Below are 110,907 nucleotides of genomic sequence, written 5' to 3'. Positions count from 1 at the left end.
GGATCTCGCCGAAGGCCGCCGCGGTCAGCATCTCGCCACCGGTCGCGGACTCGTCGGAGGCGAGCACGTCGAACATCCCCTCGCCCTGCGAGCGGACGTACTGCGACAGGTCGCCGACCCGGCCGTGCGCGCCGTGGAACTGACCCAGGTCGCGCAGCAGATCCCGCACCGTACGGGAGTGGAAGTCCTGCTGGGCCCGCATGCCGAGGGTGCCCTGGGTTTCGTTGTTGTCCCAGGCCAGCACGTAACCGCCACGCTTCTGCCCGAAGGTCATGGCGAGCAGCAGGATGGCGACCGTCTTGCCGGCACCACCCTTCGGGTTGACCACGGTGACCTGGCGTAGCCCACCGAAGTTGCGGCGCACCATCTCGATGTCGCGCTTGGTTTCGAGTTCGTGCCGCCCCGGTGGCAGCTTCACCAGGCCAGTCTTGTTGACCACGGCGCGTACCCCCATCGTCGCGACCGGGTCGGTGGGACGTACCTGCCGCCGTCGGGCGAAGTCCTCCGCAGTGGGTGCGCCGCCCGTCTCCTGACTCCAGCCCTGCTCCGCGTACCCGGGGGGCGTCCGGGAGGCGGTCTCCGTCGGCGGGTACGGCCGCTGCGGCACCGGCGGGGAAACCGCCGGCAGGCCCTGCTGCTGCCAAGCGGCCGGCTGCCAGGCCGGCTGCGGCGGGAAGGGCCCGGGCGGCGTCGCGTACGGCGGCTCGACCTGGGGTGCGCCGAGCCCCGGCTGGGGTGCGGCGGGTGGCCCGACGTCGGCCGCTGGTGGCGGCACCTGCGCCGTCGACGTGAAGGGCGGTGGCCCCGGCTGGAGTACGGGGGCCACGGACGCGTCGTGCCCGGCCAGGGTGCCGTGCTGCGCCGTGCCGTGCTGGGCTACGGGGGCGTGCGGTACCGGATCACCGTGCTGGAGTGGCGGGACGACCGGCTGATGCGGGCCGGGCTGCGAGGGTACCGGGGTGCCGGGTAGTGGCGTGCCGGCCAGCGGGGTGCCGGGTGGCGAGGACGGCACCGGCGGGAGCGGCTGGGCCGGCGCGGCCCAGGTGGGAAGGGGCGCACGGTCTGCGGCCCCGGCCCGCTCGCCGGGTTCCGGCGGCGTGGCGACACCGGAGGTGGACCGCTGCGGCGGCTGCGCCCACGGTGACTCCGTCGCCAGTCGGGTCGTCGGCGCCGCGTCGTCGCGGTCCGCTGTGGTGTCGGCCGGAGCGTCGAGCGAGTTACCCGCATCTGCCGGCGCGTTCTCGCTCACGGCACGTGGGCCACTGTCCCGGTCGGGTGCGAGGGAGGTCGGCGGATCAAGGGTGAAGGGCAGGTCCAGGTCGACCTGACCAGACTCCGGCAGCGGCCCGACCGGCACTGCGGCGCGTCCCGCCGCACCCGACGCCGCACCGGCGCTGCCGGCAGCACGCGGTCCCCACGCGCTGTCGTACAGACCCGAGTCCGGACCGGCGGAAACACCCGGATCCGGGTCGGTGGGTGCAGCCGGTTCCCAGCCGGTCGCGGGTGGCCCACCACCGGTCAACGACGGGTAGTCAGCGGGCGAAGGCGGGACGGCCGCCGGGTGCCCACCCGGCATCCCCGACTGGGTGGCTGACGGCATCGGATGGACGCCGGGCGGCGTTACCGGGTGGACGCCGGGCGGTGTGGCGGCGGGTGGCGGGGCATCCCAGCCGGACGCGCCGAAGCCGTCGATCTGATCGGGTGGCCAGAGTGGTTCGATGTCCCGTTCCGGCACCCCATGCTGGCCGGGCACGTGCACCCGGTCGGCGTTCTCGTCCACCACGGTTCCTCCCCATGCCTCCAGCCGAGGATAGGCCCACCAGCCGATCCCGGCCGCCGATGCCGGACGCGATCAGGTCCAGACGGCCCACGCGCCCGGCTCGATCCACCAGGACCGTTTCCGGGTCAACTCGCCCAGCACACCGTCGTCGAGGTAGGGCAGCGCGGCATCGTCCCGAGGCAGCACCGACGCGGCCCGACCGCGTGCCCGGCGTACCTCCAGGCGTACCCGTCGGCGGCCCAGCCGGGACCGGGTGACCACCGGTACGGCCACCGCCACCTCGACCAGCCCGTCGGCCGGGTCCGGGTCGGCGAGCAGAGTGACCTCGTCGAGTCGGGCGTAACCACCCGCGTTGCCGATCGCACAGGCCAGCAGGGGGTCGTCGCCGTTGGACAGCACGGCGTCGTCCACCTCGACCCGGCCGCGCCAGTGCAGCGGTCGCCCGTCCTCGCTCGCGGCACCGAGCAGCGCGCCGTCCAGGGTGACCGAGCCACCGTCGTTGCGCAGCAGATCGAGCCGCCGGGGTGTGCCGTCGAGCACGGCGGCGGCCACCGCCGCCGGGTCGCGGGGCAGGCCGAGCTGCGCGGCCAGGTCGCGGTGCGTCGTGCTGCGGGCCGGGTCCAGCGGCAGTACGCCGATCGGCGGCAGGTCCGGCACGGTCCGGTTGCCGGCCAGGTCCGCCGGGCGGCGGCTGGGCGGTGGGGCGTACCGCCGGACCAGCCGCCGCAGTACGGCGCGCAACTGTGCGTCACCGGCGACGGCTACCACGAGGCGGGTCTTGGAGTCCGGGTCCGGCCAGGTGAGGCCGTCGGGCCGGGCCGGTCCGTCGAGCCGGGCCAGCACGTCGTCGATCTCCGCGTCCGATCGGGCGGTCACCGTCTCGACCCGGGCGCCTCGGGCGGTCAACGCGTCCGCACAGGCCAAAACGGGTACGCGGGGCGTCTCGCAGCGGTCGTCGCGGTCCTTGGCCGCCGCTACGTCGCCGCCACAGCAGGCTTCGCCGCTGCCGCACCCAGGCCCGGGAGCGTCCCGCTCCGAGCCCAGAGTGAGCAGCACCACGTCGTACACGGGTAGCTCCTCCTGCTTTGTCTGCGCGACCCCTGCCGGTCGTGCCGTCACTACTTGTTAACCTGACACCCCGGGCTCGCTGACCGGTCGCCATCTGGCACCCGAGCCTTCTGGAGGCGAGAAGATGCCAGCGATCGTGCTCATCGGCGCTCAGTGGGGCGACGAGGGCAAGGGCAAGGTTACCGACCAGCTGGGTGAGCGGGTCGACTACGTCGTCCGCTACTCGGGCGGCAACAACGCCGGCCACACGGTGATCACCCCGGACGGCCAGAAGTACGCCCTGCACCTCATGCCCTCGGGGGCGCTTTCCCCGAACGCCGTGATCGTCATCGGTAACGGCGTGGTGGTCGACCCGAAGGTGCTGCTCAGCGAGATCGACGGCCTCGCCGAGCGGGGCGTCGACGTCTCCCGGCTACGCATCTCCGGCGACGCGCACCTGATCATGCCGCACCACCGGGCGCTGGACCGGGTGGTGGAGCGCTACCTGGGCAGTTCCCGCATCGGCACCACCGGGCGGGGCATCGGCCCGGCGTACGGCGACAAGGTCGCCCGGATGGGGATCCGGGTGCAGGACCTGCTCGATCCGGGCATCCTGCGCAAGAAGCTGGAACTCGCGCTGCGCGAGAAGAACCAGGTGCTGTTCAAGGTCTACAACCGCAAGGCCATCGACCTCGACGCCACCATCGAGGAGTACCTGGAGTACGCGGAGCGGCTGCGGCCGTACATCGCGGAGACCCGGTCGATGCTCTGGGACGCTCTGGACCGTGGTGACACCGTCCTGCTGGAAGGTGCCCAGGCCACCATGCTCGACATGGACCATGGCACCTACCCCTTCGTCACCTCGTCGAACCCGACGGCCGGTGGGGCGTGCGTAGGCGCGGGCATCCCGCCGACCGCGATCACGAAGGTGATCGCGGTGAGCAAGGCGTACACCACCCGGGTCGGCTCCGGCCCGTTCCCGACCGAGCTGTTCGACGACAACGGTGCTCACCTGCGCAAGGTCGGCCACGAGTACGGCACCACCACCGGCCGGGAGCGTCGGTGCGGCTGGTTCGACGCGGTGGTCGCGCGCTACGCCTGCCGCCTCAACGGCGTCACCGATCTGGTGATCACCAAGCTGGACGTGCTCACCGGCCTGGCCACGGTCCCCATCTGCGTCGGCTACGAGATCAACGGCAAGCGCGTCGACGACATGCCGATGACCCAGACCGACTTCCACCACGCCACCCCGATCTACGAAGAGCACGACGGCTGGTGGGAAGACATCACCAAGGCTCGGACCGAGGACGACCTCCCCGAGAACGCGAGGCGCTACATCGCCCGCATCGAAGAACTCTGCAACACCCAGGTCTCGGTGGTAGGCGTAGGCCCCGGCCGCGAAGAAAACGTGACCCGTCACCCCCTCCTCCCCTGACAGCCACCCCAACTTTCCTTGTCGCGGGGATGGGTAGGATTCCGGGTCGTGCGGGTTTTGTTGCTGGGTGGTGGCGGGCGTGAGCATGCGCTCGCGCTGCGGCTTGCCGAGGATGCGTCCGTTTCGGAGTTGATCTGCGCGCCGGGTAATCCGGGGATCGCGCAGGTCGCACAGCAACGGCCGGTGGACATCGTCGATCCGGGCGCCGTCGCGGCGCTCGCCGTCGAGGTGGCGGCGGATCTGGTGGTGATCGGGCCGGAGGCGCCGTTGGTCGCCGGGGTCGCCGACGCGGTACGCGCCAAGGGCATTCCGGTCTTCGGGCCGAGCGCCGAGGCGGCTCGGCTGGAGGGGTCGAAGACGTTCGCCAAGGACGTGATGACCGCCGCAGGCGTACCCACCGCTCGCGCGTACACCTGCACCGACGCCGAGGGTGTCGGCAAGGCGCTGGACGAGTTCGGCCCGCCGTACGTGGTGAAGAACGACGGGCTGGCGGCCGGCAAGGGCGTCGTCGTCACCGACGACCGGGCGGCGGCACTGGAACACGCACGTGAGTGCGGTCGAGTGGTGATCGAGGAGTATCTCGCCGGTCCCGAGGTGTCGCTGTTCGTGGTGACCGACGGTGAGGCGGCGGTGCCGCTGCTGCCGGCGCAGGACTTCAAGCGGGTCGGCGACGGCGACACCGGCCCGAACACCGGGGGCATGGGGGCGTACGCTCCGCTGCCCTGGGCCCCGACCGGTTTGGTCGACGAGGTCATGCGCGACGTGGTGTACCCGACGCTGGCCGAGATGCGCCGCCGGGGTACGCCCTTCGCCGGCCTGCTCTACGTCGGGCTGGCGATCACCGCCAAGGGCCCTCGGGTGATCGAGTTCAATGCCCGCTTCGGCGACCCGGAGACCCAGGTCGTGCTGGCTCTGCTGGAGACGCCGCTGGCCGGGCTGCTGCACGCTGCCGCCACCGGCACGCTTGCCGAGCACTCTCCGCTGCGCTGGCGCTCCGGCGCCGCCGTGACCGTGGTGGTCGCTGCCGAAGGTTACCCGGCCAAGCCGCGTACCGGTGACGTGATCACCGGCGCGGACGGTCCCGGGATCATCCACGCCGGCACCCGTCGGGCCACCGACGGCCCGTTGCTCTCCGCCGGGGGTCGGGTCCTCTGCGGTACGGCCACCGGTGCGGACCTGGCCGCCGCGCGCGACGCTGCCTATCAACTGGTACGCGGGGTCGCGCTGGACGGCGCGCACTACCGCTCCGACATCGCCGCTGTCGCGATCGACGGCGGGGTCGTCGTGCCCAGCTGACTGCCGCCGCTGTTCACGGTCGTCACGCCGGGTCGCCGCTGAGGCTCCGACGTCGTCGCGGTCCATCGGGATCGGTGGTCCTGGTGCCCCGCCGGACGGAGGAGGCACGATGAGCGGATTCTCGGCACTGGTGACTGTGGTGACTGTGGTGACTGTGGTGGCTCTGGGTGGGGCCCTGTTGTTGTTGGTGGCGGGTGTCGGCCATGCCACGCATCCGCAGCGGGTCCGGTCTCTGTTGGCGCGGCAGGGGCTTTTGCCGTCCGTCGTCCGGGCCTGGGTCGGTCGATTGTTGGGCGTCACTGAGGTTGGTGTGGCCGTCGTCGTCCTTGGTGTCGTGCTGCTCGCACCGGGATGGGCCCCGGCTGGGTACGCCCTGCTAGCTGGTGGTTACGCCCTCCTCGCGGTCTACGCCGAGTTGCTTCGCCGGCGTCGCCCCGGCGCACCCTGCGGCTGCCTGGCGGGTGGCCAGTCCACCGGACTGCCGGTGGTGATCCGGGCGTTGATCTTCGCCGCAGCCGCAGCCGCAGCCGCAGCCGCAGCCACGGCAGCCGCCATGGCAGCGGCGGACCCGGTAGCGGCGGACCCGGTAGCGGCCGGGTGGTTCAGCGTGGCGGTCGCAGCAGCCGGTGAGGCGAGCCGACCTGGTCTCGAACTGTGGCTGGCGGCCGGCGTGACGGCCGCAGCCGGCTGGCTGATACCGGAACTGGTCGGCGGCGGAACTGTGGCCAACAGGCGATAGCTGCACTTACCGCAATTCGGGCGAGTCCATATTGGTGGTGCTTAAGGCGGTCCACGGCGTAAAGCCCGAAGTCGTGTTCTGTCGGGGATCGGTCGCATATGGGCATTGCCCTGTATGCCACGCAGGACGGTGGCTGCTCGACGCTGTTGCTACGGTCTGACCACCATGAAGGGAGATCAAGTGCCCGTTCAACATCTTGAGTTGGTGGCACCGAGTGCCGCAGTGGTAAATGTCGAGTTGGCCGAATTTCCCCGGGTTACCAGTGTTGCGGCCCACGTCCGTTTCGCCAGCGGTGCCTACGGGCGCGGATTCCAGATCGGGCCTCGCGGATATCACGATTTCGCCTGTACCTACATGGTTGCCGCGAATCCGGTCGACCGCCTCCTCGTCCACGGCCGCGAGGTCGTCGTGTCGGAGTCGCTCGACAAGCACACCTCGGTCGCCACGCTGATCGGTGACTACCACGAGCTGATGACGGTGTTCGGCGGGCCGGCGCCGCGCCGCGAGAGGCTGGTCGAACTCTTCGCCACGCTGGAGATTACCGACCAGGTGCGCGGGATGGTGGTGCGGCCCAGACGAGAGACGCTGCTCGGCACGATGAGCGAGCACATCGCGCTGTTCGCCGAAGGGCTCGGCTCGTTGTCGATCCCGGGGCCTGCCCACGCCGCCAGCCTTCAGCCGCGCCATCAGGGTGCCCGGACGATGTTCGGTGAGGTGTGGCGCTCGCCGCTGCCCGGCGTCACGTCGGCCACCCAGCTGACCGACTACACGTACACCCTCGGTTTTCCGTCCGCGATGGCGGAGGTGGTCTTCGCCGACGCCGACGACACGGTGTCGGATGCCGACAAGCTCGCCTGGCTGGAGCAGATCAACATTTCCTGGACGGTCGGCTGATGTCGCCGTCGGTGGCGCTGACCATCCTGAACTGGGGCGCCATCCTCATCCTGTTCCTGGCGGTCGGGGCGCTCCTGCGCGAGGTCAGGATGCTCCGGGCGTTGGTGGTCCGCGAGGTCAGCTACTCGTCCGCCGGGCCCGATCTGGTGCTGGGGGTTGCGGTGACGGACGGCGCGGATCGCATCGTGCTCGCCTCGGACACCGGGTGCCCGTTGTGTGGTGCCGTGACGGCCCGACTCGCCGAACTGGCCGGCGCGGCGGGAATCCGCCCGGTGCTGCTCACCTACGAGGAAGTCGAGCAGTGGCCGGTGGCCGTCAGGCAGGAGTTCGACGTGGTGTCGGACCGCGGCGAGTGGCAGAAGATCGCCCATCTGAGCCCGCCGGTGCTGATGGCCGTCCGGGCCGACGGCCGGGTTGTCGATCTCACGCTGCCGGTCGACGTCGGGTCGGCCGAGCGGCAGTTCGACCTGGTGCGGAAGAAGATCGTGCACCGCGAGGGGAGTTCTTCATGACGTTGACGTTCGAGCAGATACCAGACCTGTCCGTCGCTTCGCCCAACGCGTCCCGGAGTACGGCGCTGACCCGACTGCGGGTGAAGCCGCAGCGCCGGACGGTCCTGCGCGGGATCGCGTTCAGCGCGCTCTCGGTGGGCGGTTTCGTGGCGTCCGCCACCGCCCGGTTCTCGTCACCGGCCCACGCCGAGACCGGGCCCGGCGGCCTGACCGGCTGGGATCGCAACGACTGCAAGGACGCCTTCCCGAACGGCTACACGCCACAGAAGGACAACGTGGGCTCGCACACCGCCAAGGCGGCTGCCTGCTTCGGCGGCGCGTACCGGGGCAGCACCTATTGCGCCTCGGGATGGCATCGCTCCGGCACGGTGCGGGACGAGCCGGTCACCTACACCTACAGGCCGGTCTCGAACTCCTGCGGCGCGACGACAAAGAAGAACGCGTGGCGGTGGACCACTCCCGACGGTGTCTGGTGGCGGTGCTCGGACGGGAACACCACGGTCTCGGCCGGCGGCACGAGCAACACCTACTTCACCATCTGTCGGTACTGACCATGCGCGGGTTCCGAAGTGCCGTGCTGCGGCGGCGGTTCTGGCATCCGTACACCGGCATGGCGTGGGTGGTCGGCCTGACCGTGATCGTGGCGGCAGTCGGCCTTGGGTACGACGGGTGGGGGCCCACGGTGGGGCTCGTGGCGGGCCTGGCCCTGACGGCCGGGTTCGCGACCAGCGGCTCCACTTGAAGCAAGAACTCAGCCGCCGTGCTGAGCTCGCCGGTCTGGCGAGGTTTCCCTGCTTTCTACTTCTGTCTCGGGCTCGTCGCCGGTGGGGTCGTCATCGCGGCGGCCCTGCTGCTGATCGGCTCCCTGCTGCGGGCACCGCTTCCGCCGCCGGTGCGGGTCGGGATCGTGCTGGTCGCTGCCCTGCTGGTGACCCTGCGTGAACTCGGTGTGCTGCGCTTTCCGCTGCCGGAGAACCAACGGCTGGTGCCTGAGAGCGTCTTCCGGCTGGGCCGGTTCGCCGGACCGTTCCAGTTCGGCCTGGAGATGGGCACCGGCGTACGGACGTATCTGCCCAGCGGGTTGGCCTATCTGACCGCGGTGGTGCTGCTGCTTCTCGCCACCCCGGTGACGGCGGTCGCCGCCGGTGTCGGGTTCGGCCTCGGCCGGTCGCTGATGACGGCGTCGGCCCTGCATTTCGACGACGCCGGTGGCTGGAACCTGGAGTGGGGCTACCGGTCGACGGTGGTCAGGAGAGTCCTCCTGATCGCCTACCTGACCGCCTTGGCGGTATTGATCTCGTCATCATTGCCCGCGTGAGCCGTCGGCCGGTCGTGGTCCGACCGGCCGACCGGACCCTCCTGCAACAGAACGCCGTGCTGGCGGCGTACTAGTGGCGAGGGAGGTGGAATGGAAGCCGACGAGTTCGAGACGTTCGTCCGCCAGTCCACGCCGGCGTTGCGTCGGTACGCGCGTGCGGTAACCGCCGATCCGCATGAGGCGGAGGATCTTCTCCAGGAGACCTACGTGCGGATGGCCGGCGCGTGGCACCGCCTGCTGGCCGACGGCAACCCACTCGGGTACGCGAAGACCGCGATGGTCCGACTGCACGTCAGTTGGATGCGGACGCTTGTGCGCCGGGCACGGATCGCCCCACCCGCCCGGCCACAGGTCGCCGACGGCGGACTCGGCCGCGTCGACGACCACGACCAGCTTCGTCGGATGTTGGCCGATCTCCCACCCTTGCAGCGGGTAGTGCTCGTCCTGTCGTACCTGGACGACCTGACCGACGAGGCGATCGCCGAGGCCATCGGGCGGCGGCCGTCGACGGTGCGCTCGCTTCGCCATCGAGCCCTTGGCGCGATCCGCGCCGAGTTGCCCACCCACGCCGGTGTTGTTGATCGGGAGGTAGCGGGATGAGCGACGTGCGGCAGGCCCTTCGTGCGGTCTGGGATTCCGACCCCGACCACTATCCGGCCGGTTCCGATCCGCTCCCGGGCGTACGTGCCCGGCTGCGTCGACGTCGGCGTGCGCAAGCCGCCGGGGCCGGGCTGGCCCTGTCTGCCGTGGTCGGCATCGGGGCGTTCGGTGTCATGCTGGCCGAGCGCAGCGAGACACCGCCGACCGGCGCCACCACCGCCAGTCCGACTGACTCCGCCGGTCCCGCCCAGCGAGATCTGCGGGGTCTGCCGTCCTACCTGGAGTCGGTCGATGCCACCGAGGCGGTGCTGAAGTCGGAGCTACCGCAGTTGGTCCCGACCGGAGTCCGGGCGGCGTACGAGGGAAGCGGTCCGGTGACCCGGGTCATCGCGGTGTTCGACTTCACTGCACCGACCGGCCTGCCCGGAACGCCGCGCGAGGTCACCGTGCCGAGCGGCGCCCAGGTGCTGACCACGGACGACCCGGTGACGTCGACGGCGTACCTGACGGCGTGGCGGCCCGATGGCAGCTCCCTGTTCCTGGCCGTGACCGCGGCCGAGGTCGAGGAACGGTCCGCGGCGATCGACGCCCTCATCGAGGCCAATCTCGGCTGATGTTGCCCGATCCGGCCGGTGGCATTGGGTCGATCGGACGCAGTACGCGTTGACATCCCGTGTCACGATCATCGTGGTCGGTACGAGCTGTCGACCACGGGGAGGAGGACGCGGTGACCGGTTTCCTTGACGCGGCGCTCAGTTTTCCCACCGTGCTGTTCAGCTTCCTGCTGGTGGTCGTCGTCGGCTACTGGCTGCTGGTATTGACCGGCGTGCTGGATCTCGGCGACGACCTGGACGTCGACGGCGGGGCGGGCACGTTCCTGGCCGGCCTCGGTCTCGGTGGCGTGCCCAGTGCCATCATCTTCTCCCTGCTCATCGCCGTCGCCTGGTTCGTCAGCCTCGCCGGCACCGCTCTCCTCGACGGCCTGGGCTTCGGCTCCGGCACCCGGATCATCGTCTCGGTCGGCGTCCTGCTGGCCGCCGCGGTCTGCGCGTGGCTGGTGACCCGGTTGGTGGCAATACCGCTGGGTCGCCTCTTCCCGGCCGAGTCGGACGCCACCCGGCACGCTTTCGTCGGCCGCCTCTGTGTCGTGCGTACCGGCACGGTCACCGCCGACTTCGGTCAGGCCGAGGTGACCGCGTCCGACGGTTCGTCGGCGGTGGTGCAGGTCCGGCAGCCGGGCGAGGAGGAGATGCCGGCGGGCAGTTCCGCCCTGATCTACGACTACGACACCGAGGGCGAGTTCTTCTGGGTGATGCCCGCCGGTCCCGCCTTCGATCCGCTGAGACATCCCGCCAAGTAGCCGCCCCTGGTGAGACCGCGCTGCCCGCGGATCACCCCGACTTTCCCCCGGGCCAGCCGCCCCCCATCTGCCGGCCTGTTCCACGCTGCCCCTGAGACGTCTCGAAAGGAGGATGCGCGGGCCCTCCACCCCGGCTCATACCGCCGGCCGCCAATGGTCCGCGCGCCCAACCATGGAAGTCATCACCACTGGAATCGGTGTACTCCTCGCCGTCGTCCTGCTCGTCGCGCTCGGCGTGGTGTTCCTGGTCAGTCGGTTGTTCCGCAAGGTCGAGCAGGGCAAGGCACTGATCGTCTCCAAGGTTCGGCGGGTCGACGTGACCTTCACCGGCGCGGTCGTGCTGCCCGTACTGCACAAGGCCGAGACGATGGACATCTCGGTCAAGACGATCGACATCGAGCGGACCGGCAACGAGGGCCTGATCTGCCGCGACAACATCCGGGCCGACATCCGGATCACCTTCTTCGTCCGGGTCAACAAGACCGTCGAGGACGTCATCAAGGTGGCGCAGGCGATCGGTACCGCGCGGGCCAGCGACCGGGAGACGTTGCAGGAGCTGTTCAACGCGAAGTTCTCCGAGGCGTTGAAGACGGTCGGCAAGCAACTCGACTTCGTCGACCTCTACACCAAGCGCGACGAGTTCCGCGACCAGATCATCCGGGTGATCGGCACCGACCTCAACGGCTACAGCCTGGAGGACGCGGCGATCGACTTCCTGGAGCAGACGCCGATGTCGCAGCTCGACCCGGCGAACATCCTCGACGCCCAGGGCATCCGGAAGATCACCGAGCTGACCACTCAGGAGAACGTCCGGACCAACGAGTTCCGGCGCAGCGAGGAGAAGGAGATCACCCGCCAGAACGTCGACGCCAAGGAAGCGATCCTTGAGCTTGAGCGGCGGCAGGCGGACGCCGAGGCCAAGCAGCAGCGCGAGATCGAGACCGTACGGGCCCGCGAGCAGGCCGAGATCACCCGGGTACGCGCCGAGGAGCGGCTGCGCGCCGAGACGGCGAACATCCGTACCGACGAGCAGTTGGGCATCCAGCACGAGAACCGGGCCCGGGAGATCGCGGTGGCGGAGAAGAACCGCGAGCGGGTCATTGCCATCGAGACCGAGCGGATCGAGAAGGACCGCCTGCTGGAGGTCATCAGCCGGGACCGGGAGACCGAGCTGAGCACGATCGCCAAGGACAAGGAGGTCGAGGCCGAGAAGCGGGCCATCGCCGAGGTTGTCCGGGAGCGGATCGCGGTGGAGAAGACCGTGGCCGAGCAGGAGGAGAACATCAAGCGGCTGCGGGTGGTCGAGGAGGCCGAGCGGACCCGCCAGGCGGTGGTCATCCAGGCCGAGGCCGAGGCGCAGGAGAACCTGGTCAAGGACATCAAGGCCGCAGAGGCCGCCGAGGCGGCCGCCAAGCACAAGGCCCGCGAGCAACTGGTGCTGGCCGAGGCTCGGCAGCAGGCCGCCGAGTTGGAGACCCGGGCGAAGATCCGGCTGGCCGAGGGCATCCAGGCCGAGACCGCCGCGGCCGGCCTGGCCGAGGTGCAGGTCCAGGAGCGCAGCGCCGAGGCAATCGAGAAGGTTGGCCGCGCAGAGGTCGCGGTGGAGCGGGAGAAGTTGCTGGCCGCCGCCGACGCGGTGCGCGAGAAGCTGAAGGGAGAGGCCGAGGGTCTCACCGAGAAGGCCGCCGCGATGGCCGCACTGGACGACGCCACCCGGGAGCACGAGGAGTACCGGCTGCGCCTGGAGTTGGAGAAGGACGTCCGTCTCGCCGGGCTGGACACTCAGCGGCAGGTCGCCGAGGCACAGGCCAAGCTGGTCGCCACCGGCCTGGAGAAGGCGAACATCGACATCGTCGGCGGGGACAGCGTCTTCTTCGACCGGCTGCTCAGCTCGATCTCGTTCGGCAAGAGCGTGGACGGTTTCGTGGCTCACTCGGACGTGGCGAAGAGCCTGACCAAGCCGTGGCTGGACGGTAGCGCCAGCTTCACCGACGACCTGACCCGGATGGTCGGCTCGTTGCACAGCGCCGACGTGCAGAACCTCACCCTGTCGGCCTTCCTGATGCAGCAGATGCGCGCCGGTGGCGCCGACCAGGGCAAGCTCCAGGAGTTGCTGAAGGCCGCACAGCGCCTGGGCGTGGCGGAGACTCCGGTCGCCGCCCTGACCGGCTCCCGGCAGCGCGCCGGTGAGTGAGCCGACTGCCGGTCCGGCCGCTGGGCGTACGCCCGGCGCCGCCGGACCGGCACCGGCGGCCCGGATCGGGGCAGCGGACGCGGCGGCCACGGCGGCCGGGCCGGACGGGGCACCGGGGCTGGACGACGGCAGCTACGAGGTGCTGCGTAAGCGGCTCGCCGGGCAGGCCGCCGAGCTGGCCCGGCGGGCGGAGAGGCTCAACGCCCGGCGGCTGGAGGTCTTCGGCAGCACCGAACTGCGGCTGCTGAGCACCGAGCGGATCCGTACCGAGCACAACTGCGTGCCCCGGGACATCGTCTCGGTCGGCGGGCTGATGCTGTTCGGGTACAACGTCTTCATCGGCCTGAAGCCGGAGACGAGCGTCGACGACGTCTTCTCCCTGCACCGGTTCGTCCGCGAGCCGGCGGGCGAGACGGATGCCTTCCGGTTCGACGAGGCCGGTCACGACGAACTGCCCGGTCTGCTGCGCCACCCACAGTTCGTCCGCGACTTCTCCGAGCTGTACCGCTACTACCGGCAGGCCCGGCTGCTGCAACTGCGCCGGGTGGACGGCCGACTGCTGGCGGTGTTCCAGACCGGTCCGCGCACCGAGGACATTCGGGTGCTGCGCTGGCAGGTCGGCGTCGACGGGGTGCCGGAGTACCTGGACAGCCGGGGCGAACGGGATCACGTCTTCCCGCCCAGCCACGACTTCGAGTGGATCGAGACCACCCGCGAGGACCACGTCCTCGGCCGGCACCCGCACATCTCCATCGGCGGTGAGGTCTTCGTCGAGACGGTGGGCGGCACGCTGACCGTCAAGGTGGAGAACAACACCGAGGTCGGCGAGGGCATCTACAGCGAGCCGGTGGACGAGCCGTTGCAGAGCCTCGCCGACGCCGACGTGCACTGGGCCCGGGTCGGTACGTTGATCCTGATGCGGCTGCGGCCGTACAAGGAGACGCAGTGGCGGCACCTGGTCTTCAACACGATCACCCGTGAGGTGGTCCGGCTCGACGGCATCGGGGTCGCCTGCCAACGGCTGCCCGAGGACCACGGCATCATCTTCCCCGGCGGCTACCACCTCGCCACCGGTGTCACCCGGACCTTCGACGCCGAGGTGGCCGGTCTCGAATTCGAGCGGGTGGTGCGCTCGCCCAACGGCGAGGACGTGCTCTACGTCTTCCACGCCCGCGCCGACGGGCGCTCGCTGCTGCTGCCGTACAACGCGATCCGCAAGGAGGTCGCCGCACCGATCCCGTGCCACGGGTTCTCGCTGTTCGACGACGGCACGCTCGTGGTGTTCCGGGCGGTCTCCGAGGAGCCGACCCGGGTCCACCCGATGCAGATCTGGCAGACGCCGTACGTCTCCGACGCGTACGCCGCCGCGCAGCCGGCCGGCACCGGGCCGTTGGAGCGGGTCGGCAACGCTGACCTGGTACGCGGCATCTCCGACTCGCTGTCGGCGGCCCGGATGGTCGAGGGCACCGCCACGGCCGAGGTGTACGAGGCGTTGATCGCCGCCTGTGGTCGGATCAGCGACCACTATCACTGGCTCGGCGAGGAGGAACTGGGCGACCTGGCCACCCCGTTGGCCGGACTGCGCCGCACCGCCACCGCCGTGCTGGAGGAGCACGAGAAGGTTCGTACGCTCACCGAGCGGGCCCGCGCCGAAGTGGACACCAGCGCCGAGCAGATCGCCTCGCTGGCCCGCCGGGCCCGGGGCGAGGCGCCGCTGACCGCCGACGACTGGGTCGCCCAACTGGGTGGCCTGCGCCGGGCCCGGGGGCACCTGGAGACGCTGCGCGAGCTGCGCTACGTCGACCACGACCGGATCGACGAGTTGGCCGGACGGCTGGACGAGGAACTTGCCGCGGCCGGCCGCCGGGCGGTGGAGTTCCTGCGCCGCGACGAGGCGTTCACCGGCTACCAGCAGGAGGTGGATCGGCTCGCCGCACAGGCCGTCGAGATCGGTACGGTGGCCGAGGCCGGCACGGTCAGCGACGAGTTGGCGGCCCGTACCGAGGGTCTGCAGACCATCACCGACGTGGTGGGTGGGCTGGACATCGCCGACGCGACCGTCCGCACCGGAATCCTGGGCCGGGTCGGCGAGGTGCTGGGTGCGGTCAACCGGGCGCGGGCCGTGCTCGACAAGCGCCGCCGCGAGTTGGCGGCGGTGGAGGGGCGGGCTGGCTTCGCCGCCGAGTTCGCGCTGCTCGGGCAGGCGGTGGCCGGTGCGCTGGCGGCGTCCGACACCGCCGAACGCTGCGACGAGCAACTGGGCCGGCTGCTGCTGCGGGTGGAGGAGTTGGAGTCGCGGTTCGGCGAGTTCGACGACTTCCTCGCCGAGCTGGCCACCCGGCGTACTGACATCTACGAGGCGTTCTCCAGCCGCAAGCAGGCACTGCTGGACGAGCGGGCCCGCCGCGCCGACCGGCTGGTCGCCTCGGCCGAGCGGATCATGGTCAGCGTGCACCGGCGGGCGGGCACGCTCGGCTCCCTCGACGAGATCAACACCTACTTCGCGGCTGATCCGATGGTCGGCAAGCTGCGTACGGTGGTCGAGGAGCTGCGTACCCTCGGCGACGCGGTCCGGGCCGAGGAGCTGGACGGCCGGGTCCGGGCCGCCCGGCAGGAAGCCGGGCGTGGCCTGCGCGACCGGCTGGACCTGTACACCGATGGTGGCGAGACGATCCGGCTGGGCCGGCACCGGTTCGCGGTGAACACCCAGCCGATCGACGTGGCGGTGGTGCCGCACGACGGCCGGATGGCGGTGGCGGTGACCGGCACCGACTACCGCGCCCCGGTGCGGGACGAGGAGTTCCAGCAGACCCGGCGGTTCTGGGATCAGCTGCTGGTCTCCGAGTCGGCGCAGGTGTACCGGGCGGAGCACCTGGCCACCGCGATCCTGTCCGCCGCCGAGGCGGGCCGCGACGGGCTCACCCTGGACGCGCTGCACACCGCGGCGGTCGACCGCGACGAACTGCGCGAGCTGGTCCGGCGGATCGCCGAGACCCGCTACGACGAGGGGTACGAGCGCGGCGTGCACGACCACGACGCCGCCGAGATCCTGCGGGTGCTGCTGCGCCTGCACGCCGGGGCGGGACTGCTGCGCTACCCGCCGGCCGACCGCGCCGCCGCCGCCCTGTTCTGGCGGTACGGCACCGAGGACCCGACCCGAACGGCCTGGACCGCGCGGGCCGCCTCGCTGGCCCGGGCCCGCGAACGGTTCGGTCGACCCGACGGCGAGGACGCGGCCGACCGGCTCTGCGCCGAACTGGCCGCCGCGATCGACGGGTTCCTGCGGGGCGCCGGGCTGCCCGTACCGGCGGGCGGGACCGGTCTGGCCGGGGAGTACCTGTTCGAGGAGCTGTCCGCACCACCGGTCCGGTTCGTCACCGGCAGCGGGGCGCAGGCCATGCTGGAGCGGTTCCGGCGGGCGCTCGGCGGTGCGCAGTCACGGTCCTCCCGGGAGCTCGACGACGACCTGCGGGCGCTCGGCGGCGACCTGGCCGGTCGGTACCAGCTGGTCGAGGCGTGGCTGACCGCGTTCCTCGCCACCGACGACGGCAACCTCTCCGGGTACGACCTGCCGGAGGCGATCGCCGTCGAGCTGTGCGGTGCCGAGCTGCCCCGCTCCGACAGCGCCGCCGCCATGACGGAGACCGTCGGCGGGCTGCTCGGCGCGCATCCCCGCGTCGAGGGCTCCACGCTGGACGTACGGCTGGACGAGATGCTGGCCCGCACCCGGGCGTTCCGCACCGAGCTGATGCCGGCGTACCGGGACTACCAGCGGCGACGCAATGCGCTGGTGGACGCCGAGCGGGACCGGCTGCGGCTGGACGAGTACCGGCCGAAGGTGATGAACGCTTTCGTCCGCAACCGGCTGCTCGACGAGGTGTACCTGCCGCTGATCGGGGACAACCTGGCGCGGCAGCTCGGCGCGACCGGTGACGGCAAGCGGGTCGACCAATCCGGCCTGCTGCTGCTCATCTCCCCGCCCGGCTACGGTAAGACCACCCTGATGGAGTACGTCGCCAGCCGGCTCGGCCTGGTCTTCGTCAAGGTCAACGGACCGGCCCTGGGTACGAAGGTCACCTCGCTGGACCCGGCGGAGGCACCCGACGCCACCGCCCGGCAGGAGGTGGAGAAGATCTCCTTCGCCTTGGAGTTGGGCAACAACGTGCTGCTCTACCTGGACGACATCCAGCACACCAACCCGGAGCTGTTGCAGAAGTTCATTTCGCTCTGCGACGGTCAGCGCCGGATGGAGGGCGTCTGGAACGGCCGTACCCGCACCTACGACCTGCGCGGCAAGCGGTTCGCGGTGTGCATGGCCGGTAACCCGTACACCGAGTCGGGCAAGCGGTTCCGGATTCCGGACATGCTCGCCAACCGGGCCGACGTGTGGAACCTCGGTGACGTGCTCTCCGGCCGGGAGGAGGTCTTCGCACTCAGCTACATCGAGAACTCGCTGACCGCCAACCCGGTGCTGGCGCCGCTGGCCGGACGGGAGCGGGCCGACCTGGAACTACTGGTCCGGATGGCGCGCGGCGACGACAGCGTACGACCCGACCAGCTGTCCCACCCGTACCCGCCGGTGGAGTTGGAGCAGATCGTCTCGGTGCTGCGCAAGCTGCTGCGGGTGCAGCAGGTGGTGCTGGCCAACAACCAGGCGTACATCGCCTCGGCGGCGCAGTCCGACGACGCGCGTACCGAGCCGCCGTTCCAGCTCCAGGGGTCGTACCGGAACATGAACAAGCTCGCCGAGCGGGTCGTCCCGGTGCTCACCGACGACGAGTTGGAAGCGGTGATCGACGACCACTACCTGGGCGAGGCGCAGACCCTGGCCGCGGGCGCGGAGGCGAACCTGCTCAAACTCGCCGAGCTGCGCGGCCGGCTCAGCCCCGAGCAGGCGCGCCGCTGGGCCGAGGTGAAGGACGCCTTCCAGCGCACGCGGGCCCTCGGCGGTGCCGGCGACGACCCGGTCGACCGGGCGGTCGGCGCGCTCGGCCTGCTCGCCGACCGCGTCAACGGCATCACCGCCGCCATTGTGAAAGGAAGGGCACCTTATTAACGCCTCGTGTAGAGCAGGGGCCCCTTTTTAACAAACAACTGCCCGCTGCCGGGCCGGAGCATCTGACCCGGCACCGGCGCTCAGGTGAGCGCCAGGATGGCACCGAGAAGCCGCTGAGCGAGTGTGGACTGCCCGTCGGCCTTGGCGTCGGTCGGGGTGGCGGCGAACGCGACCCGCAGGTCGCCGTTCCCGATGCCGCCGATGAGCGCCTGGTAGCCGTAGCGGGCACCGGATTTGCCCCAGAAGATGCGACCGTCGGGGAGCCGTACCGAGGAGAGTCCGCCGTTGCTCAGTTCCGCGCCGGCCCACGGGTGGCTGAACAGTTCGCGCTGCTGGGCGGGGGCGAGCAACCGGCCGCCGAACAGGGCGGCGGTGAACCGGTCCAGGTCGGCGAGGGTCGAGATGAGATCACCGGAGGCGGGCGTGAAAGTCTGGCTCCACCGGGTGGCGTCCACCAGTTCGGTACCCCCGTCGCGGATCACCGCCTGGTAGCCCCGGACGTGTGGGCCCCGGATGCCGGTGGCGGCACCGGGCGCATACGTGTCGCGCAACCCGAGCGGCTGGAAGATCCGCTGCCGCATCTGCTCCGCGTACGACATGCCGGTCACCCGCTCAATCAGGATGCCGGCGAGGATGTAGCCCATGTTGGTGTAGCGCTGCGCCGTGCCGGGCTGGTACTCCGACGGGGTTCACCAGCGCCGTCCGGACAATCTCCTCAGGGGTCCAGCGGTCGTAGCGGTGGGCCAGCTGCCAGTCGAGCCCGTCGGGCAGGACCGGGCTGGGCAGGCCGCTGGTGTGGGCGAGCAACTGCCGCACGGTGATCGCCGGCCAGTGGGCTGGGACCAGGTCCGGCAGGTACGGCCGTACCGGCGCGTCGAGGTCCAGTTGGCCCTCCGCCACCAACTGGTAGACGACCACGGCGGTGAAGACTTTGGTCACGCTGCCGATCCGGAACCGGGCGTACGGCGGCACCGGTGCCGCGGACCGCAGGTCGCGGACGCCGAAGGTGTCGTTGAAGCATCCGGCTGGGGTGGTGACCCGCAGGTGGACGCTGGTGGTGGTGAGTTTCTGGTCGGGGATGGTGTCGACCGCTGCCACCAGCCCGCTGGGATCGAGGGCACCGAGGTGGCAGCCCCGGTGCGCGGTGGGGACCGCACCGGCGGGGGTGGGCACGGTGCCGGCCAGCACGGCGCCGAGGGCGACACCGGCGATGAGGGTACGTCTGAAGCTCCACATGGGACGAGCCTGGCGGGCGGGCGGGGGCAGCCGGATCGGGGACCTCCCCGGACTCTGCCCCGAGCCGCTGCCAGTAGGGGTGTTCGTCACCGCGCGTACGCCGTTACGGCGGCATGGCGGATCCCGCTGTTCCGAATACCGCCACTCCGCAGAAACGGGGTTGATCTCGCCGCCGCAGGTCAACCGATGTAGTCGCGTAGTTCGCGGGTGAGCACCTTGCCGGTGGCGTTGCGGGGCAGGTACTTGACGAAGACGACGTCGCGGGGCACGGAGAACCGGGCGAGGTAGTGCCGGACATATTCGCGGACCGCGTCGGCGTCGAGGGTCTCGCCGGGGTGCAGGCCGAGGAAGGCGGCGAGCCGCTGACCGTACTCGGGGTCGGGTACGCCGACCACGGCGGCCTCGCGTACCTGGGGGAGTTGGGCGAGCAGGTTTTCCACCTCGGAGGGAAAGACGTTCTCCCCGCCGGAGACGATCATGTCGTCGGCCCGGCCGTCGACGAAGAGGAGCCCGTCGGTGTTGAGCCGACCCAGGTCACCGGTGTCCAGCAGGCCGTCGTGGCGTTCCCGGTCGGCTCCGGAGGTGTAGCCCTCGAACAGCATCTCGTTGCCGACGAAGACCCGGCCGACCTGACCGCCCGGGACAGGTCGACCGTCGTCGTCGAGGATCGCCAGCCGGGTACCGTGCGGCGGGCGGCCCGCGGTGGTGGGTGCCTGTCGTAGGTCGGCGGGGACCGCGATGGAGGCCCAGGAAGCCTCGGTCGAGCCGTACAGGTTGTAGAGCACGTCGCCGAAGCGATCCATGAAGGCCGAGGGCAGGCCGCCGGGCAGCGCCGATCCGCTCACCGCCACCACCTTCAGCGGTGGCCGGGGGTCCGGTGGTGGCACCTCCATCAGGCGTTGCAGCATCACCGGCACCGCGAACAGCGCCTGGCAGCGGTGTCGTACCAGGGCGTCCAGTGTGGCGGCCGGGTCGAAGCGGCGGTGCAACACGATGGTGGCCCGCAGCGCGAAGCAGACCTGGAGGGCCGCGTACCCCCAGGTGTGGAAGACCGGCGCGGCGATCATGACCCGGTCGCGGACGTGCAGCGGGATCCGGTCGATGATGGCGACCAGTGGGCCGAATCCGCTCGGGGTGGGGCGACGGGCGCCCTTCGGCGTTCCGGTGGTGCCGGAGGTGAGCACGATGATCCGGCCGTCCCGATCGGGTGGGTGCAGCTCGCCGGGGAGGGCGGTGCGGATCAGTTCCTCCCGGGCCCGTTCGTCGAGTCGGTGCAGGTTGGCCGGTAGCCCGAGGATCCGTTCGGTGAACTCGTCGTCGTGCACCAGGACCCGCAGTTGCTGTTCCTCCGCGACGGCGGTCAACTGCGCCGGGGAGAGGCCGGTATTGATCAACACGGCGTCCGCGCCGAGCAGGGTGGCCGCGACGATGGTCTCGACCAGGCCCGGATGGTTGCGGCCGAACACGCCGATCCGGTCGCCGGGCGCCACGCCCAGTCCGGCGCGCAGCGCGCGGGCCAGCCGCAGGCAGCGGTCGAGCAGTTCGGCGTACGTGAGCTCGGTGCCCTGGTCGTCGATGATCGCGGTCCGGTCAGGGTCGCGGGCCGTTGCCTGGCGGAGTTCACCGGCCAGGCTCCACCCCCAGGTGCGTAGCGCGTTGAGCTGGGAGGCGACCCGGATCGGACGCCCCGGGGTGAGTAGACCCCGCCGGGTCAGCGTGGCGACGACGAATGGCAGCTCCATGACCGCGTACCCCTTCGGTTGTTCGCCGGAAGGCTCGAAATCCTTTCGATCATCCATCGGGAGGCGGCCCGCCGCCACGCGGCGCCCGTCCTCAGGCGAGGTCCGCCGGGACGGGGCGCCCGTCGTCACGCGAGGCCCGCCCTCGGCCACGCCGATCAGTGCCCGGCGAACCGGGGCGAGCCGTCGACCGGCGCCCGGCGAACGGGCACCGGGTCGACGCTGTGGCTGCGGACCGGCAGATCAGCGGATCTGCATGCCGGAGATCGCCCGGGAGATGACCAGGCGCTGGATCTCCGAGGTGCCCTCGAAGATGGTGTAGATCTTGGCGTCCCGATACCACCGCTCCACCGGGTGGTCGCGCAGGAAGCCGGCCCCGCCGAGCAGTTGGACGGCCTTCTCGGTGACCGAGACGGCCACCTCACCGGCCTTGAGCTTCGACATCGAGCCTTCACCGGCGGTGAACGGCCGGTTGTTGCGCCCCATCCAGGAGGCCCGCCAGACCAGCAGCCGAGCCGCGTCGATCTCCATCTTCATGTCGGCCAGGGTGAACGCGACCGCCTGGTTGGTGATGATCGGCCGACCGAACTGGACGCGATCCTTCGCGTAGTCGAGGGCGTACTCGTAGGCGGCTCGGGCGACACCGAGCGCCTGCGCGCCGACGGTGGGCCGGGACAACTCGAAGGTACGCATCGCGGCCTGACCGGAGGCGCGCTGCCCGGCGCGGGCGCGGGCCAGTCGCTCGTCCAGCGCCTCCTTGCCGCCGAGCAGGCAGCGACCCGGGACGCGGACGTCGTCGAGGAAGACGTCCGCCGTGTGCGACGCTCGTAGGCCCAGCTTGCGCAGCTTGCGGGTGGCGCTGAGTCCGGCGGTGCCCGGCGGTACGACGAACGCCGCCTGGCCACGCGATCCGAGTTCCGGGTCGACGGAGGCGACCACCACGTGTACCCCGGCGATCCCGCCGTTGGTCGCGTACGCCTTCTGCCCGCGCAGCACCCACTCGTCGGTCGCCTCGTCGTAGCTGGCCCGGGTGCGCATCGCGCCGACGTCCGAACCGGCCTCCGGCTCGGTGGAACAGAACGCGGCGACAGCCGGGGAGTCGACGTCGCCGAAGCACTGCGGCACCCATTCGACGAGCTGGTCGGGGGTGCCGGTGCCGTAGATCGCGGCGACCGCGAGCCCGGTGCCGAAGATGCTCAGGCCGATGCCGGCGTCACCCCAGAAGAGTTCTTCGCTGGCGATCGGCAGGGACAACCCGGTCGGGTCGGCCCAGCAGGTGGCGAGGAACTCGAAACCGTACAGGCCGACCTTCGCCGCCTCCTGGATGAGCGGCCACGGAGTCTCCTCGCGGGCGTCCCACTCGGCGGCGGCCGGGCGCACGACCTCGCTGGCGAAGCCGTGCACCCAGTCGCGCAGATCCCGCTGTTCCTCGTTCAGGTCGAGCGAGAACTCGACCATTTCAGGCCTTGGGGATGTCGAAGAGGTTCGCGATGTTGGCGGCCAGGCCCAGGTCGCCCTTTGCCTTGAGCTTGCCGGTCATGAACATCATGACCGGGTTGGCGCCGCCGGAGACGACCTTGAGGAACTCGACCGGGCCCAGGGTCAGGCTCAGGCGCGGGTCGTGCTGCGGGGTCTCGTTGACCGTGCAGGCACCGTCGGCGACGACCACCTCGTAGGTGTCGGTGCCGCCGTCGGGGGCACCGGTGATGTTCCAGTGGATGACCGCGTTGGTCGAGCCGGCCCGGTCGGCGCGGAACAGTTGCGGCATCCGCCCGAAGACCTCGCCGAGGATCTTGCCACGCAGCTCGCCCGACATCACCTCGGTGAGCTTGCTGTCCGGCGTGGACTTGACGAGCTGGGCGAACTCCTTCGGGCCGACGTTGGCGAAGTTGGCCGGGTCGAAGTCAGTCATGGATGCACCTCTCGGACAGTGGTTACTCAAGCGTAACCTTACGTGCGGGTAGGTATGCTGGCAAGGTGTCCACCAGGCCCACCTTCAGGCGCTTACCCAGGGCCGTACGTGAGCAACAGATGCTCGATGCCGCCGTACGGATCTTTTCCCGCCACGGCTACCACGGTGCCAGCATGGACGAGGTCGCGGAGCGGGCCGGCATTTCCAAACCCATGGTTTACGCCTATCTCGGCACCAAGGAAGAGCTCTTCGTCGCCTGCCTGCACCGTGAGGGCACCCGGATGATGGAGGCGATCGCCGGGGCCGCCGTGCCCGGCCTGCCGGCCGACGAGCGGCTCTGGCACGGGCTGCGGGCGTTCTTCGGGTTCGTCGGCGCCCATCGGGACGGCTGGGCGGTGCTCTACCGTCAGGCCCGGGCCGAGCGGGCGTTCGCCGACGAACTGGCCGGGATGCGGGCGAGGATCGTCGAGGTGGTCGCCGGGATGCTCGGCCACGCACTGCGCGCCGAAGGGCGCGAAGTTGCCGAGACCGAACTGGAAGTGGTCGCGTACGCCCTGGTCGGCGCAACCGAGTCGTTGGGCGACTGGCTGGCCGACCACCCGGAGGCGGACCCGGAGAAGACCGCCACCCGGATGATGAACGTCGCCTGGCTCGGCGCGGGGCAACTCCTGCACGGCGTCACCTGGCATCCGCCCGAGCAGTAGTCAGCATTCGCGGTCCGTGCCTCGCGCGGCATGACGGTGAGCGCGGTGGCGCAGCCAGCGGATCAACTCCAGCCCCAGGGTGATCGCGAGCGACAGACCGATGCCGGCCAGGATTCCGTGCAGCGGATGGCGTTCGAAGGCGAGCCCACCGAAGACGCCGAGCAGCACGCAGTAGCAGGCCCAGGTGGCCGACCCGATCAGGTCGAAGACAAGGAACGACCGCAGGGGGTAGCGGACCGCTCCCATGGTCAGGGTGACCGCGGTTCGCCCGCCGGGCACGTAGCGGGCCGCGACCAGGATCATGCCGCCGCGCCGGTCCACCGCCCGTCGGGCCCACTCCGACCCGGCCCGGCGGCGGCTGTCGACCGGTGAGTGGTCGAGCTTGCGCGATCCACCGCCGCGCCCCACGGCGTACGAGAGGTGGTCGCCCGCGGCGGCGCCGAGCGCAGCCACCACGAGCAGCAGCGCGAGGTTCGGCTCGCCGCCGGTGGCGAGCACGGTGACCGTGATGAGCGCCGCCTCGGCCGGTACCACCGGGAAGATCGCGTCGACCGCGGTCAGCCCGAACAGCAGCAGGTACACCCAGGGTGAGGTGAGGGTCTGCCGGAGCAGGTCGAGCGCGGTCTCCATGACTCCATGCTCGGGGCACCGGCTGTTAATAAGGGGCCCTTCCTCTGCACGAGGCGTTAATAAGGTGCCCTTCCTTACACCCTCGCGAGCAGCTTCTTGTCGGCGGCGGTAGGGCCGTGTGAGGTGAGCACGACCGGTGTGCCGAGCGCCTCGGCCACCGCCTGCGGCCAGTCGGCCGGCGAGCCGTCGTCGTACACCGGGCGGGCCCGCAGCAGGCGGGTGGTCAGCTCGGCCTGCCGGTCGAGATCGCCGGGCGGGCCGGGCAGCAGCCGGTCCAGCCCTTCGTAGCGGCGGCAGATGCGCAGGTCGAGACCGTGCTCGGCGAGATCGAGGTGGGTCAGCGCCAGGCCGTCGACCCCGCCTGCGGCCGCCAGGGCGTACGCATGGGCGACCGCGTCGAAGTGGCCGAACCGGAAGCGCCCCTGCCACGGGTTCGTCGGGTTGTGCGGGTCGGTCAGCGGCAAGGTGGGGTCCTCGGTGACCAATGGTCCCGGCCCGTGCCGGGTGGTGACCGTACGCAGCACCCCGAGTCGGGTCGCCGCCCCGCCCATCCCGGCCTCGGTCAGCAGCGACTCGGCGTTGGCGAAGGTGGTGGTGCTCCACGTCGTGTACGGGTGGAAGCCGTGCCACTCGTCCAGCAGCACCCCCTGCGCGCCCTCGAACACGCACGGCCCGGCCCGCAGTGCCCCGGCCAGCCAGGAGCGGTCGACGACCGCGACCCGCTCGGCGAACGTGGTGAAGGCCGGTAGGCAGTCGTCGACGGGTGGTGCGTCCAGCGGGCCGAGTTCGGCGGTGAGCCGGTCCCGCAGCGCGGTCAACCGGCGACGTAACCGTCTCGGGCTGCGACAGTCGGCGACCCGGGGCGCCTCGTCGGGGTGGGTGAGGCCGTACGCGACCGCCTCACCCACCCCCAGCCCGCAGGAGCCGTGCCGGTCGGCTCCCCGGGACAACTCCCGTGCCCGATTGGCGGCCCGGTGGTACGGGGTGGCCAGCAAAGCCTCCCCGTCCACCGTCAGCCGGTCGAGCGCGTCGGGCACCCCGACGTCTGCGAGGTGATCGGCCTCGGCGGCCAGCGCCAGCGGGTCGACCACGACGTGCCGGGACAGGTGCGTCCACACGCCGGGGTGGAAGGTGCCGGCGCCGAACTGGGCGAAGGTGTGGTGCCGCCCGTCGCGCAGGACGACGTTGTGCGCAGCCTGCGCGCCCCCGTTGAAGCGGACCACTGTGTGCACCGGCCGGGTCGCGCAGAGCCAGTCCACGACCGTGCCCTTCCCGGCGTCGCCGTACCCGAGGTCGACCACGATCGTGTGCTCCCCACGCGGCCCGTCCCCGCCGGCCCGGCCGGGGGTCGGTCCGTCCACCCCGGCCCGACCCGCCATCGGCCCGTACACCCCCGCGCGGCCCGGAGCCGGGCCCGTCACCAGCTCGGTCACAGCCGCACGACTCCGCCGCCGCTGGTCCGGTTGGCCGGCAGCCGGGTCGCCTCGGTGCGTCGTCCGGTGCCGCCGAGGCGGGCGAGCGCCTTCGACACGGTGCCGGTGGCCGTCGAGCCGGCTCGATCCAGGTCACGCAGGCCGGTGTCGAGGTCGATGGCCTGCTCACCGAGGCCGACGGTGAGCGCGATGGTCTCGCAGACCGCGTCCAGGTCGTCGAGTTCCAGGGTGTTCTGGCCGAGCAGGCCGCGCCAGAAGTCGAGCACCTTGCGGTTGCCGGCGTAGTGGCTGCCGGCGGGGAGCAGGTAGTACGTGTCCCACCGGCGGGTCACCTCGTCGACGATCTGCCGCAGCGGCACGTCCTCGCGCAGGTTGCCACCGATGCGTCGGGTCACCTCGGCCGCCTTCACCTTCGGGTACGCCAGTTCGTCGCCGATGATGAACAGGTAGCCGCGCCGGCCGCGCTTTTCCCAACTGTCGGTGACCGTGTGCCGGGCCATGAAGTACAGCGCCAGTTCGTACGACTCCATCATCTGGCCGCCACCGCCGCCCTCCAGCACGATCCGGCCGAGGTCGTCGTCCATCCGGTTGTCGGACTCGAACTGGCCCACCTGCAACGGCACCCGGTCACAGGTGGCGTCGCCGATCGCGCCGAACATGATCTGCGGATCGCGGGCGTACCCCTGGCGTTGCAGCAGGCCCAGCAGTTGCGGCAGCTTGGCCTGGAGGGTGCGGGGCACGTGCCCCATCGAGCCGGTCACGTCGAAGAGGACGGCGACCGGGGTCGACTGCGGGTGCTCGTCGGAGTCACGGCTCTCCCGCATCGCGTCGCGCGGGTCCAGCGCCGGGTGCACCACCCGGGCGCCGCTGTCGCTGTAGGCGAACGCGCTCTTGCCGGTGGCCCGGCGGTACCGGTCGGCGGCGTCGTACACGTCGGTGGACCACATTCCGCTGCCCATGGCAGCCTCCTTACGGGTTGAGGGTGAAGGGTCGGAAGGTGCGGGGGCCGTAGAGGCGTTCCAGCACCTCGTCGAGTTCGCCGAGCAGTCGCCAGGCGTCGTCCGGGCGGTGGGTCAGGAACCGTTGCCGGCAGCCGTGGGCGAAGGCGAGCAGTTCGCGTGGCGCGTGCCGGCCCATCAGCCAGGCCATGCAGTGGGCGGCCATGGCGATGTCGGTGCCCGGCCCGGCGGGGCGGCGATGGCCGACCTCGTGCGGGTACCAGTCTCGGTAGTCGGGCACCATCGCCGGGACAACCCCGCCGGGCTCGGTCGAGAAGCACCAGTCGACAAGTACGACGCCGTGCGCGTCCGGCTCGATCAGCACGTGCGGCGGCAGCACCGCGCCGTGCACCACGCCCGCCCGGTGGGCCAGGCCGAGCGCCACCAACAGGCGGCGCCACATCCAGGCCACGTCGCGGGCGTCCAGCCCGTCCGGGTACGCCTGCCGCACCTCGACCAGGCTGTGCAGGCCGGGCGCGGTGGCGAGGACGTTGATCCGCCGCTCGGCGCCGGTGGCGGCGTCCCGATGGGCGAAGCTGTCGACCAGTCGGGGCACGTACGGCAGCCAGCGCGGGTCGCCGTGCTCGGCGAGCAGGCGCAGCGCGCGTTCCTCCCGGAGCATCAGGTCGTTGTCGTTCGCGGCGCGAGGGAGCTTGAGCAACCGGTCGGCGCCGACGTCGTACAGGTCGGCGAGGTCACCGGAGTACGCCGGCCGACCACAGCGGTAGCCCCGAAGCTCGGTCACCTGGCGGCTCCGCCAGCGGGTGGTGACCTCGACGAACGCCGCGGTGGCCTCGGCTCGGACGCCGGGCCCGGCCCAGCCGAGCCGGTCGGGGTGCAGCGCGGCGACCAGTTCCCGGTAGCGGCGCTCCGGTGCGTCGACACCGAACAGTTCGTCGTCGTCGCGGGCTCCACCGACCAGGCGGATCGCCTCGTCGGTGGTCATCGCGCCGTCTCCTCCCGGGTCGGCCGCAGCAGCGCCGGGTGCAGCAGTTGGACGTTGCCGGCCCGGTAGAGCCGGGACCGTGGGCCGCCTCGGCTGCCGCCGCGCTCGGTGCTCGCACCGGTGCTCTCCACGAAGCCGGGCACCGAGAGCACCTTGCGGTGGAAGTTGCCGGCGTGCAGCGGCTGCCCCCAGACCGTCTCGTAGACCGACCGCAGCTCGCCGATGGTGAACTCGGGTGCCAGGAAGCGGGCGGCCAGCGGGGTGTACTCCAGCTTCGACCGGGCTCGTTCCAGCCCGTCGGCGACGATCTGGCGGTGGTCGAAGGCGAGTTCCCGGTTGGCCAACTCGGCGACCGGCAGCCAGATCGCCTCGTCGGCGTCGGTGCCGGCGGTCGCATCGGGCAGGTCCGGGGCGAAGGCGAGATGCGCGACCGAGACGATCCGCATCCTGGGGTCGCGCTCGGGCGCGCCGTAGCTGGCCAACTGCTCCAGGTGTACGCGGCGCAACCGGTCACCGCCGAGGCCGGTTTCCTCGGCCAACTCCCGGCGGGCCGCGGTGGCGAGATCCTCGTCGGGCCGGACGAAGCCGCCGGGCAGCGCCCAGTGACCCGCGTAGGGCTGCTCGGCGCGGCGGATCAGCAGCAGGTGCAGCGCGTCGTCCCGGATGGTCAGGGCGACCACGTCGACGGTGACCGCGGTGGCGGGATAGGCCTGCGGGTCGTACGCGGCGAGGAAGTCCTGCTCGTTCACGGCACTCACTCTCACTTTGAGAACATCTCTATGTGAGAACAACTTAGCGCAAGAAAGAGGGCCGGGCAAGTGCCCGGCCCTCGCTCAGCGGATGGTGCCCACCAGATGCGGGCGACCGTGCTGGTCGTGCAGTGCGAAATCCCAGTCGTCGCCCTGCCGGCCGGCGTGGAAGGCGACCGTGCTGGGCAACGGCACCGGAAGCTTGAACGCCACCTCCACCGTGTACGCCTCCGGCAGCCGGTTCTCCAGCGCGGCCAGGCAGCGGGCCTTGCTCCACATGCCGTGCGCGATCGGCCGGGGGAAACCGAGGAGCCGGGCACCCAGCCGGGAGGTGTGGATCGGGTTGTGGTCTCCGGAGACCCGGGCGTAGTCCGTACCGACGCGGGGTTCGACCCGCCAACGGGCGGAAGCGGCCGGCGGCGCGGGACGATCCGCTCGGTCGCGCCGCTCACCGCCGCCCGGGGTGCTCTGCCGCCCGAGGTACGTCGACACACCGCGCCACACCTCCTCCCCGTCGACCGAGGCGACGAGTACGACATCCACCTGCCGCCCACGATCGTGCGGACGCAGGTTCTCCGCCCAGGCGGTGAAGTCCAACCGGTCCCCGACGGTGACCGGCCGGTGCACGGTGATCCGGTTGCCGACGTGCACCACCCCGGTCAGCGGGATCGGGAACTCCGGGGCGGTGATCAGGCGCAGCGCCAGCGGGAAGCCCATGACGTGCGGGAAGGTCGCCGGCAGCGTGTCGGCCAACCGGAATCCGCACACCCGGTCGTAGTCGGCCAGCCGCTGCGGGTCCACGGCCACTTCGCGCACGGCCAACTCGACCGCCGACACGTCGGCACCGCGCCGGCCGCCCAGCCCCGGCACCGCGCCCAGCAGCGCCCGCCGGTACAACGGCCCCGGCGCCGGCAGCCGGGACAGCTCCACCCGGGCCCGTGTCGTCGGCACCGGGACACCACCCAGGCCGCCGCCCGGCCCGGCCGCCGGCGGGTGGTTCGTCGTCGAGCCGGTGCCACCGGCGACCGGATCCACCGGGCTCCCGGCCGCCCGAATCGAAGTGGCGGCGCTGGTCAGGTCGTGGGTCGCGTCCGGATCGCGGCTATCGCCGGCGGGCGCGGCGAATGCGGCGGCCAGCATCTCCGGGTTGAGTGTCTCCGTGGGCCCGTCGATCAACTCGCCGACCGACAGGTCGTCGGACGGTTCCTCGTGATGCCTGCGCCGGGCCATCACGCCCCCAGCAGGCTCTGGCCGCAGACGCGGACCACGTTGCCGCTGATCGCGCCGGACGCCGGCCAGGCCAGCCAGCTGATCGTCTCGGCCACGTCCACCGGCAGACCGCCCTGGGCGAGGCTGTTCATCCGGCGGCCGGCCTCCCGCACCACCAGCGGAATCCGGGCGGTCAGCCGGGTCTCGATGAATCCGGGTGCCACGGCGTTCACGCTGATCCGCCGCTCCCGCAGCGCCGGGGCGAGCGAGTCGACCAGCCCGATCACCCCGGCCTTGCTGGTGGCGTAGTTGGTCTGGCCCCGGTTGCCGGCGATCCCGGCGATCGAGGAGACACCGACGATCCGCCCACCGGCCGGGATCAACTCCCGCTCCAACAGCAGGTCGTTGATCCGCTCCTGGCTGGACAGGTTGACGTCGATGACCTGATTCCAGCGGTCGGCATCCATCCGGCCGAGGGTCTTGTCCCGGGTGATGCCCGCGTTGTGCACCACCACGTCCACCCGCCCGTGCCGACCGGCCAGATACTCGGCGAGCCGGGTCGGCGCGTCGGCGGCGGTCAGGTCGAGCTGCACCGCGCTGCCGCCGATCTCGTTGGCCACCGAGGCCAACTCGTCCCCGGCAGCCGGGATGTCCAGCGCCAGCACGGTCGCGCCGTCGCGGGCCAGCACCCGGGCCAGCGCCGCACCGATGCCCCGGGCCGCCCCGGTGACCAGCACCACCTGCCCGTCGAGCGGGCGCTCCCAGTCGACCGGCGCGGTGGCCTGGCCGGCGCCGACCCGGATCACCTGACCCGAGACGTACGCGGACCGGCCGGAGAGCAGGAACCGTAGGGTCGCCTCCAGGCTGGTCCAGGTGCCCTCGTCGGCCTCGCGGGTGACGTGGACCAGTTGGGCGGTGATGCCCCGGCCGAACTCCTTGCCGATGCTGCGGGTCAGCCCCTCCAAGGCCCGCTGGGCGGTCGCCTCGCGGGGCGTGGCGCACTCGGCCGGCGGGGTGCCCAGCACGACCACCCGACCGCTGGGCTGCACCGCCCGGGCCTGCGGGTGGAAGAAGTCGTAGAGCTGGCGCAGCCCGGTCGAGTCGGTGATGCCGGTGGCGTCGTAGACGAGGGCGGCGCTGTCGGGCGTACGGCCGGTCGTCGGGTCGGGCACGGCGGTGGCCGGATCACGCAGGGCGAGCCCGGCGGCGGCCAGGATCTTGCCGACCGGTTCGGCGAGGCGACCACCGGAGGCGGCGCCGAGCAGGACCGGCCCAGGGAGAATCGGCTCACCGGGGGCGTACCGGCGCAGCCGCGGCGGATCGGGCAGGCCGAGGCGCTTGACCAGCGCCCGACCGGCGCCCGACTGGACGAAGCTCGCGTACCTGTCGCTCATAGGCGTAGCCTACTGGTGAGTAAGGTGCGGGCAACACTTTCGAGGAGGCGGATCGTGCAGAACGTTCGACGGGTCGCGGTGATCGGCGGCAACCGCATCCCCTTCGCCCGCTCCAACTCCCGCTACGCCAGCGCCAGCAACTCCGACATGCTCGGCGCCGCGCTGGACGGCCTGATCGCCCGATTCGGCCTGGCCGGACAGCAGGTCGGTGAGGTGGTTGCCGGGGCGGTGCTGAAGCATTCCAAGGACTTCAACCTCACCCGCGAGGTGGTGCTCGGCTCGAAGCTCGACCCGCGCACCCCGGCGTACGACATCCAGCAGGCCTGCGGCACCGGCCTGGAAGCCGCCATCCTGGTCGCCAACAAGATCGCCCTCGGGCAGATCGAGGTGGGCATCGCCGGTGGCGTCGACACCACCTCCGACGCCCCGCTCGCGATCAACGAGGACCTGCGCCGCACCCTGCTCCAACTCAACTCCGCCCGTACCCTCGGCGAGCGCCTGAAGATCGCCGCGAAGCTGCGTCCGGGCCAACCGTTCAAGCCGGAGATCCCGCGCAACGCCGAGCCGCGTACCGGCCTGTCCATGGGCGAGCATGCCGCACAGACGGCGCTGCGCTGGAACGTCGACCGGCAGGCGCAGGACGAGTTGGCGCTGCGCTCGCACCAGCGGCTCGCCGCCGCGTACGACCGGGGGTTCTTCGACGACCTGATGACCCCCTACCTGGGGCTCACCCGCGACCAGAACCTCCGCGCCGACACCACTCTGGAGAAGCTCGGCACGCTCAAGCCGGTCTTCGGCGCCAAGGGCCCGGACGCCGAGCGGGCCACCATGACCGCCGGCAACTCTTCACCGCTGACCGACGGTGCGTCCACCGTGCTGCTGGCCAGCGAGCAGTGGGCCGCCGAGCACAACCTGCCGGTGCTGGCCTGGTTCTCCTGGTCGGAGACGGCCGCGGTGGACTTCGTCCACGGTGACGAGGGCCTGCTGATGGCACCCACGTACGCGGTGCCCCGGCTGCTCGCCCGAGCCGGCCTGACCCTTCAGGACTTCGACTACTACGAGATCCACGAGGCGTTCGCCTCCCAGGTGCTGGCCACCCTCGCGGCCTGGGAGTCGCCGGAGTTCTGCAAGGACAAGCTCGGCCTGGACGCCCCGCTCGGTGCGATCGACACCGACAAGCTCAACGTGAACGGTTCGTCGTTGGCCGCCGGGCATCCGTTCGCCGCGACCGGCGGGCGGATCGTCGCCACCCTGGCCAAACTGCTCGCGCAGAAGGGCAGTGGTCGAGGGCTCATCTCGATCTGCGCCGCTGGCGGCCAGGGCGTGACCGCCATTCTGGAGCGCTGACCGTCCAGGGGCGGCGAGCCGCCTCAACCCGCCGCTGATCCGGTCGGACCATCGTCGTCGCCCGGCTCGGTTACTGCCGGACGGCGTCACACGCGCACCGGCGGACCGGTCGCGCCGTTACGGCGCAACGGCGGTATCCCGGCGACCAGAAGGCCACCATTCCGCCGGAACGGAGTTGGTCAATCTGACGGCCGACAGTGGGTAAGGGATGCAATGACTGCCGTGGTCGGGAGGTATTGCCAGCCGTCTCTACTGTGGACCGCAGTCTGCGCCCGGAGCCACCGGCGGCGCGCTACCAAGGAGTGGCCATGTCTGGTCCAGCCCTGCTTCGTACGACCATCGTCGCCCTGACTGCTGCGCTTGTGGTCAGCGGCTGCACGTCCACCGACGCCCGCCCGGAGTCAGCCTCAACTGCGGCAACCGACGCCCCGGCAACCACCGAGGCCACCGCAGTTGTCACTCCCGAGGTTGGCTCGACCGGCAGTGGTTCGACGGGCAGTGGTTCGACGGGCGGCTCCACCGGCAACTCGACGGGCGGCTCCACCGGGAACTCGACCGGGGGTGGTTCGACCGGCGGGGGACAGCCCGGTACGAAGTCGAGCACCGGGCCGACCATCACCTACTTCCGGGTTGCCCAGAAGCCGTCCTGCCCGGCCGGGACGACCGTCAACCCGATCCCCGGCACGCCGGTCGTCCTGGAGTGGAAGACCAGCAACGTCGACTCCGTCGCCCTCTCCGTCGACGGACAGGGCGTGTACGCCGACAACTACCCGCCCACCGGCAGCGAAACCCTGAGCTTCCCCTGCTCGGGAGCCGGTGGTGACGTGCAACGGCACACCTATCTGCTGACCGTGCAGAACTCCCACGGCAAGCAGACGAAGACCCTGGTGGTGACCGCGACCGTGCACGAGGTGGCGGAGGTGTGACCTGGGCCATCGGGTCGACCGGGCGGGTGCTGGCGGGCCGTACCCGGCGAGAGGACAGGGTGGCGATACGGCGAGAATGACGGGGTGACGACGATCCCGAACGTGCTCGCCAACCGCTACGCCTCGCCCGAACTGGTCGCCCTCTGGTCCCCGGAGGAGAAGATCCGGCTGGAGCGGCGGCTCTGGCTCGCCGTACTCCGCGCCCAGCGGGATCTCGGCGTGTCGGTGCCCGACGGCGTGGTCGAGGCGTACGAGCGGGTGCTGGACGACGTCGACCTGGACTCGATCGCGGCGCGGGAGCGGGTGACCCGCCACGACGTCAAGGCGCGGATCGAGGAGTTCAACGCTCTCGCCGGGCACGAGCACGTGCACAAGGGGATGACCTCTCGGGACCTCACCGAGAACGTCGAGCAGCTCCAGGTACGCCGGTCGTTGGAGCTGATCCGGGATCGGGTGGTGGCGACCCTGGCCCGGCTGGCCTGGCACGCTCACGAGTACTCCGACGTGGTGATGGCCGGGCGGTCGCACAACGTCGCGGCGCAGGCCACCACGCTGGGCAAGCGCTTCGCGTCGGCGGCCGAGGAACTGATCATCGCGTACGAGCGGCTGACGGATCTGATCTCGTGGTACCCGCTGCGGGGCATCAAGGGCCCGGTGGGCACCGCCGCCGACCAGTTGGACCTGCTGGACGGTGACGCCGACAAGGTGGCCGAGTTGGAGCGACGGGTCGCCGAGCACCTGGGCTTCAGCCGGGTGCTGGACAGCGTCGGGCAGGTCTACCCGCGCTCGATCGACCTGGCGGTGATCTCCGCGCTGGCGCAGGTGGCGTCGGCACCCTCGTCACTGGCCACCACGATCCGGCTGATGGTCGGCCAGGAGTTGGCCACCGAGGGCTTCAAGCCGGGCCAGGTCGGCTCCAGCGCGATGCCGCACAAGATGAACACCCGCTCGTCGGAGCGGGTGAACGGCTTCGCGGTGATCATCCGGGGTTACCTGTCGATGGTCGGTGAGCTGGCCGGCGACCAGTGGAACGAGGGCGACGTCTCCTGCTCGGTGGTCCGTCGGGTGGCCCTGCCCGACGCCTTCTTCGCCGCCGACGGGCTGTTCCAGACCTTCCTCACCGTGCTGGACGAGTTCGGCGCGTACCCGGCGGTGATCAACCGGGAGTTGGAGCGCTTCCTGCCGTTCCTGGCCACCACCAAGATTCTGGTGGCGGCCGTCCGACGGGGCGTCGGCCGGGAGACCGCCCACGAGGCGATCAAGGAACACGCCGTCGCCGTGGCGCTGGCCATGCGCGAGCAGGGCAGCCCCGACAACGACCTCTTCGCCCGCCTCGCCGCCGACTCCCGACTCGGTCTCACCCGCCCCGAGATCGACGCCCTGGTAGCCGACCGGGCCGCCTTCGTCGGCGCCGCCCCCGCCCAGATCCAGGCGGTGACCACCCGTATCTCCAAGATCGTCGAGTCCCACCCCCAAGCCGCCACCTACGCCCCACCCCCCATCCTCTAGCCCTAACCACCCCCACGCCTCTCCTCCCTCACACCCTCCGTCAATCCCGCCACCCTCGCGTGCCTCGCCCTTGCGTGGGCCGTTGTTGCGCGGGCCGCCCTTGCACGCGTCGATCTTGCACTTTTGGTCAGGACATAAAGTCCTAAAGTGCGCATAAGGGCGACCAAAAGTGCAAGATCGCCGGGGCGGGGGCGGGGCGGGGCGGGTTAGCCGTCGCGGGTGGGGGTTTCGGGGGCGGTGCGGAGGTTGGGGGCGCTGGCGGGTTCGGCGATGCCGCCGGGGGTGTCGGCGAAGGCCGGGTCGTTGGCGGTCTCGGCGGCGATCAGGGGCTGGTCGGGGGGCATGACGTCGGGGACCTTGGGTGCCACGATGACGGCGGTGCCGTAGGCGCAGATCTCCATCCACATCTCGCCGCAGTCGCGGCTGTCGAACCGCATCCCCACCACGGCGTTCGCGCCGAGCCGGCGGGCCTCCTCGCCGAGTCGGGCCACCGAGTCGGTACGCCACCGGGTGAGGTTGTCGGGCGCCATCGGGTCGTACGCGCCGCCGCGTAGGTTCTTCACGCCCTCGCGGTACGGGTTGCGAGTCCTGGCCATGGAGGAGACCACCTCGCCGAGGATCTGGCGGATCTCGTAGCCGGGAAGTTGATCCGTCGTCACGACCAGCACGTTTTCGATGCTTGCAGGCGCCGGCGCCGGACAACGTGAGCCGTGTTCACCTGCTCGGATGCTGAAAAACAGCGCGGCGCGGACGGCGGGCGCGTAGCCCACCTTCCGCGCCGCATCGGACGCTTTCGGTCAGACACCGGCCACCGAGGTGATCCAGGCCCGGTTGAACGCGACACTGCCGTAGTTCTGGATGCTCTGGCCGTCGGCGGTGGAGGCGACCCCGACCTGTGCGCCGTTGTAGAACTGCGGGCCGCCCGAGTCACCCCGCCAGGCGTTGCCGTTGATCCGGGAGCTCCGGATCGCCTGCCCGCCGTACGCGTCGGTGGCGCTGTTGCTGGTCACCCGGACCGACGCGGTCTTGAGCTGGGGCGAGGCGGAGCAGCCGCTGTAGCAGGTCATGCCCCAGCCGAAGATCGTGTTGGTCGAGTTGAGCGGCGGGTTGCTGTTGGCCAGCGTGACGTAGCTGGTGCTCACCGAGCTGGACAGGCGCATCAGGGCCAGGTCGTAGCGGCCGTAGGTGGCGCTGACGGTGCGGGTGACGCCGCCGGAGCCGTAGTAGACGCTGCCCACCCGCACGGACATGGTGCCGCCGAGGCAGTGCCGCGCGGTGAGCACCCATTGCGGGGCGATGATCGTGCCGGAGCAGGTGAACGAGCCGTTGCTGAACACCGCCGCCGCCCACGGCGCGGAGGAGACGGTTCCGCCGCCGATGATGTACGGGCCGACGGGCGCGGCGACGGCGCCGGAGCTGGCGCCGAGCACGCCGGCCAGGGCTGTGGCGAGGACCGCGATCAGGGATCGGATGCGCATCGGTAGGGCTCCTTCGGGGTTCGCGGGACCCGGGTTGCCGGGTCGACCTGCGGCGACGGGCAGGGGGTGGCTCGTCGCCACGACGGCGATAAATCGACGTCTGACGATGTACCGTAGGGCCGGGTGAGGTGTTTCACAAGAGGTTCATTGAAACAAGGTGATGTAACAGTCGGATTTCCCGATGCCGCACTGGCCGTGCCCCGATGTCCGCCTTTCGACCACGCTCTGTCGAACCGTCCCGGACCGGTGCGTTACGCGACCCGCCGGTAGATCGGGCAACGATGCCGTATCGGGACGGCAACGAACCCGTATCGTTCCCGAAAGGGCCCGGCGGGTAGCCGTCAGCGCTGCCCCGACGCCCTCCCACCGGTGCGTCCGGTGCGATATCTGCCAGGTAGGCTGGCTGCGCTCGCCCGTTGTGGGTCGGCACCCAACTGCGTACACAGTCAGGAGTGCCCAGTGCCTCGCGTCGTCGTCGACGTCATGCTCAAGCCCGAGATCCTCGATCCGCAGGGCCAGGCCGTCGCAAACGCGCTGCCCCGGCTCGGCGTCAACGATGTCGCCTCGGTACGGATCGGCAGGCGGATCGAGATCGACTTCACCGGTGAACCGGACCTGGACCGGGCCCGGGAGATCGCCGACAAACTGCTCGCCAACCCGGTCATCGAGGACTTCACCGTCCACCTGGTCGAGGCCGACGAGCCCGCGGAAGCCCGGTCGTGACCGCGCGGGTCGGTGTGGTGACCTTCCCCGGCTCGCTCGACGACGGGGACGCCGCTCGAGCTGTCCGGATCGCCGGCGCCCAGCCGGTCCGCCTCTGGCACGGCGACCCGGAACTGCACGGGGTGGACGCGGTCGTCCTGCCCGGTGGTTTCTCCTACGGTGACTACCTGCGTTGCGGGGCCATCGCCCGGTTTGCCCCGGTGATGGAGACGATCGTCGTCGCCGCCGCCGGTGGCCTGCCCGTGCTCGGCATCTGCAACGGCTTCCAGATCCTCTGTGAGGCCCACCTGCTGCCGGGTGCGCTCACCCGCAACCAGCACCTGCACTTCCGCAACCGCGACCAGATCCTGCGCATCGAGTCGACCGGCACCGCCTGGACGAACGCCTTCCAGCCAGGGCAGGAGGTGCTGATCCCGGTCAAGAACGGCGAGGGTTGCTACGTCGCCGACACCGCGACGCTGGACGCACTCGAAGCCGAGGGCCGGATCGTCGCCCGGTATGTCGGTGTCAACCCGAACGGGTCGCAGCGGGACATCGCGGCCATCACCAACCCGGCCGGCAACGTGGTCGGCATCATGCCGCATCCCGAGCACGCGGTGGAGGCGCTCACCGGCCCCTCCCTCGACGGCCTCGGCTTCTTCACCTCGGTGCTCAAGCACCTGGTGGGGGCGCCGGCGTGACCGTCCGCGTCGGGATCATCGGTCGGCTCACCCGCCGGTACGGCGGCGAGCGCAACGAGGAGAGGTCATGACTACGCATCCGGACCCGGTACGGGACACACCGGAGGCAGTCCCGGCCGCGCCGGCACAGCCGGTCCAGCCACATCCGGCCGCCGCGCCGGCCCGGCACGACTCCGGGCAGGCCGGCTGGGCCGACAGTGTGGACACCGTGCCGCGCGCCGAGGGCACCCCGGAGGAACTCCAGCCGTACGCCGAACTGGGGCTCCGGGACGACGAGTACGACCGCATCCGGCACATCCTGGGCCGTCGGCCGACCCAGGCCGAGTTGGCGATGTACTCGATCATGTGGAGCGAGCACTGCTCCTACAAGTCGAGCAAGGTGCACCTGCGCCAGTTCGGTGAGAAGGCCCCGCCGAGTGACCGGCTGCTCGCCGGCATCGGAGAGAACGCCGGTGTGGTGCGGGTCTCCGACGAGTTGGCCGTCACCTTCAAGGTCGAGTCGCACAACCACCCGAGCTTCGTCGAGCCGTACCAGGGCGCGGCGACCGGCGTCGGCGGCATCGTCCGCGACATCCTCGCCATGGGCGCCCGCCCGGTGGCCGTGATGGACCCGCTGCGCTTCGGTGCCGCCGACCACCCCGACACCGCCCGGGTGCTGCCCGGCGTGGTCGCCGGGGTCGGCGGGTACGGCAACTGCCTCGGCCTGCCCAACATCGGTGGCGAGGTGGTCTTCGACCCCTGCTACCAGGGCAACCCCCTCGTCAACGCGCTCTGCCTCGGCGTACTGCCGGTGAGTCGGTTGCAGAACAAGGCCGCCGTCGGCCCCGGCAACGTCGTGGTGCTGATGGGCGCCAAGACCGGGCGGGACGGCATCGGCGGCGTGTCGGTGCTGGCCAGCGCGACCTTCACCGAGGGCAGCGAGCAGCGTCGCCCGTCCGTGCAGGTCGGTGACCCGTTCATCGAGAAGCTGCTGATCGAGGCCTGTCTGGAGCTGTACGACGCCGAGCTGGTCGCCGGCATCCAGGACCTCGGCGGTGCCGGGCTCACCTGCGCGCTCACCGAGACCGCCGCGGCGGCCGGCACCGGCATGCGGGTCTGGCTGGAGCGGGTGCCGCTGCGCGAGCCGTCGATGGACCCGCACGAGATCCTGGCCAGCGAGTCGCAGGAGCGGATGCTGCTGGTCGTCGAGCCGGCCAAGCTCGAAACCGTCCTCAAGACCTGCGAGAAGTGGGGCGTGCTGGCCACCGCGATCGGTGAGGTCACTCCGCCCGAGCCGGACGGCCAGCCGGGCCGGCTGCTGATCACCTGGCGGGATCACCTGGTGGTCGACGTACCGCCGGGCTCGCTGGTGGACGACGGGCCGGTCTACGCCCGCCCGATGCGTGAGCCGGCGGACCTGATCCTGCTGCAGGCCGACCGGGCCGAGACGCTGCCCCGGCCCGCCGACCCGGACGCGCTGCGCGAGACCGTGCTGCGCATGATCGCCTCGCCGAACCTGTGCGACAAGACCTGGGTCACCGAGCAGTACGACCGCTACGTGCTGGGCAACACCGTGCTCGCCCAGCCGGAGGACTCCGGCGTGATCCGGATCGACGAGCGGACCGGCCTGGGCGTGGCGCTGTCGGTCGACGGCAACGGCCGGTACGCCCGCCTCGACCCGTACCACGGCGCCAAGCTGGCGCTGGCCGAGGCGTACCGGAACGTGGTCGTCACCGGGGCGACGCCGATCGCGGTCACCGACTGCCTGAACTTCGGTTCCCCCGAGGACCCGGGCGTGATGTGGCAGTTCGCCGAGGCGGTACGCGGTCTGGCCGACGGCTGCGCCGAGCTGGGCATCCCGGTGACCGGCGGAAACGTCAGCTTCTACAACCAGACCGGGGCGGCGGCGATCCACCCGACGCCGGTCGTCGGTGTGCTCGGCGTACTGGAGAACGTGGCCGACCGGGTGGCGACGGGTTTCGTCCCGCGGCCCAGTGGCGACCACGACCAGCTCTTCCTGCTCGGCGAGACGCACGTGGAGCTTTCCGGTTCGGAATGGGCCTGGGTGACCCACCAGCACCTCGGTGGCGTACCCCCGCACGTCGACCTGGCTCGCGAGAAGCAGCTCGGCGCGCTGCTGGCCGACGCCGCGCGGGTGGGCCACCTCAGCTCGGCGCACGATCTTTCCGACGGCGGGCTCGCGCAGAGCCTGGTGGAGTCCTGCCTGCGGTACGGCGTCGGTGCCAGGGTCGCGGTGCCGGAGCGTTTCGAGGGCAACTCGATGCCCTTCGTCTTCCTGTTCAGCGAGTCTGCTGGTCGGGTGCTGGTCTCGGTGCCACGCGGCCACGAGAAGGCGTTCACCGCGCTCTGCGCCGAGCATGGCGTGCCGTGGGAGCTGATCGGGGTCACCGATCCTTCGGGCGGAGCGCTGGAGGTGCACGGCCAGTTCCGGATCGGCCTGGACGAGCTGCGCGAGGCGCACAGCGCCACGCTGCCGGCCCTGTTCGGTGGCGTTCAGCCGTTCGAGCCGACCGTCGAGTCGACGGCGCCGGGCAACGTGGTCGAGGCCGCACCGGCGGGTGACGTCGCGGCGCCGACCGAGGGTGACCAGGCGAGTGTGTCGGTGCCGTCGGTTGAGCAGGCCGAGCCGCTCACGGAGGCGTCCGTACCCGTGGCGGAGGGCGTCGAGCCGTCCGCCGGCGAGGGCGACCGGCCGGCTGAGCGGGCGGCACCGCCGGTCCGTCAGCCGGAGAGTCCGCAGCCGGTCGAGGCAGCCGACGACGCGCCGGTGGCGCAGGACGCCGCAACCACCGACGCGCCGGGGACGCAACCGCCGTCCGACGAGCGCTGAGGCGTTGACCGGGTCGATATTCGCCCGATCCGGTAGCGGGCCCGGGTTCGACTGGGCCTCGCAGGGGCGGCCGAACTCGGCCGGGTCTACGCGGTGCTGGTGGTGGTGGACGTGCTGTCGTTCACCACCACCGCCGAGCCAGCGCCACCGGCCTACCGGTGGTCGCGGCCAACCTGCGTAACGCCCGCGCCGTCGGGCGCTGGCTGCTGGGCCAGGGGTACGTGTGTCGACACCTCGGCCGTGGTCCCGCTGCTACGGCAGGGCGTTTCACACCCGCGTGACGGAGCACGGCAGCGTCGCCTCACGGAAGGTGGCGCCATCCGGGTCGCCGACGAGGACGGCAGACGGGTGGCCCGCCCGTCCGGCAGACGGGTGACCACCCGCAGCGTGCGAGGGTTCGCTCAGTCGTCCAGCCAGTCGAGTCGGCGTCCACCGCGCTCCGCCGGGCCTGAGTCCGGTCGGCCACGACCAGCCTGTGCCGGGTCGCCGCCGTAGCCACCGCCCTGCTCATAGCTGTTCTCGTAACCCCCGCGCTGGCGTGGCGGCTCCTGGCCGTACCCGCCCTGGTCGTAGCCACCACTGTCGTAGCCGCCGCGCTGCGGCGTGGGCTCCTGGCCGTAGCCGCCGCCCTGCTGCGTGGGCTCCTGGCCGTAGCCGCTGCCCTGGCCGTAGCCGCTCTGGCCGTAGCGGCCGGGATCGTCGTAGCCGCCCTGGCCGTAGCTGCCAGCCGGCTGTCCGTACCCACCGGCCGGTGGGGGGTAGCCGTCCGCCGGCTCGCTTCGGCTGTAGCCGCCAGTCGGTTCGCTCTGGCCGTAGCCGCCAGCGGGCTCGGTCCGGCCGTAGCCGCCGGTCGGCTCAGCCTGGCCGTAGCCACCGGCTGGTGCGCTCGGCGAGTATCCGCCGGCTGACGCGCCCTGCCCGTACCCACCGGCAGACTCGCTCTGCCCGTACCCACCAGTGGCTGCGCTGCCGTAGCCGCCGGTCGGCTCGCCCCGGCTGTAATCCCGATCACCCGATCCGTAGCCGCCGGTCGAGCCGCCCTGGCCGTAGCCGCCGGGCTGCTCGGCCTGGCCGTACCCGCCAGCGGGTGCGCTGCCGTAGCCGCCGGTCGGGTCGCTCTGACCGTAACCGCCACCGGGTTCACCCCGGCCGTAGCCAGCGGGTTCGCCCTGGCCGTAACCCTGGCCCGCCTCGGGCTGGTACACCCCGGTCGCGTACGGGTCAGCGGGCGCCGGGTAGCGGGTTTCCTCACCGCTGTAGCGACCGGTCGGCTCGTCGTACCGCTCGCCGTAGCCGGCGGCACCGCCAGCCGGCGGGTAGTCGGCCCCGGCACTGCCGGCGCCGTAGTCACGGCCACCGTAGCCAGCACCCGACGAGGGGCTGTTGCCGTAACCGCTGCCGGAAGACGGAGCATTGCCGTAGCCGCTGCCGGAAGACGGAGCATTGCCGTAGCCGCTGCCGGAAGACGGGGCGTTGCCGTATCCGGCTGCGCCGTAGCCGCCGGGCTCGTCGCCGTAGCCGCCGCCGGACCAGGCCTGCCCGGCGCCGGGCGCAGCACCATAGGGCTGTGCGGGCGCGCCGTACGGGTCCGGGGGGACATCGTCGACGACCGGCTGGTGCATCATCGTCGGCGCGTTACTCATCGGGGCACCGCCGACCATGGTCGGGTCAGGCGTGTTGCCGACCCGGTTGACCACGCGGGTCTGGTCGTCCGCGCTGACGAAGGAGCCCCGTGCCGCCGGAACCGCGCCGGCGGGGGCAGCGGCGGGCGCGTCCCCGTCCACCTCGGTGTCGTCGTTCTCCTTGCGCTTCATCCAGAGCAGCACGATCGTGCCGACACCGACTGCCACGAAGAGACCGCCGAGCAGGACCAACAGCCAGTTGCCGAAGCCGCCGGAGTCCTCGTTGTTGGCCTGCGCCGGGGGTGCCGCAGGCTCGCCGGGCGTCTCCTCATCCTCGGCGAGCTCGTCGTCGAACGGGTCCTCCGTCGGCACCGCCGACTCACTGGCGGTGGGGGTGGGAGTCGGGCTGTTCGACGCCTGGATGGCCAGGGTGATTCGCTGCCCGGTGACGCTCTGACCCGCGTTCGCCGTGAAGCTGACGACCTCCCGGATGCCGTTCGCGCTCGCGCCGAGGTCGATCCGGCCGGGTGCGATGGGCCGGTCGGTGGTGCCGGTGAAGCGGAAGTTGCCGTCGGAGTTGGTGTTCGTCTCGTGCTGCTTGCCGGCGCTGTCCTTGATCAGCACGTACGCGTTCGACACCCCGTCACCGGCAGGGTTGACCACCTTGCCGGAAATCGACCGAACCGTCTGCGGCGCCTGAGTGGTCGGCGGCGGGGGAGCAGCGACCATCGTCACGTTCGTCGAGGCCTCGGCATCCCGACGAATCACACCCTGAGACTCAACGGCTTTGACGGTGATCGTGGCTGACCCGTTGGAGGCGTCATTTGCGAGTTGGAAGGAGGCTTGGAGAGTGCCAGCTGCATCAACGCGCCTGCGCTCGCAGCCGTCGACGCACCTTAGTTTTCCGTTGTTCGAACTGACGGTGATGTCCACCGGGACTGCGTCGTCACCGAAGCTCAGCGAGTAACTCACGGTGGTGGTCTTACCCGCTTCAACAGCGCTCGGAGATGCCGAGACGTTATTGACGCTGGGGGCGGCGAGGGCGGGTGTGGCGGGGACCGCGAGCAGGGCACCCACGATCAGCGCCACAACCACACCGGCCCGCGTTTGCCAGGCTCGTCGGTGTGTTGACACGTCCACCGCCTTCCGGACTGACCTTCCGTGGCCGGCGGGGTGCCGGGCCGGGAACATCACGGTACGAATACGCCGTCGGCAACTATGCCTTGCCGGGGCGGATCGGCGCGACCCAGGGCCAGCGTGATGCGCGGCGCGGCGAGGCCGTATCGTCCCGGTGTGTCCTCTCCGTACATTAAGTCCGCCGCTGTCACGGCGGCGATGGCGGCGCTCGATGAGGGCCGCACACCCGAACGGACGGTCTTCCGTGCGGCGGTCAGGGCCTTGTTGACCACCCTCGCGGACCGTGCTCCCGGCCGATCGGTGGAGGTGCGTGTCCCACCTTACGGTGCAGTTCAGTGTGTTCCGGGGCCGCGACACACCCGCGGTACGCCGCCGAACACGGTCGAGATGGATCCGGAAACCTGGCTCGCGGTGGCTACCGGGCGACTCGTTTGGACCCAGGCGGTCACGGAGGGTCGCGTACGAGCGAGCGGAGGCCGGGCCGACCTCTCCCCGTACCTGCCCCTCGAACTGGAGTGACGCATGTTTCTGCTGACGTAAAGCGGTGACAATGTGACTGTATGTGGCGACTTGGATTCGCGTACACTGTCAGGCGACGACAGTGTGGTCCCGGCCGATCAGCGCGGAGCAGGCCCTTTGGCTCCGCGAGGCCAGTCCAGACCAGCAAGAGGGAGCGGCAGGTGCCCCGAGGCGACGGCCGGCTGAGCCACGACCTTGATCCCCAACGACCAGGCCCGCAGGACGCATGTGGCGTCTTCGGTGTCTGGGCGCCGGAGGAAGAGGTCGCCAACCTGACCTACTTCGGGCTGTACGCGTTGCAGCACCGGGGGCAGGAGGCGGCCGGGATAGCGGTCAGTGACGGCTCCGGCGTGGTGGTCTACAAGGATCTTGGCCTGGTGGCCCAGGTCTTCGACGAGCCGACGCTGGCCAGCCTGCGCGGCCACGTCGCGATCGGGCACACCCGATACTCGACCACCGGCGGATCGACCTGGGAGAACGCCCAGCCGACGATCCGTGCCACCAGTTCCGGCACGACCATCGCGCTGGCGCACAACGGCAACCTGGTCAACACCGCCGAGTTGCAGCGCGAGGTGACCGAGCGCGGCCTGACCACGGACGGTTCGACCAACGACACCTCGCTGGTGACCACGCTGCTGGCGGGCCGCCCGGATCTTTCCGTCGAGGCTGCCGCCCTGGAGGTACTGCCGCAGCTGCGGGGCGCGTTCAGCTTCGTCTTCATGGACGAGACCACCCTCTACGCCGCGCGGGACCCGCACGGGGTACGCCCGCTGGTGCTCGGCCGGTTGGAGCGGGGCTGGGTGGTGGCCAGCGAGACGGCGGCGCTGGACATCGTGGGTGCCAGCGTGGTCCGTGAGGTCGAGCCCGGCGAGCTGATCGCGATCGACGCCGAAGGGCTGCGGTCCACCCGGTTCGCCGCGCCCGAGCCCAAGGGCTGCCTTTTCGAGTACGTCTACATCGCCCGTCCGGACGCCACCATCGCCGGCCGCAACGTGCACGCGGCACGGGTGCAGATCGGCCGCCAGTTGGCCAGGGAACACCCGGTCGAGGCCGATCTGGTCATCCCGGTCCCGGAGTCGGGCACCCCGGCGGCGATCGGTTACGCCGAGGAGTCCGGCATCACCTACGGCGCCGGCCTGATGAAGAACCCGTACGTGGGGCGCACCTTCATCCAGCCGTCGCAGACCCTGCGTCAGCTGGGCATCCGACTCAAGCTCAACCCGCTGCGGCAGAACGTACGGGGCAAGCGCCTGGTCGTGGTGGACGACTCCATCGTCCGGGGCAACACCCAGCGTGCGATCGTCCGGATGCTCCGCGAGGCCGGCGCGCTGGAGGTGCACGTACGCATCTCCTCACCGCCGGTGTCCTGGCCGTGTTTCTACGGCATCGACTTCGCCACCCGGGCCGAGCTGCTCGCCAACGGCCTCGACAACGACGGCATCCGACGCTCCATCGGTGCTGACACGCTGGGCTACGTCTCGCTGCCCGGTCTGATCGCCGCGACCGAGCAACCGAAGACCCGCCTGTGCCGGGCGTGTTTCGACGGGGAGTATCCGATCGAGCTTCCCGTCGGCAACCTGATCGGTAAGCACGTTCTCGAAGGAATCGGCCGTCGGGTTGCCCACAACTCGGACGACGGTGATTCCACCGAGCAGCTCGTCCCTCCGCTCGTCGCCGCTGCGGGGGCCGACGACGATCTCAGCTCGGCGCGCCGCACCTCGCGCTCCGAGCTGAAGATGTCGGCGACCACAAACCGCCCGTAGCATCGCCCGGTTGCGGTCGGTCACCGTCGACCAGCAGCCGAGAACCACAAAGGGGAGAACCGTGACGCACGTGTCCGAGCGCAGCGGCGCAGGAAGCAGCCCGACCGGCGCTGGCGGCGACCGCCAGCCCTGGACTGCCGGCACCGGCCGCCAGGCTCGCAAACGTTCGGTCTCGTACGCGGACGCCGGCGTGTCGATCGAGGCGGGTGACCGCGCCGTCGAGCTGCTGAAGTCCAAGGTGAAGCAGACGCGTCGGCCGGAGGTGATGGGCGACCTCGGTGGCTTCGCCGGCCTGTTCCGGCTGGACACCACGAAGTACAAGAACCCGATCCTGGCGTCGTCCACCGACGGTGTCGGTACGAAGCTGGTGATCGCCCAGCAGATGAACATCCACGACACGGTCGGCATCGACCTGGTCGCGATGGTCGTCGACGACCTCGTCGCCTGCGGCGCGGAGCCGCTGTTCCTGCTGGACTACATCGCCACCGGCGAGGTCGTACCGGACAAGGTCGCCGAGATCGGCGCCGGTATCGCCGACGGCTGCCGATACGCGGGCTGCGCGCTGCTCGGCGGCGAGACCGCCGAGCACCCGGGCGTTTTGCGCCCGGACGAGTACGACATCTCCGCCACCGGCGTCGGCGTGGTGGAGGAGAGCGAGATCCTCAGCCCGGAGCGGGTCGAGGTGGGCGACGTGGTGATCGCCATGCGCTCGTCCGGTCTGCACTCGAACGGATACTCGCTGGTCCGGCACGTGCTGCTCGGCGCGGGGCGGATGCGGCTGGACGTGGTGATCGACGACTTCGGCCGGCAGCGCACGCTCGGCGAGGAACTGCTCACCCCCACCAAGATCTACGCCCAGGACTGCCTCAAGCTGATCGCCGAGGCCGAGGTGCGGGCGTTGGCGCATGTCACCGGTGGCGGCATCCCCGGCAACCTGGTGCGGGTTCTGCCCGAGAACGTGGACGCGGTGGTCAACCGCTCGACGTGGCGGCCGCAGCCGATCTTCGACCTGATCCAGTCCAAGGGCCGGATCGAGGACCCGGAGATGGAGGCGACCTTCAACATGGGCGTCGGCATGTTCGCGATCGTCTCGGCCGAGGACGCCGACCGGGCGCTGGCCACGCTGACCGGCCGGGGCGTCGACGCCTGGCAGGTGGGCGAGATCATCGAGGGCACCGGCGAGGTGCAGATGGTCGGTCAGCACACCCGCGGGTGAGATGAACTGATCGGCCGAGCACCTGATCCGGGCTTCACCCGAGCGGCCATTGCGGCCTAGCCTGAAGGGCACCCTCAACGCTGCGGGGCATGCCCTGCCGGGGTGTGCCCGGCAGCCTTCAACCGCTTCGAGGAGGGCGATGGCTGCACGGGGACGGTTATCGCATGGGATGCGCGGCCTGGCCGCCGTCCCGTCGTACGTCGTGATGCAGCCCACCACGCTCTGCAACCTCGATTGCGCCTATTGCTACCTGCCGTTTCGGGCCGCTGACCGGCGGATGCCGGTGGCGGTGGCGGAGGCGGTGGCCGCCTCCGTGAACCCCTGGGCGGTGTCGGCGCGGTTCTCGGTGGTCTGGCACGGCGGTGAGCCGCTCGCCGCCGGTCGGGAGCAGTTGGCTGCGCTGATGGCGCCGTTCGGCCCGGATGTGGAGCATCACGTCCAGACCAACGCCACGTTGATCGACGACGCGTGGTGCGAGTTCTTCGTGACGCACCGCGTGCGGGTGAGCGTGAGCGTGGACGGGCCCCGGGAGCGCAACGGTGATCGGGTCACCCGGGCGGGCCGGCCGGCGTACGACCGGATCGTTCGTGGTGTGGCGGCGTTACGCCGGCACGCCCTGCCGTTCTCGGCGCTTGCGGTGGTGAACGACCCGGCACCTGGCCGGGCGGCGGAGTTGTACGACTACTGCCTCGACCTCGGCTGCGAGGTGCTCGGTGTGAACATCGAGGAGACCGAGGGAGTCAACAGGCGTGACAATGTCCACGACCCGGCTGTGGTGACCGGGTTCTGGGCGGAGCTTGTGGCCGCCTGGCGGCGGAAGCCGCAGATTCATCTGCGGGAGGTCGAGTGGTCGCTGCGGTACGCCGCAGCGGTGCTGGACGGCACTGCCGATGATCTTCTGCCTCGTCGGCTCGACCCGATCCCGACCATCGCCCACGACGGCTCGGTGGTGGTGCTGTCGCCCGAGCTCGCCGGCTTCACCGACCCGCATTACGGCGATTTCAGCAGCGGAAACGTGCTCACCACCCCACTGCACGCGATCCTCGCCGAGGCGGAGCGCACGAACTGGGTCGGCGAGTTCCTGACCGGGGTGGAGGCGTGCCGTTCGTCCTGCCCCTACTTCGGATTCTGTGGCGGGGGCCACGCGGCGAACCGGTACTTCGAGCTGGGGCGTTTCGACGGTACGGAGACCGAGCACTGCCGCAACAGCAAGATCCGCCTACTGGAGGGAGTGTTGGAGCATGCCCGAAACCATCAGTCACCGGGAGTCTGAGCGAGCGACAGGAGAGGAGACCGACCAGGTCGTCTCCCGGGTGCGGGAGGCCGCAGCCGGGCTCGCCGCGTTACTGCACGAGGCCGATGTCGCGCGACAGTCACGGGCGGAGGTGACGGGTGGCGACGGCGCCAGCGCGGTCTGCGCCTGGAATCACTTCGAGAACATCCCGACGTTCTACAACTGGAACAACCGGCCACGCTGACCGGGCTGAACCAAGGGCCTGCCACGGTGCCGGAGCAACTTCCGGGCGTGGCAGGCCCTTGGATCGTCGGGTGTTACGCCGCCTAGCGGGCACATACGTGAGCACGCGGGGAGTTACCGCGTGCTCAGATGTGACCGGGGGTCAGCGGGTCGGACGGACCCACTTGTCCGGGTCGTCCTCGGCATGGTCCTCGTCGTCGTCGACGTACTCTTTGTAGTCGTCGTCGAAGTTGCGGTCCGACTTACCGCCGCCGCCGAGTTCTCGCTGCAAGGCGGCGAGGTCGGTGTTCGGGGAGTGGTACTTCAACTCCCGCGCCACCTTTGTCTGCTTGGCCTTAGCACGGCCGCGCCCCATGGCTCGACCCCCTCGCACAGAATGCGGGGCAGCCCGAAGGCGGGCCCCGATGACGTCAGGCATCTCTCGTGGCTCTTACGGTACATGGGGATGCCACCGTTCGGCACCTCGGGTTACCGTCGACCGCCACCGCGCGTTGCGGTCGTGCGGTCGTCACCCATTGTACCCGGTAAGGAGCGATGCCGGGAACGGTCGTGACACGGGGCGAAACCTCACGAATGCGTCGTATTTTCAGCTTAGCCGGGATCGGTCGTCGAGGGCGGGTCCGACCGACCCGCCCTCGACGGCGAGTCGTCAGCGCAGATGGATCGCGCGCAGCCGGCCGATCTCAGCCATCCGCCGTTCGGCCAGCCGGTCGGCCGCCACCGCTGGAGGCACGCCATCGGAGTCGGCGAGCCGGAGGATCTCCCGAGTGGTGTCGTAGATCCGGGTGGCGCGCAACTTGGCCCGATCGAAGTCGAAGCCCTCGATCTCGTCCGCGACCTGGATCACACCGCCGGCATTCACCACGTAGTCGGGGGCGTAGAGGATGCCACGGTCGGCGAGCAGCTTCTCGACGCCGGAGTGGGCGAGCTGGTTGTTGGCCGCGCCGGCGATCACCTTCGCGCGCAACGCCGGCACCGTGTCGTCGTTCAACGCTCCGCCGAGCGCGCACGGGGCGTACACGTCGATGTCGGCGGCGACCAGCGCGGAGGCGTCATCGATCAGCGAGACCTGCGGGTAGGTCGTCCGGGCCCACTCCAGGGCCTGCGGGTTGACGTCGGTCGCGACCACCTCGGCGCCGTCTTCGACCAGGTGGCCGACCAGGTACTTGCCGACCTTGCCCAGACCCGCGACGCCGACCCGCCTGCCGTGCAGCGTCGGTACGCCCCAGACGTGCTCGGCCGCCGCCCGCATGCCCTGGAAGACGCCCCAGGCGGTGAGGATCGAGGAGTCGCCGGCCCCGCCGTGCTCGACGCTGCGGCCGGTGACGTACCGGGTCTCGCGGGCGATCACGTCCATGTCCGGTACGTACGTGCCGACGTCGCAGGCGGTGTAGTACCGGCCGTTCAGCGACTCCACGAAGCGGCCGTACGCGCGCAGCAGCGCCTCGGTCTTGATCTGCTCCGGATCACCCCAGATGACCGCCTTGCCGCCGCCCAGGTCCAGACCTGCGAGGGCGTTCTTGTACGCCATGCCGCGAGACAGGTCGAGGACGTCCGCGAGGGCCGCCTCCTCGCTGGCGTACGGGTAGAAGCGGGTACCACCGAGCGCGGGGCCCAGCGCGGTGGAGTAGATGCCGATGATCGCCTTCAGGCCGCTCTGCTTGTCCTGGCAGAACACGACCTGTTCATGACCGGTGGATTCCGGGTCGTCGGTGCTGGCGAATACGCCCATGACTGGCTCCTGTGTCGGCGGGCGCCCTTGTGGGACGCGGACCTGGTCTACGCCGGCGGGGATGCTGCCGGTGCTGCGAGCCTAGTATCGGTCGACCTCGGGCTGCTTCCGCCAGCACGCTGTCTCGTCCAGCGGGCACCCGCCGTCCGCCAGCCATGATGACGCCGAGCAACGCTCGGCTTGCGATTCGTGGGAGGATCGCGCCGTGCCGTCGCTCTTCGCTTCATACCTGCGCGTGTACGAGCCGTTGACCGCCTTCGACCGGGACCGCCAGGCGTACTGGCGACGCTACGTCGAGCAGGGGCGAGCAGTGGCGCCGGTGGAAGGGCCGGGCCGGCAACGGACCTCGGTGATCGAGGCGCTGGGCGCCGGTTGGACCCGGCTGCCCGACCTGCCCGAAGAGGCGTACGTCCTGGAGACCGACGAGACGCTGCTGGTGTGCCCGTGGAACCTGCGGATCCGGGTGGCCGAGGCGGCGCTGAGCGCGCGGGACGGAGTTCCGCCGGTGCTGGCGGACGCGTTCGTCCCGCCGGTGCTGGCCGGGCAGGCCAAGGCGGTGGTGGAGGACTGGCGCAGCGGAGCCCGGGTGCTGGAGCGCGGTGTGCCGCGGGTGCACGAGCAGATCGCCACCTGGGGTGTGCCGCTGCGCTGGTTCGTGCTGTTCGAGGCGGAGGAACGGCACCATGTCACCGCGCCGGGGCGCCGGGCACTGCGGTTTCGGACGGAGATCTCCAAGGCCCGGCGTCGCTCCTCACGGGCATTGTCGGTACTGCGCAAGTCGGTCGGGGACGCGCCGATCACCGAGGCGGTCGAGGAGGCTGCCCGGTGGCTGGAGGAGTTCCACCCGCGATCCGTGGTCGAGTTGGACTACGGCGGGTTGGTCGACCTGCTCTCGGACGAGACCTTGGCGGACGACGATTCGCCGGAACTGGTCGCGGCGGGACTGGCCGGGTTGTCCCAAGGCGAGGCGGAGGAGGCCTCCGCGGCATACGACAAACTGGTCGCTCGGTGGCGTGCCGTGCAACTTCTGGAGCGGTGTAACTAGTCCGACATTGTCCAAGCAACTAATGCGGCATTGTCCAAAAATGTCAGTTCACAATCTGAGGTTCCTTCGTAGTTGATGCATCACGAACCGTGATCATGAGTCCGAATAAGGTAGTTTCTGGCGTGTAATAGTCGCATAAATCGGGCATGGTTCATCCGTCCGTCTAGGGACGTTCGGCCGTTCGGCCCATGTCGGACATCGGGGACTAGCCGGACCATGGGAGACGCGTCGGCCGGCGGGACCCCGGCCGATGTCTATACATGTGGAGGAGTGACCGATGGCATCGCGAACGCACGAACCAGAGCCGCTACTTACACCGGCCGAGGTGGCGTCGATGTTCCGTGTCGACCCGAAGACGGTGACCCGTTGGGCGAAGGCTGGCAAACTGAGCGCCATCCGGACCTTGGGCGGCCACCGTCGCTACCGGGAGTCGGAGGTCAGAGCGCTGTTGCAGGGACAGATTCCGCAGCAGCGCCAAGGGGACTGACCGGTCGACAGATAACAGAGCTGAGCTGAAGGGCGGCGGATCTACGATCCGCCGCCCTTCAGCATGTCCGGGCTCAGCGGCTTTGGGGTTCAGCGGCCTGAGCTCAGCGGCCTCTTGGGCGGTTCAGCGGCCTCTGGTTCAGCGGTGGCCCGTGACGCAGCGGTCAGCTCGGGCTGGTCAGTTCGAGCCGGATGCCGACCGTCCCGCCCTGCCCGCGACGCAGCCGACTGCCGAGCAGGGTCAGCCGGCCGATCATCCGGTACTTCTGCTTGATCAGGCCACGGATGCGCTCGGTGGCACCAGGGTCGTAGAGGGTCGCTCGGGCGGGAACCGCCGCGCCATGCGGCCGGCCACGGACGTCGCACGGCGCCACCGTGACCTCCCCGCTGCGCCGGATTCGTTTCACCTTGCCGGCGTCCGAAACGGTCCACACCGCCAGGGCGTCACCGTCGCGGACCGCCCAGACCGGGGTCGGCACCGCTCGGCCGTCCTTACGGAAGGTCGTGAGGAGGATGTATTTCTCCGCCGCGAGGCGGTCCAACGTGGTCACCCCCTCAGCGTACGGGCGCCGGGCGGGTATGAGCAGGCCGATAGCGTGGCGGATGTGACGGGAGAACCACGAACAGGTGACGTCTTCGGGGAACTGCTGCGCGACGCGCTGGCCGTGGCTACCGGGGTCGGTCCACGACCGCTGGCCGGCGGGCGCGTACCCCGCCCGGTCATCGAGATCATCGAACGGGACGACGGACTGGTCAACGGGGCGCCGGCCGCGCAGTACCTCGAAGGGCCGCAGGAGTGGCAACCGCACGACCATCGGGCGGTGGACCGGGTACGCGGCGCCACGCTGGACATCGGCGTCGGTGCCGGGCGGATCGCGCTGCTGCTCCAGGAACGCGGCGTACCGGTCACCGGACTGGACGTCTCACCCGGCGCGCTCGCGGTGTGCCGCCGTCGGGGCGTCCGGGAGCTGGTGCACGGCACCGTGGACGAGCATGCGGCGAGCGGACGGCGCTACGACACGTTCCTGATGCTCGGCAACAACCTTGGGCTGCTGGAGGGCCGCGAACGGGCGCCCGCGTTCCTCGCCGCGCTGGCGGCGATGGCGAACCCCGGGGCGCAGGTGATCGCCCAGGGCACCGATCCGTACGGCACGCGCGACCCGGTGCACACGGGCTACCACGAGCACAACCGGTGCCGGGGCCGCCTCGGTGGGCAACTGCGGCTGCGGTTGCGCTACCGCGAGCTGGCCACTCCCTGGTTCGACTACCTGGTCTGCTCCCCGGACGAACTGGCCGACCTGGTCCGGGGCACTGCCTGGCGACTGGCCGACATCGACGACCGCGACGCGCCGTACTACCTCGCCACGTTGCAGCTGCCCGGCTGAGCGGGCCGGAACGTTAACAGGGGCCCCCTGCTATACCGGAGGCGTTAACAGGGGGCCCTTCCTTACAACTCAGACCTGGACGGTGGGCGGGAGTTGCTCCGGGGGGAGGCCGCCGTCGCCGTCGACGACCTCGTCGGGCTGGCCGTCCTCGTCGATGTCGACCATCGTGACGTCCACTTTGCCGTCGCCGTCGGTGTCGAACTGGAACAGGTCGGCCTTGCCGTCGCCGTCGGTGTCGACCACCCAGACGTCGGTGCGGCCGTCGTTGTTGGTGTCGGCGCGCAGCAGCTCGATGCGCTCGTCGCCGCGCGTCTCGACGGTCTCCTCGGCCCCCGTGCCGGTCTCCGGTGCCTGGCTCATCAGCTCGTCCCTTCCCTTGGTTGTCAGCGGTCCCTACCCGATCCCGCCCGCCCCCACGCACGCGACGATGATCGGTGCTGCATAGGGTCGCACCATGATTGAGCGGAGGGTACGGACCGGCTCCGGCGTGGCGGCGATCCCGCACGCCAACGCCCCTGCGGGAGCCGAGGACCGTCACGGTGCGGTGGTGCGTCGATGACTGAGCGATTCGTGGTGGTCGGCGCCGGCACGATGGGTCTGGGCATCGCGTACGTGGCAGCTGGTGCCGGTTACGCGGTGGAACTGGTCGAGGTCGATCGGGCCCGGGGTGGCGCGGCCGTCGAGCGGCTCGCCCAACTGTGGGACCGGGCCGTGCAGCGCGGCAAGCTGACCGCCGAGCAGGCCGCCGCCAACCAGGCCGCGATCACCCTGCGGGCCGGGCTCGGCGAGGTCGCCGTGGCGCCGGCTGTGATCGTGGAGGCGGTACCGGAACGGCTGGAGCTGAAGCGGGCGGTGCTGGCCGAGGCGGAGCAGCTGGAACCGGCCCTGTTGGGCAGCAACACCTCCAGCATCCCCATCGCCGACCTCGCCGGTGGGCTGGCCAGACCCGAGCGTTTCTGTGGGCTGCACTTCTTCAACCCGGTCTGGGCCATGGCGCTGCTGGAGATCGTGGTCGGCCCGGCCACCGCCCCGGAGACCACCGCGGCGGCCCGCGTGCTCGCCGACCGGCTGGGCAAGGACCCCGTCGTCGTACGCGACATGCCCGGCTTCGCCACCTCCCGACTCGGGGTCACCCTCGGGCTGGAGGCCATCCGGATGGTCGCCGACGGGGTGGCCAGCCCGGCCGACATCGACAAGGCGATGGTGCTCGGCTACCGGCACCCGGTCGGCCCGCTGGAACTGACCGATCTGGTGGGCCTGGACGTGCGCCTCGACATCGCCCGTACCCTTCAGGCCGCGTACGGTGACCGGTTCGCACCGCCGCCGCTGCTGGTGGAGCTGGTCGCCGCAGGCCGGTTGGGTAAGAAATCCGGCCAGGGCTTCTATCACTGGGTCGACGGCGTCCGCTCGGGCGGCACCGCGCTGGAAGACCCGACCCCGCAGCCCACCGCGGGCCGTGCGGCGCCTGACTCGACGCCGGACGCCGAGCCGGGAGCGACGCGATGAGCGCCGGACTGCGGGTCGAGGAGCGGCCGGACCGACTGGTGGTCACGCTCGACCGGCCGGAGAAGCGCAACGCCATCGACGCCGACCTCATCGCCGCGCTGCACGAGGTCTGCGCCGAGTTGGAGGCCCGCCCTCGGATGCTGCTGCTGACCGGCGGCACCGACGGGATCTTCGCGGGCGGTGCCGACATCGCCCAACTGCGTGAGCGAGGCCGGCTGGACGCTCTCGCCGCGATCAACTCGGCCGCCTTCGCCCGGATCCGGGCGCTACCGATGCCGACCGTGGCGGCCGTCGACGGTCCGGCGCTCGGCGGTGGCGCCGAGCTGGCGTACGCCTGTGATCTGCGGGTGTGCACGGAGCGGGCGGTGTTCGGTCAGCCGGAGGTGCGGCTGGGCATCCTGGCCGGTGCCGGTGCGACGCACCGTCTGCCGGCGTTGGTCGGTGAGGCACGGGCCAAGGAGCTGCTGTTCACCGGGCGGCGGGTGGACGCCGCGGAGGCGCTGCGGATCGGGCTGGTGAACCAGGTGGTGGGTGCCCCGGACGAACTGTTGCCGGCAGCCCACGAGCTGATCGACGAGATGGCCAAGGGCTCGGCGTTGGCGCTTCGGTTGACCAAGCTCGCCGTCGACGCTCCGCCGGCCGCACACCCGCAGCTGGACCTGGTCAGCCAGGCGGTGCTCTTCGAGGACGAGGAGAAGCGCCGTCGGATGACGGAGTTCCTCGACCGGCGGCGCGGACGCTGAGCAAGCCGGAAACGGCCGCACCGACAAACGTCGGTGCGGCCGTCGCGCATCGGTTGCCCGGACCGGGAAACCGATGCTGGAGCGGCCGGAGCGGTACCGGCCGCGCGGCTCAGCGGCCCAGGGCCGCCAGCGGTACGTTCGCGTCCGCGAGCGCCCGGACGACGGCGGCCGACTCACCGAAGCCGATGATCAGGATGGCGTCGGCACCGAAGTCCTTGATCTCCTTGGCGCCGTCTCTAAAGTCGATCGGCGCGGCGTTGGCGTCCTCGCCGGGCTGGTAGCCGAGTAGCCGCACCTTGTCGCCGCCGAACCCGGCCCGTTCCAGCTCGGCCCGGACGATGTTCTGCAGACCCTCACCGTAGGAGTCCTTGCGGGCCACGATAGCGATCTTCTGCGGGCCGTCCCGGAGAATCACGTCGGCCAGCGCCCGCCCCTGGAGCCCGTCCGGCGGTGCCGTACGGAAGTAGAGGCCCCGGTCATCGGCGTCAGTCAGGCTTGCCGCCGTGTTCGACGGGGAGAACAGAATCCGCCCCGCCTGCACCACGTCCTCCAGGACGGCAGCGGAGATCCCGGAGCCACCGGCGCCGATGATCACATGGACCCCGGCGTCGACATGCCGGGCCACGGTCTCCTTGGCGATCGCCGGGTTGGTGCCGTCGTCGCCGTCGACCCAGACCACCTCCTCGCCGAGTACCCCGCCGGCCGCGTTGATCTCCTTGATCGCCAGCGCCGCTCCGGCGGCCAGCGGCGGGTAGGCGATCGCGAGGTCACCGGTCTTGGGCAGCAACCCGCCGAAGACGAGCGGCGCGTCGGCGGACTGGGTGCTCCCGCGCGGCGGTCGCTTGCTGCTCGCGGCGGACTCGTCACCGGCGCCGACGAATTCCGTCTTGGCGTCGTTGAGCTGCTGCCCGTCGAAGTGCTGGGTGGCGTAGCTGGCGGTCGCCGGCTCACCGGCGTCGGTGAACCCGGCCCGGGTGATCGAGACGCTGCGGTACTCGATGTCCCTACCGTCGCGGATCAGCCCCAGACACTGGTTCACCGTGCCGCAGCGGGTGCCGTCGTTGGTGACACCGACGATCTGCTTGGCGATGGCCGCCGGATCGGTGGTGCCGGCGACCTCCGCGGCGAGCGCACTGATCACTACCGCGTCGTACGCCTCGGCGGCATAGAGGAAGCCGGTCAACTTCGGATCCACGGACAGTAGCCGCTTCTTGAAGGCCTCCGGCAGCGGTGTGAGCGGGATCGTGCCCTTCATGCCATCGACCAGATTGGCGCGATCTCCCAGCTCGTCCGCGTACGAGTTGGACATGTTGCCGTCGGTGCCGTAGAGGCGCACCTGTTGGGCAGTCGCCTCCTCGGGCTGGTCATCCCCGCAGGCGCTGGTGGCGAGCAGGACCGTGGCGCAGACCGCCATGACGGCGCTCCGCGTGCCGCGTGACATGTGCATTGTCGTCCTTCCTCCGCGAAGGTCCGCTGCGCAGACTAGCGTGCCTTGGCGGGCGGCGGGACCGTGGAGGTCCGTCTATCCGCAGGTCGCCTTCGGTGTGCACGGAGAGTGACGGCCCGAGTTTCCTTGACCGGCCCTCCTACTGTGCGGTGCGTGACCGACTCGCCACAGCAGATGTTTGCCGACGCCACTGCGATCCTCAGTTCGGCGCTCGACGGAGACTCCGATGCCGTGGTGGGGACCTTCGACGCGGTCGTCGACCGTGACGGCCTGGCCGGTGCGTACGACGTGGCGTGGTGCCTGGCCGCGACCATGGTCGGTGATCCGGTGCCACCGGGGGCGTGTGCGCTCGACTTTCCTGGCATCGACCAGGCCGAGTACGACGCTCGATGGGTGGCTCGCTTCGTCAGCGCGTACGCCAACTCCGACCTGGAGACGGCACGAGCGCTGTTCGGCGCGGCGGCGGCTGACGGGCTGTTGCCGGAATGTCTGCTCACCCTCGCCGGTTCGACCATCGCCACCCTGCGGCAACGAGCCACCTGAGCCGCTTACGCGGTCGGGCCGGCGCAGGCGCCTGCGCGGTCGGGGCCAGCCGGGCGAACCTCATGCCGCGTCGTCGACCACCGTCGCGGCAAATCGGGACAGCAGTTCGTGCCAGCCGGCGGTGAGCGCCTGCCGGTAGCCCTCGGCTGCATCGCCGTGTCGGTCGAAGTGCCGGTGCGTGACCTCGACCAGGGTGCCTGCTGCCGTCGGTGTGAGATGCATCTCGACCTCGCTGGCCCGTGCCGGGTCGGGCACCGGTACCCGATCCGGGCCGATCTGCCAGGTGAACCAGGCGACGGGGTGGATCCCAGATCAGCACCCGACCCCAGTCGTTACGGAAGCCGTAGGGGCCGATCTCGTAGAGCATCCCACCGGCCCGGGGCTCCATGCCCAACTCGGCGAGCACGCCCGGGCCGGACCAGGTGTACTCCGTCACCCACCAGTCGGTGAGTCGCGTGGTGAAAGCCTCGTACGCGGCTTCCACGGATGCGGGAACCAGCAGAGTGCTGCGCAGCGCGAACCGCTCATGCTCCTGTCGGATGTCGGTTGGATCGGCTGGCCCGTCTCCCATACGCCCGGACCATACCGGCTGGTGCCAGGCAGCGCAGCTTGCTCCGACGCCCCCCTGCACCACCCCGGCCCTGCCCACGTCACCGACCGCTCCCCTGCGTAGGTCTGCGGGCAAGCAGGCAGGCCTGCGGTCGGTCGGCGAAGGCGGCGAGCATCCCCCGGCCGAGCGCATCGGCGGCGAACCGCGCCGGTGCGATCCCGACGTAGTCATCGGCGACCCGGTCGTACGACTCACGGATGGCACTCAGGTAGGCGGGATCGACCATGGCGGTGACGGTAGCGGAGATTTGACCCGTCACTGGATGATGGGCCGCGTGAGCGTCGCTGATCCGGACCCGCTGTGGAGTGCCCTTCGCCTGGTGATCGTGATCCTCGGCCTCGCGTTGCTGGCCTTCGGTGTCGGTGTCGCCGTATCGCGCCGGTTTCCCGTGGCCTGGGTGCGGGTTACTCGTCTGGGGGCAACCCAACAGTCGCAGCCAGTCCGCATCGGCGGGAGTCAGGCGCTGCTCGGCGGCTGCTTGCTGGCCCAGCAGGCACCGTTCCTCATCCCGATGCCCTCGGCGGCGGCAAGAGCACTGTTCGCGTTGGCCCTGCTTCTTGCCGGGACTGCGATGGGTTGGTACGTCTGGCGACGGGACTAGCTGATCCTGCGACAACGCAACACACTGACAAACGCAGCGCGCCGACCGGCGTTTCCGCTGGTCGGCGCTGCAATAGCCCGGCGAAAGGCTATGTGGCCAGGGGCGGGGTCGAACCGCCGACCTTCCGATTTTCAGTCGGACGCTCGTACCAACTGAGCTACCTGGCCGTGGTGCTCGGGTCATGTTACCCGGCTGGCGGGGTAACCGCCGAATGGGTCACATACCCCGATACGCAGAACGCCGCGCGTGGTGCGCGCGGCGTCAGCGCTTGCGGTCCTGACGGGACTTGAACCCGCGACCTCCGCCTTGACAGGGCGGCGAGCACTCCAACTGCTCCACAGGACCTAGCTGGTGTTGCCTCCGGCCGAAGCCGGACCGTGCCCCCAACGGGATTCGAACCCGTGCTACCGCCTTGAAAGGGCGGCGTCCTGGGCCGCTAGACGATGAGGGCGGCCCCGCCATCATTGCACATTCGCAACTCTGTGCGGACTTGCTCCCATCCGGCCCCGCCGGAGGCTTGGAAAGCATACGTGATGTCTCACCGGACGACCAAACCGGTATGCCCTCAGCCGTAGAAGCTCCTGAAACCGCAGGTCAGAGGGGGTCTAGCGGAGCCGGGTGACGCCGTGGTCGCGCTTCAGGGCGGCGATCACCTTCGGGCAGGCGGCGAGTGTGGCAGCCCGATTGCCGCCCCCGTCGTGCAGCAGGACCACCGCGCCGGGCCGGGCAGCCTGCCGTACCCGCTTCTCGATCGTGGCGGCGGTCGGTCGGGCCCAGTCCTGCGGGTCGACCGTCCAGTGCAGCGATCGCATGTCCAACTGCTTGGCCACCTTGACCACCTCGGCGGTCCACCGGCCGCCTGGCTGCCGGTAGTACGGCACCTTCGCGTCGGGCACCGCGCGTCGGATCTCCCGGTTCGTCCGGGTCAGGTCGGCGCGGATCTCACGGATCGGTCGCCGGGCCAGGTCCAGGTCGTGGTTCCAGCTGTGGTTGCAGAGCTGGTGTCCCTCCCGGGCGATCCGCCGGACCAGTTCGGGGTGTTTGCGGACCTGCGTACCCACCACGCAGAAGGTGGCCTTGACCTTGGCGGCCTTCAGCAGGTCCAGCACCTTCGGTGTCCAGGCCGGGTCCGGGCCGTCGTCGAAGGTGAGCGCCACCTTCTTGCCCCCGGTGGTGCGTACCAGGCCGGCCGGCAGTTTGGCCGGCAGTGCCCGCAACCTGGGCTTGGGTGAGACGGTGGGGCTCGGCGTGGCAGCCGCCTCCGGCGGCAGGGCGGCCGACGGAGGCGGGCTGGTGGGCGTCGAGGTGGGTGCTGAGGAGCCCGGGCCGCAGCCGGTCAGCAGGAGGAGAGCCAGGCCGGTGAGCCAGGCGACTAGCACGCGAGGACGCATCGTTCGCTCCCGAGAGGGGTTCGGGTACGCAAACCACGACGCTAGTTCACCCCTTTTCGGTGGATAGCGGCGGGTAGGGGGAAGCGGACGGGGTCAGGATGCGGCGGACCGGTCCAGCGAGTCGCGTACGGCGATGGCGAGCGAGACCGCCTCGGCCAGATCACCGGGGTGGGCCACCCCGGCGGGCAGGGTGTCGACCTGCCAACCCGGCCCTGCGGCAAGGACCAGCAGTGGGCGGCGTGGTGCGGTGAGCAGCGCGCTGAGTTGGGCCGGGTCGGCGGTGGCCCGGGTGTGTGACCAGATCATCACGGCCGCCGGTCCGGTCCGATCGATGGCATCCAGCAAAGCGGTCACCGGCACCCGGGCGCCGAGCAACCGATGATTGACGCCGACCTCGGCGAGCGCCGCCGCGAGCGCCTCCAACGGCAGGCTGTGCTGCTCCTCGTCGGCGCAGGAGAGCAGGATGCGGGGTGGTTGCCCAGCGGGGGCGGGGCGGGCCGCCACGACTGTCGCGAACGCCGCCGACACGCACCGCGAGATCAGGTGCTCCACCTCGATCAGTGCGGCGGTCGCGGCATGCCGCTCGCCGATGCCGACCAGCACCGGACGGAGCAGGCGGTTCCAGGTGTCGACCACCCCGTCGGTGGCGATCGACCGGGCGATGGTTTCGCTGATCGCCTCGGCATCCAGCCGCATCGCCGCTCTGGCCAGGCCGCGAGCCACCGGCCCGGCCCGGTGCACCGGGATGGTCGCGCCGCCGCCGGCCCGTGTGTTTGCCGACGGGACCGGGCGGGGGGCACGGGCGGACACCGGTTCCGGTGCCTGCCGGGCCCAGCGGGCCGCCTCCGCAGGGCTGACCCCCTCGGCGGTGAGCCGCCTCATGATCTCCAGCCGGGCCAGGTCGGCCGTGGTGTAGCGCCGGTGGTGCCCGGGGACGTGTTGGCTCGGCCCGAGACCGTACCGCTGGTGCCAGGTGCGCAGCGTGGTGACCGCGATACCCAACCGTCGGGCGACCGCCCCGGCGCTCAGCGCCTCATCGACCACCCGACCGCTCCGACGCGTCGCTGGCCGGCAGCCCGGTCGGGCCTGACGGGTGCAGCAGCCGGTCCAACACCCCGCCCAGCCACGGGGCGTACGACTCGGGCTCATCGATCAGCTGGGCGGCCAAGGTCACCGGATCCGCCCAGCGGAGTTCGGCGACCTCCGACGACTCCGGGTGCAGCTGTGCGTCCGGCCGGAACTCACCGCGCAGGACGTGGTCGTACTCGACCTCGATTCGTCCGGTGGTCGGATCCTCGGCCCGGTAGATGTGGACACCGACCTCGGTGAGCGGCACCGGGCCGACGCCCAGTTCCTCGTCGAGCCGGCGGTTGGCGGCCTCGGACAGGGTCTCGCCCGGCTGCGGATGGCCGCAGCAGGAGTTGGCCCAGCGCAACGGGAAGCGGGTCTTCGTCGCGGCTCGGCGCTGGAGCAGCACCCGACCGTCCGGGGCCACCAGCAACACCGAGAACGCACGATGCAGTCGGCCTGGTGGCTGGTGGGCCTCGGCCACGGTGGTCGAGCCGACGGGCTGACCCGTCTCGTCCACCAACTCGACCAGATGGCTCTCCCGGGACGGGGACATCAGTGCATTCCTCTGTTCGCGACTGCTGGGCTCGGCTGCGCTGCGCCGCATGACCTCATTGACCTGCTCCGGTGATCCGGCTTGCGGCGAGCTTGCCGGAGATGAGCACCATAGGTACTCCGACGCCGGGCTGTGTACCCGAGCCGACGAACACCACGTTGGACAGCGACCGGTGCAGGTTCGCGGGCCGGAACGGACCGGTCTGGAACAGGCTGTGCGCGGCGGCGAACGGCGTGCCCGCCGCCATGCCCTGTTCCGCCCAGTCCGCCGGGGTGATCGCCTGGAGCACCTCGACGCCCGCGCCGAAGCCGACGTAGCCGCGTTCCTCAAGGGTGGCGATCAGGTCATCGGTGTAGTGGGCGGTGAGGTCGCCGCACCAGTCGAACGGCGCCCGGTCGAGGTTGGGCACGGGCGCGAGCACGTAGTAGGTGTGCCGACCGGCGGGCGCCACCGCCGGATCCGTCCGGCTCGGGTTGGTGACCAGCAGGGACGGGTCGCTCATCAGCTCGCCGCGCCGGATGACCTCGTCGAAGGTGCCCTTCCACGCGCGGCCGAAGTGGATGTTGTGATGGGCGATCCGTCCGTACCGCTGGGTCGAGCCGACGTGCAGCACGACGCAGGACGGCGAGTAGGCCAGCCGGCGCTGGTGGGCCGGCGGGAGCAGGTCGCGGTAGGCCACCGGCAGATCGGGGTTGAGCACCACCGCGTCCGCCGGGACGAACTCGCCGTCGGCGGTCAGCACCCCGGTGGCTCGCCCGTTCGCGGTCTCCACCCGGGTCACCGTGGTGCCGTACCGGATCCGTACGCCGTGCTTCTCCGCAGCCCCGGCCAGCGCGCGGGAGACCGCGTGGATGCCGCCGCGCGGGAAGTAGACCCCGGCCACCGAGTCGAGGTACGCGATCACGGCGTAGATGGCCAGCGCGTCGTGCGGCGCCAGGCCGGCGTACATCGCCTGGAAGGAGAAGATCCGTCGGGTACGCGGGTCGCGGAAGAACTGATCGATCTTGGTTTGCAGCCGCCGGAAGGCGCCGGTGGCCATCAGCTTGAGCAGGTTGGCGTTGAGTAGATCGGTGGGCGCGTCGAAGTTGCGCTCGATGAAGTCGGCCCGCTCCAGCCGCCACAGGTTGCGCGCGAAGTCGACGAACCGCAGATAGCCGTCGGCCTCCCGGGGGCCGCAGACCCGGGAGATCTCCGCCGCCATCCGGGCGGTGTCGGTGATCACGTCCAGCGTCGACCCGTCCGGGTAGTAGGCCCGGTAAGCCGGATCGAGGGGAACCAGGTCGAGCCAGTCGGTCAGCTCCTCGCCGACCGCGCCGAGCGCCTCGGCGATGAGGTCGGGCATGGTGAGCACGGTCGGGCCGGTGTCGAACTCGTAGCCGTCGACGCTGAGCCGGCCAGCCCGGCCGCCCGGCACCGGCTCGCGTTCCAGCAGCGTCACCTGCCGGCCGCTGCCGGCCAGGTGCAGGGCACAGGCCAGACCGCCGAGGCCGGCCCCGACAACCACCACTCGGTCCGTACGTCCGGAGACGGTCCGTGCCGGCGACCACTTTCCGCCCATCATGCCCTCCGGTCGGTAGCTGCGCTGGCGAGGCCGAACAGCGCGGTACGGGCGGTCTCGTCGATGGTGACGGTGGCGAGCGCGGCCAGTGCGTCCTGGACCCGCTCGTCGATCATCCGCTCGATCCGGCCGACCGCGCCGGTGTCGAGCACGATCTCGGCCAACCGGGCCACCTCGGGCTCACCCGCCAGCGAGCCGGTGCCGTTCAACGCCCGGCGCTGGGCCGGCGAGGCCAGCTCACGGGCCAGCATGAGCAGGGCGGTCGGCTTGCCGGTGCGCAGGTCGTCGCCGGTCGGCTTGCCGGTGGTGATCGGGTCGCCGTAGACGCCGAGCAGGTCGTCGCGGAGCTGAAAGGCTTCCCCGACGGCGAGCCCGTAGCGGGTGTACGCGGTGGCCAGCGGGGCGTCGTCGTCGACCCCGGCCAGGGTGGCACCGAACAGCAGCGGGCGCTGGACGGTGTAGCTGGCGGTCTTGTAGCGGGCGACCCGCAGTGCCCGGTCGACCGACCAGCTCTCCGGATCGGTCTCACCGAGGAGGTCGAGGTACTGCCCGGCGATCGTCTCCACCCGCATCCGGTCGTAGCCGCGGCGTACGTCGAGCAGTCGGTTCGCAGGTAACGCGGCTCGGGCCAGCAACTGGTCGGCCCAGACCAGGCAGAGATCCCCGATCAGCACCGCGACCGCCTCGCCGAACCGGCCGGAGTCGCCGTTGCGCCCAGCGGCCGCGTGCTGGGCGGCCACGGCCACGTGGGCGGTCGGCCGTCCCCGACGGGTGGCGGAGGCGTCCATCACGTCGTCGTGGACCAGGGCGAAGGTGTGCAGGAGTTCCAACGTGGCCAATGCGGGCAGCACCCTGTGCAGCGGTTCGTCGCTGTTGGCCGCGCCGCGCCATCCCCAGTAGGCGAAGGTCGGGCGGACCCGCTTGCCGCCGGCGAGGACGTAGTCGCGGGCCGTGGCGGCGAAGCCACCCATTGCCGGATCGACCGCGCCCAGCGCGTCGACTTCGGCGTTGAGGAATTCGGCGAGGGTCGTCTCGACCGCGGTGACGAGATCCTGCGTGTACGCAGCCAGGACGGCCGGGACCGGTTCGTCTCCACCGACCGGCTGTCCAGGCAACACGCGAAGGAGGTTACCCGCTAGTTGGTCGTTGGCCATGCGGCTGAGCGTACCCTAGGGTCTCTAGTTGCGTCGATTGGTGCGTCGATTCTGAGGAGGGCGAATGAATCTGGACCTCGCCGCTGCCTACGACCGGTGCCGTGAGCTGCACAGACAGCACGGGCGCACCTACTATCTCGCTACCCGGCTGCTACCCGCATGGAAACGTCGACACGTCCATGCCCTGTATGGATTCACCCGGTACGCCGACGAGATCGTCGATCGGACGGAGGCGCTGCCGCCGGCCGAGCGCGCCGCCCTGCTCGACGACTGGGGTGGGCGGTTCGTGGCCGGTCTGCACGGTGAGCCGGTCGACGATCCGCTGCTGCCGGCGGTGCTGCACACCATCGCCGTCTTCGATCTCGACCGGGAGGACTTCGCCTCGTTCCTCAAGAGCATGGCGATGGATCTGACCGTGACGTCCTACCGCACCTACGATCACCTGCTGGACTACATGGAGGGGTCGGCTGCGGTCATCGGCACCATGATGCTGCCGATCCTGGGCAGCTCGAACCTGGCGGCGGCCCGGGAGCCGGCCCGCCAACTCGGCTTCGCGTTCCAGCTCACCAACTTCATCCGGGACGTGGCCGAGGACCTCGACCGGGGCCGGACGTACCTGCCAGAGGAGGACCTGGCGCAGTTCGGGGTGACCCGGGACGACCTGATGGCCTGCCGGGCAGCCGGCCGGGCCACCGAGCCGGTACGCGAGTTGATCCGGTACGAGGTCACCCGGGCCCAGGCGCACTATGCCGCCGCCGCACCGGGAGTCGTGCTGCTGGAGGCCGGTTCGCAGTCCTGCATCCGCACCGCGTACCTGCTCTACGGCGGCATTCTCGACGAGGTGGCCGCGCAGGACTACGACGTGTTCGCCAAGCGGGCCACCGTGCCGCAGCGGCGCCGGATGGCGGTGGCGGCTCGTGCCCTGCTCACCCCGACCGGTGCTCCCGTCGACCTGCCCGGACCGCCGGCTCGGTGACCGATGTGTGGGCGGTTTCTGCTCTTGTGGGCTGGCCGTCCAACGGTCGGTAGGCAATGCTGACGAGATGGCGGATCCGGAACTCGTGGACGTGGTCGTGCTCGGGCTCGGGGTCGGGGGTGAGGAGGTGGCTGGGCGGCTCGCCGAGGCCGGGCTCCGCGTCGTCGGCATCGAGCGCAACCTGGTCGGTGGGGAGTGCCCGTACTGGGGCTGCATCCCGAGCAAGACGATGATCCGGGCGGCGAACGCGATCGCCGAGGCCCGTCGCCTCGACGGGTTGGGCGGCAGCGCCCAGGTCCACACCGACTGGGCGCCGGTGGCGAAGCGGATCCGCGCGGAGGCCACCGACAACTGGGACGACCGGGTGGCGGTGCAACGCCTCACCGACAAGGGTGGACGCCTCGTCCGGGGCAGCGGCCGGCTCGACGGGCCAGGCCGGGTACGCGTCGGTGACCAGGTTTTCCAGGCTCGACACGGGATCGTGCTGGGCACCGGAACCAGCCCGTCGGTGCCACCGGTCGACGGGTTGGCCGGCACGCCGTACTGGACGAATCGGGAGGCCGTCGAGGTCGAGGAGTTGCCGGCGTCGCTGCTGGTGCTGGGCGGCGGGGCGATCGGGCTGGAACTCGCGCAGGTGTTCGCCCGCTTCGGTGTCCGGGTCACCGTGGTCGAGGCCCTCGACCGGGTGCTCGCCGTCGAGGAGCCGGAGGCGTCGGAGGTGGCCGCAGCCGCGTTGCGGGCGGACGGGGTGCAGATCCACACCGGCGTCAAGGCCGCCCGGGTCGAGCACGGTGCCGAGGGTTTCACCTTGCGGGGCACCGAAGGCGAGCAGTTCACCGCCGAGCGGCTGCTGGTGGTCACCGGGCGCCGCGCCCACCTCGACCAGTTGGGGTTGGACACGGTCGGGGTGGACGGCAGCCGACGCTACCTGCCGGTCGACGACCGACTGCACGTCACCGACGGCATCTGGGCGGTCGGCGACGTGACCGGCGAGGGCGCTTTCACCCACATCGCCATGTACCAGGCCGCCATCGTGGTCGCCGACGTGCTCGATCACGTACGCCGAGCCGACGGCGGCGCGGATCCGAGTGGTACGGCCAGCGTCGTGGGTGGAGCGGTCGGTACCGCCAGTTCGTTGGCGGCCACCGGATCGAGTGGCTCGGCCGGGTCGGTACCCCGCGCCGACTACCGGGCGCTGCCCCGGGTCACCTTCACCGACCCGGAGGTCGGTGCCGTCGGCCTCACCGAGCGGCAGGCCCGCGAGCGCGGCATCAACGTGCAGGTCGGCTTCACTCCGCTGTCCTCGTCCACCCGGGGTTGGATCCACAAGAGCGACGAGGGTGGCTTCATCAAGCTGATCGCCGACGCCGACCAGGGGGTGCTCGTCGGGGCGACCTCGGTCGGTCCGGCCGGTGGCGAGGTGTTGTCCGGGTTGGCGGTGGCGGTGCACGCGGCGGTGCCGGTGGCTCAACTCCGGCACATGATCTACGCGTACCCGACGTTTCACCGGGCCATTTCGGAGGCGCTGCGAAACCTGAGTTGAGCAGGAGCCTGCGCCCGGGGTGGCTCCAACGGTCCGTGCCGGCGGTCTAGCCTGTCGCAGTGTCGAGAAACTCTCAGTCCAGCGGCGGGATCTCCGGACCGCTTCGGGCGGTCCTGGGTTCGGTGACGGCGCTGGCGGTCGCTTCGAGTGCCATCTACGTATTCGGACCCTGGTCGTCCGAGGAGCCCGAGCCGATCGGCACTCCCCGCCCGGTCGCCGCTCCGGCGAAGGTCTCCGGCCGCACGATCTCGGTGCTCGGCTCCGGCGACATCCTCGTGCATCCGGAACTGTGGGACCAGGCGCGCCGGGACGGTACCGGGAACCTGGACTTCGGGCCGATGCTGGAGCCGGTGCGCGAGGCCGTCTCCGGGGCCGACCTGGCCCTGTGTCACCTCGAAACTCCCTTGGCGCCGCCGGGCGGTCCGTACATCGGCTTCCCCAAGTTCAGCGTGCCGCGAGAGGTCGTGCAGGGCATCAAGGCGGCCGGGTACGACGGCTGCTCGACCGCCTCCAACCACACCATCGACCAGGGGATGGCGGGCGTGAAACGCACCCTGGACGCGCTCGACGAGGTCGGCCTCGGTCATACCGGCAGCTACCGGACCAGCCGGGGGGCCGGCGCCGCCAAGATCTACCAGGTCAAGGGTGTGAAGATCGGGCACCTCAGCTACACCAAGAGCTACAACGGCCTGCGGCCGCCCGCCGGGAAGGAATGGGTGTCGAACCTCATCGACCCGCAGGCCATTCGGCGCGCGGCGGCGGCTGCCCGGCAGTCCGGCGCGGAGATCGTCGTGGTCAGCCTGCACTGGGGCACCGAGTACGAGCACGAGCCCGACGTCGACCAGCAGACGTGGGCGCGCGCGGTCGCCGAGATCGAGGACGTGGACCTGGTCTTCGGTCACCACGCGCACGTGGTGCAGCCGGTCGAGCGGATCGGCGACACCTGGATCGTCTACGGCATGGGCAACCACATCGCGCGGCATGCCCAGCCCGTGAACGCGAACCGGGACGGGGTGATGATCCGGGCGGTGTTCGGCTCCGCAGGGGAGACGAAGCGATGGAAAGTGCTGGCCATGGAGGCCATTCCCACCTTCGTTGATCTAAATCCGAATATCCGTTTGGTTGATCTTGAGCGGAAACTGGCCGATCCAGCGTTGCCGCCGGGCCGGCGCATGATCTACGAGGCGGCGGTCGACCGGATCGAGGGCAACCTCTTGACCAGGGGTGCCGACACCGAGGGGCTGGTCGTCCGGGGGGTTCGACCAGCGTCTTCGCCGTAACGGATGCACCCTGCGGGAACGTGAGCCTTGCTAGCATCTGCCGGGCCCGGCGTCCCTGCCTGGCCTTGAGCTGGGCGGACGGGTCTTTTTGCAGCCTGGCCACCCCCGGAAGGTTGTTTCTCACGTGCGAAGCGGTTCGGCTCAACGTGTGCCACAGCAGCCGATAGACGGTTCGATTCACGACCAGGCGCAGCTGGTGGCGTGGCGACGCCGTGCTCTCGAACAGCAGTTGCCGGCGGCGGCCTTTCCGGCGGGGACGAACGCCCCGTCGCTGGTCTACCTCTGCGCGACGATGTTCGTCGTCGTCGCGGCGGTCCTCGGCTTCGCGGTGAACGCCCAGCACGGCGCGCTGCCGGCCGTGGTCGACTCGCAGCGCGACATCGTCTCCAAGCTCGCCTCCAGCATCCGACTGGACGTCACCGCGCGGCGTGAGGAACTGACCCGGGTCGTGCAGACGCGCGGCGAAGCGTCCGACGCCGACCTGCTGAACCGCATGCTCAACGATGGACGCAACATCAACGGCGCGTTGATCCTGGACACCGGAACCCGGCAGGTGGTCACGGCCAAGGGTGCACAGTTGTCGCTCGACCTGCTCCCTGCGGAACTGCCGATCGGCTCCGCGCTGGCGGTGACCAACGCCGACGGGCCCCTCATGGTGTACGGGATAGCGCTCGACGACACCCGGGTCGTACTGGCGACCCAGCCGCTCACCATGCGGAACCTGCGGCTGAATCCGGATGCCGGACACGGCATCCACGCCCTGACCCCCGACGGCACCATCAGCCTGATGCAGGGGGTCAACGCGGTCGACGCGGGGCATCTGCCGGCGGTCTTCGACGGACTGGTCGATGCCGGTTCCCGGCAGAGCCGGCAGGTGGTCGTCAAGGAATGGTCCGACCGACGACTGCTGGTCTCCTCCGCGCCGGTGGGCAGCTCCGGTCTGGTGATCGTCTCACTGCTCACCACCGAGGTCAGCACCGGAACCTCGCTGCGCAAGGGCATAGCGCTGGGACTCAGCCTGCTGGCCGTCGGCCTGCTCAGCTTCTGGATCATGCGTAGGTCGCTGTTCCGGCCCGTACGTGTGCTGCTGGGCCAGGCCAAGGCCGACGCCTGTGGTGCCACCACCGCCCGGCGGCCGAAGTTGCGTATCCGGGAGGCGCACCGGATCGCCCGTGCACTGGCCCTGACCTCCGGTGAGCAGTTCCCAGCCGACCGGCGCTGGCGGCCGACCGTGCTTCAGGGCCTCAGCATCGCGCTCGTCATCGCCTTGCTCTGGCCGGCGGCGGTCGTCGTGCTCGGGTTGCGGGCTCCGGCACCGACGGTCCCGGTGCAACTGATGCGCGACGAGGAGAACCGTGCCGAGGAGGCCAGCAGCGCGCTCGGCAACCTCCTCGACGGCGGACTGGCGACCGTCTCCCGGGTCTCCTACGGATTCAACGTCCAGGATCTGGGGCAGGCGGGCAAGCGACTCGACCGGGAACTCGACACCGACAACCGGTTGCGATCGCTCTACCTGGTGGATCGGGACGGCAAGGTGCTGGCCAGTGCCGGCCGGCGTCCACTGCGTACCGTCGAGCCGCTGCCCGGCGAGGTTGGCATCCACCTCGACCGGACGGTGCAGCGGTTGCCCGTCGTGTACGGCTACAACCAGATGGCCGACGGCTACTCGATCGTGGGCGAGTTCGACCCGGACCGCCTGCTGGGCCTGGTGCGCCGGGTCAGCGGGCGCGCCTACGTGGTCGACGCCGAGCTGCGGACCGTGCTGGATTCCGAGGGCTTCCAGGCGTTCCAGCCCTTGCAGGGCGATCTGGCCCGGGAGGCTGCGGTGGAGGCGCTGCCGGGTGCGACGGTCGGCCGCTCACGTACCGCCGACGGCAAGCCCGCGCTGGTCGCCGCCGCCGGCCTGTCCGCGCCCGGGACGGTCGCCCACCTGGAGTGGGCGATCGTGATCGAACAGGACACGGCGGGGCTGCGTCTACCGGAGTTGGTCGAGCGACGTTGGACGCTGCTGATGGCCGGTGCGGCGATGGGGATCGTCCTGCTCACCCATGTGTGGCAGCTCTACATCTTCGTTCGGCCGCTGCGCCGGTTGGCCTTCTTCGCCGACCGGATGAGCGAGGGGAACATCGAGGTTCCGGTGCCGCCGCAACGGCACGACGACATCGGTGCGATCGCCATGTGCCTGGAGATCTGCCGCCAGGTACGGCACACCGGTTCGGCGCGCTTCGGTGGGGCGTTGCGCCTGCGGGGTGCCGGGGCCGACCGCACCACGGTCCTCCCGAGGGTGCGCTCGGCGGCGACCACCGGTCGGGGGACGAAGGGCTGACATGTTCTACCTGTACACCGTCTACAGCTTGTGCTGTCTCGCGCTGGTCGTGGCGGGCGTGATCGAGCAGCGGAACCACTACCGCAATCTGAACACCATCCCGCACCGGGTGCTGGTCAACGGCATTCGGGGCAAGAGCTCCATCACCCGGCTGTGCGCCGGCGCCCTGCGCGGTGGGAACAAGGTCGTGGTGGCCAAGACCACCGGCACCGCGGCCCGGTTCATCTTCCCGGACGCCAGCGAGGAGCCGGTGCACCGCAAGTTCGGCATCGCCAACGTGGTCGAGCAGATCGGCATCGTCCGGCGAGCGGCGGTCTACCACCCGGATGCGCTGGTCATCGAGTGCATGGCGGTCATGCCGGCACTTCAGGAAATCAACCAGAGCAAGTTGATCCGGTCGAACATCGGGGTGCTGTGCAACGTCCGCGAGGATCACCTGGCCGAGATGGGGCCCACCCTCGACGACGTGGCCCGGTCGTTGAGCCGGTCGATGCCCGAGGGCGGCATCTGCATCACCGCCGAGAAGGACCGGTTGGCCATCCTGGAACAGGAGGCAGCCAAGCGGAACTGCCGACTGATCTCGGTCGACCCGGAGTCGGTGACCGATCAGGAGATGGCGGGATTCGGCTGGATCACGTTCAAGGAGAACGTGGCGATCGCGCTCGCCGTCGCCGCTGAACTGGGCGTCGACCGGCGTAGCGCGTTGGCCGGGATGTGGGCGGCGCCGCCCGATCCCGGGGTGCTCTCCGTGGCCCGCGTCCTGTATCAGGAGAAGCGGGTGCGCTTCGCCAACATCTTCGCCGCCAACGACCCCGAATCGACGTTCATGAACATCGCGCAGCTGGAGCAACAACAGCTGATCAACCGTCCGTTGACCATGGTGATCAACTGTCGGCCGGACCGGATGGAACGCAACGGGCAGATGGGTACGCTGGCCGGCCGCGTACAGCCGCAGAGCATCGTGCTGATCGGAGAGATGACCCGCAGCGCCCGGGTCAACGTGCCCGCGGAACTTCAGGGCCGGGTGGTCGATCTGGGCGGCAAACTGCCCCCCGAACGGTTGCTCGCCGAGGTGATGGGCGCGACCGCGCCGGACGGCTCGGTGATCGCGGTCGGCAACATCCACGGTCAGGGTGAGGTGCTGCTGCACGAGCTGGCCGCACTGCCGAGTTGGGAGCCGCGCGACCGCAACCGCGCCGAATCGATGTTGCGTACGCCGAGCACGCCCGGGTTCGACGTGGACGCCGAGACCGTTTTCCTGGGAGGGATCCGGCGATGATTTTCGGGGGAGAGCTGAGTGCTCAGCTCGCGACCGCCTGCCTGGGCATCGGCCTGGTCTTCGCGTTGCTCTGCTATCTGACCACCAACCTGTCCCCGGGCGGGATGATCACGCCCGGCTGGATCGCGTTGGCGCTGATCGAGGACCCGCTCCAGGCCGGGGTGATCGTGGTGATGACCGTGGTCACCTACGCCCTCACCCGGCTGATGCAGCGCATGGTGATCCTCTACGGCAAGCGGCTGTTCGCCGCGATCGTGCTGCTCAGCGTCTTCCTCCAGATGACGCTCTTCATCATCGTCCAGCGTGACCTGCCGCTGCTCTTCGCCCACCAGACGTTGGGCTTCGTCGCGCCGGGACTGATCGCCTACCAGCTCGTCCGGCAACCGCCGAAGGCCACCGTGCTGGCCACCATCATGGTCACCGCCATCACCTACGGTGTCGCGGTCAGCGGTGTGGTGGCCGGCTTCGTGCCGGTCACCTGATCATCCATCGACGAGGGGAACGGAATGAACTACCGGACCTACTCCCGCAGCCAGGCGGTGCTGATGGTGGTCGCCGCCTTCACGCTGCTGGTCGGGGGCGGCACCTTCACCTACGTTGCCGTCCGGCACTCCCTACCGGCGCCGCTCGAACTGAGCCTCGGTCCGCAGGCGGCGCAGGCCGCCACCCCGGCGGCCAGCGGACTGCGCCACGTCCGGCTGACCGCACCGGATCGGACGCAGGTGCTCGACGACAAGGGCAAGATCGTCGCGATCATGACCGACGGCTCCCGTACGGTGCACCTGGTCGGCAAGAAGCGGACCTTCACCGAGCCCCGGTTCACCAAGGCCAAGCTGCACACCGAGTTCTGGGTGCGGCTCGCGCCCCGGAAGTGGCGGGCCGGGGCGGAGGAGGAGAAATGGTTCGTCGACTGGTTCGCCAAGGCGCGCAAGGACCGCTCGCCGGACATCCTCGCGTTGTCGATGGAATACACGTACCTCGGCCAGCCCAAGCGTGATGAGCAGGGTCGGCAGTACTCGGGGGACGCCGCCTTCGGCCCGCTGTCGGACACCGACCCGGACGGCCGGGCGGAGAACTCCGACTTCTACGACTATCTCGGGGTCACGTGGACCTTCCCCGACAAGGAGGAGCGGCCCGATCCGGCGCACATCCTCAGCCTGGACTGCTCGGGCTTCCTTCGGATGGTGTACGGCTACCGGGCGGGTTATCCGTTGCTCGGCACCAACAACGCCGGCCCCGGGCTGCCCCGCCGGGCGACCGCGATGGCGTCGGTCGGGCCGGGCGCCCTGCTGATGCCGAACACCGGCAAGCGGGCTCGCGAACTGGACCGGCTGCTCCCCGGTGACCTGCTCTTCTTCAACGCCGGGCCGATCCAGGGCGCGAACATCGAGCACTCGGGCATCTACCTCGGCGTGGACGACCGTGGCCACCACCGCTTTATCTCCAGCCGTACCACGGCGAACGGGCCGACCATGGGTGACCTGGGCGGCGAGTCCATCCTCGACGGCACCGGTTACTGGGCGCTGCGCTTCCGGACCGCCCGCCGGCTGTGACCTGGGGGACGGCTCGTCGGGGTCAGCCCTCGGCGAGCTGCTCCGCCAACGCCGCCACCACCTGATCGCCGCTGGCCACGTCGCTTCGGATCGACCAGCTCAACTCCAGGTGGACGAAGACGGTCCCGGCCTCGGCGGCGGCACGACCCTGCTGGTTGGTCCGTCCTTCCAACTGGCCGCACCGGCGCACCCAGGCCCGGCAGGTGCGCAGACCAAGCTCGGAGACGCCGTCGGCGATCCGGCGGGCCAGCCGGTTCGTCGGCGCCGAGCCGGTCGATACGACGATGTCCGAGGTGGGCAGGTTGCGGTCGGCGAAGCCGTGCAGCTGGATCTCGTCGAGGCCGGCGCCGGCGAACGCCACGGCCAGACTGTGGAACAGCGAGCGGTTGTTGTGCGCCACGTCGGCGGCGCCGGCGGCGGCCTGCCGGTGTGCGCCCGCCACGAGGAGCACGCTGCCGGGAACCCGGCGATGCAACGCCAGCCCGAGCTTCTCGGTGTTGATGTCGAACCCAGGGTGCGGCACCTCGATCACCGTGCGCGGGGTGGCGGACCGGTCGGCCAGCACCGCGCCCCAGGTCCGGTCGTCGGAGCCGCTGGCAAGATAGATGCTGCATTTCCGGCCGGTGGTCGGATCGATGCCGTGCCGGGCCTGGAACCCCAGGTCGGCGAAGAGCCGGTCGGTGTCGTCGGCCTTGTCGGTCGCCGCCAGCAGCGACCGTGCCGCCCGGTCGGCCGTACGCCGTTCCGACGCGTCCGGATCACGGTACGGGCCGTCCGGGGACAACGATCTGGTCAGCTCGTCGATGAGCGCGCCCGCGTCCAACTCGGTGGTGGCGCGCGAGGGGGCAGGAGCGCACGCTGAGCTGAGCAGGCTGACCGCCGTCGCCGTCGCCAACACGGTGCGCCGGGTCGGCCCTGCGGCCAACGGCAGATTCCCCACCCGATGCAGGCTAGCCCACCCCACTCCACCCCTCACCCCGCCCTCACCCCACCCCCTCACCCCACCCCTCACCCCGTCGATCTTGCACTTTGTGTCTCGACAAAGGGGTGCATAAGGGGCTGATCGGCGACCTGAAGTGCAAGATCGGCGAGGTGAGGGGGTGAGGGTGGGGAGTGGGGAGTGGGGAGTGGGGAGTGGGGAGATTGTCCTTGGGGGGCGGTTTGGGGGCGCGTAGGGCGGGAAGTCGGTACCCGTGCGAGCGCTATTGACGAAGATTGAGCAGAACTCCCGCCTTGACCGTTTCGGCGATCGGTTGCAGCGCGCGGTACAGGGCACTTTGCGTGGCCAGCGCGTCCGCGATCTGCTGCACGGTGTCTGGTTGGGGCATCCGCTGCACCCTGCGATGGTGCAGGTCACGGTCGGTTCCTGGATGAGCGCGGCGGTACTGGACCTGCTGCCGGGCCAGCGGCGGGCGGCCACCGCGCTCATCGCGGTCGGCACCGCCAGCGCCGTCCCGGCCGCAGTGGCTGGGCTCAACGACTGGGCGGCCCTCGCCCGTGACCAGCGCCGGGTGGGCCTGGTGCACGCCGCGTCGAACAGCGTCGCGCTGGCGTTGTACGGGGGCTCGCTGGCCGCCCGGCTGTCGGGCCGCCACGGCCTCGGCCGTACGCTCGGCTTCCTCGGACTCAGTGCCGCGAGCGCCGGGGCGTACATCGGTGGCCATCTGGCGTACAAGCAGGGCGCCCAGGTGAACGTGAGCGTCTCCGACCTGCACCTGATCAGCGACGGCTGGCATGCGATCGACGAGATGGCCAGCCTGCCCCAACGGGAACTGGTCACCCGCAAGGTCGACGACGTCTCGGTGATCCTCTACCGGCACGGCGACGACGTGACCGTGATGCTGGAGCGCTGCCCGCACCAGAGCGGGCCGCTCGGCGAGGGCGAGGTACGCGAGATCGACGGTCATGCCTGTGTGGTCTGCCCCTGGCACGGCAGCACCTTCCGCCTCAACGGTGGCGAGGTGGTGCACGGCCCGTCCTCGAACGACCAGCAGATCCTGCCCACCCGCGTGGTGAACGGCAAGCTTGAGGCACGCCTGCCCTGACCTGCTCGCGCGACCGGCAGGCGCGATGACCTGCGGCCTGCTGCCGCGCTGCGGCCGCCGCAGCCGGCGACGCCGGTCGTTGGTCAGTCCTTACGGTGCCGGCCGGCGGGAAGTTCGCGTGGCGTGCTGCTGCGTCGGTGCTGCCAGGTGCTGGCCGAGGCGGCCACCGGCCGTCGGCGCAAGCCCAGCACGGCGCCGATCTGCGCGCCGACGATGCTGGCCACGGCCAGTACGGCGGAGATGGCCAGAGGGCGGTTCACCCGGTCGGGATCGCCGGCACGGGCTGCGCCCACCGTCACCACCGGCGGGTGGCCGTCGGAATCGTCGCGCGGCGACGTCGGCTGCCGATCCTCCGGCGCGGCAGGTGCGGATGTCGCGGATCCCGGCTGCGGCGTTGTCCCACCCGGTTGCCCGGTGGCTCCGCCCGGCTGCTGCGTTGCCCCACCCTGCGTGGTCCCATCCTGCGTGGTTCCGCCCGGCCCGGCCCCGCCAGGGTTTGTCGGGGTGGGTCGCGCTCCCGCCCCGCTGTCCGGAGCGGCCGGGGTGGGCGAGGGCCGTGCCGGCGTCGCGTCCGGGGTGACCAGCCGACCGGTGGCGTGCGCCCGTGCGCCTTGGTCCTGGGCATCCGCCGGAAGCTTGATCAGCTGTCCGGGGCGGATCTGGTCCGGGTCGCGTAGCCCGTTGAGCGCGGCGAGCTTGCGGTAGTCGTCGAAGTCGTCGAGGTACCGGTCGGCGACCTTGCCGAGGTAGTCGCCCTTGGCCACCCGATAGACCGGAGTCGCTGCCGCCGTGGAATCGGCGGTGGTGGAGCCCATCGTCAGCCGCAACTCCGTTGCCGGCTGAGTAGCTGAGCTGCCGGATCCGAGTGTGGTGGCGGTTGCCGGCGAGGCGTACGCGACGGTTGCGGTGGAAGCTGCGGCGTACGGCCCAGTGGTGTAGGCGGCGGTGGCGGCGGCGGCCGGGCTGGCGACGAGGATCAGCGCGACGGAACCGACCAGGGCGGCGGCGGCCCGCTGCTGCCGGCCCATCCCGGGCAGCCGGGGCGCCGGTCGGCGCAGCGTGTGGGCGCTCAGCTCCACGAGTACGGAGAGGGCGAAGGTGGCCCAACCGAACCAGCCGACCAAGGCCAGTGCCCGCAGGAACAGTTGGCCGTCGTCGCGGCTGGTGAGGGTGGTGCCGATCTCCGCCAGCGTGGGTACGTGGTCGGGCAACGGATTGCCGGCGAAGGCGACGAGCGCGATCGGCCCGCCGACCAGCAGGCCGACCAGCACGACGAGCGCACCGATACCGGTCAGGATGCGACCGAGCCGCCTTACGGCGGTGCCACCCGATGCGGCCATGACGACCTTCCTTCTCTCAGGGGAGCCCGGTCAGCGGACGCGCGGTCGCCTCACCGGAGACGGTGACGGTGTTGGAGAAGCCGAGGAGGCCGAGCATGGCCCGGCGGTAGGTGACCGTGACGCGTACCCGGATCAGGGTTTCGCCGTCGACCACCGGGAAGCTGACGGTGTGGCCGTTGGCCCCGGCGGCGGCGAGATAGTCCGCCACGGCGCGACGGGCCTGCGGCCGGTTGATCTGCTTGGGTCCGCCCTCGATGGCGGTGGCCCGGTCGATGGCCTGGCCACCCGCCCGCGCCGCCTCGGCAGCCAGGTTCTCGGCCCGCTGGAGGGTACGCAGTTGTCCCGCGCCGTCGAATGCCATGCCGATGATGGCCAGCACCCCGACGAGGGCGATGGCGAGGAAGATGCTCACCCGCCCGTCCTCGCCCCGGCCGGCGGTCATCCTCGACTCCGGTAGCGGTCCAGTGGCGAGGTGAACGAGGCGGTGATCCGGTTGCCCGCTGGCATGTTCTTCAGCGCGGGAAGCCTGATGTCCTGGTAGGACACTGTGCAGGCGAGTTCGACGGTGATCGAGGCGTCCTGCCCGACGGGGCTGCGGAACGCCGCGTTGAAGGTGGTGGACCGGCCGCCGACCGTACCCCGGAAGGTGATCTGTGGGGCGCCGGTGCAGGCCACACCGCGCCAGTCGAGTTGCTGCCGGGCCGCCTCCCGGGCCTCTCGGCGGGCGGTGGCGGCGTCCCGGGAGATCGAGGCCGCGCGGGCGGCGTCGTGGGCGGCGGCCTCCAGCGCCTCACTGGCCACGGCGGTACGACCGGCGACCCCGGCCAGCACCATCAGCGCCACGAAGGCCGGTGCCAGGACGGCCACCTCGATCGAGACCGAGCCCCGGCTCATGGTGCGGTCCACCGTTCCACCGTCCCGTGTGCGGTCTGCCGCACCGAGAATTTGACGCCCGGCACGATCGACAGGGCGCGACCGGTCACCGTGCAGGTCACATCGGTGGCCGTGGTGACGCAGCTGGGCCCCGGGTTCTCCCAGCCGACCAGCCAGTCGCCCGCCTGGTTGAGGAACTTCGTCGCCCGCTCGGCACCGGCGTTCGGGGCGGCCTCGTGCAGCCGTTGGGCGTTGACGCCGCTCTGCGCGGCGTTGAGCGCGGTCGAGCGGGCCACGAAGACCGCGGCGACCTGGATCGAGGCGAACAGCATCAGCAGGATCGCCGGCAGCGTCACGGCCAACTCGACCGGGTTGCCGCCCCGTTCACCGTCGCCCGGCAGCCGGTGGTGCCGGTGCGCCACGGCCCACCGGCACCACCTCTCGGACCGGAAACGACGCATCGTCAGTCAGCATCCCCAGGGCCGGGGATGGCGTCCATCCAGCCGTTGGCGGCGGTGAGGGCGGCGGCGGTCACCGCGAGGGCCACCGTCACCAGACCGAAGATGATCACGGCGGTGGGCACCGGACTGTCACCGCGATCGCCGGTGAGTTCGGCCAACCGCGCCCGTAGCGTGGCGTGTAGGTAGGTGATGAGCGACATCGGACTGCTCCTTTGCAAAAGGGATTGGCCTAGAGGCGGGCCAGGAACGGATAGATGGCGAAGCCGAGCAGGACGAAGACCAGCAGCGCGCCGGGAATGTCGAGCCGACTGGTCACCCCCTCGGCGCGGGCCAGGTTGTCGGTGCGGATCTGGTCGCGTAGCGAGTCGGCGCGGCTGCGTAGCGTCTCGTGAACCTGGGCGCCCTCGCTGCCGGAGGACCGCATGATCGCGCCGACGTCGCCCAATTCGGGGATGCCGATCCGGTCGGCGAGGTCACGCAACTCGTCCCAGGGCGAGTGCATCTGCATCTGGGCCATCCGCAAGGCCTCGGAGATCCGCTCGAACACCCAGCCCTCGCAGATCGCCGCCGCCCGTTCCAGCGACTGCACCGGCCCGTGCGCGGCGGAGAGCTGCAACGCCACCAGGTCCAGGTAGGTGCAGACCGCTTGGCGGAACTCCTCTCGGGCGGCCTCGGCCCGGGTCAGCACCGCCCGATGCGCCACCAGGGCACAGAGCGCCGCCAGGCCGAGGCTGCCCAGCACCGGTACGGCCACCGGCAGCGACACGCCGACGGCGAACAGCGTGAAGCTGAGCAGGGCCGGTGCGGCGAGCCCGATCAGCGCGGACGACACCAGGGAGAGCGCGTACTGCTCGGGGGTACGGTCGAGCAGGGCGAGCTGTCGGTGTGGTGGGCGCAGCCAGCGGGCCAGGCCGGTGAGCCAGTCCAGCCGAGGGTCAGCGGGGTTGGGCCGGGCGACTCCGGCCGGTGGGTGCAATCGGCGCAGCGCCGGGCCGAGCGCGGGGGTGGCCGGCACCAGTTCGCGTATCACCAGGAACACGCCCAGCCCGATCGCCGCCCCGGCGACCACGGCGATGGTGAGATGCAGGTTCACGCCACCACCTCGTCGGGATCGGGGGCGGGCAGGAAGCGGGCCGGTCGCGGTGGTTGGCTCATCGAGCGCACCCAGGCCAGCAGGCCCACGAAGGAGGCACCGAGCACCGCCATCACCAGCTGCCCGAAGGGCGTGCCGTACGGCTGCACGTACTCGGCGTTGAACAGCCCGTACGCGATGGTGGCCAGGGTCATCCCGGTGAGGAACCGGACCGCGAAGCGGGGCTGGGTGCGTTTGGCCTCGATCTCCCGCCGGGTGGCGACCTCGGCCGCCGCCGCCGTGGCGATCGAGCCGAGCACGTCGCCGAGCCGCTCACCCCGGTCGGTCAGGTGCAGGATGAGCGCCGCGACCACCTGGTCGCAGACCGGGTCGCCGATCTCGTCGGCGAACGCCAGCAGAGCGGAGCGGGCCAGCCAGCCGGCCTGAAGTCGGGCGGCGAGCAGCCGTACCTCCTCCTCGATCTCCTCGGGCGCGGTGCCGACCGTGCCGATGATCGCCTGCTGGAGTCCCTGCCCGGTGGCGGAGACGTCCTTCAGTCGGCGGGTCCACTCACCGACCGCTTCGATCCGGGCGATGGCCCGCTGCTCGGCCCGGCCGACCGAGAACAGCCACGGTGTGCCGGGTACCGCCACCGCGACCAGCAGGCCGACCACCGGCAACCCGGTCAACAGGAAGGCCAGCGCGCCCGCGACCACCGCGCCGATCAGCAGCGCCTGGTGGGCCTGCTGCTCGCGGACGGTGGTGCCGGAGCCGCGCCACAGCCGGCTGATCCCCGGGCCGGCGCCCGGCGCCGGGCCGGGCGGGCGGCGCGTGCCGACCAGCGCGACGACCGTCAACACCAACCCGGCCACGCAGGCCGCCCCGGAGACCACGGCGATCAGTTCGATGTTGTCGAGCACCACTCACCGCCGACCGAGTCGGGTCTGCTTGGGCCGACGCCAGGCGCCCTGCCCGGCCTCGATCCAGCGGCTCAACAACCGGGCGTCGTAGCCCACCCGCAACAGCTGATCCCGGACCCGCTCGGGCAGGTGTCGGGGCACCGCCCGGCCGTCCGGGCCGGGCCCGAACACCTTGGTGGTGGTGATCCGGTTGCTGTCACCGACACCGATCACCTCCTCGACGTGCGAGACGAACCGGTGCTTACGCCCACCGATGCCGGTCTCGTCCTCCACGGCGACGTAGACGATCAGGTCGAGCGCGTTGCCGGCCATCCGGCGGGCCTGGTCGACCGTCATCTCCCGGCCGTGGGCCAGCGCCAACTCGATGATCCGTTCGCTGACCCCACCCGGGGTACGGGCGTGGATCGTGCACATCGATCCCCGACTGGTGGTCATCGCCTGGAGCATCGGCACGATCTCCCGGGAGCGCACCTCACCGACGATGATCCGCAGTACGCCCATCCGCAGCGACACCGGGATCAGGTCGGCGATGCTGACCTCACCGGCCGGTCGGCCGTCGGGCCCGCGTTCGCCGTGTCCCTCTCGGGCCTCGAAGCTCATCACCGCCCGGTGCCGTTCGGTCCGGCGGGCCGGCAGCAACTCCCGACTCTCCTCCAGCAGCACGTACGGCTCGTCGGGCGGGATCTCGCTCATCAGCGCCCGGATGACAGTGGTCTTACCGGCCCCGGCCAGCCCGGCGACCATGATGTTCAGCCCGGCGCGCATCGACGCGCGGAGGAAGTCGCGCAGCAGCGGGTCGACCATCTCGTCCAGGTCACCCCGGCTGCCCGCCAGGTCGTCGAGGGTCACGTCGAGGGTGTTGTGCTTGCGGATCACCGCGTACGGGCGGTGGCTGACCAGGAACACCGCCGCCAGCCGGCTGCCGTCGGGCAGTTGCAGGTCCAGGGTGGGCTTCGAGGTGGACAGCGAGCGTTCGGTGGCGCCGGCCCGGCGGGCCGCCGCCTGGAGGATCTCCACCAGTTCGTCGTCGCTGTCGGCGATCGGCTCGACCCAGTCGACGCCACCGCCGTGCCGGGTGATGCGCACCTGGTCGCAACCGAGGATGTGGACCTCCTCGATGGTGTCGTCGATGAGCAGGGTCTGCAGTCGACCGAGGCCGGCCAGCTCGGCGGTGACCTGGTCGAGCAGCAGCCGTTCCGCACCGGCGGCCATCGGGGTGCCGGCCCGGCGCACCGAGTCGGCGTACTCGGCGACCAGTTGCACCGCGAGCCGGGCCCGTTCGGTGTCCTCCTCGTCGACGCTGAACTCCCGGCCCCGCTGCCACCGGGTGAGCTGTTCGCTCAGCTGGCGGCGCAGCTCTCGGACCACCTGGAAGTCCACCCGTGGCCGGGGTTGCGGCTCGGGTGCTGCCGGTACGGCCGACACGGGCACCGGCACCGTCGCCGGGTGGCGCCCGTTGGCCGGGGGCAACGGCGGGGCGATCGAGGTCGCGCCGGGCGGCTGCCGCCGGGGATCCGAGGAAACCGGTTCAAAGCGCATCCGGCACCCCCTGCGAGACCGGCCAGGCCAGGCGGGCTCGCCGCCGTTCCAGCAGCGCGCCGACCGGCACCTCAAGCCCACGGGCCGCGCGCAGCAACGGCCGTCCGGCGCGCACCGTGCCGCCCAGGCTCAACACCCCGGCGGTACGCGGATCGTGCGGCAGCCGGGCGATCACCGGCAGCTGAAGGGCCTTGCTGATGTCGCCCTTGCCGTGGCCGTCACCGACCAGCAGCAGCCGCAGCGTGCCGGGCTCCACCCGATGCTCGGCGAAGTCTCGTTCGAGCGTCTTGAGCATGGCGCGGGTGCCGGACAGGTCGGGCAGCTGCGCCCGGGTCACCACCAGCACCACCGACGCGGCCCGCAGCAGCGGCCACGGCGTGCCGACCACGTGCAGCCGTCCACAGTCGACGATCACGTCGTACGGCGGATCGCCACGTTCCAGCCCGGTGAAGAAGTCGGCGAACCGCTGCCAGAGCGGGATGACGCTGCCGGCCTGGGCCGGGTCGACGACTCCGGGCAGCAGCAGGCGTTCCCGGCGCGGCGCGTCCAGGTCCACCAGCTGTGACCAGAACGCCGTGTCGAGGTTGCCGTCGCGCAGTTCCCCGACGGCCAGTTCGCCCAGGCCGCGGGGGCCGTCCAGCGCGCCGCCCAGGTAACCGGCGAGGATCGAGCCGCCGGCCGGGTCACACTCGGCGAGGACCACCCGACGATGCCAGCTCAGCGCGCAGGCCAACGCGGTGGTGGTCACCCCCGGCGAGCCCTTGGCCGAGACCAGCGCGATGATCGCCATCAGGCCGCCTTGGTGAGCACGACCGCGATCCGGTCCTGCGCGGCCAACGCCACCACGGCTGGCACGTCCCGTACGGCCAGGGCCAGGTAGACCACCACCTCGTCGCGGCCGTCGGTGCTGACCGCGTCGGTGACGGTCGCGGTGAACCGGGTGGTGCCGGACGCCGAGCTGCTGCTGCTGTTGTTGTCGCGGGGGATGCTGACCAGCAGGACCTGGTCGCCGGGGCGAAGCTTGGGAGCCGGCACCTGGGCCGTGCGTAATCCGAGGGCGATCTGTTGCTGCCCGGGGCCGAGCAACGGTTCGTCGGTGAGCTGCGCCATGGTCAGCAAGGTGCCGGGGGCGAGCGAGACGGCGGCGCGCATCCCGACCACGTCGTCGAGCCGTCCGGCCGGCACCGGGTCGAGCCCCTGCCCACCGGCCACCTGCACCGAGACCAGGTCGCTGGCGCTGAGCACGCTGCCGACCTCGACCGTCCGGGCGATCGCCAGGTAGCTGCCGGTCGCCCGGACCGAGGTGACCGCGAACGCCGCACCCAGCCCGCCGAGGGCGATCAGCAGTACGGCCAGCCCGAGCAGCCCGGGCCGTACCCGGCGTTGCCGGACCACCTTGGGTGGGGCGACCGGCGCGTCCACCGGAGAGGGTCCGTTGCGGGTCGCCACGCTCATCGGGTCACCACCTGAAGCTCGTCGATCTGGATTTGCACCGGGCCGGTGGTGCGGGTGACGCCGCCGATGCTCCCGGTCTCGCCGCCGCTGCTGCGCCAGGTGACGCTCCAGTGCGTCGTGGCCTGGACGCGGTACGTGCCGGCCTTGGTGTAGCCCTTGTGGTAGCCGCAGTCGGGGGAGCGCCCGCCGGCGTGTCGGCTCCGCCGGTCGTACGCGGTGCCGGGGCCGTCGCAGGTGACCCGGTCGCCGTTGCCCATGTTCCAGACGATCCGGTCGACCTCGGCCCGGATGGTGACGGTCAGGCCCCGGTCGGAGGCGGACGCGCTCTGCGGGCCGAAGTAGGTGGCGCCTCGGCTGCCCCACATCCAGACCGGCAGGCCGACCAGCCCGGGACCGACGTCCTTGCGCGGCGCTACCGCCGCTCGGGGCGCGAGCAGGGTGATGGAGGCGAACGCCCGGCGGGCCAGTTCCTCCGGGTCCGGCGGGGCGCCGAAGCCCGGTGGCGGTCCCTCCAACAGTTCGGTGCGTACGCTGCCCAGTGAGCCGCCGTCGCAGGTGAGCACGTACCACTGCCAGCCCTCGGGTGCCTCCTGCTGCGGCTCGGCGAGCTTGTAGTAGCAGCCGTCGCCGTTGTTGAACCAGCCCAGGTCCTCGTCGTAGCAGGGGATGGTGCGGCCGTTCCACTGGCAGACGCCCCCGCCGGAACCTCCACCGCCGTTGTTCCCGCCGTTGTCGCCACCGTTGCCCCCGCCGCCGGGGGTGCCCGGGTCGTCGTCCCAGACGTTGCAGTTGGGCTGGGCGGGCGGGCATTCGCCGCCGGGGTCGGCGGCACCGGCCGGCACCGCGGGGCCGGTGACCAGCAGCAGCGCCAGTACGCCGCCGAGCAGCACCCGGCGGACGGCTGCAGCCGTCCACGGCCGTTGCAAGCTCGGATCGGTCGGCGGCCGGTGGTTCGTCGCCCGGGTCAGCACGGCTGGTCCTGGTGGGCCGAACCGCTGCTGATCAGCCAGCGACCGTCGGGATAGCGGGTGGCGGTGGCGGTGGCGAGGTGACGCGTGCCCCGGGTGCCCGGCACCACCTTCTCGTCGGCGACGTAGACCAGTCGGTATCCGGTGGCGTCCACGCAGTCCTGGATCTCCACGGTCGGCGGCTCGGCGGCCAGGTCGACCGAGATCACCGTGGGGTCGGAGCGCAGGGTGCCGGCGCTGACCGCGCCGTTGGCGCGGGCTTGCCGCAGGCTCAGCCGGACCCGGGTCAGCAGCGGGTCGGCGACGAACCGGCTCAGTTCCGGATGTTCCGGGTCGCTGTGTCGGCTCGCCGCCCGGGACGCGGTCAGATAACCGGCGTACGCCTTCAGTGCCGCCTTCTCGGCGGCCTTCTCGTCGGCGGCCCGTTCGCTGCCGGCGGGCCTGTGCCGATCCGTGGAGGTGGTGCCGGACATTTCCGGCGGGCTGGTGCAGGCGGTGGTCGTGCCGACCGTGGCCACCGCGACCAAGCCGGCTGTCCAGCGACTCAGCTGCCGTGTTCGCACCCTCGTGCCCTCCTCGGTACCGACCCGGCGACCGCCGTCGCCGACGTTTCAGGGCGTGCGGCAGCGCGACCGGATGGTCCTCTCCGGGCCGGTCCAATACGCAGTCGCATTTGCCCTTACGGATCTTCTACAAATGCACTGTCCTGGGTGGTTGTGGCCGTCGGACGTGGGTTGCGTCACATCCAAGGGGCGAGCATAAGCTGACGCCGGCCGATGCAACAGAGGCAATTCACGCGACTACTCTGAGTCATGAACGGTGGTGGTGCTCGATGGTTACCGGAGGGTTGCCGGGGGCGGTCAGGGCCGGTTCGGCGTCGGATCGGCCCGAGCGGCGCCTCGACGAGATCCGCTGCCACGCCGGTGGCGCCGAGGTTGGATGCGGCGGGGTGGGAAATGGCATGTGGCCCGATCCGTCCCCCGGCTTACCGGTCAAATCGGCTCAGCAATTGCTCGGGATGGGAATCCCGTTGATCTTGGCAGCGCAATTCGATCGAGTCGCGGCCGTCCTACAGGGTTCCGTTTCGCAACTTTCGGATCACCTGTGGATCCGAGCGGTCAGATTACGTAACGTATTCACCTTCGTCGGGAGGTTGGCGTGAGCCGGTCGTACGCCACCGAGCCGGCGCGGCACGACAGCCCGCCACCCACCACCTCCACCCGGCGGCCCCGGCCCATGGCGGTGCTGGCCTTCACCCCGCTGCTGCGGTACGCCGTCGCCCGGCACGCCGTACCGCCGGGGGCCGACCGCCGCAGCGGATGCGACGCCTGCGGCACGACGATCGGCCTCGACCAGCCCTGGCCGGCGCTCGGCCCGACCGCCCGCTGCGGCAACTGCCGAGCCCGGATCGGCGCGCCACCGGCCACCGTCGAACTGGTCACCGTGGCAGCCGTCGCCATCCTGCTGCTGGCCCACCCGCCCGCGGGTGAACTGATCGCCACCGCCTGGTGGCTGGCCTTCGCGGTGCCGCTGGTCTTCGTCGACCTCGCGGTACACCGGCTGCCCGACCGGCTCACCCTGCCGGCCGCCGCCGGCACCTGGCTGCTGCTCGGGTTGACCGCACTGGCCGACGCCGGGCCGACACCATGGCTGCGCGCCACCGCCGCCGCGCTCGGGCTGGCCGGTTTCTTCGCCGCCACCACGCTGCTGTTCGGTGCCCGGGGTTTCGGCATCGGTGACGCCAAACTCGCCCTGAGCGCGGGCGCCCTGCTCGGCTGGTACGGCTGGGCGATCCCCGTGCTCGGGCTGCTGCTCGCGGTGACGATGTCCGGCCTGGTCGCCCTCGGCTTGCTGGTCACCCGACGGGCCCGCTGGTCGAGTCATCTGCCGTTCGGGCCGTACCTGGTGCTCGGCACCCTGGGGGCGCTGCTGCTGGTGTGGTGAGCGGGCCGGCTTCCCCGGCCGGCCGCCGCCCCAAGGGGCGGTAAGGAAGGGCACCTTATTAACGCCTGCGGTAGAGGAAGGGCCCCTTATTAACAAACTGTCAGTCGGCGGGCTGCGGCAGGTGCTCCTGCTGCTCGCCGAGGACTGAGCCGCCCGCCATCCGCTGCCGTACGGCGGTCAGCTCCTCGAAGGCGTACGCCCAGTTGTGGCACTTGAAGCTGCGTAGCCCCTCGATCGGGGTGCGGCAGTCGGCGCAGCGTACGCCGGCGATGGCGGCGGGAAGACCGGTGTTGACGTAGCGGCGCTCGCCGAGGATCACCGTCGCGATCATCGTCGGGTCGTGCACGCCCTTCAGGGCCGAGGAGACGATGTCGTACCAAGTGATCCGGCGAGCGCACGTCGGGCAGTCCGGCTGGTCGCCGCTGACCCACAGCGGGGCGCCGATGGTGCGCGGTGGCATGCCCAGCAGCTTCTCGATCCGGCGTACGTCGGCCTCGGGGGTGGTCCAGCGATGCCGGCCCGGCAGCGAGGCGGGTGAGTCGTAGACGGCTTGGAACATCGCGGTGTCGACCTCGACGGTCTCGCGTTCGCTGGTCACGGCGTACCTCCCGGTCGGTCGACGCCCTCCACCGTGGTCACCGGTGGGCAACGGGCACAACCGGATCAACGACACGGCGCCTCGGCCGGCGTCGGCAGCGCCGACTTCCGGAGGCCCAGGATGATCAGGTACCCGAGGATCCAGAACTCGCCGACGGTCGCCGGGACCACCAGCAGGTCCGCGAGCATCCCCGCGTCGGGGGCGAGGTACGCGATGAACGTGTTGAGCAGGTAGCCGATGCCCCCGACGACGAGGACCCAGCCGAGCGCGCGGGGCAGCCACCCGGACCGCAGCACACACCAGCCCATCGGTACGAGCCAGAGGCCGAAGAAGAGCCCACCCACGGTCCACAGGTTCCCGCTGACCAGATACAGCAGTTGGACGGTGTCGGCGGCGTCACCGAACGGTTGGGCCGACACCTCGGTGGCGGTCGCGAGGAGCGCGGCGCTGCCGAGGATCGCGATGGCGTTGATCATGCCGAAGGCGGCGATACAGCCGGCGGCGGTGCCGTCGACGGTGCGGAACAGCCGGTAGAACCAGACGGCGGTGCCGGTCTGGGTGAGCACGACAAGCAGTTCGAGCGCGATCGCGACCCGGGCCAGGGACTCGTTCTGCACCAGGTGGGCGAGGGTCGCCTCGGGGTCACCGGCGGCGAAGATTCGGGGCCGGATGGTCAGGAAACCCAGTGCGCCGGCGACGGCCAGGCTGAGGTAGAACAAGCCGGTCGTACGGGCGGTGCGGATCAGCGGAGGCATGGCGGCTCCTTCGGTATGCGGTAGCGGATCCGGTTTTCGGGTGTCGTTCTGCGCAACACCTGAGCCTTACGGCGTAAGGCAACCATACGATGTAAGGTCAAGGGAAGATGGGGAGCCGCATTGGGTGCGAGGAAGTTTCGAGAACCGCTGAGTCGGGAGCGGGCCCTGGCCGCCGCGATCGCCCTGGTGGACGCCGAAGGTCTGGCCGCGCTGACCATGCGTCGACTGGCTGCCGAAGTCGGTGTCGAGGCGATGTCGCTCTACCACCACCTGCCCGGCAAGGAAGGTCTGCTCGACGGGCTCGCCGAGGCGGTCGCCGCCGAGATTCAGGCAGCCGTCGACACCACACTGGACGGCGGGCACTGGCGTGCTCGCCTGCGGCAACGGTTCCTGGCAGCCCGCTCGGTGATGCTGCGTCATCCCTGGGCACCCGCGCTGCTCGGCGCCCGCCCCAACATCCCCGCCGGGCTGTACGGCTACTACGACGGCATCATCGCCACGCTGCGCGACGGCGGCTTCTCCTACCGGATCGCCCACCGGGCGCTACACGCGTTCGGCAGCCTGGCACTCGGCTTCGCCCAGGAGGTCTTCCGGCCCGCGTCGGCGGGCGGTCAGACCGACGTCGAGGCCGCCGAGGAGGAGTTGGCCGCGATGGCCGCCCAACTGCCCCACCTGACCGCGATGGTGGCCGCCGAGGCGCATGCCGCCGACGACCCGACGCTCGGCTGGTGCGACAGCCAGGTCGAGTTCGAGTTCACGCTCGACCTGCTCTTCGACGGCCTCGAAAAGGCCCGCGACTGAGTCCAGGTCAGGCGAACCCGGTCAGCGGTTCTGCCGTTCGACCGCGCGCCGCAGCACACCACGTACGCCGGGCAGGGTGATCGCGCGCATCGTGACGTCGTTCAGCCACACGTGGACGCGGCTCGGTGGGGCGTACTGGTGCATGCCCCGACGGGCGAGTGCCTGCCGCTTGACGACCTCCGGTCGTAGCGACGCCTCCCAACCGGCGAGGGCGGTCGGGATGTCCTGGTCGGGCCGGCTCAGAGCGGCGCCGAGCCGGTCCGCGCCGGCCAGGGCGAGGGCAGCACCGTGCCCAGCGAAGAGGGTGACGCACCAGGCCGCGTCGCCGAGCAACACCACCCGACCGTCGCTCCACCGGGGCATGACCACCTGGCTGACCTGGTCGAAGTAGGCGCCGGCGGGATCGATGGCCAACTGCCGAAGCGCCTCGGGCACCCCGGCGGCGAGGTCGGCGAAGGCCGCTCCGACGGCGTCGACCGCGCCACGAGCCACCTCCTGCCCCGGATCATCGCAGCGGTAGGTGAAGAACGCCGATGATCTGCCGGGCCCCAGGTTGATGATGGCTGCCGTCCGGCCGGGCCCGATGAAGGTCGTCGCGGACGACTCGGGCACCTCCGCCACCGGCTCGGCGAGCGGAACCGCCGCCACCACGTACGGCAGGTCGACCCGGTGCTGCGCGCCGAACACGGACGCACGGGTGGCGGAGTGCACCCCGTCGGCACCGACGAGCAGGTCTGCCTCCTCGGTGCTGCCGTTGCTGAGTTCGACCCGTACCCGGTCGGCATTCTGGTCGATCGCGGTGACTGTGGTGCCGAAGCGGAACTCGGTGTGCTCGCGGGCCGCGTCGTACAGCGCGGCTTCCAGGTCGCCGCGGAACACCGTCATGGCGCGCGGGCCGAGGGTGGCCTCGGCGAGGGCCGCCGGCACGGTGAACTTCGGCCGCCCGTCCGCGCGGACCAGCACTGTGGTGAACAGACCCAGCGCGCGGTCGGAGAGGGCGGGGAGCAGGCCGAGGCGCTGCGTGGCGTCGTACCCCGACCCGAGCAGGTTCACCAGGTAGCCGCTGCTGCGTCGGCCCGGGGCCCGCTCCACCACGGTCGTGCGCCAGCCGTCGCGGCCGAGCCGCGTAGCCGCGGCCAGACCGGCGATCCCCGCGCCGACGATCACCGCTCGCCTCATCCGGCACCCTTCCAAGACCAAGAATGAGCGTACGCTCAAATAGTATGAGCGTTTGCTCATGCGGGGCAACCGGGGTTCCCGCGCCGCGCCTAAGATCAGAGGCATGCCGCGCGGAGTCGCCACCCCCGAGCCTCGGCAGCACCTCTTCGCCGCCGTGGAGCGCGTCATCGTCGGCGAAGGGCCGAGCCGGCTCACCAGCCGGGCCGTGACCCGCGAAGCCGGCGTCGCCACCGGGCTGCTGTTCACCCACTTCACGAACTTCGACGACTTCCTCGTCGGCTACGCGGTCGACCGGAGCTTCCAACTCGCGAGCGCGGTGGCCGGGCTCCCGGCCCGCGCCGGAAGCGCGACGGTCGCCGAGAACCTCAGCGAGATCGGCCAGGCGCTCCCGGTGGACACGCTGGTGACGATGACCCGGCTGATGGCGTACCGACCCGGCATCACCGCCGGCGTCGAGTCGGTGTTGGGCGACGGGAGCGCCGGCCTGCAACCGGTCGAACGGGCGATCGTCCGCTACCTCGCCGCCGAGCAGCAGTTGGGCCGGGTGCCCGCGAGCGCCGACCCGGAGGCGCTGGCCCTGGTCGTGACCGGGGTGCTGCACCACGTGGCGCTGACCGACGGCACCAGCCCGGTGGCCGCCAGCCGGCTCCACCGCGCAATCGCAGCGCTCACCGACGGATTCCCCACCGTCGCCCAATGACCACGGCGCCCATGATGCTCAGGGTTTGACCGCTCGCACTAGCTTCGCCGGCATGCGCCCCCGTATCTATCCGGCAGTGCCCATCGCGGGGTTGTTCGCCTCCCTGTTGATCCTGGCGGCCGGGATCTTCGCCGACCTGGGGCCGCCCCCACCGACCGGGGAACTGCGCCCGGCCACCGTGATATCCATCGAACACGACAGCATCGGCCGACCATTCGTCGCCCTGGTCAGAGTCGACACCCCGGACGGGGCGGTCGTCTGCGGCCTCAGGAGCTCGCAATTCGATGGCGGCCGGCTGCCCGGACTGCACAGCGACCTGACGGTGGACTACTGGCCGACCGGGTGCGCCCCGCCACCGGTGTCGCGCGAACTGTCCCGCGAGGTGATTCTCGCGATGGGCGTGGGCGGCACGGCACTGATGGCGTTCTGGCTCTGGGCAGGCCGCAAGGCCGGCCTCTGAGCGCACCCCCTGCGGTGAATCCGTCACGTCGAAGGTCACCGGAGCAGGCAGGCATCCGCCTTGCCCAGAACATCTGGCGTCTGTCAATATCATCTGCCCCGGGTGATCATCGCCCGGTCGGTACATGGGGGACGGATGCGCATCGGCTCGCGCTCAGCTCGACGGATCGTGGCACTGCTGACGGTAACGGCACTCGGCGGCTCCGGAGGCGCCGTAGCGGTGGTCACGCCCGCCTCGGCAGCCGGGACCACACTGCAATCCGAGCAGACCGTACGCCCACCAGCGGTGAGCTCGTCCGACTATCCGATGTATCCCAACTCGCCCAACCTCGACTACACGGTCGGGGTGACGGGCGCCTTCCGGTTCCTCACCTACCGCACCGACGCCGTGGCCTTCGCCTGGCGGCTCGGCGACGACGGAGCTTCCGGCACCGTCCCGGCCGTCGATCGCCTGGGGTACGCGTCAATCACCCCGGTCCGTGCCGGGATGCAGACCCTGTACGTCCGGGACGTGACCGCCGACGGCGCGCAGTCGACCGAGACGGCCTACGACTTCAAGGTCGACGACGGCCCACGGCTGGTTGATCGCGGCGAGGACGGCGCGAAGGTGGTGGTCGGCGGGTCGCGGACGGTACGCCTGCGGCCGGGGCGGCCGGACGTCGTGTCCTACACCTACAGCCTGCGCGACCGGCTGCACGCGACGTACCACACCGGCACGGTGGACGCGCGCCCGGACGGGACCGCGGACCTCACCTGGACAGCCCTCCACCACCAGATCGACAACCTCCTGGTGCACAGTGTCAGCGCCGACGGCACGATCTCCGCGAGCCGGTACGTCTCCTACTCCGTCGACGGCGCCACGCCTACTGTGTCGCGTATCCCCGGCGTGGGCTGGGTGACACCGACCACCTTCACTGCCCGTACCCGGATGGCGAACCCCGTCGAGTACGTGGTCACCGTCAACTCTGACGCGAACAGCCGGCAGATCCTCACGCCGACGGCCGACGGCAGCGCCACCTTCCAACTCATGCCCACCGTCAGGGGCACCCACTACATCAACATCTTCGCCCGCGACGCCGCCGGGGTGCAGACGAACAGCGCCATCATCCTCTGGTCGGTCTCCAACCGTCCGGTGGTCACCTCGACCGACTTCCCGTCGAACGGCGTCGGCCGGGTATGGCCCGGCACCTTCACCTTCACCGCCGGACTGCCCGGCACCACGGAGTTCCGGTACCGGATCAACGGCGCTCCGTCGATCGCCGTCCCCGCCGGCCCGGACGGAACAGCGACCGTGTCCTGGACGCCGCCGACGGACGGCGCCCACGAGGTGCTCCTCTGGAGTGTGACGGCCACCGGCAGCACCTCGGACGTCACCGAACACCGCTTCCAGCTCAAACGCCGCCTGATCGCCCTCGACCACGTAGAACCGAATTCGGTGACCACCGGCGCGGTGCACCTGCTGGAGCTGACCGGCTACGGCATGCACAAGCAGGACCTCATCGAGGTCATCCCCTCCGACGGCAAGCCGGTACCCGCGCAGGTCCACCATGTGACCGGGGGCGGCTCGATGATGCTGGTCTACGCCGACCTGACCGGCGTGGCGACCGGTCCGGCGACGGTACGGCTCACCCCGCACGACGAACTCGGTCGCTCGGTGACGTGGGCCAGCAGATTCCAGATCGTCGCACCGCCCGCGCCGAAGGCCACGAAGCTGCCGGCGATCACCGGCACGGTCGCCGTCGGCAGCACCGTCAAGGCCAGCACCGGGACCTGGACCCCCAGCGCCACCTCGTACAAGTACCAGTGGGCGGCGAACGGCACCGCGATCAAGGGCGCCACCGGTGCCTCACTCAAGATTCCGGCCGCGCTGCTCGGCAAGAAGCTCACGGTCACCGTGACTGCCATCCGAACCGGTCACCCGAACGGCAAGGCCACCTCGAAGGCCACCGCCGCGGTCGCCAAGGGCAAGGCCCCCAAGGCAACGAAAAAGCCCAAGATCAGCGGTACGCCCAAGGTCGGCCGAAAGGTCAAGGCCCTGGTCGGCACCTGGTCGCCGAAGGTGGACTCCTACAAGTACGAGTGGCGGCTCAACGGAAAGCTGATCAAGGGAGCGACCGGCAAGACACTGAAGCTGACCTCGACGATGCGGGGCAAGAAGCTCACCGTCACAGTGATCGCCCGCAAGGCCGGCCACGCCAACGGCAAGGCCACCAGCGCGAAGGTCACCGTACGCCGCTGACGTGCCAACTGGTTCGCCGCGTCTACGCTGCTCGTACGACGGGCTGACCGCACCACAGCCGACTTTCCGTGCTGCCAGTCCATCGGACAGAGTCGATTTCACGGGAGGGGAAGTGGGCGCACGCATAGGGCTGTATTACCCGTTCATCCATTTCCGTGATGAAGCCTGGTTGAAGCTCACGTCGCTCTACTGGGACCGAATGGGCCGCATCGTGCCCAGTCGATTCAATCTGCGTGATAGCGACACCGTCAGGGAGTTCAAGGACGCGGACTACATCCGAGACTTCCATCCGGTCCGGGAGCAGGAAGAATCAGCGCGGGCTTTCCGGGAGCTGCTGACCAGCCACGGTGATCAACTCCGCCGCCGGTACGGATTGCACCTCTCCGAAGGCTGGCCCGACGAGCCGACAACCGTCCAATCACATGCCGCTCATTTCGGAAACCCTAAACTCACCTACGTCTTCGGCCCGAAGATCAACCCGCAACTGCTGGACCAACTGGAGCAACTCTCACTCGCCGAGCCGGGTGGGTCGCGGGATCCCCGGTGGGTCGGCATGCACCCGAAGTTGGCCAGTCTGTACATGACTGCCCTCGCCCAAGCGGTAGCCAGCCGACGAGGGGCACAGCCAATCACCGACGACGCCCTCAGCCATGTCGGCCTCGGAGACTTCGGAATGGAACGCCTCGCCGAGGCGCTGCTTGGCGACACGGCGCAGCCGCGGCCACGCTCTACGTACGAGGCGGAACAGTTCATGGCAGGACTGAGCCTGCGGATGGTGGTCCCAGCCGACATCGAGGGTGTGTCGGCAAACCAATTGATCAAATTCCGCGAGCGGTACGCGGCCGAGCGCGATGCCTTCCAGCAGCAGATCGAGGCTATGGTCGCCGGCATCGACGTGGACGGCATTCGCGACCCGGATGCCCTGCGCGACCACCTGCGCGTGCAGCACGAGAAGCTGATCCAGCCACACCTTGCGGACCTGGAGCGACGACTCAAAGACGCACGCATCGACACGACGCTGGCTCTCATCAACATAAAGACGGAGGTACCCGTCGGCCTCGCTGCTGTCGCCGCCGCCATCGCACTCAAGGAGCAGTCGTTGCTCATCGCGGGGGCCGCGGCGTTGAGCGTGTGGCAGGTATGGCAGGACCGCAGGCACGCCCGCAGAGGAGAAATCGGCGGACTACCTGCACACGCCTACCTCTACCGCATCAAGTCGGAGCTTCAGCCCGCCGACCTTGCGAATCGAATCCAGGCGCTCGGTCGGCGCCTCCTGCCGAACAAGCCCTGACTCCTGACGTTCCGTCACACCGCTCAGCGCCTTCCAGCGACAACTCCATGTCAACGATTGTGCTCGCCGTCGATCGCCTGCTCACCTCGCTAGGGCTTGCTGTACTGCTGGCGGCTGTCTGGTCCAGCCGATGAAGCGTCGGTGCAGTGCGCTGGCTGGTGCCCAGGGCATGTCCTCGGCGGCCTGGACGAGGTAGGCACCGAGGTAGAGGGCCAGTGACACGGGCGCGTCGGCGTACTCCGCGCGTAGTTCTCGCCGCCGGGTCGGGCACGGCCAGGGCAGGTCGCAGCCGCCGCAGCTCCAGATCGAGCACCATGAGTAGTTGTCCGACGACGCTTGGAGTCGTTGTGCCGTTCGATCATCTACGGATTCCCGAAGACCTCTGGTCGCACCAGGACATACGTGCGGCTCTTGCTGCCCGCGATATCGGCGCCCTGTTTCGGCTACTTACTCGGCATACCGGCGCGAGTCAGACCCGCATCGGGGCCGCCGTCGGCTTGGAACAGGGCTACGTCAGCCGGATCATCGCCGGCCGGAAGGTGACCTCCATCGACGTACTGGAGCGCATCGCCGACGGCTGCGCCATGCCCGACGAGTCACGGATGACGCTCGGCCTCGCGCCTCGCCAGCGGTCATATCGCGCGGACATGGCCGACCACCGTTACACCCGCCACAGTGATCTTCCGGCCAACCGCTCCTGGCACGAGGACGTCCGCGCTGCCGCGCAGTTATGGGAAGGCGACGTGAACCGCCGAGAACTGCTCCGCCAAACAGTATTCAGCTCCGCCGCGTACACCCTGCCCGCCCTACGCTGGTTCACCGCAACCAGCACGCAGCCCGTTGCGCAGGACGGCCGCCGAACGGTCGGTCAGCCCGACATCGACACCATCCGCGAGATGACTGCCACCTACCGGCGACTCGACAACCAGCATGGCGGCGGCCACGCCCGCGCCAACGTCACCCGCTACCTCCACCACGAAGTCACGCCCCTGGTAACCGAAGGCCGATACGATCCGGCAACCGGCCGCAAGCTGCTCACCGCCGTCGCCGAACTGACGCAACTCGCCGGCTGGCAGGCGTACGACATGGCCGAACACGGCCTCGCCCAGCGCTACCTCACCCATGCCCTCGACCTGGCCCGAAACGCCGACGACGCCGGCCTGGGTGCCGAGATCCTCGCCGCGATGAGCCACCAAGCCACCTACCAAGGGGTTGCCGGAGAGCGCTATGCGGACTTCGTCTGAGCCAGGATTCCTGGCTCACTCGTCCGCTACCGGTCGCCGTAGTGGTACCGGCAGGCAATGATCTCGACGTCGTCCTTGGTGATGCGGTAGACCAGCCGGTGCTCACGGTCGATTCGGCGGGACCAGAAGCCGGACAACTCGCCCCGCAGGGGTTCCGGCTTGCCGATGCCCTCGTATCCGTTGCGCATCACGTCCGTGATGAGGTCGTTGATGCGTTTGACCAGTTTACGATCGGTGTGGCTGAGGTACTGGCTCCAGGCTGTCGCGGTGAAGACCAGCCTCACGCGACGTCTCGCACGGTGGCCGGGTCGATCAGGTTCCGTTCGGCCGCGTCGCCCTGCTCAAGCTCTGCGATCGAGCGGCGCAGGGCGGCGGCGTTGGCCGGGTTGCGAAGGAGATACTCGGTCTCCTTCATCGCCTCGTACTCCGCCAGCGGCACGATGACCACCGGTTCGTGGCCCGAGCGGGTCACCACCACTTCCTCGGCGTCGTTGATGACGCTGTCGAGTTCGGCGGCCAGGTTCTGGCGCAGCTGGGTGAAGTTCACGGTCCGCATGACGACCTCCAGGGCAGGTACAGAAAACTGTACCTCGGGTGGAGTGTGTCGCCCACTTCCGGGCCCATGCCGTACGGGCCGAAACGCGACCCAAACAACCTCAGGAAGGACCGCTGACCTGCGGGAAAGCGGGCCGGAGGTGCCACCATGCGAACCAGTCGGTGACCATCGCCGGTGGCCCGCTACCGCTTGCGAATGGGCAGGCCAGCCCAATGAAGCGCGATTCCAACCGTGGCCTAGAAGCGGTAGGCGTCGCGCCGGTGGCGGATCGAGTGGATCTCCACGACGCGTTTGGCTTCGTTGATCCGGTAGATGATTCGGTACGTGCCGCGGCGGGCGGAGTGGAAGCCGTCGAAGGGCTCGTCGAGTGGTTTGCCAGCCCGATAGGGGTTGACCGCGATCGCGTGCTGGATGGTCTCCGTCGCCGCGACCGCGACTTCCAGCGGCAGGTCCTCGTGCAGGTTGCGGCGGGCCAGCCGGGAAAACATCACCGTGTACGGGCTGGTCGCCTCGCGCGTGTCGTCCCGTCGCCCGCTTTGCGGAGGCATCAGGCCGCCCTACCGCGACGCCGTTCCAGCTCGGCGCGAACCTCGTCCATCGAGAACGTGTCGCCGGCCGCGAAATCCTCCCGCGACTGGCGTAGATCCGCGAGGGCCTCGTCGTCGGAGAGCAGGTCGAGCGTCTCCCGCATCGACTCGTACTCGGCGACCGAGATCAGCATCACGTCGGCACGTCCGTTGCGGGTGATCGTGAAGTGGTCGTGCTCCCGAGCGACCCGGTCGGCAAGCTCGGCGATCCGGGCCTTGGCTTCGGTGATCGGAATGGTCTCCATGGCAGCCATTTTAGCGACCGGTTGGAATTATGGCCAATCTGAACCCGTATCGCGACCCGGCCTCTGCTCCGCTCGTTGAGTGTCCGGACCAGCAATCGATGCCTCGGAGGACCCATGACCGTCCGGCGTCGCACCGCCGCCCCTTGTCGTCCTTGTTCCCCGAGCACGAGGCTGACATCCACGAAATCGCCCAGCGCGCCGGGTCCACCCGGAAGAGGTCGAAATCCGCCTCGCCGAGGCGCTCGAACACCTCCGTCACCAAGCGCACCACATCTACGACGCCTGACAGCTGCCCACTTCCCGACGTGCCCGGGAACCCGCCCGGACCCATCCACTATCCCCGCCTGCATCTCCGCCGGCTGTCGGTTGATTGTGATGAAGCCGTAGGGCGACGCTGCGGAACCCGCTCGCCGGACTGCCCCGGATGTGAGTCGGGCTCGGGGGCATGGCAGCAGCGCGGCCAGGAAATCGACCTCGGCCCGCGGCTTCGCTGCTCGTGGACCCCTCCGTTTGGGTATCCGTTTCGAGTGGGCCGCCAGGGACTCGAACCCTGAACCTATGGATTAAAAGTCCACAGCTCTGCCATTGAGCTAGCGGCCCGCGGCCCACAGGCTACCTGACCCCCACGGCCCGGCGCGCGATGCTCAGGCCCCCAGGCGCGCAGCCGACAGCCGGATCAGGTCGGACGGAAGCTATCCCAGAACGGCGACGCGACAGGCGATTCGCACCCGGCTGGCAGGATCGGGTCGGTCGGCACTGCGACACGGGGAGGGTGAGCATGCCGGAGCCGATCCGCGTCGTCGTGGCGGTGTTCGGTCACCTCGGTGTCGGCGGCGCGGTGCTGGGTTGGTTGGTTGCCGCACTGGTCTGCCATGCGGTCACGTTCGTTGTAACGATGCGGTCGAACGTGCCGCTCAACAATCAGTTGGACGCCGCCAGGTCGGTCGACGGGACCCCCGACCTGGCGGCGTTCCGACGTCGGTTCGAGGGGCCCTGGGTGCGGTGGAACCAGGTGCGGACGGTCAGCTCGGTCGCCGCCTTCGCCTGCCTGATCGGCGCCCTGCTCGCCCGGTGAGGTGTCTCCGGAAGGCGTCGACACGGCGCGTGCTTGGAAAGCCACTTATCGGGTACGGGCCGGACATGCGCATCGTGGTGGTGGGGGCGAGCGGGAACATGGGTACGGCGCTGCTGCGCCGGTTGCGGCGCGAGCGCGACGTCCAGGTGATCGGGGTGGCGCGGCGGCTGCCCCACGCGGGGGCCGGTGAGCCGTACGACGGGGTGCGGTGGCACTCCTGTGACATCGGTCTGCCGGGTGCAGCGGACGAGTTGACCGGGGTCTTCGCCGGTGCCGATGCGGTGGTGCACCTGGCCTGGCAGATCCAGCCCAGCCACGACCAGCACGTGTTACGCCGGACCAACGTGGACGGCAGCCGGGCGGTGGTCGACGCGGTGCTGCGTGCCGGGGTGCCGGCCCTGGTGTACGCCTCGTCGGTCGGCACGTACGCGCCGGGGCCCAAGAACGCGCCGGTCAGTGAGCGCTGGCCGGCGACGGGAGTGGTCGAATCGTCGTACAGCCGGGACAAGGCGGCGGTGGAGGAGATGCTCGACGGGATCGAGCGGACCCATCCGGGGTTGCGGCTGGTACGGCTGCGGCCTGGGCTGATCTTTCAGCGGGCGGCGGGCACCGAGATCGCCCGGTACTTCCTCGGGCCGCTGGTGCCGGTGCGGCTGCTGCGGTACGGGCGGCTGCCGCTGGTGCCGGCCAACCGGCGGCTGCGGATGCAGGCGGTGCACGCCGACGACGTGGCTGACGCGTACGCCCGGGCGATTCTGGGTGATGTGCGCGGCGCCTTCAACGTCGCTGCGGACCCGGTGCTGACCCCGGAGCTGGTGGCCCGGCACTTCCACGGCTGGACGGTGCCGGTGGCCGCCCCGGTGCTGCGCGCCGCCGCGGCGCTGACCTGGCGGGCCCGGCTGCAGCCGATCGACGCCGGCTGGGTGGAGTTGGCGTTGAACGCACCGCTGATGTCCAGCCACCGGGCCGAGACCGAGCTGGGCTGGCGACCCCGGGTCAACGCGGTCGACGCACTCAAGGAACTCATCGCCGGAATGGCCGAACGTGCCCACACCGACAGTCCGCCGCTGTCTGCCGCACCCGCCCTGCCCGGTCGCCCGGCCGGGCTCGTCCGGGTCCGCCCGGCCGGCCACAGCAACCCTTACTGACGGGGTCAGCGCAGGGTGGAGCGGGTGAAGGTGGGCTTGCCGGCGCCCAGGTAGAAGATGCCCGGGTAGGTCTCGAAGCCGTGGCTGGGGTTGCGGCGCAGGGTGGAATCCTCAATGCGGAGCGTGCCGGTGCGGTTGTTGCTGACGAAGAAGATCGCCCCGCCGCCCTCCTTCGCGTCGTTGCCCTCGATGGTGGTGCCGGCGATGCGTACCGAGAACTCGTTGCCGTCGCAGTAGATCGCGCCGCCGCTGCCGCCGCCCGGGGTGCCGGAACGGGCCGGGTTGGCCCCCTCGCCGACCGCCGCGTTGTCGCGCAGCGTGCTGTTGAGCACCACCCAGGAGACGCCGATGCTGCTCAACGCGCCGCCGTTGGCGCAGGAACCGCCGACGAAGGTGCTGCCGACCACGTACACCGGCTGGTCGTCGTGCTGGTCGAGGACCCGGATGGCGGCGCCGCCCACGTCCGGGCCGGTCCGGTCGCAGCGGTTGTCGACGAAGTGCGAGTTGACCACCTTGAGCCGACCACCCCGGACGAAGATCGCGCCACCGCCGCCACCGTCGGTGCGCTGGCCGGTGGCGTCGCCGTCGGCGAAGGTCAGGTTCTGCACGGTCAACCGGGGGTGGTCCTGGTCCTGGCAGTGCGAGGTGGTCCAGCCCTGCAACGGGTCGCAGGTGTTCAGGTAGAGGATGCGCCGCTTGCCCTGACCGCTGAGGGTTACCTTGCCGCCGCCGTCGATGATCACCTGCGGGCCGTTGGCGTTGCGCACCTTTGCCGTCGCCGTCATCGTGATGGTCACCGGATCGGGGCCGCAGTCGAAGGTGATGATGCCGCCGGCCGCCACCGCCCGGACCACCGCCGCCGAGGTGCAACTGGCCGGGTGCCGGTGCCGACCGTACGGGTCGGCCGCGAGGTGTCCACCGCCCGACCCGCCGCCGGTACGGCCACCGCATCGCCGGACGACTTGCGTACGCCGCCGGTGGGTGTCGCCGAAGGCACGGCGCTGGCGCTGGCAGAGGGTTCCGTGCTGGCCTGCGGATCGGCCTGCCCGCCCTGCTCGGTGGCTGCGCCCGAGGCGGCGGCGTCCGCGTCGACCGCAGGTGGTGGGGTGCTGCGCGGATCGGCCCGGGGCACGGACGGCCCACAGGCGGACAGGACGGTGACGGCGACGCCGAGTGCGACCACGGCGGGGGATCTCAGACGCACTTAGGTGATGCTAGGGGATGAACCGCCGAAAACCACCCCCGGCGAGGCTCAGGTGAGCGGTACGTGATGCAGGTGCCGGCGACGTCGCAGCCGGACGCTGAACACCCCCGCCACCGTCACGATCAGCAGCGCAGTGACCACTGTGGCGTGCAGCAGCCCTCGGGTCAGGTAACCGCCGTCGGTGTGGTCCACCGCCCAGGTGGCGATCTCCCGGCTGGACCAGAACGGGGTCAGCTTCGATCCGGGACTGGCCGGATCGAGCAGCATCTGCATGGCCACGACGGTGAGCAGCAGCAGGGTGCCTTCCAACTCGCGGGGGAGCAGGGCACCGATCAGCATGCCGAACGGTGCCGCCACGGCCACGCAGCAGAGCATCGCCACCGCGATCCCGCCGTACCGCAGGTTGGCCGCGTCGAAGACGGTTAGCAGGAAGAACGGCACCGAGACGGCCAACCCGAGCAGCCACAGGCCGAGCATCCGGCCGACGTAGAGGTGGTGCGGGCGGTAGCCGGCGAGCCGCAGCCGAGGTTCCAGCTCGCGGGCGGCGCTGGTGGCGAAGAGCGCCGCCGTGCTCACCGCCCAGCTGATGCCCAGCAGCAGCGCGCGGATCGACTGCCCGACGTAGGAGTCCCGCCGGATCAGCCAGAAGACCAACGGCATCAACAGCAGAAGCAGCAGTACGCCCCGACGCCGGGCCAGCTCCCGCAACGTCATCTCGGCCACGGTGAGCATCGGCTTCATCAGTGGCCTCCCTGGTCGGCGGGGGTCAGATCGAGCACGACGTCGACCCGGTCGAGTTGGTTGAGCAGGTGGGTGATCACCACGATGGCCCGTCCCTCGTCGCGCAACCGGATCAACTGATCCCAGAGGTTGACGTAACTGCCCTGGTCGAAGCCCTGATACGGCTCGTCGAGCAGCAGCACGTCCGGCGCGGCGAGGGTGGACATGGTCAGGTTCAGCTTCTGGCGCGTACCGCCGGAGAGGTGCCGGGCGAGCACGTCGCCCTGGGCGTCCCAGCCGAGTTGTCGAGCCGCCGCCCGGCCGGCTCGTCGGGCCGGTTCCCGGGCCACCCCCTGACCGGCGCCGACCAGGACGAAGTGTTCGTCGGGGAGCAGGAAGTCGGCGGTGCCGCCCTGCTGGGGGCAGAAGCCGAGCCGACCGGAGACGGTCACCTCGCCAGCGTCGGGTGACACCAGCCCGGCACAGATCCGCAGGAAGGTGCTCTTGCCGCAGCCGTTGGCGCCGACCACGGCGGCGATCTGACCGGCCCGTACGGTCAGCGCCGCGTCCCGCAGCACCGTGTGCCGGCCGTACCGCTTGGTGATGCCCCGGGCGTCCAGGCGCACCGGGCCGGGACGCGGGGCGGGCGCGGTGCCGATGCTCTCCACGATCGTGGCCGCGTACGTCTGCGGCGGACCGAAGACCAGCCACGGGTCGCCGCCGCCCTCGCGCAGGTGTGTGGCGGCCTCGGCGACCACGTGCCGGGCAGCGTCGGCCGCCACCCGGCGCTGGTGCAACTCGGCCGCGAAGACCCGCAGCCACTCGTCGGCGTTCACCCGTCGACCTCCTTCGTGACGATGCCGTTCACCGGTGCCACGAACGCCAGCCAGGCGCTGCCGCCGTGGCGCAGCGCCGCCCGCCCGTCGTCGGTGAGCTGGTAGCCGCACACGGTCGGCCTCAGCCGTCGACCACGTCGGAGATCACGACGGTGACGTTGTCCGGCGCACCGGCCTGGTGGGCGAGCTTGACCAGTTGCTCGCCGCACTGGTGGCGGTCGGCGTGCAGCCCCAGCGTGGCCGCGATCGCGTCGTCGGTCACATAGTCGGAGAGCCCGTCGCTGCACAGCAGCAGTCGGTCACCGGCGGTGACCGTCAACATCCCCATCGTCGGCGGTGCGTCCGCGCCCTGCACCGCGCGGGTCACCAGGGAGCGCTGCGGGTGGTGCCGGGCCTGGTCCGGCGTCAGTGCCCCCTGGTCGACCAGCGCCTGCACGAAGGTGTCGTCGCGGGTCAACTGGCTCAGTCGACCGTCCCGGAGCAGGTAGCAGCGGGAGTCGCCGACCTGGGCCAGCACCAGCGTGTTCCCGGCGAGCAGGGCCGCGGTCAGGGTCGTACCCATGCCGTCGCGGGCCGGCTCGGCGGCGATCGCGGCGTGGATGCGTTGGTTGGCCGTGCTCACCACGGCGCGCAGCGCGTCGGCGGCGGCGTCCGGGGCGGTCGGCGGGATCAGCTCGTCCAGGATCCGGATGACGATCTCGCTGGCCACCTCACCGGCAGGAAGTCCACCCATGCCGTCGGCCACCGCGACGAGGCGCTCGCCGGCGAGCGCGGAGTCCTCGTTGTTGGTCCGAACCAGGCCGATGTCGTTGAGGATGGCCGAGCGGAGGATCAGCGTCATGGGTCAAGCTTGCCAAGAAGACCTGTCCCGCGTCTCTACGCACTACTGCGTAGGGTTGAGGAATGTTGCCCGTGTCCATGGTCGGGCGCGCCGGTGAGCTCGCTGAGCTGGGCCGAGCGTGGTCCACCGTGGTGGACGGTAACCGTCGGTCGCCGGCCGTCGCGGTCGTCACCGGAGGCGCGGGCGTGGGCAAGAGCCTGCTGGTCGCCGCCGCGCTGGACGGTTTCACGCCCCGGCCCGACGTGGTGCTCAGCGGAGCCGCCCGGGTGCACAGCCCCGCCCCGTACGACTGGTTGGCCGCCGTGCTGAGCGGGCGTGACACCAGTCGACTCGATCTTCCGGCCGACGCGCTGGCCTGGCTCGCCCAGCAGCCCACCGCGCCACGTGAGCGCTACGCCCCCGGCACCCTGCTCCGGCTGGCCGTGCGTACCGTCCGGGCACTGGTCGGCGCCGGCCCGGCGGTGCTCGTGGTGGAGGACCTGCACGCGCTCGACCCGGCGAGCCTCAATCTGGTCGGTGAGCTGGCCACCGCGGACGGGCTGCCGGCCCTGCTGATGGTGGCGACCCGGCCCGCGGCCCACGCGGTCGCACCCGCCCTCACCGGCCGCACCCTGTCCCGCCTCTGCGGGGTACGCGGCGTGGTGCGCCAACATCTCGGGCCGCTGCGCCCTGCCGAGGTCGCCGAGGTGCTGGATCAGGTGTACGCCGGGTCGGCCGCCGACGCGTGCCTGGTACATCGGGTCTGGCAGCACACCGGCGGTAACCCGTACGCCCTCACCGAACTGCTCGCCGCGCACGCCGGAGCGGATCCCGGCACACTGCTCGCCCCGACCGAGCCCGCTGTTGTTCCGGCCGCTGTTCCCGCCGCTGTTGTTCCGGCCGCTGCTGTTCCCGCTGCTCGGATCGCTGCCGATTCTGACTCCCCGGTCGCTGCGGCGGTCGAGTTGACCGGTCGGGAGGTCGAGGTGCTCGACTGCCTGGTCGCCGGGATGTCCAACAAGCAGGTGGCCCGCGCCCTCGGCATCTCGGTCCGGACGGTCACGGTGCACGTGTCGAACCTGCTGCGCAAGACCGGCGCGGCCTCGCGTACCGAGGCGGCGCTCTGGGCGGTGCGCCAGCGATTCGCCGTCACCGCGCCGACTGCCGGACTCACCGCGCCGACCGCCACCCGCGACCACTGAGCCGCTGATCAACTCCGTTTCGCCGGGGGTAGCGCAGGAGCAGGCTGGCCGTCACCTCTTCGTCGCCGACGGCGGCGTACACGTGCGGCACGTCGGAGGTCCAGCGCAAATGCCCACCGGCGGCGGCGGTCAGCGGGGCGTCGACCGGGCCGGCGCGCAGCACTCCGGTGAAGACCGTGACGTGTTCGGTCACTCCGGCCTGGTGCGCGGGGGAGAGCTGGCCGGGCCCGGGTGCGACCCGCATCCGGTACAGCTCGTAGGTGACGTCGGAGTCCTCGAACACCTCCAGCAGGGTGGCGCTGACCGCCGCCCCCCGCACGGTCGGCCCGCTCGTTGGTTCGGAGAGTACGGCGGTCAGCGGTACGCCGAGCTGAGCGGTGATCGCGTACAGCGTCTCCAGGGTGGGGTTGCGGCTGCCGTTCTCCAGCCCGGAGAGCGTCGCCTTTCCCACCCCGGCCTGCCGGGCCAGCGCGGACAGCGAGATCCCGCGCGCCTCACGCAGGGCACGGACCCGGCGACCGATCGCCGCCGGATCGGCGTCTGCCACGGCGGGTCGACCAGGGGCGTTGGCCGGTGGGGGGTCTGATGCTGGCGAGTGCGGCACCCCGCTATCGTGCTACACGGTCATGTTCCGTAAACGGAACGATTGAGGTGGGGTATGGCGGGTCGCATGCAACCGGTGCTGGCGGGCGCGGTGGCCGCGCTGGTCGGGTTCGCCAGTTCGTTCGCCGTGGTGCTGGCCGGGCTGCGGGCCGTCGGGGCCACCGAGAGCCAGGCCGCCTCCGGGTTGCTCGTGCTCAGCCTGGTGTCCGGCCTCTGTGCCGCCTGGCTGGGCCTGCGTCACCGGTTGCCGATGAGCGTGGCCTGGTCCACACCCGGCGCGGCGCTGCTGGTCGCCACCGGCCCGATGCCCGGAGGCTGGCCGGTCGCGGTCGGCGCGTTCCTCGTCTCGGGGCTGCTGATCGTGGCCGCCGGTCTCTTCCCGATACTGGGCCGGGCCGTGACGGCGATTCCCAAGCCGATCGCCGGGGCGATGCTCGCCGGGGTGCTGCTGCCCCTGTGCACCGCGCCGGTCCGCGCGCTCGTCGAGGTGCCCCTGCTGGCCGCCCCGGTGCTGGTGTGCTGGCTGGTGCTGCACCGCTTCGCCCGCCCGTGGGCAGTGCCCGGGGCGCTCGTGGTGGCGGCCGGCGCGATCGCACTGACCACCTCGGGCGGCGGTGGTGGTGGACTGCGTCCGGTGATCGAGGTGACCGTGCCGCAGTGGAGCCTGACGGCGGTGGTCGGATTGGCACTGCCGCTGTTCCTGGTGACCATGGCCGCGCAGAACGTGCCCGGCACGGCCGTACTGGTCGGCTACGGCTACCGGCCGTCGCTCGGCTCGGCGCTGCGGGCGACCGGGCTGGCCAGCCTCGCGGCCGCGCCGGCCGGCGGGCACGCGGTCAACCTGGCCGCGATCACCGCCGCGCTCGTCGCCGGGCCGGACGCGCACCCCGACCGGGACCGTCGGTGGATCGCCTCGGTGACAAACGGCGTCGGGCTCGCCCTGCTCGGGCTCGGTGCCGGTGCGGTCACCACCCTGGTCGGCTGGGCGCCACCGGTGCTGATCGAGGCGGTCGCCGGGCTGGCCCTGCTCGGTGCGCTGGCCACCGCGCTGACCTCGGCGCTGGCCGACCCCGACGCGCGGGAGGCGGCCGTCGTCACCCTGGTCGTCACCGCCTCCGGCGTCTCCCTGGCCGGCATCGGCGGTGCCTTCTGGGGACTGATCGCCGGCTGCCTGATGCTCCTGTTCTTCCGCCGCCGCTCCGGCCGTCCAGCCGCCCCACCCTCCCTGCCCACCCCATCCTCGCTGCCCGCCCCGCGCGAAGAGGAGGAGGCCCGAAGCTAGAACCCGGCGCTCAGGTCACCAGACCGGTGCGGTACGCGTCGAGAGGTGACCCGGCAGGAGCGCCGTGGTCACCTGAAACGCTATGGATTCGCGCTCCGGGAATCGTCACCGTGGGTGGACACTTGCGGGTAGCTCGCACGGGGGACAAGCGTGCTTGTGTGGGTCGGGCACGCCGGGGTCGGATCACGCCCGGCCGACACCGCTCGCGCCGGTGTCGATGACGGCGCAAGGCCCTCAGAGCTCGGCGGGCAGGTCGCTGGTCAGGGCGTTGAGGAGGACCTCGCGGTCGGTGACGGTGGCGATCTGGTCGGCGAGCACGTAGACGGCGCCGGTGGGGACCAGATCCGTGGAGACCTTGAGGTAGCCGGTGCGCAGCAGCCGGGCGGCCAGGTCGGCGGGGACGTCCGGTTCCTCGGTGGCGGCGGACTCGATCAACTCGTCCAGGCTGCCGCCGGGATCGGCGGTCGGCGCCTGCACCGTCACCGCGTTGGGATCACCGCGCTGCACAAGATCCACAGTCCCCACGTCCCGCCCCGCGACATCCACCACCGGCATCCCGGTGTGCACCCGCGAAACGATCCCCCGCTGATCGATCCCCTGCTGCTCCATCCCCCACCCCTTCCCACCCTCCACTCCCCCTAAACCCACCTCCCGGAACGCGCGTTGATCAAGAGGTTTCCGGCCAACTGGCGACGCAAACCTCTTGATCAACGCTCGCTGTGCGGGGTGGTCCAGGGGGAGGGCGGCTGGGGGGAGAGTTCGCGCCAGGGGTCGGAGGGTTGGAGCAGGGCGCGTACGGTCTCCTCGGCCTCGTCGAGGGTGTCGTAGTCGTAGAAGCGGGAGACTCCCTCGGCGCCGCCGGCCCGCTGCTCGACGTACCACCGATCGGCATCCGTGCGGAGGAAGACGTCCCGTCGGGCCAGCCGCCCCCACTTCCCGTTCCACCAGTGCTTTCGCTGCTCCATGGCGGGACTCTATCGAACACTTGTTCGACTTTGGGTGGCCCCTGCGGGATTCCCGCAGGGGCCGATGTGCGCGTGCCGGGTTCAGCGCCCGCTGGGCGGTTCCTCCCGGCGACCGAGCACGTCGTCCAGGGCGCCGCGCTGCTGGGCGGGCGTGGTCCGGCCGGCGGCCACCAGGGCGTCGCGGATCTCGGTGAGCAGCTGGACCTCCTCGCTCGGTGCGGCCGGCGGCGGCTCCTCACCCCGCTTACGGCGCTCGGCGAGCTTGTTCATCGGGAAGACGACCAGGAAGTACAGCGCTGCCGCGGTGAGCAGGAACGTGATCAACGCGTTGACGAAGGCGATCCAGTCGAACGCGACGCCCCGGAACTCCGGCGCGGTGCCCGCGATGCCCTTGTCGCTGCCGGTGATCAGGAGCACGAAGACCCGGATCAGTGGTTCCAGGAACGACTTGGTGAGCTGGGTGACCACACCCGTGAACGCGGCGCCGATGACAACACCGACCGCCAGGTCGACGACGTTGCCACGCATGATGAAGTCTTTGAAGCCCTTGATCATCCCGTACTCCTGAGGTGTCCCGTGTAAGTCAGGGACAACCTATGCCGCCGGCTCGGGCTCCAGAAAGGCGCCGGCCTCCCGGGCGGCGAGTTCTGGGTCACCATCCCGGATCGCCGCCACCAGCCGGGCGTGGTCGACGTGACGTTCCGGCGTCAGGGCGCCGCCCATCGCCTGGGTGACGGTGCTGCGCATCGCGGCGCCGATGGAGGCGTACAGCTCGGCGAGCATGCTGTTGTGCGCCGCCTCGACCACCGCCGCGTGCAGCGCGGCGTCGGCCTCGACGAACTCGGTGACCCGGCCGCCGCGCCAGGCCGCCTCGCGCGCGACCAGCGCGTCGTCGAGGGCGGCCAGGTCTTCGGGGGTACGCCGACGCGCGGCGAGCCGGGCCGCCTCCACCTCGAAGGCGCGGCGTACCTCGGTCACCTCCGTCATCCGATCGTCGGTCAGCCGGCGGGCCACCACCGGCGCCAACTCGTCGGTGGAGATGACGTACGTCCCGGAGCCCTGCCGGCATTCCAGGACCCCGGCGTGTGCGAGGGCCCGGACCGCCTCGCGCACCGTGTTGCGACCGACGCCGAGCGCCCCGACCAGTTGTGGCTCGGTCGGGATCCGACTGCCCACCGGCCACTCGCCTGCCAGGATCCGCTGGCGCAGCTGCGTGATCGTCTCCTGGATCCGCCGCCCTCGGGGCGGCAGCGGGGCGGAATCAACGACCGGTGGCACTGGTTACAACCTCTCGCCTGGATTCATCCCATGATTGTAGATTCGAGGTCATGCCCCCGTCGCCTGCTGGCACCCCCGCTGCTCCGACAATCACCGCCGACGGGTTGACTCCCCAGGACATCAAGGCCGGGGCCGGTGAGCACCCGACCGCGCCGGCGTCCCGCGCCAACGGTGGCCTGCTGGTGCTGGCCGGGATACTGCTGGTGGCGCTCAACCTGCGGGCCGCCGTCACCAGCCTCGGCGCCCTGCTCGACGAGGTGCGCGTCGGTCTGGCGCTCTCCGGCACGATGGCCGGCTTCGTCACCACCCTGCCCACCATCGCGTTCGCCGGGCTCGGGGCGGCCACTCCGTGGCTGGTCCGCCGGCTGTCCGCAGCCCGCCTGCTGGTGCTGGGAATGCTGGCGCTCGCCGTCGGCCAGGTGCTGCGGGCGGTCACCGGGTCCGCCGTGGTGTTCCTGCTCACCAGCGCGCTCGCGCTGGCCGGGATCGCGGTGGCGAACATCATGATGCCGATGCTGGTCAAGCAGTACTTCCCGCATCGCGCCGGACTGGTCACCGGGGCGTACACGATGGCGTTGGTCGCCGGCACGACGGTGGCTGCGGCGGCTGCGGTGCCGGTGGCGCACGCCTTCGGCTCCTGGCGGGCGGGGCTGGGCGTCTGGGCGGGGCTCGCGGTGGTCGCCGTACTCCCCTGGCTGCCGGCGGCGTTGCGCAGCCGCACCGCGGCGCGTCGGGCGACCCGGGATGCCGCGGCCGCCGCCCGCGTGGTCGTCCGACCCGGCCGCACCCGGCTCGGCTGGGCGATGGCGGTCTACTTCGGAGCGCAGTCGCTCAGCGGGTACGCAATCATGGGCTGGCTGGCCCAACTTTTCCGGGACGCGGGTTTCCGGCCGCAGGACGCCGGCCTGCTGCTCGCCGGGGTGACCGCGCTCGGGGTGCCGATCGCGTTGCTGATGCCGACGTTGGCCGGTCGGCTGAGCAGCCTGCGGCCGCTGGTGTTCGCGTTGACCGCCGCCTCGACGCTGGCCTACCTGGGCCTGGCCCTGGCACCGCGGGGCGCGGCGGTGCTGTGGATAGTGCTGTTGGCCTTCGGCCAGGGGGCGTTTCCGTTGATCCTGACCACCATCGGTCTGCGGGCCCGCACCGCCGACGGGACGGTCGCGTTGTCGGCCTTCGCGCAGAGCACGGGGTACGTGATCGCGGCGTTGGGGCCACTGCTGGTCGGGATCCTCTACGAGAGCACCGGAGGCTGGACGGCGCCGCTCGGTTTCCTGCTACTCGCCCTCGCGGTGCAGACGGGCGCGGGGATGGTGATCGCCCGTCCCCGCTACATCGAGGACGAGCGTTGACGGGCCGGAATCAGGAGGAAGCCGGTGTGGGGTCGCCTGCTACCGCCTGGTCGACGGTCGGATAGGTGTGCAGCACCTCCACCAGGCCGCTCACCTCAAGGATGCGCAACACCCCGCGTTGCGGTGCGGCCAGGCGCACCACCCCGCCGGCCTCGTCGCAGCTGTTCTTGGCGCGGACGAACACCGACAGGCCGGTGGAGTCGCAGAACGAGACCTCCGACAGATCGAAGACGAGGCGGCTGCGCCCCTTGTCGAGCAGGTCGGTGATCTGGTCCTGCAACTGCGGCGCGGTGGCCATGTCCAGTTCGCCCGCGACCGCCACTACGACCACGTCACCGCGCTGTTCCGTGTGCACCGTCAAGGACATTCGCCAGACCTCCTGTTTATCGGTGGAACGGTATCCCACCGAAGCCCCGGTACGCAGAACGGGCGCGAGATCGGTGGCCGCCACCATTCGCTTGCTGTGGGGCAAGTAGTTTCCGGGTCTGCGGTGATAGAGTCCGGCCGGTCCGGGTCGAGGGGGTTATGTCATGGCGCTGAGCACTGACGAAAGTAGCCGGCTGGCTGGCCTGCTTACCAGTTGTGTCGATCAGGTCACGCAACGATGGACCGAGGTCGTCGCCGCGCAGTTGCGTGGTCGACTCAGCCAGGTCGAGCTGCGCCAGCAGGTGCAGGAGCTGCACCGCGTCCTGGTCGACGCGCTCGGCAAGGGTGCCGCCGACCTGGCCGCCGAGGAGGCCACCGAGCTGCGCGCGGTCCTTTCCGACCTGTCCCGTGGGCAGGCTCGCCAGGGCTTCTCCGCCACCGAGACCGCCACCGGCGTGTTCGCCCTCAAGGACGCCCTGTTGGCCGTGATGGAGGCCGACCAGAGCGCCGGGACGCTGCGCGACTACGTCGCCTTCAGCACGCTGGTCGACCAGATGGGCCTGTTCACCTTCGAGAGCTACGTACGCACCCGGGAGAGCCTGATCGCCGACCAGGCCGAGCAGCTGCTGGAGCTGTCCACCCCGGTGGTCAAGCTCTGGGAGGGCGTGGTGGCGGTGCCGCTGGTCGGCACCCTCGACTCGGCCCGCGCCCAGGTGGTCATGGAGCGGCTGCTGCAGACCCTGGTCGACACCGGCTCGCCGTACGCGATCATCGACATCACCGGCGTACCGGCGGTCGACACCCAGGTCGCCCAGCACATCCTGAAGACTGTGGTGGCGGCCCGGCTGATGGGTGCCGACTGCATCATCTCCGGCATCCGGCCGCAGATCGCCCAGACCATCGTCGCGCTCGGCATCGAGTTCGGTGACATCGCCACCAAGGCCAGTCTCGCCGATGCGCTGCGGCACGTGCTTCGGCTCACCGGGGTCGAGACCGCCCGCCGCCAGTCGCGTCGGGAGGCGTGATGGAGCGGGTGCCGATCCTCAAGATCGGCGACATCCTGCTGGTCTCCATCCAGGTCGACATGTCCGACCAGACGGCCATCGCCCTCCAGGAGGATCTGGCCGAGCGGATCGTCGCCACCAGCTGCCACGGCGTGATCATCGACATCACCGCGCTGGACATCGTCGACTCCTTCGTCGGGCGGATGCTGTCCACCATCGCCTCGATCTCCCGGGTGCTCGACGCGGAGACGGTGGTTGTCGGGATGCGCCCGGCGGTCGCCATCACCCTGGTCGAACTGGGGCTGTCGCTCAACGGCATCCGTACCGCGCTGAACGTCGAGCGGGGGATGGAACTCATCGCGGCCGACCGCGACCACGGGTTCGACGGATTCGACGACGACCCGGACGCAGAGCCGACGGCGTCGCCGTGACCAGCGGGGTCGACCTGAGCCGGCCGCAGGCGCAGACGGTCGGCAGCGACGAGGACGTGGTACGCGTCCGCCAACTGGTGCGTACGGTCGCGGTGGCCGTCAGGCTCTCCCTGGTCGACCAGACCAAGGTGGTCACCGCAGCCAGTGAACTCGCCCGCAACAC

Annotated in this window: 112 protein-coding genes, 4 tRNA genes and 3 pseudogenes (2 of these 119 cut by a window edge); 55 read left to right on the top strand and 64 right to left on the bottom strand. The window is 70.7% G+C overall.

Annotation, left to right across the window (positions count from 1 at the left end; genetic code table 11):
• On the bottom strand, positions 1–1,783 hold the 5' portion of the coding sequence (locus AB0M35_RS06820; protein WP_363742453.1) for a chromosome partitioning protein. 407 nt of this gene lie to the left of the window's left edge; 1,783 of the gene's 2,190 nt are visible here — the first part of the coding sequence; the start codon lies at positions 1,781–1,783; its stop codon lies beyond the left edge, outside the window.
• 69 nt (positions 1,784–1,852) lie between these two features.
• The gene (locus tag AB0M35_RS06815; protein WP_363742450.1) at positions 1,853–2,848 is read right to left on the bottom strand and encodes a hypothetical protein; all 996 of its coding nucleotides are present in this window, start codon (positions 2,846–2,848) and stop codon (positions 1,853–1,855) included.
• A 124-nt stretch (positions 2,849–2,972) separates the two neighbouring features.
• Between AB0M35_RS06815 and AB0M35_RS06810 the strand changes: the two genes are divergently transcribed.
• The 13 genes from AB0M35_RS06810 to AB0M35_RS06750 all read left to right on the top strand — a co-directional run bounded on the left by AB0M35_RS06810 (position 2,973) and on the right by AB0M35_RS06750 (position 18,231).
• The gene (locus AB0M35_RS06810; protein WP_363742448.1) at positions 2,973–4,262 is read left to right on the top strand and encodes an adenylosuccinate synthase; all 1,290 of its coding nucleotides are present in this window, start codon (positions 2,973–2,975) and stop codon (positions 4,260–4,262) included.
• Between the two features lie 48 nt (positions 4,263–4,310).
• Positions 4,311–5,558 carry a phosphoribosylamine--glycine ligase gene (purD, locus tag AB0M35_RS06805; protein WP_363742446.1) on the top strand — a complete coding sequence of 416 codons (1,248 nt, stop codon included), beginning with the start codon at positions 4,311–4,313 and terminating at the stop codon, positions 5,556–5,558.
• A gap of 109 nt (positions 5,559–5,667) precedes the next feature.
• Positions 5,668–6,297, top strand: a complete 630-nt coding sequence (locus AB0M35_RS06800; RefSeq protein ID WP_363742444.1) for a MauE/DoxX family redox-associated membrane protein — start codon at positions 5,668–5,670, stop codon at positions 6,295–6,297.
• Positions 6,298–6,651: 354 nt separating this feature from the next.
• Positions 6,652–7,191, top strand: a complete 540-nt coding sequence (locus tag AB0M35_RS06795; RefSeq protein ID WP_363742442.1) for a hypothetical protein — start codon at positions 6,652–6,654, stop codon at positions 7,189–7,191.
• Complete coding sequence (locus tag AB0M35_RS06790) at positions 7,191–7,703, top strand: hypothetical protein (protein WP_363742441.1); 513 nt, start codon at positions 7,191–7,193, stop codon at positions 7,701–7,703. The genes AB0M35_RS06795 and AB0M35_RS06790 overlap by 1 nt, the downstream gene beginning before the upstream one ends.
• Entirely contained in the window at positions 7,700–8,254 is a 555-nt protein-coding gene (locus AB0M35_RS06785) for a hypothetical protein (RefSeq protein WP_363742439.1), read from the top strand. The genes AB0M35_RS06790 and AB0M35_RS06785 overlap by 4 nt, the downstream gene beginning before the upstream one ends.
• A gap of 2 nt (positions 8,255–8,256) precedes the next feature.
• Positions 8,257–8,445 carry a hypothetical protein gene (locus AB0M35_RS06780; RefSeq protein ID WP_363742437.1) on the top strand — a complete coding sequence of 63 codons (189 nt, stop codon included), beginning with the start codon at positions 8,257–8,259 and terminating at the stop codon, positions 8,443–8,445.
• Positions 8,446–8,463: 18 nt separating this feature from the next.
• Positions 8,464–9,021, top strand: coding sequence for a hypothetical protein (locus AB0M35_RS06775; protein ID WP_363742435.1), 558 nt, complete (start codon positions 8,464–8,466; stop codon positions 9,019–9,021).
• Positions 9,022–9,111: 90 nt separating this feature from the next.
• On the top strand, positions 9,112–9,621 hold the full coding sequence (locus tag AB0M35_RS06770; RefSeq protein WP_363742433.1) for a SigE family RNA polymerase sigma factor: 510 nt from the start codon (positions 9,112–9,114) through the stop codon (positions 9,619–9,621).
• Positions 9,618–10,235 carry a hypothetical protein gene (locus tag AB0M35_RS06765; protein WP_363742431.1) on the top strand — a complete coding sequence of 206 codons (618 nt, stop codon included), beginning with the start codon at positions 9,618–9,620 and terminating at the stop codon, positions 10,233–10,235. Before AB0M35_RS06770 ends, AB0M35_RS06765 begins: the two co-directional genes overlap by 4 nt.
• Positions 10,236–10,348: 113 nt before the next feature.
• The gene (locus AB0M35_RS06760) at positions 10,349–10,981 is read left to right on the top strand and encodes a hypothetical protein (protein WP_363742429.1); all 633 of its coding nucleotides are present in this window, start codon (positions 10,349–10,351) and stop codon (positions 10,979–10,981) included.
• Positions 10,982–11,153: 172 nt separating this feature from the next.
• Positions 11,154–13,175: a flotillin family protein gene (locus AB0M35_RS06755; protein ID WP_363742427.1), complete on the top strand. Its 2,022-nt coding sequence runs from the start codon at positions 11,154–11,156 to the stop codon at positions 13,173–13,175.
• Positions 13,168–18,231, top strand: a complete 5,064-nt coding sequence (locus AB0M35_RS06750) for a DNA repair ATPase (protein WP_363742425.1) — start codon at positions 13,168–13,170, stop codon at positions 18,229–18,231. The genes AB0M35_RS06755 and AB0M35_RS06750 overlap by 8 nt, the downstream gene beginning before the upstream one ends.
• An 80-nt stretch (positions 18,232–18,311) precedes the next feature.
• Here the strand turns inward: AB0M35_RS06750 and AB0M35_RS06745 are convergent, their stop codons facing one another.
• From AB0M35_RS06745 to AB0M35_RS06725, 5 genes are all read right to left on the bottom strand, one after another.
• Positions 18,312–18,875 carry a serine hydrolase domain-containing protein gene (locus AB0M35_RS06745; RefSeq protein ID WP_363742424.1) on the bottom strand — a complete coding sequence of 188 codons (564 nt, stop codon included), beginning with the start codon at positions 18,873–18,875 and terminating at the stop codon, positions 18,312–18,314.
• Entirely contained in the window at positions 18,844–19,467 is a 624-nt protein-coding gene (locus tag AB0M35_RS06740; RefSeq protein WP_363742422.1) for a serine hydrolase domain-containing protein, read from the bottom strand. Before AB0M35_RS06740 ends, AB0M35_RS06745 begins: the two co-directional genes overlap by 32 nt.
• 179 nt (positions 19,468–19,646) lie before the next feature.
• Positions 19,647–21,209: an AMP-binding protein gene (locus tag AB0M35_RS06735; RefSeq protein WP_363742420.1), complete on the bottom strand. Its 1,563-nt coding sequence runs from the start codon at positions 21,207–21,209 to the stop codon at positions 19,647–19,649.
• A gap of 240 nt (positions 21,210–21,449) precedes the next feature.
• Positions 21,450–22,664, bottom strand: coding sequence for an acyl-CoA dehydrogenase family protein (locus AB0M35_RS06730; RefSeq protein ID WP_363742418.1), 1,215 nt, complete (start codon positions 22,662–22,664; stop codon positions 21,450–21,452).
• A gap of 1 nt (position 22,665) precedes the next feature.
• The gene (locus AB0M35_RS06725) at positions 22,666–23,118 is read right to left on the bottom strand and encodes an SCP2 sterol-binding domain-containing protein (protein ID WP_363742416.1); all 453 of its coding nucleotides are present in this window, start codon (positions 23,116–23,118) and stop codon (positions 22,666–22,668) included.
• Positions 23,119–23,183: 65 nt separating this feature from the next.
• Here AB0M35_RS06725 and AB0M35_RS06720 point away from each other — a divergent pair, with 65 nt between their 5' ends.
• Positions 23,184–23,822 carry a TetR/AcrR family transcriptional regulator gene (locus tag AB0M35_RS06720; protein WP_363742414.1) on the top strand — a complete coding sequence of 213 codons (639 nt, stop codon included), beginning with the start codon at positions 23,184–23,186 and terminating at the stop codon, positions 23,820–23,822.
• On the opposite strand, the gene AB0M35_RS06715 is transcribed toward AB0M35_RS06720, so the two are convergent.
• From AB0M35_RS06715 to AB0M35_RS06685, 7 genes and pseudogenes are all read right to left on the bottom strand, one after another.
• A complete protein-coding gene (locus tag AB0M35_RS06715; protein WP_363742412.1) occupies positions 23,823–24,452 on the bottom strand; it encodes a VTT domain-containing protein in 630 nt (209 codons plus the stop codon).
• Positions 24,453–24,529: 77 nt separating this feature from the next.
• A pseudogene (locus AB0M35_RS06710) lies at positions 24,530–25,756 on the bottom strand (adenylosuccinate synthetase); the annotation flags it as partial.
• 125 nt (positions 25,757–25,881) lie between these two features.
• Positions 25,882–26,844 carry a hypothetical protein gene (locus tag AB0M35_RS06705; RefSeq protein WP_363742410.1) on the bottom strand — a complete coding sequence of 321 codons (963 nt, stop codon included), beginning with the start codon at positions 26,842–26,844 and terminating at the stop codon, positions 25,882–25,884.
• 10 nt (positions 26,845–26,854) lie between these two features.
• The gene (locus tag AB0M35_RS06700; RefSeq protein ID WP_363742409.1) at positions 26,855–27,829 is read right to left on the bottom strand and encodes a serine/threonine protein kinase; all 975 of its coding nucleotides are present in this window, start codon (positions 27,827–27,829) and stop codon (positions 26,855–26,857) included.
• Positions 27,826–28,578 (bottom strand): NUDIX domain-containing protein, encoded by a 753-nt coding sequence (locus AB0M35_RS06695; RefSeq protein WP_363742407.1) that lies wholly within the window; start codon positions 28,576–28,578, stop codon positions 27,826–27,828. The genes AB0M35_RS06700 and AB0M35_RS06695 overlap by 4 nt, the downstream gene beginning before the upstream one ends.
• A gap of 84 nt (positions 28,579–28,662) precedes the next feature.
• Positions 28,663–29,544: a MaoC/PaaZ C-terminal domain-containing protein gene (locus AB0M35_RS06690; RefSeq protein WP_363743012.1), complete on the bottom strand. Its 882-nt coding sequence runs from the start codon at positions 29,542–29,544 to the stop codon at positions 28,663–28,665.
• A gap of 263 nt (positions 29,545–29,807) precedes the next feature.
• Positions 29,808–31,181, bottom strand: coding sequence for a 3-oxoacyl-ACP reductase (locus AB0M35_RS06685; protein WP_363742405.1), 1,374 nt, complete (start codon positions 31,179–31,181; stop codon positions 29,808–29,810).
• Between the two features lie 54 nt (positions 31,182–31,235).
• Between AB0M35_RS06685 and AB0M35_RS06680 the strand changes: the two genes are divergently transcribed.
• The 3 genes from AB0M35_RS06680 to purB all read left to right on the top strand — a co-directional run bounded on the left by AB0M35_RS06680 (position 31,236) and on the right by purB (position 34,963).
• On the top strand, positions 31,236–32,528 hold the full coding sequence (locus AB0M35_RS06680; RefSeq protein WP_363742402.1) for an acetyl-CoA C-acetyltransferase: 1,293 nt from the start codon (positions 31,236–31,238) through the stop codon (positions 32,526–32,528).
• A gap of 308 nt (positions 32,529–32,836) precedes the next feature.
• A complete protein-coding gene (locus tag AB0M35_RS06675) occupies positions 32,837–33,454 on the top strand; it encodes a hypothetical protein (RefSeq protein WP_363742399.1) in 618 nt (205 codons plus the stop codon).
• 84 nt (positions 33,455–33,538) lie between these two features.
• The gene (gene purB / locus AB0M35_RS06670; protein WP_363742396.1) at positions 33,539–34,963 is read left to right on the top strand and encodes an adenylosuccinate lyase; all 1,425 of its coding nucleotides are present in this window, start codon (positions 33,539–33,541) and stop codon (positions 34,961–34,963) included.
• Positions 34,964–35,169: 206 nt separating this feature from the next.
• On the opposite strand, the gene AB0M35_RS06665 is transcribed toward purB, so the two are convergent.
• Positions 35,170–35,733, bottom strand: coding sequence for a YbjQ family protein (locus tag AB0M35_RS06665; RefSeq protein WP_363742393.1), 564 nt, complete (start codon positions 35,731–35,733; stop codon positions 35,170–35,172).
• Between the two features lie 27 nt (positions 35,734–35,760).
• Entirely contained in the window at positions 35,761–36,441 is a 681-nt protein-coding gene (locus tag AB0M35_RS06660; RefSeq protein WP_363742390.1) for a DUF1986 domain-containing protein, read from the bottom strand.
• 459 nt (positions 36,442–36,900) lie between these two features.
• Here AB0M35_RS06660 and purS point away from each other — a divergent pair, with 459 nt between their 5' ends.
• The 3 genes from purS to purL all read left to right on the top strand — a co-directional run bounded on the left by purS (position 36,901) and on the right by purL (position 40,674).
• Complete coding sequence (purS, locus tag AB0M35_RS06655) at positions 36,901–37,164, top strand: phosphoribosylformylglycinamidine synthase subunit PurS (RefSeq protein ID WP_013730868.1); 264 nt, start codon at positions 36,901–36,903, stop codon at positions 37,162–37,164.
• Positions 37,161–37,844 carry a phosphoribosylformylglycinamidine synthase subunit PurQ gene (gene purQ, locus AB0M35_RS06650; protein ID WP_363742386.1) on the top strand — a complete coding sequence of 228 codons (684 nt, stop codon included), beginning with the start codon at positions 37,161–37,163 and terminating at the stop codon, positions 37,842–37,844. Before purS ends, purQ begins: the two co-directional genes overlap by 4 nt.
• A gap of 67 nt (positions 37,845–37,911) precedes the next feature.
• The gene (gene purL, locus AB0M35_RS06645) at positions 37,912–40,674 is read left to right on the top strand and encodes a phosphoribosylformylglycinamidine synthase subunit PurL (RefSeq protein WP_363742383.1); all 2,763 of its coding nucleotides are present in this window, start codon (positions 37,912–37,914) and stop codon (positions 40,672–40,674) included.
• Positions 40,675–41,075: 401 nt separating this feature from the next.
• Here the strand turns inward: purL and AB0M35_RS06640 are convergent, their stop codons facing one another.
• On the bottom strand, positions 41,076–43,064 hold the full coding sequence (locus AB0M35_RS06640) for a carboxypeptidase regulatory-like domain-containing protein (protein ID WP_363742380.1): 1,989 nt from the start codon (positions 43,062–43,064) through the stop codon (positions 41,076–41,078).
• Positions 43,065–43,589: 525 nt separating this feature from the next.
• On the opposite strand from AB0M35_RS06640, the gene AB0M35_RS06635 reads away from it, so the two are divergent.
• From AB0M35_RS06635 to amcA, 5 genes are all read left to right on the top strand, one after another.
• Positions 43,590–43,952: a sterol carrier family protein gene (locus AB0M35_RS06635; RefSeq protein ID WP_363742377.1), complete on the top strand. Its 363-nt coding sequence runs from the start codon at positions 43,590–43,592 to the stop codon at positions 43,950–43,952.
• A 161-nt stretch (positions 43,953–44,113) separates the two neighbouring features.
• Entirely contained in the window at positions 44,114–45,715 is a 1,602-nt protein-coding gene (gene purF / locus AB0M35_RS06630; RefSeq protein WP_363742375.1) for an amidophosphoribosyltransferase, read from the top strand.
• Positions 45,716–45,776: 61 nt separating this feature from the next.
• Positions 45,777–46,931 (top strand): phosphoribosylformylglycinamidine cyclo-ligase, encoded by a 1,155-nt coding sequence (gene purM / locus AB0M35_RS06625; protein ID WP_363742372.1) that lies wholly within the window; start codon positions 45,777–45,779, stop codon positions 46,929–46,931.
• Positions 46,932–47,100: 169 nt separating this feature from the next.
• Entirely contained in the window at positions 47,101–48,204 is a 1,104-nt protein-coding gene (amcB, locus tag AB0M35_RS06620) for a cyclophane-forming radical SAM peptide maturase AmcB (protein ID WP_363743011.1), read from the top strand.
• Positions 48,173–48,409: a multiple cyclophane-containing RiPP AmcA gene (gene amcA / locus AB0M35_RS06615; RefSeq protein ID WP_363742370.1), complete on the top strand. Its 237-nt coding sequence runs from the start codon at positions 48,173–48,175 to the stop codon at positions 48,407–48,409. The genes amcB and amcA overlap by 32 nt, the downstream gene beginning before the upstream one ends.
• 141 nt (positions 48,410–48,550) lie before the next feature.
• Here the strand turns inward: amcA and AB0M35_RS06610 are convergent, their stop codons facing one another.
• Both AB0M35_RS06610 and AB0M35_RS06605 read right to left on the bottom strand, forming a co-directional pair.
• On the bottom strand, positions 48,551–48,763 hold the full coding sequence (locus tag AB0M35_RS06610; RefSeq protein ID WP_363742368.1) for a DUF3073 domain-containing protein: 213 nt from the start codon (positions 48,761–48,763) through the stop codon (positions 48,551–48,553).
• A gap of 294 nt (positions 48,764–49,057) precedes the next feature.
• The gene (locus AB0M35_RS06605) at positions 49,058–50,140 is read right to left on the bottom strand and encodes a Glu/Leu/Phe/Val dehydrogenase (RefSeq protein WP_363742365.1); all 1,083 of its coding nucleotides are present in this window, start codon (positions 50,138–50,140) and stop codon (positions 49,058–49,060) included.
• A 205-nt stretch (positions 50,141–50,345) separates the two neighbouring features.
• Between AB0M35_RS06605 and AB0M35_RS06600 the strand changes: the two genes are divergently transcribed.
• Entirely contained in the window at positions 50,346–51,185 is an 840-nt protein-coding gene (locus tag AB0M35_RS06600; protein ID WP_363742363.1) for a hypothetical protein, read from the top strand.
• Positions 51,186–51,462: 277 nt separating this feature from the next.
• Complete coding sequence (locus AB0M35_RS06595) at positions 51,463–51,672, top strand: BldC family transcriptional regulator (protein WP_007073996.1); 210 nt, start codon at positions 51,463–51,465, stop codon at positions 51,670–51,672.
• A 163-nt stretch (positions 51,673–51,835) separates the two neighbouring features.
• Here AB0M35_RS06595 and AB0M35_RS06590 read toward each other — a convergent pair whose 3' ends face one another.
• Positions 51,836–52,222 (bottom strand): PPOX class F420-dependent oxidoreductase, encoded by a 387-nt coding sequence (locus AB0M35_RS06590; protein WP_363742360.1) that lies wholly within the window; start codon positions 52,220–52,222, stop codon positions 51,836–51,838.
• A gap of 54 nt (positions 52,223–52,276) precedes the next feature.
• On the opposite strand from AB0M35_RS06590, the gene AB0M35_RS06585 reads away from it, so the two are divergent.
• Positions 52,277–53,056 (top strand): class I SAM-dependent methyltransferase, encoded by a 780-nt coding sequence (locus tag AB0M35_RS06585; RefSeq protein ID WP_363742357.1) that lies wholly within the window; start codon positions 52,277–52,279, stop codon positions 53,054–53,056.
• A 69-nt stretch (positions 53,057–53,125) separates the two neighbouring features.
• Here AB0M35_RS06585 and AB0M35_RS06580 read toward each other — a convergent pair whose 3' ends face one another.
• The gene (locus tag AB0M35_RS06580) at positions 53,126–53,416 is read right to left on the bottom strand and encodes a hypothetical protein (RefSeq protein ID WP_363742354.1); all 291 of its coding nucleotides are present in this window, start codon (positions 53,414–53,416) and stop codon (positions 53,126–53,128) included.
• A 195-nt stretch (positions 53,417–53,611) separates the two neighbouring features.
• Here AB0M35_RS06580 and AB0M35_RS06575 point away from each other — a divergent pair, with 195 nt between their 5' ends.
• Positions 53,612–54,562 carry a 3-hydroxyacyl-CoA dehydrogenase family protein gene (locus AB0M35_RS06575; protein WP_363742352.1) on the top strand — a complete coding sequence of 317 codons (951 nt, stop codon included), beginning with the start codon at positions 53,612–53,614 and terminating at the stop codon, positions 54,560–54,562.
• Positions 54,559–55,305 carry an enoyl-CoA hydratase/isomerase family protein gene (locus AB0M35_RS06570; protein ID WP_363742349.1) on the top strand — a complete coding sequence of 249 codons (747 nt, stop codon included), beginning with the start codon at positions 54,559–54,561 and terminating at the stop codon, positions 55,303–55,305. Before AB0M35_RS06575 ends, AB0M35_RS06570 begins: the two co-directional genes overlap by 4 nt.
• 109 nt (positions 55,306–55,414) lie before the next feature.
• Here the strand turns inward: AB0M35_RS06570 and AB0M35_RS06565 are convergent, their stop codons facing one another.
• A complete protein-coding gene (locus tag AB0M35_RS06565) occupies positions 55,415–56,752 on the bottom strand; it encodes an ABC transporter substrate-binding protein (RefSeq protein ID WP_363742346.1) in 1,338 nt (445 codons plus the stop codon).
• Between the two features lie 153 nt (positions 56,753–56,905).
• Here AB0M35_RS06565 and AB0M35_RS06560 point away from each other — a divergent pair, with 153 nt between their 5' ends.
• Positions 56,906–57,295: a hypothetical protein gene (locus tag AB0M35_RS06560; RefSeq protein ID WP_363742343.1), complete on the top strand. Its 390-nt coding sequence runs from the start codon at positions 56,906–56,908 to the stop codon at positions 57,293–57,295.
• A 60-nt stretch (positions 57,296–57,355) separates the two neighbouring features.
• On the opposite strand, the pseudogene AB0M35_RS06555 reads toward AB0M35_RS06560, so the two are convergent.
• Together AB0M35_RS06555 and AB0M35_RS06550 are read right to left on the bottom strand one after the other, a co-directional pair.
• Positions 57,356–57,866, bottom strand: a pseudogene (locus AB0M35_RS06555) (SRPBCC family protein).
• A 79-nt stretch (positions 57,867–57,945) separates the two neighbouring features.
• A complete protein-coding gene (locus AB0M35_RS06550; protein WP_363742341.1) occupies positions 57,946–58,131 on the bottom strand; it encodes a hypothetical protein in 186 nt (61 codons plus the stop codon).
• Positions 58,132–58,179: 48 nt separating this feature from the next.
• Between AB0M35_RS06550 and AB0M35_RS06545 the strand changes: the two genes are divergently transcribed.
• Positions 58,180–58,506: a hypothetical protein gene (locus tag AB0M35_RS06545; protein ID WP_363742339.1), complete on the top strand. Its 327-nt coding sequence runs from the start codon at positions 58,180–58,182 to the stop codon at positions 58,504–58,506.
• Between the two features lie 93 nt (positions 58,507–58,599).
• Here AB0M35_RS06545 and AB0M35_RS06540 read toward each other — a convergent pair.
• The 8 genes from AB0M35_RS06540 to AB0M35_RS06505 all read right to left on the bottom strand — a co-directional run bounded on the left by AB0M35_RS06540 (position 58,600) and on the right by AB0M35_RS06505 (position 64,233).
• Positions 58,600–58,673 (bottom strand) — tRNA-Phe (locus AB0M35_RS06540).
• Between the two features lie 104 nt (positions 58,674–58,777).
• Positions 58,778–58,851 (bottom strand) — tRNA-Asp (locus AB0M35_RS06535).
• Positions 58,852–58,884: 33 nt separating this feature from the next.
• A tRNA-Glu gene (locus AB0M35_RS06530) sits at positions 58,885–58,957 on the bottom strand.
• A 154-nt stretch (positions 58,958–59,111) separates the two neighbouring features.
• Positions 59,112–59,897 carry a polysaccharide deacetylase family protein gene (locus AB0M35_RS06525; protein WP_363742337.1) on the bottom strand — a complete coding sequence of 262 codons (786 nt, stop codon included), beginning with the start codon at positions 59,895–59,897 and terminating at the stop codon, positions 59,112–59,114.
• 93 nt (positions 59,898–59,990) lie between these two features.
• A complete protein-coding gene (locus AB0M35_RS06520) occupies positions 59,991–60,941 on the bottom strand; it encodes a MerR family transcriptional regulator (protein ID WP_363742335.1) in 951 nt (316 codons plus the stop codon).
• Positions 60,931–61,521: an isopentenyl-diphosphate Delta-isomerase gene (gene idi, locus AB0M35_RS06515; protein ID WP_363742333.1), complete on the bottom strand. Its 591-nt coding sequence runs from the start codon at positions 61,519–61,521 to the stop codon at positions 60,931–60,933. Before idi ends, AB0M35_RS06520 begins: the two co-directional genes overlap by 11 nt.
• A 55-nt stretch (positions 61,522–61,576) precedes the next feature.
• Entirely contained in the window at positions 61,577–63,079 is a 1,503-nt protein-coding gene (gene crtI, locus AB0M35_RS06510; RefSeq protein ID WP_363742330.1) for a phytoene desaturase family protein, read from the bottom strand.
• Positions 63,079–64,233 carry a polyprenyl synthetase family protein gene (locus AB0M35_RS06505; RefSeq protein WP_363742328.1) on the bottom strand — a complete coding sequence of 385 codons (1,155 nt, stop codon included), beginning with the start codon at positions 64,231–64,233 and terminating at the stop codon, positions 63,079–63,081. The genes crtI and AB0M35_RS06505 overlap by 1 nt, the downstream gene beginning before the upstream one ends.
• A gap of 64 nt (positions 64,234–64,297) precedes the next feature.
• On the opposite strand from AB0M35_RS06505, the gene AB0M35_RS06500 reads away from it, so the two are divergent.
• From AB0M35_RS06500 to AB0M35_RS06470, 7 genes are all read left to right on the top strand, one after another.
• A complete protein-coding gene (locus AB0M35_RS06500; protein ID WP_363742326.1) occupies positions 64,298–65,209 on the top strand; it encodes a phytoene/squalene synthase family protein in 912 nt (303 codons plus the stop codon).
• Between the two features lie 67 nt (positions 65,210–65,276).
• Complete coding sequence (locus AB0M35_RS06495) at positions 65,277–66,752, top strand: NAD(P)/FAD-dependent oxidoreductase (RefSeq protein WP_363742324.1); 1,476 nt, start codon at positions 65,277–65,279, stop codon at positions 66,750–66,752.
• 59 nt (positions 66,753–66,811) lie between these two features.
• A complete protein-coding gene (locus tag AB0M35_RS06490; protein WP_363742321.1) occupies positions 66,812–68,032 on the top strand; it encodes a CapA family protein in 1,221 nt (406 codons plus the stop codon).
• Positions 68,033–68,228: 196 nt separating this feature from the next.
• Complete coding sequence (locus AB0M35_RS06485) at positions 68,229–70,358, top strand: HAMP domain-containing protein (RefSeq protein WP_363742318.1); 2,130 nt, start codon at positions 68,229–68,231, stop codon at positions 70,356–70,358.
• 1 nt (position 70,359) lies between these two features.
• A complete protein-coding gene (pgsB, locus tag AB0M35_RS06480; RefSeq protein ID WP_363742315.1) occupies positions 70,360–71,637 on the top strand; it encodes a poly-gamma-glutamate synthase PgsB in 1,278 nt (425 codons plus the stop codon).
• Complete coding sequence (locus AB0M35_RS06475; RefSeq protein ID WP_131308120.1) at positions 71,634–72,119, top strand: poly-gamma-glutamate biosynthesis protein PgsC/CapC; 486 nt, start codon at positions 71,634–71,636, stop codon at positions 72,117–72,119. Before pgsB ends, AB0M35_RS06475 begins: the two co-directional genes overlap by 4 nt.
• Positions 72,120–72,143: 24 nt before the next feature.
• Positions 72,144–73,190, top strand: coding sequence for an NlpC/P60 family protein (locus AB0M35_RS06470; RefSeq protein WP_363742312.1), 1,047 nt, complete (start codon positions 72,144–72,146; stop codon positions 73,188–73,190).
• A gap of 22 nt (positions 73,191–73,212) precedes the next feature.
• On the opposite strand, the gene AB0M35_RS06465 is transcribed toward AB0M35_RS06470, so the two are convergent.
• The gene (locus AB0M35_RS06465; protein ID WP_363742309.1) at positions 73,213–74,130 is read right to left on the bottom strand and encodes a hypothetical protein; all 918 of its coding nucleotides are present in this window, start codon (positions 74,128–74,130) and stop codon (positions 73,213–73,215) included.
• Between the two features lie 253 nt (positions 74,131–74,383).
• Between AB0M35_RS06465 and AB0M35_RS06460 the strand changes: the two genes are divergently transcribed.
• A complete protein-coding gene (locus AB0M35_RS06460) occupies positions 74,384–75,235 on the top strand; it encodes a Rieske 2Fe-2S domain-containing protein (RefSeq protein WP_363742306.1) in 852 nt (283 codons plus the stop codon).
• A gap of 83 nt (positions 75,236–75,318) precedes the next feature.
• Here AB0M35_RS06460 and AB0M35_RS06455 read toward each other — a convergent pair whose 3' ends face one another.
• The 12 genes from AB0M35_RS06455 to AB0M35_RS06400 form a co-directional block, all read right to left on the bottom strand.
• Positions 75,319–76,575 (bottom strand): LysM peptidoglycan-binding domain-containing protein, encoded by a 1,257-nt coding sequence (locus AB0M35_RS06455; RefSeq protein WP_363742303.1) that lies wholly within the window; start codon positions 76,573–76,575, stop codon positions 75,319–75,321.
• A 16-nt stretch (positions 76,576–76,591) separates the two neighbouring features.
• Entirely contained in the window at positions 76,592–77,017 is a 426-nt protein-coding gene (locus AB0M35_RS06450; RefSeq protein WP_363742300.1) for a pilus assembly protein TadG-related protein, read from the bottom strand.
• Complete coding sequence (locus AB0M35_RS06445) at positions 77,014–77,469, bottom strand: TadE/TadG family type IV pilus assembly protein (protein ID WP_363743009.1); 456 nt, start codon at positions 77,467–77,469, stop codon at positions 77,014–77,016. Before AB0M35_RS06445 ends, AB0M35_RS06450 begins: the two co-directional genes overlap by 4 nt.
• A complete protein-coding gene (locus tag AB0M35_RS06440; RefSeq protein ID WP_363742297.1) occupies positions 77,466–77,909 on the bottom strand; it encodes a TadE family protein in 444 nt (147 codons plus the stop codon). The genes AB0M35_RS06445 and AB0M35_RS06440 overlap by 4 nt, the downstream gene beginning before the upstream one ends.
• Before the next feature lie 2 nt (positions 77,910–77,911).
• Complete coding sequence (locus AB0M35_RS06435) at positions 77,912–78,109, bottom strand: hypothetical protein (protein WP_363742294.1); 198 nt, start codon at positions 78,107–78,109, stop codon at positions 77,912–77,914.
• A gap of 29 nt (positions 78,110–78,138) precedes the next feature.
• A complete protein-coding gene (locus AB0M35_RS06430; protein ID WP_363742291.1) occupies positions 78,139–79,002 on the bottom strand; it encodes a type II secretion system F family protein in 864 nt (287 codons plus the stop codon).
• Positions 78,999–79,901 (bottom strand): type II secretion system F family protein, encoded by a 903-nt coding sequence (locus AB0M35_RS06425; RefSeq protein ID WP_363742288.1) that lies wholly within the window; start codon positions 79,899–79,901, stop codon positions 78,999–79,001. Before AB0M35_RS06425 ends, AB0M35_RS06430 begins: the two co-directional genes overlap by 4 nt.
• 3 nt (positions 79,902–79,904) lie before the next feature.
• Positions 79,905–81,440, bottom strand: coding sequence for a CpaF/VirB11 family protein (locus tag AB0M35_RS06420; protein ID WP_363742286.1), 1,536 nt, complete (start codon positions 81,438–81,440; stop codon positions 79,905–79,907).
• Positions 81,430–82,230, bottom strand: coding sequence for a ParA family protein (locus tag AB0M35_RS06415; protein ID WP_363742283.1), 801 nt, complete (start codon positions 82,228–82,230; stop codon positions 81,430–81,432). Before AB0M35_RS06415 ends, AB0M35_RS06420 begins: the two co-directional genes overlap by 11 nt.
• Positions 82,230–82,895 carry an SAF domain-containing protein gene (locus AB0M35_RS06410; protein ID WP_363742280.1) on the bottom strand — a complete coding sequence of 222 codons (666 nt, stop codon included), beginning with the start codon at positions 82,893–82,895 and terminating at the stop codon, positions 82,230–82,232. The genes AB0M35_RS06415 and AB0M35_RS06410 overlap by 1 nt, the downstream gene beginning before the upstream one ends.
• The gene (locus AB0M35_RS06405) at positions 82,892–83,785 is read right to left on the bottom strand and encodes a hypothetical protein (RefSeq protein ID WP_363743007.1); all 894 of its coding nucleotides are present in this window, start codon (positions 83,783–83,785) and stop codon (positions 82,892–82,894) included. The genes AB0M35_RS06410 and AB0M35_RS06405 overlap by 4 nt, the downstream gene beginning before the upstream one ends.
• Before the next feature lie 74 nt (positions 83,786–83,859).
• Positions 83,860–84,336, bottom strand: coding sequence for a hypothetical protein (locus tag AB0M35_RS06400; protein ID WP_363743005.1), 477 nt, complete (start codon positions 84,334–84,336; stop codon positions 83,860–83,862).
• A 763-nt stretch (positions 84,337–85,099) separates the two neighbouring features.
• Here AB0M35_RS06400 and AB0M35_RS06395 point away from each other — a divergent pair.
• Positions 85,100–85,807 (top strand): A24 family peptidase, encoded by a 708-nt coding sequence (locus tag AB0M35_RS06395; protein WP_363743003.1) that lies wholly within the window; start codon positions 85,100–85,102, stop codon positions 85,805–85,807.
• A gap of 100 nt (positions 85,808–85,907) precedes the next feature.
• Here the strand turns inward: AB0M35_RS06395 and AB0M35_RS06390 are convergent, their stop codons facing one another.
• A complete protein-coding gene (locus tag AB0M35_RS06390) occupies positions 85,908–86,405 on the bottom strand; it encodes a hypothetical protein (protein ID WP_363742277.1) in 498 nt (165 codons plus the stop codon).
• Positions 86,406–86,470: 65 nt separating this feature from the next.
• Positions 86,471–87,160 (bottom strand): DUF4386 domain-containing protein, encoded by a 690-nt coding sequence (locus AB0M35_RS06385; protein ID WP_363742274.1) that lies wholly within the window; start codon positions 87,158–87,160, stop codon positions 86,471–86,473.
• Between the two features lie 120 nt (positions 87,161–87,280).
• Between AB0M35_RS06385 and AB0M35_RS06380 the strand changes: the two genes are divergently transcribed.
• Positions 87,281–87,961 (top strand): TetR/AcrR family transcriptional regulator C-terminal domain-containing protein, encoded by a 681-nt coding sequence (locus AB0M35_RS06380; RefSeq protein ID WP_363742271.1) that lies wholly within the window; start codon positions 87,281–87,283, stop codon positions 87,959–87,961.
• A gap of 21 nt (positions 87,962–87,982) precedes the next feature.
• Here the strand turns inward: AB0M35_RS06380 and AB0M35_RS06375 are convergent, their stop codons facing one another.
• Positions 87,983–89,140 carry an FAD-dependent oxidoreductase gene (locus AB0M35_RS06375; protein WP_363742268.1) on the bottom strand — a complete coding sequence of 386 codons (1,158 nt, stop codon included), beginning with the start codon at positions 89,138–89,140 and terminating at the stop codon, positions 87,983–87,985.
• A 103-nt stretch (positions 89,141–89,243) separates the two neighbouring features.
• Here AB0M35_RS06375 and AB0M35_RS06370 point away from each other — a divergent pair, with 103 nt between their 5' ends.
• From AB0M35_RS06370 to AB0M35_RS06350, 5 genes and pseudogenes are all read left to right on the top strand, one after another.
• Positions 89,244–89,840, top strand: coding sequence for a TetR/AcrR family transcriptional regulator (locus AB0M35_RS06370; protein ID WP_363742265.1), 597 nt, complete (start codon positions 89,244–89,246; stop codon positions 89,838–89,840).
• 52 nt (positions 89,841–89,892) lie between these two features.
• Positions 89,893–90,300, top strand: coding sequence for a hypothetical protein (locus AB0M35_RS06365; RefSeq protein ID WP_363742262.1), 408 nt, complete (start codon positions 89,893–89,895; stop codon positions 90,298–90,300).
• A 135-nt stretch (positions 90,301–90,435) separates the two neighbouring features.
• On the top strand, positions 90,436–92,538 hold the full coding sequence (locus tag AB0M35_RS06360; protein ID WP_363742259.1) for a hypothetical protein: 2,103 nt from the start codon (positions 90,436–90,438) through the stop codon (positions 92,536–92,538).
• Positions 92,539–92,650: 112 nt separating this feature from the next.
• The gene (locus tag AB0M35_RS06355; RefSeq protein WP_363742256.1) at positions 92,651–93,829 is read left to right on the top strand and encodes a DUF6236 family protein; all 1,179 of its coding nucleotides are present in this window, start codon (positions 92,651–92,653) and stop codon (positions 93,827–93,829) included.
• A 347-nt stretch (positions 93,830–94,176) separates the two neighbouring features.
• Positions 94,177–95,034, top strand: a pseudogene (locus tag AB0M35_RS06350) (helix-turn-helix transcriptional regulator); the annotation flags it as partial.
• A 65-nt stretch (positions 95,035–95,099) separates the two neighbouring features.
• On the opposite strand, the gene AB0M35_RS06345 reads toward AB0M35_RS06350, so the two are convergent.
• The 5 genes from AB0M35_RS06345 to AB0M35_RS06325 all read right to left on the bottom strand — a co-directional run bounded on the left by AB0M35_RS06345 (position 95,100) and on the right by AB0M35_RS06325 (position 97,061).
• The gene (locus AB0M35_RS06345) at positions 95,100–95,357 is read right to left on the bottom strand and encodes a Txe/YoeB family addiction module toxin (protein WP_363742253.1); all 258 of its coding nucleotides are present in this window, start codon (positions 95,355–95,357) and stop codon (positions 95,100–95,102) included.
• Complete coding sequence (locus AB0M35_RS06340; protein WP_363742250.1) at positions 95,354–95,629, bottom strand: type II toxin-antitoxin system prevent-host-death family antitoxin; 276 nt, start codon at positions 95,627–95,629, stop codon at positions 95,354–95,356. The genes AB0M35_RS06345 and AB0M35_RS06340 overlap by 4 nt, the downstream gene beginning before the upstream one ends.
• Positions 95,630–95,865: 236 nt before the next feature.
• Positions 95,866–96,177, bottom strand: coding sequence for a type II toxin-antitoxin system RelE/ParE family toxin (locus AB0M35_RS06335; protein WP_363742247.1), 312 nt, complete (start codon positions 96,175–96,177; stop codon positions 95,866–95,868).
• Complete coding sequence (locus tag AB0M35_RS06330; RefSeq protein WP_332904308.1) at positions 96,177–96,461, bottom strand: type II toxin-antitoxin system Phd/YefM family antitoxin; 285 nt, start codon at positions 96,459–96,461, stop codon at positions 96,177–96,179. The genes AB0M35_RS06335 and AB0M35_RS06330 overlap by 1 nt, the downstream gene beginning before the upstream one ends.
• A gap of 528 nt (positions 96,462–96,989) precedes the next feature.
• Positions 96,990–97,061 (bottom strand) — tRNA-Lys (locus tag AB0M35_RS06325).
• 40 nt (positions 97,062–97,101) lie between these two features.
• On the opposite strand from AB0M35_RS06325, the gene AB0M35_RS06320 reads away from it, so the two are divergent.
• Both AB0M35_RS06320 and AB0M35_RS06315 read left to right on the top strand, forming a co-directional pair.
• Positions 97,102–97,536: a DUF1772 domain-containing protein gene (locus AB0M35_RS06320; protein WP_363742244.1), complete on the top strand. Its 435-nt coding sequence runs from the start codon at positions 97,102–97,104 to the stop codon at positions 97,534–97,536.
• A 65-nt stretch (positions 97,537–97,601) separates the two neighbouring features.
• Positions 97,602–98,684 carry an NAD-dependent epimerase/dehydratase family protein gene (locus AB0M35_RS06315; protein WP_363742242.1) on the top strand — a complete coding sequence of 361 codons (1,083 nt, stop codon included), beginning with the start codon at positions 97,602–97,604 and terminating at the stop codon, positions 98,682–98,684.
• Between the two features lie 5 nt (positions 98,685–98,689).
• Here the strand turns inward: AB0M35_RS06315 and AB0M35_RS06310 are convergent, their stop codons facing one another.
• The 5 genes from AB0M35_RS06310 to AB0M35_RS06290 form a co-directional block, all read right to left on the bottom strand.
• Positions 98,690–99,538 (bottom strand): hypothetical protein, encoded by an 849-nt coding sequence (locus AB0M35_RS06310; RefSeq protein ID WP_363742240.1) that lies wholly within the window; start codon positions 99,536–99,538, stop codon positions 98,690–98,692.
• Positions 99,478–99,888 carry a hypothetical protein gene (locus tag AB0M35_RS06305; RefSeq protein WP_363742238.1) on the bottom strand — a complete coding sequence of 137 codons (411 nt, stop codon included), beginning with the start codon at positions 99,886–99,888 and terminating at the stop codon, positions 99,478–99,480. Before AB0M35_RS06305 ends, AB0M35_RS06310 begins: the two co-directional genes overlap by 61 nt.
• A gap of 48 nt (positions 99,889–99,936) precedes the next feature.
• A complete protein-coding gene (locus tag AB0M35_RS06300; RefSeq protein WP_363742236.1) occupies positions 99,937–100,629 on the bottom strand; it encodes an ABC transporter permease in 693 nt (230 codons plus the stop codon).
• Positions 100,629–101,444 (bottom strand): ATP-binding cassette domain-containing protein, encoded by an 816-nt coding sequence (locus AB0M35_RS06295; RefSeq protein ID WP_363742233.1) that lies wholly within the window; start codon positions 101,442–101,444, stop codon positions 100,629–100,631. The genes AB0M35_RS06300 and AB0M35_RS06295 overlap by 1 nt, the downstream gene beginning before the upstream one ends.
• Before the next feature lie 121 nt (positions 101,445–101,565).
• Positions 101,566–102,285 carry a protein phosphatase 2C domain-containing protein gene (locus AB0M35_RS06290; RefSeq protein WP_363742231.1) on the bottom strand — a complete coding sequence of 240 codons (720 nt, stop codon included), beginning with the start codon at positions 102,283–102,285 and terminating at the stop codon, positions 101,566–101,568.
• Between the two features lie 62 nt (positions 102,286–102,347).
• Between AB0M35_RS06290 and AB0M35_RS06285 the strand changes: the two genes are divergently transcribed.
• A complete protein-coding gene (locus AB0M35_RS06285) occupies positions 102,348–103,466 on the top strand; it encodes a LuxR family transcriptional regulator (RefSeq protein ID WP_363742228.1) in 1,119 nt (372 codons plus the stop codon).
• Here the strand turns inward: AB0M35_RS06285 and AB0M35_RS06280 are convergent.
• Positions 103,435–104,013 carry an XRE family transcriptional regulator gene (locus AB0M35_RS06280; RefSeq protein ID WP_363742226.1) on the bottom strand — a complete coding sequence of 193 codons (579 nt, stop codon included), beginning with the start codon at positions 104,011–104,013 and terminating at the stop codon, positions 103,435–103,437. The two genes, AB0M35_RS06285 and AB0M35_RS06280, sit on opposite strands and share 32 nt — an antisense overlap.
• 111 nt (positions 104,014–104,124) lie before the next feature.
• On the opposite strand from AB0M35_RS06280, the gene AB0M35_RS06275 reads away from it, so the two are divergent.
• Positions 104,125–105,351, top strand: coding sequence for a benzoate/H(+) symporter BenE family transporter (locus tag AB0M35_RS06275; RefSeq protein WP_363742223.1), 1,227 nt, complete (start codon positions 104,125–104,127; stop codon positions 105,349–105,351).
• A gap of 234 nt (positions 105,352–105,585) precedes the next feature.
• On the opposite strand, the gene AB0M35_RS06270 is transcribed toward AB0M35_RS06275, so the two are convergent.
• The 4 genes from AB0M35_RS06270 to AB0M35_RS06255 form a co-directional block, all read right to left on the bottom strand.
• Positions 105,586–105,945, bottom strand: a complete 360-nt coding sequence (locus AB0M35_RS06270) for a hypothetical protein (RefSeq protein WP_363743001.1) — start codon at positions 105,943–105,945, stop codon at positions 105,586–105,588.
• Between the two features lie 113 nt (positions 105,946–106,058).
• Entirely contained in the window at positions 106,059–106,316 is a 258-nt protein-coding gene (locus AB0M35_RS06265; RefSeq protein WP_363742220.1) for a hypothetical protein, read from the bottom strand.
• Between the two features lie 81 nt (positions 106,317–106,397).
• Entirely contained in the window at positions 106,398–106,871 is a 474-nt protein-coding gene (gene mscL, locus AB0M35_RS06260; protein ID WP_363742217.1) for a large conductance mechanosensitive channel protein MscL, read from the bottom strand.
• A 39-nt stretch (positions 106,872–106,910) separates the two neighbouring features.
• Positions 106,911–107,594 carry an FCD domain-containing protein gene (locus AB0M35_RS06255; RefSeq protein ID WP_363742215.1) on the bottom strand — a complete coding sequence of 228 codons (684 nt, stop codon included), beginning with the start codon at positions 107,592–107,594 and terminating at the stop codon, positions 106,911–106,913.
• 50 nt (positions 107,595–107,644) lie between these two features.
• On the opposite strand from AB0M35_RS06255, the gene AB0M35_RS06250 reads away from it, so the two are divergent.
• Positions 107,645–108,943 carry an MFS transporter gene (locus AB0M35_RS06250; RefSeq protein ID WP_363742212.1) on the top strand — a complete coding sequence of 433 codons (1,299 nt, stop codon included), beginning with the start codon at positions 107,645–107,647 and terminating at the stop codon, positions 108,941–108,943.
• A gap of 10 nt (positions 108,944–108,953) precedes the next feature.
• Here AB0M35_RS06250 and AB0M35_RS06245 read toward each other — a convergent pair whose 3' ends face one another.
• Positions 108,954–109,310, bottom strand: coding sequence for an STAS domain-containing protein (locus tag AB0M35_RS06245; protein WP_013730957.1), 357 nt, complete (start codon positions 109,308–109,310; stop codon positions 108,954–108,956).
• A 163-nt stretch (positions 109,311–109,473) separates the two neighbouring features.
• Here AB0M35_RS06245 and AB0M35_RS06240 point away from each other — a divergent pair, with 163 nt between their 5' ends.
• The 3 genes in view from AB0M35_RS06240 to AB0M35_RS06230 are tightly spaced (each overlapping or abutting the next) and all read left to right on the top strand, a layout consistent with a single transcriptional unit that may run on beyond the window.
• The gene (locus AB0M35_RS06240; protein ID WP_363742209.1) at positions 109,474–110,334 is read left to right on the top strand and encodes an STAS domain-containing protein; all 861 of its coding nucleotides are present in this window, start codon (positions 109,474–109,476) and stop codon (positions 110,332–110,334) included.
• Positions 110,334–110,744 carry an STAS domain-containing protein gene (locus tag AB0M35_RS06235; RefSeq protein ID WP_363742206.1) on the top strand — a complete coding sequence of 137 codons (411 nt, stop codon included), beginning with the start codon at positions 110,334–110,336 and terminating at the stop codon, positions 110,742–110,744. The genes AB0M35_RS06240 and AB0M35_RS06235 overlap by 1 nt, the downstream gene beginning before the upstream one ends.
• Positions 110,741–110,907 carry the beginning of an ATP-binding protein gene (locus AB0M35_RS06230; RefSeq protein WP_363742203.1) on the top strand. Its footprint extends 253 nt past the window's final position, so only the first 167 of its 420 coding nucleotides appear in the window; it begins with the start codon at positions 110,741–110,743; the stop codon falls past the right edge of the window. Before AB0M35_RS06235 ends, AB0M35_RS06230 begins: the two co-directional genes overlap by 4 nt.

This window comes from Micromonospora sp. NPDC051196 (genome assembly GCF_040682415.1).
Taxonomy (GTDB): Bacteria; Actinomycetota; Actinomycetes; order Mycobacteriales; family Micromonosporaceae; genus Micromonospora.
The sequence above is the reverse complement of the archived record's forward strand: the minus strand, read 5'-3'. Positions and strand labels throughout refer to the sequence as shown.

What these genes read in the sequence shown, in the direction of transcription:
- AB0M35_RS06810 (WP_363742448.1), top strand. Translation starts at nt 2,973, where the DNA reads ATGCCAGCGATCGTGCTCATCGGCGCTCAGTGGGGCGACGAGGGCAAG.
- AB0M35_RS06800 (WP_363742444.1), top strand. Translation starts at nt 5,668, where the DNA reads ATGAGCGGATTCTCGGCACTGGTGACTGTGGTGACTGTGGTGACTGTG.
- AB0M35_RS06795 (WP_363742442.1), top strand. Translation starts at nt 6,652, where the DNA reads ATGGTTGCCGCGAATCCGGTCGACCGCCTCCTCGTCCACGGCCGCGAG.
- AB0M35_RS06790 (WP_363742441.1), top strand. Translation starts at nt 7,191, where the DNA reads ATGTCGCCGTCGGTGGCGCTGACCATCCTGAACTGGGGCGCCATCCTC.
- AB0M35_RS06785 (WP_363742439.1), top strand. Translation starts at nt 7,700, where the DNA reads ATGACGTTGACGTTCGAGCAGATACCAGACCTGTCCGTCGCTTCGCCC.
- AB0M35_RS06780 (WP_363742437.1), top strand. Translation starts at nt 8,257, where the DNA reads ATGCGCGGGTTCCGAAGTGCCGTGCTGCGGCGGCGGTTCTGGCATCCG.
- AB0M35_RS06770 (WP_363742433.1), top strand. Translation starts at nt 9,112, where the DNA reads ATGGAAGCCGACGAGTTCGAGACGTTCGTCCGCCAGTCCACGCCGGCG.
- AB0M35_RS06765 (WP_363742431.1), top strand. Translation starts at nt 9,618, where the DNA reads ATGAGCGACGTGCGGCAGGCCCTTCGTGCGGTCTGGGATTCCGACCCC.
- AB0M35_RS06755 (WP_363742427.1), top strand. Translation starts at nt 11,154, where the DNA reads ATGGAAGTCATCACCACTGGAATCGGTGTACTCCTCGCCGTCGTCCTG.
- AB0M35_RS06745 (WP_363742424.1), bottom strand. Translation starts at nt 18,875, where the DNA reads ATGGGCTACATCCTCGCCGGCATCCTGATTGAGCGGGTGACCGGCATG.
- AB0M35_RS06740 (WP_363742422.1), bottom strand. Translation starts at nt 19,467, where the DNA reads ATGTGGAGCTTCAGACGTACCCTCATCGCCGGTGTCGCCCTCGGCGCC.
- AB0M35_RS06735 (WP_363742420.1), bottom strand. Translation starts at nt 21,209, where the DNA reads ATGGAGCTGCCATTCGTCGTCGCCACGCTGACCCGGCGGGGTCTACTC.
- AB0M35_RS06730 (WP_363742418.1), bottom strand. Translation starts at nt 22,664, where the DNA reads ATGGTCGAGTTCTCGCTCGACCTGAACGAGGAACAGCGGGATCTGCGC.
- AB0M35_RS06725 (WP_363742416.1), bottom strand. Translation starts at nt 23,118, where the DNA reads ATGACTGACTTCGACCCGGCCAACTTCGCCAACGTCGGCCCGAAGGAG.
- AB0M35_RS06715 (WP_363742412.1), bottom strand. Translation starts at nt 24,452, where the DNA reads ATGGAGACCGCGCTCGACCTGCTCCGGCAGACCCTCACCTCACCCTGG.
- AB0M35_RS06705 (WP_363742410.1), bottom strand. Translation starts at nt 26,844, where the DNA reads ATGGGCAGCGGAATGTGGTCCACCGACGTGTACGACGCCGCCGACCGG.
- AB0M35_RS06700 (WP_363742409.1), bottom strand. Translation starts at nt 27,829, where the DNA reads ATGACCACCGACGAGGCGATCCGCCTGGTCGGTGGAGCCCGCGACGAC.
- AB0M35_RS06685 (WP_363742405.1), bottom strand. Translation starts at nt 31,181, where the DNA reads ATGAGCGACAGGTACGCGAGCTTCGTCCAGTCGGGCGCCGGTCGGGCG.
- AB0M35_RS06675 (WP_363742399.1), top strand. Translation starts at nt 32,837, where the DNA reads ATGTCTGGTCCAGCCCTGCTTCGTACGACCATCGTCGCCCTGACTGCT.
- AB0M35_RS06660 (WP_363742390.1), bottom strand. Translation starts at nt 36,441, where the DNA reads ATGCGCATCCGATCCCTGATCGCGGTCCTCGCCACAGCCCTGGCCGGC.
- purL (WP_363742383.1), top strand. Translation starts at nt 37,912, where the DNA reads ATGACTACGCATCCGGACCCGGTACGGGACACACCGGAGGCAGTCCCG.
- amcB (WP_363743011.1), top strand. Translation starts at nt 47,101, where the DNA reads ATGCGCGGCCTGGCCGCCGTCCCGTCGTACGTCGTGATGCAGCCCACC.
- amcA (WP_363742370.1), top strand. Translation starts at nt 48,173, where the DNA reads ATGCCCGAAACCATCAGTCACCGGGAGTCTGAGCGAGCGACAGGAGAG.
- AB0M35_RS06610 (WP_363742368.1), bottom strand. Translation starts at nt 48,763, where the DNA reads ATGGGGCGCGGCCGTGCTAAGGCCAAGCAGACAAAGGTGGCGCGGGAG.
- AB0M35_RS06605 (WP_363742365.1), bottom strand. Translation starts at nt 50,140, where the DNA reads ATGGGCGTATTCGCCAGCACCGACGACCCGGAATCCACCGGTCATGAA.
- AB0M35_RS06595 (WP_007073996.1), top strand. Translation starts at nt 51,463, where the DNA reads ATGGCATCGCGAACGCACGAACCAGAGCCGCTACTTACACCGGCCGAG.
- AB0M35_RS06580 (WP_363742354.1), bottom strand. Translation starts at nt 53,416, where the DNA reads ATGAGCCAGGCACCGGAGACCGGCACGGGGGCCGAGGAGACCGTCGAG.
- AB0M35_RS06575 (WP_363742352.1), top strand. Translation starts at nt 53,612, where the DNA reads ATGACTGAGCGATTCGTGGTGGTCGGCGCCGGCACGATGGGTCTGGGC.
- AB0M35_RS06570 (WP_363742349.1), top strand. Translation starts at nt 54,559, where the DNA reads ATGAGCGCCGGACTGCGGGTCGAGGAGCGGCCGGACCGACTGGTGGTC.
- AB0M35_RS06565 (WP_363742346.1), bottom strand. Translation starts at nt 56,752, where the DNA reads ATGCACATGTCACGCGGCACGCGGAGCGCCGTCATGGCGGTCTGCGCC.
- AB0M35_RS06550 (WP_363742341.1), bottom strand. Translation starts at nt 58,131, where the DNA reads ATGGTCGATCCCGCCTACCTGAGTGCCATCCGTGAGTCGTACGACCGG.
- AB0M35_RS06525 (WP_363742337.1), bottom strand. Translation starts at nt 59,897, where the DNA reads ATGCGTCCTCGCGTGCTAGTCGCCTGGCTCACCGGCCTGGCTCTCCTC.
- idi (WP_363742333.1), bottom strand. Translation starts at nt 61,521, where the DNA reads ATGTCCCCGTCCCGGGAGAGCCATCTGGTCGAGTTGGTGGACGAGACG.
- crtI (WP_363742330.1), bottom strand. Translation starts at nt 63,079, where the DNA reads ATGGGCGGAAAGTGGTCGCCGGCACGGACCGTCTCCGGACGTACGGAC.
- AB0M35_RS06505 (WP_363742328.1), bottom strand. Translation starts at nt 64,233, where the DNA reads ATGGCCAACGACCAACTAGCGGGTAACCTCCTTCGCGTGTTGCCTGGA.
- AB0M35_RS06500 (WP_363742326.1), top strand. Translation starts at nt 64,298, where the DNA reads ATGAATCTGGACCTCGCCGCTGCCTACGACCGGTGCCGTGAGCTGCAC.
- AB0M35_RS06495 (WP_363742324.1), top strand. Translation starts at nt 65,277, where the DNA reads ATGGCGGATCCGGAACTCGTGGACGTGGTCGTGCTCGGGCTCGGGGTC.
- pgsB (WP_363742315.1), top strand. Translation starts at nt 70,360, where the DNA reads ATGTTCTACCTGTACACCGTCTACAGCTTGTGCTGTCTCGCGCTGGTC.
- AB0M35_RS06475 (WP_131308120.1), top strand. Translation starts at nt 71,634, where the DNA reads ATGATTTTCGGGGGAGAGCTGAGTGCTCAGCTCGCGACCGCCTGCCTG.
- AB0M35_RS06470 (WP_363742312.1), top strand. Translation starts at nt 72,144, where the DNA reads ATGAACTACCGGACCTACTCCCGCAGCCAGGCGGTGCTGATGGTGGTC.
- AB0M35_RS06455 (WP_363742303.1), bottom strand. Translation starts at nt 76,575, where the DNA reads ATGGCCGCATCGGGTGGCACCGCCGTAAGGCGGCTCGGTCGCATCCTG.
- AB0M35_RS06450 (WP_363742300.1), bottom strand. Translation starts at nt 77,017, where the DNA reads ATGACCGCCGGCCGGGGCGAGGACGGGCGGGTGAGCATCTTCCTCGCC.
- AB0M35_RS06445 (WP_363743009.1), bottom strand. Translation starts at nt 77,469, where the DNA reads ATGAGCCGGGGCTCGGTCTCGATCGAGGTGGCCGTCCTGGCACCGGCC.
- AB0M35_RS06440 (WP_363742297.1), bottom strand. Translation starts at nt 77,909, where the DNA reads ATGCGTCGTTTCCGGTCCGAGAGGTGGTGCCGGTGGGCCGTGGCGCAC.
- AB0M35_RS06435 (WP_363742294.1), bottom strand. Translation starts at nt 78,109, where the DNA reads ATGTCGCTCATCACCTACCTACACGCCACGCTACGGGCGCGGTTGGCC.
- AB0M35_RS06420 (WP_363742286.1), bottom strand. Translation starts at nt 81,440, where the DNA reads ATGCGCTTTGAACCGGTTTCCTCGGATCCCCGGCGGCAGCCGCCCGGC.
- AB0M35_RS06415 (WP_363742283.1), bottom strand. Translation starts at nt 82,230, where the DNA reads ATGGCGATCATCGCGCTGGTCTCGGCCAAGGGCTCGCCGGGGGTGACC.
- AB0M35_RS06410 (WP_363742280.1), bottom strand. Translation starts at nt 82,895, where the DNA reads ATGAGCGTGGCGACCCGCAACGGACCCTCTCCGGTGGACGCGCCGGTC.
- AB0M35_RS06400 (WP_363743005.1), bottom strand. Translation starts at nt 84,336, where the DNA reads ATGTCCGGCACCACCTCCACGGATCGGCACAGGCCCGCCGGCAGCGAA.
- AB0M35_RS06395 (WP_363743003.1), top strand. Translation starts at nt 85,100, where the DNA reads ATGGCGGTGCTGGCCTTCACCCCGCTGCTGCGGTACGCCGTCGCCCGG.
- AB0M35_RS06385 (WP_363742274.1), bottom strand. Translation starts at nt 87,160, where the DNA reads ATGCCTCCGCTGATCCGCACCGCCCGTACGACCGGCTTGTTCTACCTC.
- AB0M35_RS06375 (WP_363742268.1), bottom strand. Translation starts at nt 89,140, where the DNA reads ATGAGGCGAGCGGTGATCGTCGGCGCGGGGATCGCCGGTCTGGCCGCG.
- AB0M35_RS06370 (WP_363742265.1), top strand. Translation starts at nt 89,244, where the DNA reads ATGCCGCGCGGAGTCGCCACCCCCGAGCCTCGGCAGCACCTCTTCGCC.
- AB0M35_RS06365 (WP_363742262.1), top strand. Translation starts at nt 89,893, where the DNA reads ATGCGCCCCCGTATCTATCCGGCAGTGCCCATCGCGGGGTTGTTCGCC.
- AB0M35_RS06360 (WP_363742259.1), top strand. Translation starts at nt 90,436, where the DNA reads ATGCGCATCGGCTCGCGCTCAGCTCGACGGATCGTGGCACTGCTGACG.
- AB0M35_RS06340 (WP_363742250.1), bottom strand. Translation starts at nt 95,629, where the DNA reads ATGCGGACCGTGAACTTCACCCAGCTGCGCCAGAACCTGGCCGCCGAA.
- AB0M35_RS06335 (WP_363742247.1), bottom strand. Translation starts at nt 96,177, where the DNA reads ATGCCTCCGCAAAGCGGGCGACGGGACGACACGCGCGAGGCGACCAGC.
- AB0M35_RS06330 (WP_332904308.1), bottom strand. Translation starts at nt 96,461, where the DNA reads ATGGAGACCATTCCGATCACCGAAGCCAAGGCCCGGATCGCCGAGCTT.
- AB0M35_RS06320 (WP_363742244.1), top strand. Translation starts at nt 97,102, where the DNA reads ATGCTCAGGCCCCCAGGCGCGCAGCCGACAGCCGGATCAGGTCGGACG.
- AB0M35_RS06315 (WP_363742242.1), top strand. Translation starts at nt 97,602, where the DNA reads ATGCGCATCGTGGTGGTGGGGGCGAGCGGGAACATGGGTACGGCGCTG.
- AB0M35_RS06300 (WP_363742236.1), bottom strand. Translation starts at nt 100,629, where the DNA reads ATGAAGCCGATGCTCACCGTGGCCGAGATGACGTTGCGGGAGCTGGCC.
- AB0M35_RS06290 (WP_363742231.1), bottom strand. Translation starts at nt 102,285, where the DNA reads ATGACGCTGATCCTCCGCTCGGCCATCCTCAACGACATCGGCCTGGTT.
- AB0M35_RS06285 (WP_363742228.1), top strand. Translation starts at nt 102,348, where the DNA reads ATGTTGCCCGTGTCCATGGTCGGGCGCGCCGGTGAGCTCGCTGAGCTG.
- AB0M35_RS06275 (WP_363742223.1), top strand. Translation starts at nt 104,125, where the DNA reads ATGGCGGGTCGCATGCAACCGGTGCTGGCGGGCGCGGTGGCCGCGCTG.
- AB0M35_RS06265 (WP_363742220.1), bottom strand. Translation starts at nt 106,316, where the DNA reads ATGGAGCAGCGAAAGCACTGGTGGAACGGGAAGTGGGGGCGGCTGGCC.
- mscL (WP_363742217.1), bottom strand. Translation starts at nt 106,871, where the DNA reads ATGATCAAGGGCTTCAAAGACTTCATCATGCGTGGCAACGTCGTCGAC.
- AB0M35_RS06250 (WP_363742212.1), top strand. Translation starts at nt 107,645, where the DNA reads ATGCCCCCGTCGCCTGCTGGCACCCCCGCTGCTCCGACAATCACCGCC.
- AB0M35_RS06245 (WP_013730957.1), bottom strand. Translation starts at nt 109,310, where the DNA reads ATGTCCTTGACGGTGCACACGGAACAGCGCGGTGACGTGGTCGTAGTG.
- AB0M35_RS06240 (WP_363742209.1), top strand. Translation starts at nt 109,474, where the DNA reads ATGGCGCTGAGCACTGACGAAAGTAGCCGGCTGGCTGGCCTGCTTACC.
- AB0M35_RS06235 (WP_363742206.1), top strand. Translation starts at nt 110,334, where the DNA reads ATGGAGCGGGTGCCGATCCTCAAGATCGGCGACATCCTGCTGGTCTCC.